The sequence below is a fragment of the Aquamicrobium segne genome (assembly GCF_042656785.1).
GTDB lineage: Bacteria > Pseudomonadota > Alphaproteobacteria > Rhizobiales > Rhizobiaceae > Mesorhizobium > Mesorhizobium segne.
This window is the reverse complement of record NZ_JBHSLL010000029.1, coordinates 1-113386: the sequence shown is the minus strand read 5'-3', so window position 1 is coordinate 113386 and position 113386 is coordinate 1. Positions and strand designations below refer to the sequence as shown.

At 55.0% G+C, this 113386-nt stretch carries 109 protein-coding genes and 1 pseudogene (1 of these 110 cut by a window edge); 62 read left to right on the top strand and 48 right to left on the bottom strand.

Features of this window, described 5'->3' with window-relative positions; translation table 11 throughout:
• The 16 genes from ACFPLB_RS10800 to ACFPLB_RS10725 all read left to right on the top strand — a co-directional run.
• Nucleotides 1-558, top strand: partial view of a cell envelope integrity EipB family protein gene (locus ACFPLB_RS10800; protein ID WP_378229462.1) — the 3' portion only. The gene continues 276 nt to the left of window position 1, outside the view; 558 of the gene's 834 nt are visible here — the last part of the coding sequence; its start codon lies off the left edge, out of view; it ends in the stop codon at nt 556-558.
• Between the two features lie 206 nt (nt 559-764).
• Nucleotides 765-1568: a 30S ribosomal protein S2 gene (gene rpsB / locus ACFPLB_RS10795; protein ID WP_378229460.1), complete on the top strand. Its 804-nt coding sequence runs from the start codon at nt 765-767 to the stop codon at nt 1566-1568.
• Nucleotides 1569-1712: 144 nt separating this feature from the next.
• Entirely contained in the window at nt 1713-2633 is a 921-nt protein-coding gene (tsf, locus tag ACFPLB_RS10790) for a translation elongation factor Ts (RefSeq protein ID WP_378229458.1), read from the top strand.
• A gap of 247 nt (nt 2634-2880) precedes the next feature.
• On the top strand, nt 2881-3603 hold the full coding sequence (pyrH, locus tag ACFPLB_RS10785) for a UMP kinase (RefSeq protein ID WP_378229456.1): 723 nt from the start codon (nt 2881-2883) through the stop codon (nt 3601-3603).
• A gap of 80 nt (nt 3604-3683) precedes the next feature.
• On the top strand, nt 3684-4238 hold the full coding sequence (gene frr, locus ACFPLB_RS10780) for a ribosome recycling factor (RefSeq protein WP_378229454.1): 555 nt from the start codon (nt 3684-3686) through the stop codon (nt 4236-4238).
• 98 nt (nt 4239-4336) lie between these two features.
• Nucleotides 4337-5071 (top strand): isoprenyl transferase, encoded by a 735-nt coding sequence (locus ACFPLB_RS10775; protein ID WP_378229452.1) that lies wholly within the window; start codon nt 4337-4339, stop codon nt 5069-5071.
• Nucleotides 5068-5892 carry a phosphatidate cytidylyltransferase gene (locus ACFPLB_RS10770; protein WP_378229450.1) on the top strand — a complete coding sequence of 275 codons (825 nt, stop codon included), beginning with the start codon at nt 5068-5070 and terminating at the stop codon, nt 5890-5892. The genes ACFPLB_RS10775 and ACFPLB_RS10770 overlap by 4 nt, the downstream gene beginning before the upstream one ends.
• Before the next feature lie 104 nt (nt 5893-5996).
• Nucleotides 5997-7133 (top strand): RIP metalloprotease RseP, encoded by a 1137-nt coding sequence (gene rseP, locus ACFPLB_RS10765; RefSeq protein ID WP_378229448.1) that lies wholly within the window; start codon nt 5997-5999, stop codon nt 7131-7133.
• A gap of 212 nt (nt 7134-7345) precedes the next feature.
• Nucleotides 7346-9715: an outer membrane protein assembly factor BamA gene (bamA, locus tag ACFPLB_RS10760; RefSeq protein WP_378229486.1), complete on the top strand. Its 2370-nt coding sequence runs from the start codon at nt 7346-7348 to the stop codon at nt 9713-9715.
• Nucleotides 9716-9790: 75 nt separating this feature from the next.
• Nucleotides 9791-10843 carry a UDP-3-O-(3-hydroxymyristoyl)glucosamine N-acyltransferase gene (lpxD, locus tag ACFPLB_RS10755; protein WP_378229446.1) on the top strand — a complete coding sequence of 351 codons (1053 nt, stop codon included), beginning with the start codon at nt 9791-9793 and terminating at the stop codon, nt 10841-10843.
• Entirely contained in the window at nt 10836-11300 is a 465-nt protein-coding gene (gene fabZ / locus ACFPLB_RS10750) for a 3-hydroxyacyl-ACP dehydratase FabZ (RefSeq protein ID WP_378229444.1), read from the top strand. The genes lpxD and fabZ overlap by 8 nt, the downstream gene beginning before the upstream one ends.
• A gap of 9 nt (nt 11301-11309) precedes the next feature.
• Nucleotides 11310-12140, top strand: a complete 831-nt coding sequence (gene lpxA, locus ACFPLB_RS10745; protein WP_378229443.1) for an acyl-ACP--UDP-N-acetylglucosamine O-acyltransferase — start codon at nt 11310-11312, stop codon at nt 12138-12140.
• Nucleotides 12127-13026: an LpxI family protein gene (locus ACFPLB_RS10740; RefSeq protein WP_378229441.1), complete on the top strand. Its 900-nt coding sequence runs from the start codon at nt 12127-12129 to the stop codon at nt 13024-13026. Before lpxA ends, ACFPLB_RS10740 begins: the two co-directional genes overlap by 14 nt.
• Nucleotides 13016-14209, top strand: a complete 1194-nt coding sequence (lpxB, locus tag ACFPLB_RS10735; RefSeq protein WP_378229439.1) for a lipid-A-disaccharide synthase — start codon at nt 13016-13018, stop codon at nt 14207-14209. The genes ACFPLB_RS10740 and lpxB overlap by 11 nt, the downstream gene beginning before the upstream one ends.
• 192 nt (nt 14210-14401) lie before the next feature.
• Complete coding sequence (gene mgtE / locus ACFPLB_RS10730) at nt 14402-15817, top strand: magnesium transporter (RefSeq protein WP_378229437.1); 1416 nt, start codon at nt 14402-14404, stop codon at nt 15815-15817.
• Between the two features lie 100 nt (nt 15818-15917).
• Complete coding sequence (locus tag ACFPLB_RS10725; RefSeq protein ID WP_378229484.1) at nt 15918-16304, top strand: MerR family transcriptional regulator; 387 nt, start codon at nt 15918-15920, stop codon at nt 16302-16304.
• 70 nt (nt 16305-16374) lie between these two features.
• On the opposite strand, the gene ACFPLB_RS10720 is transcribed toward ACFPLB_RS10725, so the two are convergent.
• Nucleotides 16375-16848, bottom strand: a complete 474-nt coding sequence (locus ACFPLB_RS10720) for a methyltransferase family protein (protein WP_378229435.1) — start codon at nt 16846-16848, stop codon at nt 16375-16377.
• Nucleotides 16845-17822, bottom strand: coding sequence for a heparan-alpha-glucosaminide N-acetyltransferase (locus ACFPLB_RS10715; RefSeq protein ID WP_378229433.1), 978 nt, complete (start codon nt 17820-17822; stop codon nt 16845-16847). The genes ACFPLB_RS10720 and ACFPLB_RS10715 overlap by 4 nt, the downstream gene beginning before the upstream one ends.
• A gap of 276 nt (nt 17823-18098) precedes the next feature.
• Between ACFPLB_RS10715 and ACFPLB_RS10710 the strand changes: the two genes are divergently transcribed.
• Together ACFPLB_RS10710 and cobU are read left to right on the top strand one after the other, a co-directional pair.
• Nucleotides 18099-19298, top strand: coding sequence for an MFS transporter (locus ACFPLB_RS10710; RefSeq protein ID WP_378229431.1), 1200 nt, complete (start codon nt 18099-18101; stop codon nt 19296-19298).
• A 9-nt stretch (nt 19299-19307) separates the two neighbouring features.
• Complete coding sequence (cobU, locus tag ACFPLB_RS10705) at nt 19308-19814, top strand: bifunctional adenosylcobinamide kinase/adenosylcobinamide-phosphate guanylyltransferase (protein ID WP_378229429.1); 507 nt, start codon at nt 19308-19310, stop codon at nt 19812-19814.
• 10 nt (nt 19815-19824) lie between these two features.
• Here the strand turns inward: cobU and cbiB are convergent, their stop codons facing one another.
• Nucleotides 19825-20796 carry an adenosylcobinamide-phosphate synthase CbiB gene (gene cbiB / locus ACFPLB_RS10700; protein ID WP_378229427.1) on the bottom strand — a complete coding sequence of 324 codons (972 nt, stop codon included), beginning with the start codon at nt 20794-20796 and terminating at the stop codon, nt 19825-19827.
• Nucleotides 20797-20957: 161 nt separating this feature from the next.
• Here cbiB and ACFPLB_RS10695 point away from each other — a divergent pair, with 161 nt between their 5' ends.
• On the top strand, nt 20958-21467 hold the full coding sequence (locus ACFPLB_RS10695) for a tyrosine phosphatase family protein (protein ID WP_378229425.1): 510 nt from the start codon (nt 20958-20960) through the stop codon (nt 21465-21467).
• A 111-nt stretch (nt 21468-21578) separates the two neighbouring features.
• On the opposite strand, the gene ACFPLB_RS10690 is transcribed toward ACFPLB_RS10695, so the two are convergent.
• Nucleotides 21579-22397, bottom strand: a complete 819-nt coding sequence (locus tag ACFPLB_RS10690) for a creatininase family protein (RefSeq protein WP_378229423.1) — start codon at nt 22395-22397, stop codon at nt 21579-21581.
• A 101-nt stretch (nt 22398-22498) separates the two neighbouring features.
• Between ACFPLB_RS10690 and ACFPLB_RS10685 the strand changes: the two genes are divergently transcribed.
• Both ACFPLB_RS10685 and ACFPLB_RS10680 read left to right on the top strand, forming a co-directional pair.
• Nucleotides 22499-24976 (top strand): mechanosensitive ion channel family protein, encoded by a 2478-nt coding sequence (locus ACFPLB_RS10685; RefSeq protein ID WP_378229421.1) that lies wholly within the window; start codon nt 22499-22501, stop codon nt 24974-24976.
• Nucleotides 24977-25174: 198 nt separating this feature from the next.
• On the top strand, nt 25175-27736 hold the full coding sequence (locus tag ACFPLB_RS10680; protein ID WP_378229419.1) for a GcvT family protein: 2562 nt from the start codon (nt 25175-25177) through the stop codon (nt 27734-27736).
• 39 nt (nt 27737-27775) lie between these two features.
• Here ACFPLB_RS10680 and ACFPLB_RS10675 read toward each other — a convergent pair whose 3' ends face one another.
• From ACFPLB_RS10675 to ACFPLB_RS10640, 8 genes are all read right to left on the bottom strand, one after another.
• Nucleotides 27776-28714, bottom strand: coding sequence for a GlxA family transcriptional regulator (locus ACFPLB_RS10675; protein ID WP_378229482.1), 939 nt, complete (start codon nt 28712-28714; stop codon nt 27776-27778).
• Between the two features lie 366 nt (nt 28715-29080).
• Nucleotides 29081-31111, bottom strand: a complete 2031-nt coding sequence (locus ACFPLB_RS10670; RefSeq protein ID WP_378229480.1) for an ASKHA domain-containing protein — start codon at nt 31109-31111, stop codon at nt 29081-29083.
• 55 nt (nt 31112-31166) lie between these two features.
• A complete protein-coding gene (locus ACFPLB_RS10665) occupies nt 31167-32141 on the bottom strand; it encodes a methyltetrahydrofolate cobalamin methyltransferase (RefSeq protein ID WP_378229417.1) in 975 nt (324 codons plus the stop codon).
• Nucleotides 32142-32199: 58 nt separating this feature from the next.
• Nucleotides 32200-33294: a methylenetetrahydrofolate reductase gene (locus ACFPLB_RS10660; protein ID WP_378229415.1), complete on the bottom strand. Its 1095-nt coding sequence runs from the start codon at nt 33292-33294 to the stop codon at nt 32200-32202.
• Complete coding sequence (locus ACFPLB_RS10655; protein WP_378229413.1) at nt 33291-33863, bottom strand: methylenetetrahydrofolate reductase C-terminal domain-containing protein; 573 nt, start codon at nt 33861-33863, stop codon at nt 33291-33293. The genes ACFPLB_RS10660 and ACFPLB_RS10655 overlap by 4 nt, the downstream gene beginning before the upstream one ends.
• Nucleotides 33856-34158 carry a virulence factor gene (locus ACFPLB_RS10650; RefSeq protein ID WP_378229411.1) on the bottom strand — a complete coding sequence of 101 codons (303 nt, stop codon included), beginning with the start codon at nt 34156-34158 and terminating at the stop codon, nt 33856-33858. Before ACFPLB_RS10650 ends, ACFPLB_RS10655 begins: the two co-directional genes overlap by 8 nt.
• Nucleotides 34159-34339: 181 nt before the next feature.
• On the bottom strand, nt 34340-35032 hold the full coding sequence (locus ACFPLB_RS10645; protein WP_378229409.1) for a DUF1638 domain-containing protein: 693 nt from the start codon (nt 35030-35032) through the stop codon (nt 34340-34342).
• A gap of 119 nt (nt 35033-35151) precedes the next feature.
• Nucleotides 35152-35850: a corrinoid protein gene (locus tag ACFPLB_RS10640; RefSeq protein ID WP_378229407.1), complete on the bottom strand. Its 699-nt coding sequence runs from the start codon at nt 35848-35850 to the stop codon at nt 35152-35154.
• Between the two features lie 281 nt (nt 35851-36131).
• Here ACFPLB_RS10640 and ACFPLB_RS10635 point away from each other — a divergent pair, with 281 nt between their 5' ends.
• From ACFPLB_RS10635 to ACFPLB_RS10625, 3 genes are all read left to right on the top strand, one after another.
• Nucleotides 36132-37724: a trimethylamine methyltransferase family protein gene (locus tag ACFPLB_RS10635; RefSeq protein ID WP_378229405.1), complete on the top strand. Its 1593-nt coding sequence runs from the start codon at nt 36132-36134 to the stop codon at nt 37722-37724.
• Nucleotides 37725-37820: 96 nt separating this feature from the next.
• Nucleotides 37821-38531: a hypothetical protein gene (locus ACFPLB_RS10630; protein WP_378229403.1), complete on the top strand. Its 711-nt coding sequence runs from the start codon at nt 37821-37823 to the stop codon at nt 38529-38531.
• Nucleotides 38532-38627: 96 nt separating this feature from the next.
• On the top strand, nt 38628-39926 hold the full coding sequence (locus ACFPLB_RS10625; RefSeq protein ID WP_378229402.1) for a CynX/NimT family MFS transporter: 1299 nt from the start codon (nt 38628-38630) through the stop codon (nt 39924-39926).
• On the opposite strand, the gene bmt is transcribed toward ACFPLB_RS10625, so the two are convergent.
• Nucleotides 39915-40931, bottom strand: coding sequence for a betaine--homocysteine S-methyltransferase (bmt, locus tag ACFPLB_RS10620; protein ID WP_378229400.1), 1017 nt, complete (start codon nt 40929-40931; stop codon nt 39915-39917). The two genes, ACFPLB_RS10625 and bmt, sit on opposite strands and share 12 nt — an antisense overlap.
• Before the next feature lie 274 nt (nt 40932-41205).
• On the opposite strand from bmt, the gene ACFPLB_RS10615 reads away from it, so the two are divergent.
• Nucleotides 41206-42582, top strand: coding sequence for an aspartate aminotransferase family protein (locus ACFPLB_RS10615; protein WP_378229398.1), 1377 nt, complete (start codon nt 41206-41208; stop codon nt 42580-42582).
• Nucleotides 42583-42950: 368 nt separating this feature from the next.
• Here ACFPLB_RS10615 and ACFPLB_RS10610 read toward each other — a convergent pair whose 3' ends face one another.
• Complete coding sequence (locus ACFPLB_RS10610; RefSeq protein WP_378229396.1) at nt 42951-43736, bottom strand: TSUP family transporter; 786 nt, start codon at nt 43734-43736, stop codon at nt 42951-42953.
• Between the two features lie 157 nt (nt 43737-43893).
• Between ACFPLB_RS10610 and ACFPLB_RS10605 the strand changes: the two genes are divergently transcribed.
• Nucleotides 43894-44325 (top strand): TerB family tellurite resistance protein, encoded by a 432-nt coding sequence (locus ACFPLB_RS10605; protein ID WP_378229394.1) that lies wholly within the window; start codon nt 43894-43896, stop codon nt 44323-44325.
• A 78-nt stretch (nt 44326-44403) separates the two neighbouring features.
• Here the strand turns inward: ACFPLB_RS10605 and ACFPLB_RS10600 are convergent, their stop codons facing one another.
• The 7 genes from ACFPLB_RS10600 to ACFPLB_RS10570 all read right to left on the bottom strand — a co-directional run bounded on the left by ACFPLB_RS10600 (nt 44404) and on the right by ACFPLB_RS10570 (nt 50436).
• A complete protein-coding gene (locus ACFPLB_RS10600; RefSeq protein ID WP_378229392.1) occupies nt 44404-44568 on the bottom strand; it encodes a hypothetical protein in 165 nt (54 codons plus the stop codon).
• A gap of 192 nt (nt 44569-44760) precedes the next feature.
• The gene (locus tag ACFPLB_RS10595) at nt 44761-45738 is read right to left on the bottom strand and encodes a lipid A biosynthesis lauroyl acyltransferase (RefSeq protein ID WP_378229391.1); all 978 of its coding nucleotides are present in this window, start codon (nt 45736-45738) and stop codon (nt 44761-44763) included.
• 11 nt (nt 45739-45749) lie between these two features.
• Nucleotides 45750-46778, bottom strand: a complete 1029-nt coding sequence (locus ACFPLB_RS10590) for a zinc-binding dehydrogenase (RefSeq protein WP_378229389.1) — start codon at nt 46776-46778, stop codon at nt 45750-45752.
• A gap of 77 nt (nt 46779-46855) precedes the next feature.
• Nucleotides 46856-48127, bottom strand: a complete 1272-nt coding sequence (locus ACFPLB_RS10585; RefSeq protein WP_378229387.1) for a beta-ketoacyl-ACP synthase — start codon at nt 48125-48127, stop codon at nt 46856-46858.
• A gap of 31 nt (nt 48128-48158) precedes the next feature.
• On the bottom strand, nt 48159-49346 hold the full coding sequence (locus ACFPLB_RS10580; RefSeq protein ID WP_378229385.1) for a beta-ketoacyl-ACP synthase: 1188 nt from the start codon (nt 49344-49346) through the stop codon (nt 48159-48161).
• Between the two features lie 51 nt (nt 49347-49397).
• Nucleotides 49398-49679: an acyl carrier protein gene (locus ACFPLB_RS10575; protein WP_378229383.1), complete on the bottom strand. Its 282-nt coding sequence runs from the start codon at nt 49677-49679 to the stop codon at nt 49398-49400.
• A 208-nt stretch (nt 49680-49887) separates the two neighbouring features.
• The gene (locus ACFPLB_RS10570) at nt 49888-50436 is read right to left on the bottom strand and encodes a histidine phosphatase family protein (protein ID WP_378229381.1); all 549 of its coding nucleotides are present in this window, start codon (nt 50434-50436) and stop codon (nt 49888-49890) included.
• 271 nt (nt 50437-50707) lie between these two features.
• On the opposite strand from ACFPLB_RS10570, the gene ACFPLB_RS10565 reads away from it, so the two are divergent.
• On the top strand, nt 50708-52165 hold the full coding sequence (locus ACFPLB_RS10565) for an NAD-dependent succinate-semialdehyde dehydrogenase (RefSeq protein ID WP_378229379.1): 1458 nt from the start codon (nt 50708-50710) through the stop codon (nt 52163-52165).
• 224 nt (nt 52166-52389) lie between these two features.
• On the opposite strand, the gene ACFPLB_RS10560 is transcribed toward ACFPLB_RS10565, so the two are convergent.
• Nucleotides 52390-52839, bottom strand: a complete 450-nt coding sequence (locus ACFPLB_RS10560; protein WP_378229377.1) for an Lrp/AsnC ligand binding domain-containing protein — start codon at nt 52837-52839, stop codon at nt 52390-52392.
• A 170-nt stretch (nt 52840-53009) separates the two neighbouring features.
• On the opposite strand from ACFPLB_RS10560, the gene putA reads away from it, so the two are divergent.
• The gene (putA, locus tag ACFPLB_RS10555) at nt 53010-56621 is read left to right on the top strand and encodes a bifunctional proline dehydrogenase/L-glutamate gamma-semialdehyde dehydrogenase PutA (protein ID WP_378229375.1); all 3612 of its coding nucleotides are present in this window, start codon (nt 53010-53012) and stop codon (nt 56619-56621) included.
• Nucleotides 56622-56682: 61 nt separating this feature from the next.
• Here the strand turns inward: putA and hmuQ are convergent, their stop codons facing one another.
• Nucleotides 56683-56997, bottom strand: a complete 315-nt coding sequence (gene hmuQ, locus ACFPLB_RS10550; protein WP_378229373.1) for an antibiotic biosynthesis monooxygenase family protein — start codon at nt 56995-56997, stop codon at nt 56683-56685.
• Nucleotides 56998-57020: 23 nt separating this feature from the next.
• Nucleotides 57021-57521, bottom strand: coding sequence for an iron-responsive transcriptional regulator RirA (gene rirA / locus ACFPLB_RS10545; protein WP_378229371.1), 501 nt, complete (start codon nt 57519-57521; stop codon nt 57021-57023).
• 362 nt (nt 57522-57883) lie between these two features.
• Here rirA and ACFPLB_RS10540 point away from each other — a divergent pair, with 362 nt between their 5' ends.
• Nucleotides 57884-58429: a GNAT family N-acetyltransferase gene (locus tag ACFPLB_RS10540; RefSeq protein WP_378229369.1), complete on the top strand. Its 546-nt coding sequence runs from the start codon at nt 57884-57886 to the stop codon at nt 58427-58429.
• Nucleotides 58430-58670: 241 nt separating this feature from the next.
• Here the strand turns inward: ACFPLB_RS10540 and ACFPLB_RS10535 are convergent, their stop codons facing one another.
• Nucleotides 58671-59864 carry a hypothetical protein gene (locus ACFPLB_RS10535; RefSeq protein WP_378229367.1) on the bottom strand — a complete coding sequence of 398 codons (1194 nt, stop codon included), beginning with the start codon at nt 59862-59864 and terminating at the stop codon, nt 58671-58673.
• A 193-nt stretch (nt 59865-60057) separates the two neighbouring features.
• Between ACFPLB_RS10535 and parC the strand changes: the two genes are divergently transcribed.
• Nucleotides 60058-62325 (top strand): DNA topoisomerase IV subunit A, encoded by a 2268-nt coding sequence (gene parC, locus ACFPLB_RS10530; protein ID WP_378229365.1) that lies wholly within the window; start codon nt 60058-60060, stop codon nt 62323-62325.
• A 291-nt stretch (nt 62326-62616) separates the two neighbouring features.
• Nucleotides 62617-63762, top strand: a complete 1146-nt coding sequence (locus tag ACFPLB_RS10525; protein WP_378229478.1) for an AI-2E family transporter — start codon at nt 62617-62619, stop codon at nt 63760-63762.
• A gap of 143 nt (nt 63763-63905) precedes the next feature.
• Here the strand turns inward: ACFPLB_RS10525 and ACFPLB_RS10520 are convergent, their stop codons facing one another.
• The 6 genes from ACFPLB_RS10520 to hemB all read right to left on the bottom strand — a co-directional run bounded on the left by ACFPLB_RS10520 (nt 63906) and on the right by hemB (nt 68416).
• Nucleotides 63906-64805, bottom strand: a complete 900-nt coding sequence (locus ACFPLB_RS10520) for a DMT family transporter (RefSeq protein ID WP_465251473.1) — start codon at nt 64803-64805, stop codon at nt 63906-63908.
• Between the two features lie 68 nt (nt 64806-64873).
• Nucleotides 64874-65629, bottom strand: a complete 756-nt coding sequence (locus ACFPLB_RS10515; RefSeq protein ID WP_378229363.1) for an arginyltransferase — start codon at nt 65627-65629, stop codon at nt 64874-64876.
• A 53-nt stretch (nt 65630-65682) separates the two neighbouring features.
• On the bottom strand, nt 65683-66129 hold the full coding sequence (gene crcB, locus ACFPLB_RS10510) for a fluoride efflux transporter CrcB (RefSeq protein WP_378229361.1): 447 nt from the start codon (nt 66127-66129) through the stop codon (nt 65683-65685).
• Nucleotides 66130-66269: 140 nt separating this feature from the next.
• Nucleotides 66270-66740 (bottom strand): RDD family protein, encoded by a 471-nt coding sequence (locus tag ACFPLB_RS10505; protein WP_378229359.1) that lies wholly within the window; start codon nt 66738-66740, stop codon nt 66270-66272.
• 62 nt (nt 66741-66802) lie between these two features.
• Nucleotides 66803-67174 carry a DUF423 domain-containing protein gene (locus ACFPLB_RS10500; protein WP_378229358.1) on the bottom strand — a complete coding sequence of 124 codons (372 nt, stop codon included), beginning with the start codon at nt 67172-67174 and terminating at the stop codon, nt 66803-66805.
• Between the two features lie 210 nt (nt 67175-67384).
• On the bottom strand, nt 67385-68416 hold the full coding sequence (gene hemB, locus ACFPLB_RS10495) for a porphobilinogen synthase (RefSeq protein ID WP_378229356.1): 1032 nt from the start codon (nt 68414-68416) through the stop codon (nt 67385-67387).
• Nucleotides 68417-68698: 282 nt separating this feature from the next.
• Here hemB and ACFPLB_RS10490 point away from each other — a divergent pair, with 282 nt between their 5' ends.
• The 12 genes from ACFPLB_RS10490 (at nt 68699) to ACFPLB_RS10435 (ending at nt 81123) form a co-directional block, all read left to right on the top strand.
• A complete protein-coding gene (locus ACFPLB_RS10490; RefSeq protein WP_378229474.1) occupies nt 68699-69706 on the top strand; it encodes an enoyl-CoA hydratase/isomerase family protein in 1008 nt (335 codons plus the stop codon).
• Nucleotides 69703-70164, top strand: coding sequence for a DUF6163 family protein (locus ACFPLB_RS10485; protein ID WP_378229354.1), 462 nt, complete (start codon nt 69703-69705; stop codon nt 70162-70164). The genes ACFPLB_RS10490 and ACFPLB_RS10485 overlap by 4 nt, the downstream gene beginning before the upstream one ends.
• 179 nt (nt 70165-70343) lie before the next feature.
• Nucleotides 70344-70859 (top strand): transcriptional regulator LdtR, encoded by a 516-nt coding sequence (gene ldtR / locus ACFPLB_RS10480; RefSeq protein WP_378229352.1) that lies wholly within the window; start codon nt 70344-70346, stop codon nt 70857-70859.
• Nucleotides 70860-71152: 293 nt separating this feature from the next.
• Nucleotides 71153-72406 (top strand): L,D-transpeptidase family protein, encoded by a 1254-nt coding sequence (locus ACFPLB_RS10475; protein WP_378229350.1) that lies wholly within the window; start codon nt 71153-71155, stop codon nt 72404-72406.
• Nucleotides 72407-72849: 443 nt separating this feature from the next.
• Complete coding sequence (glyA, locus tag ACFPLB_RS10470; protein ID WP_378229348.1) at nt 72850-74163, top strand: serine hydroxymethyltransferase; 1314 nt, start codon at nt 72850-72852, stop codon at nt 74161-74163.
• 156 nt (nt 74164-74319) lie between these two features.
• Nucleotides 74320-74790, top strand: a complete 471-nt coding sequence (gene nrdR / locus ACFPLB_RS10465) for a transcriptional regulator NrdR (RefSeq protein WP_378229346.1) — start codon at nt 74320-74322, stop codon at nt 74788-74790.
• Nucleotides 74787-75905 carry a bifunctional diaminohydroxyphosphoribosylaminopyrimidine deaminase/5-amino-6-(5-phosphoribosylamino)uracil reductase RibD gene (gene ribD / locus ACFPLB_RS10460; RefSeq protein ID WP_378229344.1) on the top strand — a complete coding sequence of 373 codons (1119 nt, stop codon included), beginning with the start codon at nt 74787-74789 and terminating at the stop codon, nt 75903-75905. Before nrdR ends, ribD begins: the two co-directional genes overlap by 4 nt.
• Nucleotides 75905-76522, top strand: a complete 618-nt coding sequence (locus tag ACFPLB_RS10455) for a riboflavin synthase (RefSeq protein WP_378229342.1) — start codon at nt 75905-75907, stop codon at nt 76520-76522. Before ribD ends, ACFPLB_RS10455 begins: the two co-directional genes overlap by 1 nt.
• A gap of 95 nt (nt 76523-76617) precedes the next feature.
• Nucleotides 76618-77082 carry a 6,7-dimethyl-8-ribityllumazine synthase gene (ribH, locus tag ACFPLB_RS10450; protein ID WP_378229340.1) on the top strand — a complete coding sequence of 155 codons (465 nt, stop codon included), beginning with the start codon at nt 76618-76620 and terminating at the stop codon, nt 77080-77082.
• On the top strand, nt 77079-77582 hold the full coding sequence (nusB, locus tag ACFPLB_RS10445) for a transcription antitermination factor NusB (protein WP_378229339.1): 504 nt from the start codon (nt 77079-77081) through the stop codon (nt 77580-77582). Before ribH ends, nusB begins: the two co-directional genes overlap by 4 nt.
• Entirely contained in the window at nt 77579-78817 is a 1239-nt protein-coding gene (locus tag ACFPLB_RS10440; RefSeq protein WP_378229337.1) for an MFS transporter, read from the top strand. The genes nusB and ACFPLB_RS10440 overlap by 4 nt, the downstream gene beginning before the upstream one ends.
• A 164-nt stretch (nt 78818-78981) precedes the next feature.
• A complete protein-coding gene (locus ACFPLB_RS10435; RefSeq protein ID WP_378229335.1) occupies nt 78982-81123 on the top strand; it encodes a sodium-translocating pyrophosphatase in 2142 nt (713 codons plus the stop codon).
• A 79-nt stretch (nt 81124-81202) separates the two neighbouring features.
• Here the strand turns inward: ACFPLB_RS10435 and ACFPLB_RS10430 are convergent, their stop codons facing one another.
• On the bottom strand, nt 81203-81736 hold the full coding sequence (locus tag ACFPLB_RS10430; protein ID WP_378229333.1) for an outer membrane protein assembly factor BamE: 534 nt from the start codon (nt 81734-81736) through the stop codon (nt 81203-81205).
• A gap of 128 nt (nt 81737-81864) precedes the next feature.
• Between ACFPLB_RS10430 and ACFPLB_RS10425 the strand changes: the two genes are divergently transcribed.
• The 7 genes from ACFPLB_RS10425 to ACFPLB_RS10395 all read left to right on the top strand — a co-directional run bounded on the left by ACFPLB_RS10425 (nt 81865) and on the right by ACFPLB_RS10395 (nt 86791).
• Nucleotides 81865-82413 (top strand): ubiquinol-cytochrome C chaperone family protein, encoded by a 549-nt coding sequence (locus tag ACFPLB_RS10425; RefSeq protein WP_378229331.1) that lies wholly within the window; start codon nt 81865-81867, stop codon nt 82411-82413.
• A gap of 10 nt (nt 82414-82423) precedes the next feature.
• On the top strand, nt 82424-82996 hold the full coding sequence (locus ACFPLB_RS10420) for a YceD family protein (protein ID WP_378229329.1): 573 nt from the start codon (nt 82424-82426) through the stop codon (nt 82994-82996).
• A 111-nt stretch (nt 82997-83107) separates the two neighbouring features.
• Nucleotides 83108-84202: a phosphate acyltransferase PlsX gene (plsX, locus tag ACFPLB_RS10415; RefSeq protein ID WP_378229327.1), complete on the top strand. Its 1095-nt coding sequence runs from the start codon at nt 83108-83110 to the stop codon at nt 84200-84202.
• Nucleotides 84203-84206: 4 nt separating this feature from the next.
• Complete coding sequence (locus tag ACFPLB_RS10410) at nt 84207-85178, top strand: beta-ketoacyl-ACP synthase III (RefSeq protein WP_378229325.1); 972 nt, start codon at nt 84207-84209, stop codon at nt 85176-85178.
• Between the two features lie 115 nt (nt 85179-85293).
• Nucleotides 85294-85614 carry an integration host factor subunit alpha gene (locus ACFPLB_RS10405; protein WP_378229323.1) on the top strand — a complete coding sequence of 107 codons (321 nt, stop codon included), beginning with the start codon at nt 85294-85296 and terminating at the stop codon, nt 85612-85614.
• A gap of 200 nt (nt 85615-85814) precedes the next feature.
• The gene (locus ACFPLB_RS10400) at nt 85815-86357 is read left to right on the top strand and encodes a MerR family transcriptional regulator (RefSeq protein ID WP_378229321.1); all 543 of its coding nucleotides are present in this window, start codon (nt 85815-85817) and stop codon (nt 86355-86357) included.
• Between the two features lie 110 nt (nt 86358-86467).
• On the top strand, nt 86468-86791 hold the full coding sequence (locus ACFPLB_RS10395; RefSeq protein WP_378229319.1) for a hypothetical protein: 324 nt from the start codon (nt 86468-86470) through the stop codon (nt 86789-86791).
• A gap of 82 nt (nt 86792-86873) precedes the next feature.
• On the opposite strand, the pseudogene ACFPLB_RS10390 reads toward ACFPLB_RS10395, so the two are convergent.
• From ACFPLB_RS10390 to ACFPLB_RS10355, 8 genes and pseudogenes are all read right to left on the bottom strand, one after another.
• A pseudogene (locus ACFPLB_RS10390) lies at nt 86874-87830 on the bottom strand (IS630 family transposase).
• A 201-nt stretch (nt 87831-88031) separates the two neighbouring features.
• Nucleotides 88032-88352: a c-type cytochrome gene (locus ACFPLB_RS10385; RefSeq protein ID WP_378229317.1), complete on the bottom strand. Its 321-nt coding sequence runs from the start codon at nt 88350-88352 to the stop codon at nt 88032-88034.
• 96 nt (nt 88353-88448) lie between these two features.
• Entirely contained in the window at nt 88449-89396 is a 948-nt protein-coding gene (locus ACFPLB_RS10380; protein ID WP_378229315.1) for a LysR substrate-binding domain-containing protein, read from the bottom strand.
• Between the two features lie 49 nt (nt 89397-89445).
• Nucleotides 89446-90936: an aldehyde dehydrogenase gene (locus ACFPLB_RS10375; protein WP_378229313.1), complete on the bottom strand. Its 1491-nt coding sequence runs from the start codon at nt 90934-90936 to the stop codon at nt 89446-89448.
• 26 nt (nt 90937-90962) lie between these two features.
• Complete coding sequence (locus ACFPLB_RS10370; protein WP_378229311.1) at nt 90963-91637, bottom strand: DUF1028 domain-containing protein; 675 nt, start codon at nt 91635-91637, stop codon at nt 90963-90965.
• A complete protein-coding gene (locus ACFPLB_RS10365) occupies nt 91634-92056 on the bottom strand; it encodes a RidA family protein (protein WP_378229309.1) in 423 nt (140 codons plus the stop codon). Before ACFPLB_RS10365 ends, ACFPLB_RS10370 begins: the two co-directional genes overlap by 4 nt.
• Nucleotides 92057-92136: 80 nt before the next feature.
• The gene (locus tag ACFPLB_RS10360; protein WP_378229307.1) at nt 92137-93405 is read right to left on the bottom strand and encodes a flavin-containing monooxygenase; all 1269 of its coding nucleotides are present in this window, start codon (nt 93403-93405) and stop codon (nt 92137-92139) included.
• Between the two features lie 980 nt (nt 93406-94385).
• A complete protein-coding gene (locus tag ACFPLB_RS10355; RefSeq protein WP_378229305.1) occupies nt 94386-98189 on the bottom strand; it encodes a vitamin B12-dependent ribonucleotide reductase in 3804 nt (1267 codons plus the stop codon).
• A 775-nt stretch (nt 98190-98964) separates the two neighbouring features.
• On the opposite strand from ACFPLB_RS10355, the gene cysE reads away from it, so the two are divergent.
• The 3 genes from cysE to ACFPLB_RS10340 all read left to right on the top strand — a co-directional run bounded on the left by cysE (nt 98965) and on the right by ACFPLB_RS10340 (nt 100722).
• On the top strand, nt 98965-99810 hold the full coding sequence (gene cysE, locus ACFPLB_RS10350; protein ID WP_378229303.1) for a serine O-acetyltransferase: 846 nt from the start codon (nt 98965-98967) through the stop codon (nt 99808-99810).
• A gap of 122 nt (nt 99811-99932) precedes the next feature.
• On the top strand, nt 99933-100136 hold the full coding sequence (locus ACFPLB_RS10345) for a DUF3126 family protein (RefSeq protein WP_378229301.1): 204 nt from the start codon (nt 99933-99935) through the stop codon (nt 100134-100136).
• Between the two features lie 52 nt (nt 100137-100188).
• Nucleotides 100189-100722: a gamma carbonic anhydrase family protein gene (locus ACFPLB_RS10340; RefSeq protein WP_378229299.1), complete on the top strand. Its 534-nt coding sequence runs from the start codon at nt 100189-100191 to the stop codon at nt 100720-100722.
• A gap of 113 nt (nt 100723-100835) precedes the next feature.
• Here the strand turns inward: ACFPLB_RS10340 and ACFPLB_RS10335 are convergent, their stop codons facing one another.
• The 3 genes from ACFPLB_RS10335 to ACFPLB_RS10325 form a co-directional block, all read right to left on the bottom strand.
• Nucleotides 100836-101441, bottom strand: a complete 606-nt coding sequence (locus ACFPLB_RS10335) for a transglutaminase-like cysteine peptidase (RefSeq protein WP_378229297.1) — start codon at nt 101439-101441, stop codon at nt 100836-100838.
• Between the two features lie 240 nt (nt 101442-101681).
• Nucleotides 101682-102290 carry a PilZ domain-containing protein gene (locus ACFPLB_RS10330; RefSeq protein WP_378229295.1) on the bottom strand — a complete coding sequence of 203 codons (609 nt, stop codon included), beginning with the start codon at nt 102288-102290 and terminating at the stop codon, nt 101682-101684.
• 175 nt (nt 102291-102465) lie between these two features.
• Nucleotides 102466-103107: a PAS domain-containing protein gene (locus tag ACFPLB_RS10325; protein WP_378229293.1), complete on the bottom strand. Its 642-nt coding sequence runs from the start codon at nt 103105-103107 to the stop codon at nt 102466-102468.
• 487 nt (nt 103108-103594) lie between these two features.
• On the opposite strand from ACFPLB_RS10325, the gene ACFPLB_RS10320 reads away from it, so the two are divergent.
• The 4 genes from ACFPLB_RS10320 to ACFPLB_RS10305 all read left to right on the top strand — a co-directional run bounded on the left by ACFPLB_RS10320 (nt 103595) and on the right by ACFPLB_RS10305 (nt 107137).
• Nucleotides 103595-104308: a rhomboid family intramembrane serine protease gene (locus tag ACFPLB_RS10320; protein ID WP_378229291.1), complete on the top strand. Its 714-nt coding sequence runs from the start codon at nt 103595-103597 to the stop codon at nt 104306-104308.
• An 82-nt stretch (nt 104309-104390) separates the two neighbouring features.
• A complete protein-coding gene (locus ACFPLB_RS10315; protein WP_378229289.1) occupies nt 104391-104822 on the top strand; it encodes a CBS domain-containing protein in 432 nt (143 codons plus the stop codon).
• A 333-nt stretch (nt 104823-105155) separates the two neighbouring features.
• Nucleotides 105156-106655, top strand: a complete 1500-nt coding sequence (gatB, locus tag ACFPLB_RS10310; RefSeq protein WP_378229287.1) for an Asp-tRNA(Asn)/Glu-tRNA(Gln) amidotransferase subunit GatB — start codon at nt 105156-105158, stop codon at nt 106653-106655.
• Nucleotides 106652-107137, top strand: a complete 486-nt coding sequence (locus tag ACFPLB_RS10305; protein ID WP_378229285.1) for a GNAT family N-acetyltransferase — start codon at nt 106652-106654, stop codon at nt 107135-107137. Before gatB ends, ACFPLB_RS10305 begins: the two co-directional genes overlap by 4 nt.
• Before the next feature lies 1 nt (nt 107138).
• Here the strand turns inward: ACFPLB_RS10305 and panC are convergent, their stop codons facing one another.
• Nucleotides 107139-107993, bottom strand: a complete 855-nt coding sequence (gene panC / locus ACFPLB_RS10300; protein ID WP_378229283.1) for a pantoate--beta-alanine ligase — start codon at nt 107991-107993, stop codon at nt 107139-107141.
• Nucleotides 107994-107995: 2 nt separating this feature from the next.
• A complete protein-coding gene (gene panB, locus ACFPLB_RS10295; protein ID WP_378229281.1) occupies nt 107996-108829 on the bottom strand; it encodes a 3-methyl-2-oxobutanoate hydroxymethyltransferase in 834 nt (277 codons plus the stop codon).
• Nucleotides 108830-109024: 195 nt separating this feature from the next.
• Here panB and ACFPLB_RS10290 point away from each other — a divergent pair, with 195 nt between their 5' ends.
• Both ACFPLB_RS10290 and ACFPLB_RS10285 read left to right on the top strand, forming a co-directional pair.
• Nucleotides 109025-109423 (top strand): NADH:ubiquinone oxidoreductase subunit NDUFA12, encoded by a 399-nt coding sequence (locus ACFPLB_RS10290; RefSeq protein WP_378229279.1) that lies wholly within the window; start codon nt 109025-109027, stop codon nt 109421-109423.
• Between the two features lie 114 nt (nt 109424-109537).
• A complete protein-coding gene (locus ACFPLB_RS10285) occupies nt 109538-109984 on the top strand; it encodes a DUF2155 domain-containing protein (RefSeq protein WP_378229277.1) in 447 nt (148 codons plus the stop codon).
• A 71-nt stretch (nt 109985-110055) separates the two neighbouring features.
• On the opposite strand, the gene radC is transcribed toward ACFPLB_RS10285, so the two are convergent.
• Both radC and map read right to left on the bottom strand, forming a co-directional pair.
• Nucleotides 110056-110808, bottom strand: coding sequence for a RadC family protein (radC, locus tag ACFPLB_RS10280; protein ID WP_378229275.1), 753 nt, complete (start codon nt 110806-110808; stop codon nt 110056-110058).
• Between the two features lie 47 nt (nt 110809-110855).
• Entirely contained in the window at nt 110856-111689 is an 834-nt protein-coding gene (map, locus tag ACFPLB_RS10275; RefSeq protein ID WP_378229274.1) for a type I methionyl aminopeptidase, read from the bottom strand.
• 168 nt (nt 111690-111857) lie between these two features.
• On the opposite strand from map, the gene ACFPLB_RS10270 reads away from it, so the two are divergent.
• The 3 genes from ACFPLB_RS10270 to ACFPLB_RS10260 all read left to right on the top strand — a co-directional run bounded on the left by ACFPLB_RS10270 (nt 111858) and on the right by ACFPLB_RS10260 (nt 112988).
• Nucleotides 111858-112169, top strand: a complete 312-nt coding sequence (locus ACFPLB_RS10270) for a DUF982 domain-containing protein (RefSeq protein ID WP_378229273.1) — start codon at nt 111858-111860, stop codon at nt 112167-112169.
• 105 nt (nt 112170-112274) lie between these two features.
• Entirely contained in the window at nt 112275-112637 is a 363-nt protein-coding gene (locus ACFPLB_RS10265; RefSeq protein WP_378229272.1) for a BrnA antitoxin family protein, read from the top strand.
• Nucleotides 112638-112733: 96 nt separating this feature from the next.
• On the top strand, nt 112734-112988 hold the full coding sequence (locus tag ACFPLB_RS10260) for a DUF6074 family protein (protein WP_378229271.1): 255 nt from the start codon (nt 112734-112736) through the stop codon (nt 112986-112988).
• A 64-nt stretch (nt 112989-113052) separates the two neighbouring features.
• Here ACFPLB_RS10260 and ACFPLB_RS10255 read toward each other — a convergent pair whose 3' ends face one another.
• Entirely contained in the window at nt 113053-113253 is a 201-nt protein-coding gene (locus ACFPLB_RS10255; protein WP_378229270.1) for a hypothetical protein, read from the bottom strand.
• Nucleotides 113254-113386 lie beyond the last annotated feature (133 nt).

The window sequence follows — 113386 nt, the reverse complement described above, 5'->3', positions numbered from 1 at the left end:
CATGAAGACGGGCAGGCAGAGAATTTTTCCTTTGCCACAAAAACCTTCATCGATCAGCAGCCGGAACAGGAGGTGAAGGGAAAAGCCCATCGCCAGAAGGATGGGATCAGCATCGATATCGACCAGCCGGAGCCGGTTGAGGTGAGGCTTGGGGCCGCGCAATTTCCAACGCAACATATGATTGATCTGATCGAGCGGGCGCAAAAGGGTGAGAGTTTTTATGAAACCAGCCTGTATGATGGTTCGGAAGATGCCGATCAGGATATGCTGACCACCATCGTCATCGGCAAGCCCGGCCTGACCGGGCAGGATGATCCTGAAATGTCTGTCCTTTCCGGGTTGGAAAAAGAGGAAAGCTGGCCGGTCGATATTGCTTATTTCAAGCATGAAAACAGTGGCGGCGGTGAAGAGACACCCGATTACCGCATCAGTTTTCGCATGCACTCCAACGGTCTGACACGTAATCTGAAGATGGATTATGGTGATTTTACCATGAATGGCAGGCTGGTTGATCTGGCCCTGTTTGATATGCCGGACCCAAAGGCTTGCAAGAAATAAAGGCTTGTAAAAAATAGGGTGCAAGCCTGCCCCTGTTGCATTTTTTGTCACCGCCCTGTATAGGCGCACCCATTCCACACACGGATTTTGGTTTCGTCTCGGGAGACATCCGAAACGACACCTCCGGTGGCGTGAAAGAATGATCCTGTAAAGGGTGATCTGAAACGCCGGTATCCGTGGAGGCTAACCGGAAAGGAAAACAAAAAATGGCTTTGCCTGATTTCTCTATGCGTGAGCTGCTTGAAGCTGGCGCACATTTCGGCCACCAGACCCATCGCTGGAACCCGAAAATGGCCCCCTTCATCTACGGGGCCCGCAACAATGTGCATATTATCGATCTGTCGCAGAGCGTTCCGCTGCTGCATCAGGCGCTCAAGCAGGTCTCGGACGTGGTTTCGCGCGGTGGTCGTGTTCTGTTCGTCGGCACCAAGCGTCAGGCTTCGGACATTATTGCTGACGCTGCACAGCGTTCGGCCCAGTATTATGTGAATTCCCGCTGGCTCGGCGGCATGTTGACCAACTGGAAGACGATTTCCAACTCGATCCAGCGTCTGCGCAAGCTTGATGAATTGCTGGCTGGCGAAGCTCTGGGCTTCACCAAGAAGGAGCGCCTGAACCTTGAGCGTGAGCGCGAGAAGCTCGACAAGGCTCTTGGCGGCATCAAGGATATGGGCTCGACCCCGGACCTGATGTTCGTGATCGATACCAACAAGGAATCAATTGCCATTCAGGAAGCCAAGCGTCTTGGTATTCCCGTTGTCGCCATCATCGATTCCAACTGTGATCCGGATGTGGTCGATTTCCCGATCCCCGGCAATGATGATGCTGCGCGCGCCATCCAGCTTTATTGCGACCTGATTGCCCGTGCCGCCATTGACGGCATTGCACGCCAGCAGGGTGCGCTTGGCATGGATATTGGCGCTTCAGCCGAGGTTCCGCTCGAACCGGCTCTGGAAGAGGCGCCGGCTGCTGATGCAGCTCCGGCTGTTGAGGCCGCGCCGGAAGCCTGAGCCAAACGCCAGAGGTGCTCTAAGGGGCTTTCTTTTACAAAAAAGCCCGGGCTCTCTGAAATCAGACGCGCTCAAGCGTCCGGGCATGGCGCATCGCTGGTTCTTGGCGGTGCGCATTTTCGTTTCTGAAACAAGAGGCAAATCATGAATATTACAGCAGCAATGGTCAAAGAACTTCGCGAGCTGACCGGCGCAGGCATGATGGACTGCAAGACAGCCCTTGCCGAAAACAATGGCGACATGGAAGCCTCTGTCGATTGGCTGCGCAAGAAGGGTATTGCCAAGGCAGACAAGAAGGCCGGCCGTACCGCAGCCGAGGGGCTGATCGGCGTGGCGCAGGGTGAGCGGGCGGCTGCTCTGGTTGAGGTCAATTCCGAGACCGACTTTGTCGCACGCAATGAGGCATTCCAGGAAATCGTGCGCAATATTGCGTCTGTGGCGCTGGCTTCGGGTGACACGGAAGCTGTTGCAGTGGCCAATTATCCGGGTTCGGACAAGTCGGTGACCGATACGATCAAGGATGCTGTGGGCACCATCGGTGAAAATCTCGGCTTCCGCCGCTCGGCAAAGCTGACAGTTTCGCAGGGCGTGGTTGCCAGCTATATCCATAATGCCGCTGCCGATAATCTGGGCAAGCTGGGCGTTCTGGTCGCCATCGAGACTGCCGGTGATGCCGACAAGGCTGCCGCCTTTGCCCGTCAGGTGGCCATGCATGTTGCCGCAACCGGCCCGCTGGCGCTGGATGTGGAGGCTCTTGATCCGGCGGCCGTTGAGCGCGAGCGCAACATTTTTGCTGATCAGGCGCGCCAGTCCGGCAAGCCGGAAAACATCATTGAAAAGATGGTCGAAGGCCGTTTGCGCAAGTTTTATGAGGAAGTCGTGCTGCTCAAGCAGGCTTTTGTCATGAATCCGGATGTGACCATCGAGCAGGCGCTGAAAGAAGCTGAAAAAGATATTGGTGCGCCAGCCAAGATTACCGCCTATGTGCGTTTTGCGCTGGGCGAGGGCATTGAAAAGGAAGAGAGCGATTTTGCCGCCGAGGTTGCAGCAACCGTAAAGCAGTAATTTACCGCTCTTTAGAGCGCCGTGCGTCCTGTCGGACGCACAAAGGACGCTCTAACTCTTTGAATGAGCATCGGAATTATCCAAAAACCGTTCCACTTTTTGGTCCGATGCTCTAGACACTCTCCCAAGGGCGCTGCGTGACATCGTGGCGCCCTTGGTGTATCGGCGTGTATCGGTTTGGTTCTTCATACAGTCGAGAGGGGCCAGCGCAGTTGATTTTACGGCAATGGTAAACTTTGAGGACTATATGACGGCCACGCTTTCCTACCGACGTGTATTGCTCAAGGCGTCGGGCGAGGCCCTGATGGGGGACCAGAAATTCGGCATTGATGTTTCTGTTGTCGACCGCATCGCCTCTGATATTGCCGAAGCGCGCAAAATGGGCGTCGAAGTGGGCGTGGTCATTGGCGGCGGGAATATTTTTCGGGGTCTGGCCGTTGCCTCCAAGGGTGGCGACCGGGTGACGGGCGACCATATGGGGATGCTTGCAACCGTCATCAATTCGCTGGCTTTGCGCACGTCACTGGTCAAGATCGGTGTGGATGCGGTTGTTTTGTCGGCAATCGCCATGCCTGAATTGTGTGAAAGCTTTTCACAGCGAAAGGCCACCGCCTATATGGATGAGGGCAAGGTGGTCATTTTTGCCGGCGGCACCGGCAATCCGTTTTTTACCACCGATTCGGCTGCTGCCCTGCGTGCTGCTGAAATTGGCGCCGATGCGCTGTTTAAAGGCACACAGGTTGATGGTGTCTATTCGGCTGACCCGAAAAAAGACCCTTTTGCCACGCGCTTTGATCATATCAGCCATGCCGAAGTCATCAATCGCGGCCTGTCAATCATGGATACGGCTGCAATTGCTCTTGCGCGAGAAAACAACATCCCGATAATCGTCTATTCCATCCATGAGCAAGGTGGATTGGGCCAGATTCTAAGAGGCAAGGGCCGTTGCACGGTTGTTGCCGACGAATAAGAGCGGCCAAGGGCTGATAAAGATATTTTTTGAGTTCTGTATACGTTACGAGCCTGAATGAAGAGGCTGAGGAGAAGATCATGAGCGGCAATTTCGATGACCTCAAGCGGCGCATGGATGGCGCAATCAACGCTTACAAGCAAGATCTTGCCTCGCTGCGCACCGGGCGCGCTTCCGGCAATCTGCTCGATGCCGTTCAGGTGCCTGCTTACGGGTCTGCCATGCCGATCAATCAGGTGGCGACGGTTTCGGTGCCTGAACCACGCATGATTGCCGTGTCTGTCTGGGACAAGACCATGGTGGGGGCGGTTGACCGCGCCATTCGCGAGGCAAATCTTGGCTTCAACCCGATTGTTGATGGGACGAATTTGCGCATTCCGCTGCCGGAGCTGAATGAGCAGCGCCGCAAGGAACTGGTCAAGATTTCCCATGGCTATGCTGAAAATGCGCGTGTGGCTGTGCGCCATGTGCGCCGCGATGGCATGGATGGGCTGAAAAGGTCAGAAAAAGACGGTGAAATCAGTGAGGATGAACTGCACAAGCAGTCTGAGCGGGTTCAGAAGCTGACCGATGAGACCATTGCCTCCATCGACAGCCTGCTGAGCGAAAAGGAAGCGGAGATCATGCAGGTCTAGAGCATTTCATCTGTTTTTCATGAAAACAAGAATGCTCTAGAATCAGGACCTGGGCATAAGCCTGATGCAACCCGATCTGTCGATCTGAAAGCGGACATATGACAAGCCCGGCGCATATTGCGATCATCATGGATGGAAATGGCCGCTGGGCAAAATCCCGGGGCTTGCCGCGTGTGGCCGGACACCGGGCCGGCGTGGAGGCTTTGCGCGATGTGGTTCGCGCAGCCCCCGGTCTTGGCATCTCGTTTTTGACCGTTTACGCATTTTCCTCCGAGAACTGGTCACGGCCAAAATCGGAAGTCAGCGACCTGATGGGGCTGCTGAAACTGTTTATTCGCCGTGATCTTGCCGAACTGCACGGCCAGGGGGTTCGGGTCAGGGTGATTGGCGATCGTGAAAGCCTCCAGCCTGATATTCGCAGCCTTTTGGAAGAGGCCGAGACATTGACGCGCCATAATACGGGGCTGACATTGGTGATCGCCTTCAATTATGGTGGGCGTGACGAGATTGTGCGGGCTGTGCGCAAATTGTCCGAGGCTGTTTTGCAAGGTAAAATCCAGCCGCACGATATTGCCGTGCATGATTTTGCCGCCGCCCTCGATACATCGGGCATTCCTGATCCTGATCTTGTGATCCGCACCAGCGGGGAACAGCGCCTGTCCAACTTCCTTCTGTGGCAGGCAGCCTATAGCGAACTGGTGTTTGTGCCATGCTACTGGCCAGATTTCAGCAGCGCCCATCTTGTCGAGGCGCTGCGCGATTTTGCCGGGCGCGAGCGTCGCTTTGGCGGATTGTCGTCACAGGAGGCCGTATCATCGGCTTTGGCTCGATGAGCAATCTGCAACTAAGAATCATTTCTGGTCTTGTGCTGGCGGCTGTCGCGCTCACACTGACCTGGATTGGCGGCGTGCCTTTCCGGTTGCTGGCGGTCGCCATTTCAGCGGCAATCTTTTATGAATGGGTGCGCATGGCGGGCTCCAGAAACAGGCGGCCCGGCATCGTAGGGTTGCTGCCGGAAGCCTGCATGGCACTGCTGTTGATTGCGCTGTGCATTGGTGTGGCCGCACTGCCCTTTCTCGTTCTGACATTGGTGGCCGTTATTCTTGTTGCAAGTGTAAGTTTGATACGCGGCTGGGGCGCATGGGATGCAGCAGGCATTGCCTATGCAATATTGCCGGGCTTTGCCCTGGCTTTTTTGCGTGGAAGCGAACAGGCCGGATTGCTGGCCATCCTGTTTTTATTTGCCATTGTATGGGCAACCGACACGCTGGCTTATTTTGTGGGGCGCGCGCTTGGCGGGCCAAAGCTGGCGCCTGCCATTTCTCCGGGTAAAACATGGAGCGGGGCGATTGGCGGCACGATAGCCGGTGTTGTCGCCGGGCTTGCGGTTTCTGTTCTTGCGGGTCTTGATCATTATGTTCTGCTTGGGGTGGCCGGGTTTGTCCTGTCTGTTGGCTCGCAGATTGGCGATCTGTTTGAATCCTGGGTCAAGCGACGGCATGGGGCCAAGGATTCCAGCCAGCTCATTCCCGGCCATGGTGGTGTGATGGACCGCGTTGACGGGTTGGTGGTGGCGGCATTGGTGCTTTACGTGCTCGGCAGTGTTGTGGCCACCTCAATAAATTCGCCTGCGCAGGGGCTGTTTGGCGTCTGATATTCCGGTCTTTGATGCAAAGTCATGATCTTGCCGGTTTGGCGCATCATTTTTGTTGAAATCCATACCGTCATGGAGTTTTTGGGGCGGACAGAGGACTTGATTTGAACGAATTTCTGCATGCCCTGTTCAGCACGGATGGCCTTTTGGTCGGCACGCTTGTGCCGTTTTTATTCGTATTGCTAGTGGTCGTCTTCGTTCATGAAATGGGCCATTATCTGGTTGGGCGCGCCTGCGGCATCGGTGTTCAGGCTTTTGCCGTGGGGTTTGGACCGGAGCTTTTGGGCTTTAACGACCGGCGCGGCACGCGCTGGAAGCTGTGCGCCATCCCACTTGGCGGCTATGTGAAATTTGTCGGCGACATGAGCGTGACCTCAAACCCTGCGCAGACGGATGACGGGTTGAGCGAGACGCAGCGCCGCATGGCCTTTCACACACAGGCATTGTGGAAACGTGCTGCAACCGTTTTTGCCGGGCCATTGTTTAATTTCCTGCTGACCATCGCCGTTTTTGCGGTGATGTTTTCCATTCATGGTCGCTATGTGGCTGAACCCATGGTGGCCACGGTCAATGCTGGCAGTCCGGCTGAAAATGCCGGTATCATGCCCGGTGATCGCTTTATCAGTGTCGATGGAACTAAAGTTGAGACATTTGCCGATGTGCAGCGTCTGGTTTCTGGGCGCGGGGGCGATGCGCTGACATTCGTGATGTTGCGAAATGGCCGTGAGGTCAGCCTGACGGCCACACCGCAGCCGATGGAGCAGGAAGATGCGCTTGGCAACAAGATCAAGGTCGCGGTTATTGGTGTGGTCAATGACCAGACATTGGGCCAACCGCGCCTGATTACCTATACGCCGACCGAGGCGCTTGGTACGGCCGTTCTGGAAACTGGCCATATCATTGCGCGCACCGGCCAGTTTTTGAAACGATTCGCTGCTGGCCGGGAAGACAAGTGCCAGCTTGGCGGGCCGGTAAAAATTGCCGGCATGTCGGCGCAGGCCGCCAAGCTGGGCTTTGAATGGCTGGTGCAACTGATTGCCTTGCTGTCGGTGGGAATCGGTATTCTTAACCTGTTGCCGATTCCGCCGCTGGATGGCGGGCATTTGCTATTTTATGCGGTTGAAGCGGTTCAACGGCGGCCTGTATCAGAGCGCATGATGGAATTTGTCTACAAGGCAGGCATGCTGCTTGTTTTGACTTTTATGGGCTTTGTGTTCTGGAATGATTTGTTCGGCTGTTGAAATTGTGAACAAATTCTGGATATTGGGCAGCGTGTTGAGAAGCTGTTTACCATGCTCCAGAATATGCGTGACGTGAAAGCAACGCTGAGGCTTTAAGTAAACACTAATTAACCAGAAGCCTTGCGTGTAGGGAAAATCCGGTTAATACGGTATGGCGAATTGTCGGCAAGTCCGGCTTCTTGCCGTGGAATACGAGAAGGTAAATGAGCCCGATGAAGGCAGCATCCAAGTTTTTGAGCGCCGCTTCTGCGTTGGCATTGTCCACCGCTATGGTCGTTCCCGCCGCATTCACTGTGCAGATGGTGTCTGTTTCCGCTGCTGAGGCGGCTGTGGTGAATCGCATCGAAGTGCGCGGAAATTCGCGCATCGATGCCGATACGATTCGCAATCAGGTTTCGATCAAGCCAGGTCGCTCCTTCTCCGGCTCCGATGTCGATGAGGCAGTCAAGACCCTTTTTGGCACCGGAATGTTTTCCGATGTGCGTATCAATCAGGTCGGCTCGTCGCTGGTTGTGACGGTTTCGGAGCATCAGGTCGTCAATCAGGTACTGTTTCAGGGCAACAAGAAGGTCAAGGACGCGCAGCTGAATGCGGCAGTTCAGCTTCAGCCGCGTGGCGCCTATTCGCAGGCTGCCGTTGATGCCGATGTCGAGGCGATCCAGGATGCCTATCGCCGTGTCGGGCGCGAGGAGGCGACGGTCACCAGCCAGGTGGTCGATCTTGGCGATAACCGCGTCAATGTCGTCTATAATATCAATGAGGGCGGGCGCACGAAAATTGCCGCCGTCAATTTTGTCGGCAATCAGGCCTTCAGCCGTGGCCGTCTTGCCGATGTGATCAACACCAAGCGTTCCAACTTCATGTCGTTCATGTTGCGCGATGATGTCTACAGTGAAGACAAGCTGCGCGCCGACGAGGAATTGCTGCGTCGTTTCTATTACAATCGCGGCTATGCCGATTTTCAGGTTTTGTCGTCCTTTGGCGAACTGGATGAGGCGTCAAACAAATATACGGTTACTTTTACTATTGATGAGGGGCCGCGCTATACATTCGGCGATGTCAGCGTCGATAGCTCGATCCCCGAGATCGAGGCTGCTTCGCTTCAGTCGCAATTGCAGAGCCGTGCGGGCGCTGTCTATAGCGCCAAGGCGGTGGAAGACAGCCTGATTGCGCTGACCGAGACTGTGGCTGAACGTGGTTATGCCTTTGCGCAGGTCACGCCGCGGGGTGATCGTGATTTTGAAAACCGCACCATTTCCGTGGTCTATACGGTCGATCAGGGCGCCAAGGCTTACATTGAGCGTATCGAGATTCGCGGCAACAGCCGTACCCGCGACTATGTTATTCGTCGCGAGTTTGATCTGAGCGAGGGCGATGCTTTCAATCAGGTTCTGGTGCAGCGGGCGAAAAAGCGCATCGAGGGGCTTAATTATTTTGAGCGCGTGGAAGTTTCCACAGTTCCCGGTGCCGAACCCGATCAGGTGGTTCTGGTTGTCGATGTCGTCGAAAAATCGACAGGTGAATTCTCTATCGGTGCAGGTTATTCCACAGGTGGCGATACGCCCGGTGCATCGGTGCAGGGTTCGGTTACCGAGCGCAACTTCCTGGGTCGCGGCCAGTTTATCCGTCTGTCAGCGGGTGGCGGCAAGGATTCGCGCGACTTCATGGTGTCGTTCACCGAGCCTTATTTCCTTGGTCGTCGCATTGCTGCCGGTTTTGATATTTTCAAGTCGACGCGTGAATACAAGCGCTATGAGAGCGAAGTAACTGGCGCAACAGTTCGCTTCGGCCTGCCGATCACCGACAATATCTCGACGCAGCTTGCCTATAATTATTCGCAGGAAAAATACGATTATCGTGATAACTGTGTGGATGATACTACCGGATTGTATGATCCAGCATGTGGATTGCCTAAGGCTATTCAGGATGCTGTTGACTTCGGTACCTGGGAAAAATCTTCGGTCAGCGCCAATCTGGTCTATAACACCATCGATGACATGAAGAGCCCGCATTATGGCTTCTATGCCAATTTGGGCGCGGAAGTGGCGGGTCTTGGTGGGGACGCGAAGTTCGTGAAGTTCACGGCGCGTGGCACAGCCTATCATACGCTGTCTGATGAGATGGATATTGTCGGTCTGGTGACTGTCGGGGCCGGGCATGTGCAGAGCTATGGTGACCGCGAATTGCGTGTATTTGACCATTTCAAAAGCAATGACCGCATCATTCGTGGTTTCGACTATAATGGTATCGGGCCTTACGACATCGGTGCGGGTAACGATGGTCATTTAGGTGGAACGACCTATTTCCATGCCACGGCTGAAGCGCAGTTCCCGCTTCCGGCCATTCCCGAAAGCTTTGGTCTGCGCGGTGCGGTCTTTGCTGATGCCGCAACGCTTTATGGTAACAAGACAACTGGAGCGACATTGGTTTCTACTGACATGGAATGGCGTGCTTCGGTCGGTGTTGGTCTGACATGGGATTCACCTTTCGGTCCGCTGCGTCTTGACTATGCAGTGCCGGTTGCCAAGGAATCGACCGACAGGGTGCAGGAGTTCAACTTCGGCATGTCGACGCGGTTCTAAAAACAGCTTGTGACGGCGGCTTCGGGCGGTCACGCCAGGAGCGGACTGTCCGCGCCAGCGGGATAGTGCTTCAAAATGTCCGATCCGGTGTTTTTTGTGCCGTCACGCCGTTTTACGGCGGGCGAAATTGCTGTGCTGACGGGCTCGACGCTGGCCAATCCTGCCTATGCCGATACAATTATCGAGACGATTGCCTCGGCCACGGAAGGCGGAGACCATGCGCTGGTCTTTGTCGGCGAAAAGCGACATGCAGATCTGATGACGGATTTGCGCGCCGCAGCGGTGCTTTGCCCCATCGAACTGGCTGACAAGGCTCCGGCAGGCATTGCCGTTCTTGTCAATCCGCGCGCCCAGCAGGCTTTTGCTCTGGTTGGCCGCACCCTGTTTCCCGCCGCCGCCACACCGGTCCCTGCCACAAGTGAGCGTGGAATTTCTTCCCAGGCTCATATCGACCCGACAGCCGCTATAGAACCAGGTGCCATAGTCGAGGCGGGCGCCGTTATCGGCCCGGATGTGGCAATCGGATCGGGTACGGTCATCGCTCCCAATGCGGTGATTGGCGCTTCGTGCCGCATTGGCCGCAACAGCTATATCGGTCCCAATACGGCTGTGTCCTATGCGCTGATTGGAGACAGGGCCATTATTCATGGCGGCTCCAGCATTGGGCAGGACGGGTTTGGCTTTGTCGGCGGCGCCAGGGGGCCGGAGCGTATGCCCCAGATCGGGCGGGTCATCATTCAAGATGATGTCGAGATCGGCTCCAACACGACGGTGGACCGCGGGGCAATGGCGGACACCATTATTGGCGAAGGCACCAAGATCGATAATCTGGTGCAGATTGCCCATAATGTGAAGATTGGCCGTGGCTGCGTGATTGCCGGTCAATGCGGCATTTCAGGTTCAGTGACATTGGGCGATTTTGTCCGGCTTGGCGGGCGCGTTGGTATTGCCGACCACATCACGGTTGGTGACAGGGTAGAGGTGGCGGCCTCTTCGGGCCTCATGTATGATATTCCCGCGGGAGAGCGTTGGGCGGGGATGCCGGCGCAGCCAATGCGCGATTTTTTCCGCGAGCTTTCCGCTATTCGCACATTTACGAAATCTTCCAAGAGGAACAGGAATGGCTGACGTGGCTGGCGCCGTGCTTGAAACGGCTGACATTCAGGAACTGCTCAAGCTTTTGCCACATCGCTACCCGTTCCTGATGATCGACCGCATTGTCGAGATCGATGGTGATGATGCTGCGGTCGGCATCAAGAATGTGACGATCAACGAGCCGCATTTTCTGGGTCATTTTCCCGGCCAGCCGGTAATGCCGGGGGTGTTGATCATTGAGGCGATGGCGCAGACTGCGGGTGCGATCTGTATTCGTCGGGCCAATACGGACAAGCCGTCGCTGGTTTATTTCATGACCATTGACAACGCCAAGTTCCGCAAGCCGGTTGTGCCGGGCGATCAGTTGCGGATTCAGGTGCGCAAGCTCAAGAAACGCGGCAATATTCTGAAATTTGCTTGCGAGGGGCTTGTCGAGGGCGCAAAAGTTGCGGAAGCCGAAGTTTCGGCAATGATGGTCGAGAACGGCTGACGAGGACCAATGGAAAATCAGACATATATACATCCGTCCGCCGTTGTGGAAAGCGGCGCACGGATTGGAACGGGTGTGCAGATTGGCCCTTTTTGCTATGTGGGTGCGGATGCAACAATCGAAGACAGGGTTGAACTTGTCAGCCATGTGTCGGTGCTGGGGGCTACGACCATAGGGGCTGGCACAAAAGTTTTCCCGATGGCCACGCTTGGGGCTGCGCCGCAAAATGCCAAGCATAAGGGGGGGCGCACAACGCTGATCATTGGTCCCAATTGCACGATCCGCGAAGGCGTGACCATGCATACGGGTACAGATACCAGCCATGGCGAAACCCGTGTGGGCGCCAATGGAAATTTCCTTGCCTATGCCCATATTGCGCATGACTGTGTGGTGGGTGCCAATGTGACATTTGCCAATGGGGCAACACTGGGCGGCCATTGCGAGATTGGCAACAATGTCAATATTGGCGGCCTGACGGCCGTGCACCAGTTTGTGCGGGTGGGGGATAATGCCTTTATTGGCGGCTGCTCGGCCGTGGTGGGTGACATTATTCCTTTTGCCATTGCAGCAGGCAATCGCGCCAAGCTGCGCGGCCTGAACATTATCGGTCTCAAGCGTTCGGGACTGGAGCGTGCGGAAATTCATCTTTTGCGCCGCTGCTATCGTACCCTGTTTGATCCTGCCCGGCCGGTGGCGGAAAATGTTGAAATTGCCAAGGCCGAGTTTGCCTTTTCGGCAATGGCGATGAAAATTGTTGATTTCATCGACCATCGGGGCAAGCGCCAATATACGGTGCCGCCGCTGAAAAGCGGCGCCAGTGATAGCGATGCCGAGGACTGAGACGTCATCGGGCCTTGTCCATGGGGCTGATAGCCGGGTTGGCATCATTGCCGGTGGTGGAGCTTTGCCGGGCACGATTGCGCAAAGCCTGAAAAAACAGGCAAGCCCTCCTTACATTTTGATGGTTGAGGGCGAGACTGATCCTGATTCCGGTCTTGAGGACTATGATCATGAGGTGATGGTGCTGGAAGATGCGCCTTCGCTTGTCGGGCGCTTGCGCCGCCAAAACATCACCCATGTGGTGATGGCAGGTGAAATCAAGCGGCGGCCGCGTCTTGCTGCCATGCGGCCCGGATTTGGCATGTTGCGATATGTGCCAGCACTTTTACGTGCACTATCCAGCGGTGATGATGGCTTGCTGCGCTTTGTCGTGACATGGCTGGAGGACAATGGTTTCAAGGTGGTGGGTGCGCATCAGATCGTGCCTGATCTTCTGGCAATGCAAGGTCAGTATGGAAAAATTGCACCACAAAAGGCCGATTGGCCCGACATTGAGGCAGGGCGCATTGCTGCTGAAGCCATTGGTGCGCTCGATATCGGGCAAGGGGCGGTGGCCATTGGCGGGCGCGCCATCGCGCTGGAAGGCATAGAAGGCACCGATGCCATGCTGGTGCGTGTGAAGGATTTGCGCGATCATGGCCGCCTTGCCGGAAAGCGGCGTGGAGTTCTGGTCAAATGCTCAAAACCCGGCCAGGAATTGCGCACGGATCTGCCCTCGATCGGACCGCGCACCATTGACGCGGCTCATGCCGCCGGCCTTGCCGGTATTGCCGTCGAAGCGGGAGGCTCGCTAGTGCTGAACGGGCCTGAAATGATTGCCCGGGCCGATGCGCTGGGCCTGTTTGTTATCGGCTTGCCGCCGGGGGAGGTGGAGCATGGGCAGTGAACAGCCTTTGCGCATCGCCATTGTGGCCGGAGAAGAATCCGGTGATCTGCTGGGCGCTGATCTCATTCGCGCGCTGGAGCAGCAGGCAGGGCGCAAGATTGAGCTGGTTGGCGTTGGCGGGCGGCATCTGGAAGCGCTGGGGCTAAAATCTCTTTTTGATGCAAATGAAGTGGCGCTGATGGGAATCAGCGCCATTTTGCGTGATCTGCCGCGTCTTTTGCGCCGTATCGGCCAGACGGCCAAGGCAATTTCGCAGGCCAAGCCGGATTGTCTGATCACCATCGACACACCTGATTTTTCCCTGCGGGTTGCCAAAAAAGTGCGGGCAGTAACACCTTCCATTCCCATAATCCACTATGTCTGCCCAAGCGTGTGGGCATGGCGGCAGGGCAGGGCAGCCGCCATGCGGCCTTATGTCGATCGTATTCTGTGTATCCTGCCCTTTGAAGCGGGGGAACTGGAACGGCTTGGCGGCCCCCCCGGAACCTATGTCGGGCACCGGCTGACACAGGATTTAGGTGTTGCAAGCGCCTTCGCTGCACAAAACAGGCCGCGGGACCTGGCGCCAGAGCGCACCAAAACACTGCTTTTATTGCCCGGTTCCCGGCGCAGTGAAGTGGGCCGCCTGCTTGAACCCTTTGGCCAGACGGTCAATGAGCTTCATGCGCGTGGTCATAATTTGCGTCTTATGTTGCCGACAGTTCCACATGTCGCTCCCATCGTGGAGAAAATGGTTTCCAACTGGCGGCAGAAGCCGGAAATTACCATCACGCAGGATGAAAAATGGCAGGCTTTTGGTCGGGCGGATGCTGCCTTGATTGCATCGGGAACCGTTTCGCTGGAACTGGCCCTGTCGGGGGTGCCGATGGTCTCGTGTTACAGGCTTGATCCTGTTGTCAAACCGCTTGCGCATCTTCTTTTGAAAGTCTGGTCCGGGTCTTTGCCAAATCTGATTGCTGACCGGGCGATTGTGCCGGAATTTTATGATCATCTTGTGCGCCCGCAAATGTTGGTGCGCCAGCTTGAAGCCCTGTTCATGGCAGGTGCAATGCGGGACTGGCAAAAGAGTGGTTTTGACGAGGTGCGCCGCCGGATGGCGACACAACTGCCTGCCGGTGAGATGGCGGCTGAACTGGTTCTAGAACTTGTTGCTCAGAAAAACTGCCGCCTTTCAAACAGGTGAGCATGTTAGATTTTGAATCAACTTGCTTGCCTTTTGAATCGAGAAAATTCTGCAATCATTTGTTTTCAAAAGGCTTTAAGGGCTTGTTTGCCTGTCTGGATTTTTAAAAAACTTCTTTTCCGGTCTTGTTAGTTTGTCTCGAAGTGCGTTACGGAGAAGCCGGTCTGTAACTTCAAGTCGCGTGAGGCAGCCTTGCAAGGTGAGAGTGAACAAATTGCCGGGCTGTCGCAAAATGCGACACATAGCGACATCTATGATGATGACGGCATTATCCGTGCATCGTTTCTTGCCCATATCGGTGCGGCGGTTGCAGATAATGACACGCTAACCCTCAAGCGGGATGTCGCTTCCCTGCATGAGTCCGAGATTGGCGACCTTCTGGAAGCCTTGCAGCCTGATCAGCGTCGTTTGCTGGTTGAATTGCTGGGGGCTGATTTCGACTTCTCGGCGCTGACGGAAGTGGATGAGGCGATCCGCCTCGCCATTGTTGAAAATCTTCCCAATGCGCAGATTGCACAGGCCGTTCAGGAACTCGATTCTGACGATGCGGTCTATATTCTGGAAGATCTGGACCAGGAAGATCAGGATGAGATTCTGGCGCAGCTTCCGTTTACGGAACGGATCAGGCTGCGGCGGTCACTGGACTATCCGGAAGAAAGTGCCGGTCGGCGTATGCAGACCGAATTTATTGCGGTGCCGCCATTCTGGACGGTCGGCCAGACCATCGACTATATGCGCGAAGATCAGGACCTGCCTGATAGTTTCAGCCAGATTTTTGTCATCGACGCCACGTTCAAGCTGCTGGGGGCCGTTCATCTCGACCAGATTTTGCGCACCCGGCGCATGGTGAAGGTCGAAGATATCATGCATGAAACCCGCCATGCCATCCCAGCGACGATGGATCAGGAAGAGGCGGCGCGTGAATTTGAGCAATATGACCTTTTATCGGCGGCTGTCGTCGATGAGGATGAGCGGCTGGTCGGTGTTTTGACCATTGACGATGTGGTCGATGTCATCCAGCAAGAGGCTGAAGAAGACCTTTTGCGTCTTGGCGGCGTTGGTGATGAAGAACTGTCTGACAACATATTGGCTGCTTCGCGCTCGCGTGTGCCGTGGCTGCTGGTCAATCTGTTTACCGCTTTTCTGGCCGCTTCCGTTATCGGGCTTTTTGACCAGACGATTGAGCGGGTGGTGGCGCTGGCCGTCTTGATGCCGATTGTGGCGGGCATGGGCGGCAATGCGGCTTCGCAAACCATGACGGTGACAGTGCGTGCGCTAGCCACCAGAGATCTCGATATTTACAATGCGTGGCGTATTATCCGGCGTGAAATGGGTGTCGGCTTCATCAATGGCATCATCTTTGCCGTGTTGATCGGCATTGTCGCTGCGACATGGTTTGCCGATTTCCATTTAGGCATTATTATTGCCACCGCCATGATCATCAATATGTTTGTGGCGGCATTGGCGGGCATTCTCATTCCGCTGGTGCTTGACCGCTATGGGGTTGACCCGGCGGTTGCCTCCGCCGTTTTTGTGACCGCTGTTACCGATGTGGTCGGCTTTTTTGCCTTTCTGGGACTGGCCTCGCTCTGGTTCAGTTTTGGCTGAAACAAGAATTTAGAACAAAATTGACTTTTACGTAAGCGCCATATGGGTTCTTCTATCTTATGTGAACCGGTCAGGAAGGTCGTGCGGTTACAGAATGCCGATGCTGGAATATTACACCATTACTGAACTGACGCGGGAATTCGGAGTTTCCACCCGTACCTTGCGATTTTACGAGGATGAGGGGTTGATCCAGCCTCATCGGCGCGGACGAACCCGGCTGTTTCGGCCCTCCGATCGTCATCTCATTCGCCAGATCTTGCGTGGCAAGCGGCTGGGGTTTTCGATCAGCGAGATTCGCCAGATCATCGAAATATACAAGGGGCCACCGGCGGAGATTGGCCAGCTTCAGCAGATGATCCGGCATGTTGAAGAAAAGCGTGAACAATTGCGCCAGAAACGCCGCGATCTGGAGGATATGCTGGCGGAACTGGACCGGGCAGAAGAGGCCTGTGTCGAGCGCATGGCTGAACTTGGTGTCACCACCTGATACCAGCATTTTGCAGCCAGATGGCCACATCTGGCGTCGTACAAATGCGACTAAAGCGTGTTGCGATCATTCAAATCCAGCGACGCACCTTTTTTGAATAATCGCGATATTTGCGGCCAAATTTCAGGCCTAAAACCTTTTCCTCAAACTCGATGACGAGTTTTTGTGTGAGTGCGGCAGCAATCAGCGCCAGTGGTAAAAACCACCAATTGCCTGAGATGAAGCCGATGCCGAACAGCAGCCATGTATTGCCCAGATAGATGGGGTTACGGGTGATGGAAAACGGCCCGCTGGTCAGCAGACGACTTGGTTCTCCGAAAGGGTTGAGTGTTGTTTGGGCGCGCCGCATGGCCCGAAATGATGAAATCCAGAGGGCCGCAGCAGCAAAAACCAGCAGCCATCCAATGGCATAAAGTATATTGGCAAATGGACCCGTAAGGCGTGGCAGGGGCATAAACAGGCCAGCCAGGATACTGACGGCGATGGCTATAAGATAAAGCAGCGGTGGCCAGGGAATTTTGCGCCACGCCGGAATATCCTTCATTCTTCTTCTCCCATCACTTTCATATCCGTTTCCAGCGTGCAGATGGATGCCAGTTCCCCAAGGCGGCTGGATTGTCTGGCAGTTTGCGCGCCGCGCATCACATTGTCGAGTGCGCCCTCATCTTGCAGGGCGTTGAACATGCAGGTGCAATAGGTGGTGCAAAAAATCTGATCCCGGCTTTCAAGGCAGGAATGCTCACAGGCGTGGGCAAAGCCGGTTGCGGGGTCGGGTGCAGGGGCGGGCCAGATCAGGGCAAACAGCCACAGGCCGGCAATCAGTACTGGCTGGTGCAGAAGATAAAAGGCCAGGCTGTGCTGCCCGATTTTTACCAGCAGCCGCCCCGGCATCCGGGTAAACTTGCCACCAAGGCGAGCCAGCAGGCCAAAGCTTTGCGCAAACCGGGTGGCTGCCATTCCGGCTAAAACAGCGGCAAACCACGGAAACAACGGAACATAATCATTGGAGCGTGGAGGCATAAGTGAAAGACCGACCCACCATAAAGCCGGGTGGTCAAACAGGGGCTGGCGCAGATAATGGGGGGCGCCTGCCACCACAAGGGCGGCAAGCACCAGTGCCCATGCCCGAAAGCGCAGAAAGGCAAGGCCCAGCACACTGGCCAGCGCAATATGATGCAATATGCCAAAGAAGATGAAAGAGTGAGGCGTAGCAAACCATGTTGCGAGGGTGATGGCGCTTGCGGCAGCCACAATCATGGCCAGTCGCTTGCCAAAGCCCTGCCAGCGTATGCCATTACCATGGGCAAGCACGAGGCTGACACCGACAAGGAACAAAAAGCTGGACGCAATACAGCGTGCGTAAATCTTCCAGCCGCCGAATGCGGTCAGGCCGGGGGTTACATAGTTAAAAAATTCCAGATCCCAGGTGAAATGATAGCTCACCATGGCCAGCAGCGCGATGCCGCGTATGGCATCAATCCATTCAATGCGGCGCGATAATTGTATGGCTGGTTGCATCAAGGCTCCCAATGTGGCGGCAAAAACAGGCTGGGGTGGACTATGTCTGATTCGTCTTGTGTGCTGCGGCTTGCCTTCAGGGTGAGTTTCAGCATGGCTGTTTGATGCCTGTCGTGCAAATAAAATGGCAACGGGTTGGGCCAGAGCCGAAAAGTCTTTGGACACTCTCGTGTTTCCGCCTTTACAGGTCGGTTTCTCCATCACCAAACCAGGCCATAAACGCTACATATGGAAATCGCCAGCTATGGCGGGAGGATTTGTTCGGCGGAGGAATTCATGGCCTTGCATGTGCGCCACCCTATCTGGCTGCGGCAGGTTCGTCCGGCAGGTGCGCGCACTTTCGCGTCGCTTTATACAATGGAATCCTTTGCCCGGGCGATGGTCGCCAGCGTCATTCCCATTCAAGCCTATGAGATATTGCAAAGCGAGCAGGCGGTTTCTGTTCTCTATACGCTGGTGTCGCTGCTCGGCCTTTCGGCAACCCTGTTCATGCCGGTGTTGATCCGCAGGTTTGCCAGACGCTGGGTTTACACGGCTGGCGCGCTCTTTCTGGCCCTTGGCTCATTGTTTTTCATTGTCGATACGCTGGCGGGACAAGCGCTTGGCATGTTGTTTCGTGTCGTGGGTTCAAGCGCGTTGTCGATTACGCTGAACCTTTACATCATGGACCATATTCGCAAGACGGAGTTTATCCGTACCGAATCATTGCGCATGGCCTGGTCCACCTTTGCCTGGACGGGAGGACCAACGCTCGGAATTTTGCTCTATACGCATTATGGCATTTACGCTGCCCATGGTGCGGTGGCGGTTCTTGTGTTCATTTTGCTGGCGATGTTCTGGTATTACCGCCTGAGCGACAATGAGATGATTGTTGCCGGTAAAAACCGTGCGCTCAATCCAGTCAGCAGTATTGGCCGTTTCATTGCCCAGCCGCGTTTGCGGCTGGCATGGCTGATTGCCTTCGGCCGCTCCTGTTACTGGACCACATTTTTTGTCTATGGCCCGCTGTTCATGGTTATTGCTGGTGAGGGGGAACTTGCCGGGGGTTTGCTGGTTTCTGCCGGCAACATTCTTTTGTTTACCGCTATTTTCTGGGGAAAAGCCGGAAAACGCTATGGGGCGCGGCAGGTTATTGGTTTTGCTTTTGCGGCCATGGGGCTCATCCTGTTTGCAGCAGGCTGGGTCAGCACAACCGCGCCCTTGATCACCGGTGCATTTTTATTGTGTGGTGCGTTTTTCACTATTGCACTTGATACGCTGGGTTCCATTGTTTTCATGCGTTCCGTCCGGTCTTATGAACGTTCACAAATGGCGGCGGTTTACCGGACCTATCTTGATTTTGCCGAACTGGCGCCGCCGCTGGTTTATTCGATCATTTTAGTGTTTTTCGGCGTCGGGTCGGTGTTCGTGACGCTGGGTCTGCTGATGGTGGTTTGTGCCGTGGTCAGTTGGCGTTATGTGCCAAGGTCAATGTAAGGGTGCCATATGAGTGGTCTGACATTCATTATCGGCGGGGCGCGTTCTGGCAAAAGCCGTCATGGGGAAGAACTGGTCACCATGCTGCCCGCCCCATGGAATTATATCGCCACGGCTGAAGCTTTTGACGAGGAAATGCGTGAGCGGATTGCCCTGCACCGTGCCCGGCGCGCAAAAGGCTGGCAGACATTGGAGGCGCCACTTGATCTGGCAGGCATATTGGCCGCACAGCCACAGGGGCAGCCGGTTCTGGTGGATTGCCTGACCTTGTGGTTGAGCAATCATTTGCTGGCCGGGCATGATCTGGAGGCTGAATGTGCAAGGCTTGTTGATGTGCTGGCCAGACCGCGCGGCCCATGGTTTGTGGTTTCCAATGAGGTGGGCCAAGGCATTGTGCCTGACAATGCATTTGCCCGCCAGTTTCGGGATGAGGCTGGATGGCTGAACCAGAAGGTGGCTTTAGTTGCTGATACGGTTCTTTTTATGGTGGCGGGCCTGCCGATGAAGGTGAAATAAGTAGCTGGCCTCATCTCGCCAGCCATAAGATTGCAGCTACCAGACCAAACAACCCGATCAGCAGCATATCGGCCAGTCGATAAAGGCGCAGGGCGCACCGGATGTCGTGGGCGTTGAGATCACGGCGGCCACCTTCACCGATGAAGGCGTCTTCAACCTGTACGCCGCCATATATGCGTGGACCGGCAAGCGCCAGCCCCAAGGCCCCGGCCATGGCAGATTCCGGCCAGCCGGCATTGGGTGAACGGTGCTTTTTTGCATCGTGCCGGATGGTGCGCCAACTGGCGCGGGGGTTGGCTTGCGGCATCAAAAAGGCAGCCCCCACAAGCAGCAGACCGGCAAGGCGGGATGCAGGCAGATTGACAAGATCATCAAACCGCGCAGCGGCCCAGCCGAAATTTTCATGGCGCAAAGTGCGGTGGCCGATCATGGAATCAGCAGTGTTGGCGGCCTTGTAGGCAACCCCACCGGCCAGACCGCCCAGCCCGAGCCAGAATGCGGGAGCAACGATGCCATCGGCAAAATTTTCGGCAAGGCTTTCAATGGCGGCACGGCAGACAGCCGCTTCATCAAGCTGTTCAGGATCACGCCCGACAATCATGGAAACAGCCTTGCGGCCGGCTTGCAACCCGCCGCTTTCCAGCGCTGTGGCAACTGCCTCGACATGCTGGTGGAGACTGCGCTGGGCCAGCAGAAAAGAGGCAAGAAGAGCGGTCAGAATAAAGCCGGGCACATCAGCCCCGAGCAGGGTTTGGACACCAAGGGCAATGCCTGCTGGAACAAGCACGATCAAGATGAGCGCCAGCACGCCATTTGCCCGTCTTGCCGCAGCAGAAAAAGAGGGGCGGTTAAGATGCCTATCAAGCAGGGAAATGAGCCTGCCAATCCATGTTACGGGATGGCCGAGGATACGAAAAAGCCAGTCCGGATAGCCGAAAATGCGCTCAACAAGCAGGGAGGTAAAAGCAAGCAGGGCTGACATTAAGGTTCCAGAAAGGGGTGAGGCTTGACCGGGATCGGTTCTATTTCTAGCTGCTTTTGGGGTTGGCTGCCATTGTTCTGATTATTTGCAGAAAAGAGCTTCTGGGGATAAACTCAGCATTTCGATCACAGTGTCAGGACCGCATAGTTTAAGGACACGCAATGCTTTATGTCTGCCCGCTTTCCAAATTGGAGAAAACGGTTTTAAAAACCGGGGCCGGGCGGCTGGTGACGTTGCTGTCAGCGGGTACGGATATGGTGCGGCCCGCTTCGATCAGGAAGCAGGACCATCTTTACCTGCGCATGAACGATATTGCCGAACTGCGTGATGGTTTAACCACCCCCGGTGAGGCCCATGTGCGCGCGCTCATGGATTTTGCGCGGGAATGGGACAGGGCGCGCCCGATGGTCATTCATTGCTATGCAGGCATCAGCCGTTCAACTGCGGCAGCCTATATCGTGGCCTCTGTGCTTAATCCGGCCCGCGATGAGGCAGAGCTTGCCGCCATGCTGCGCTGGTTATCGCCATCTGCCACGCCCAATCCGCGCCTGATAGAGGTAGCCGACAGCTTGCTGGAGCGGCGCGGGCGCATGGTTGCGGCGATCAAAAATATCGGGCGCGGTGCAGAAGCGTTTGAAGGAGAGCCTTTTCGGCTCGACCCGTTCGATTAGAGCGCCGTGCGTCCTGTCGGACGCACAAAGGACGCTCTAACTCTTTGAATGAGCATCGGAATTATCCAAAAACCGATTCCACTTTTTGGTCCGATGCTCTAAAATAATGGTTTAACTCACCCAGTCTGTAAGCTGCGCCTGATGCAAATCCTTGAGCAGGATGACAAATCCTTGTGCCCGATGCTGTGCTGTCAGGCGGCCTTTTTCGGCACTGGCGGCTGCGGCGTTGCCCACCACCCCATGCCTGTTGAGATCACTGGCAATCCACGCAAAGCCATGTGGGCTTTGTGCGTTGAGCAATTTGAATTGTTGCTCAGCCTCGTCGGCGCGGGAGAAAAAATTTTGAGCAAGGCCCATATTGACCAGAGTGGGCTGAAAATGCAGCATCAGCGAGGTTTCAATATCACCGCCATGAATGCCGCGCTTTTCTTCATGCGGACAAAACAGCCCTTGCGGGTTTCCAAAACGCTCCCAACTGGTGCGCACCGCCATCATGGCAAATTCAACACGCAGATTGCGGGCGACAATGCCCATCACCTCCTCATTGCCGCCATGTGAGGTGAGGAGGATCAGTTTGCGCACCCCTGCACGCGCAATGGAAGCGCCAAGCTCACTCCATGCCTCAATGAGATTGGTGGCGGAAAGTGTAAGTGTTCCCGGTGCATAGAGATGCTCATCGGACTTTCCAACGCTTTGTATGGGCAAAATACGCAGATCAAGATCATGGTCGACCATCGGGATAGCGGTGGCCAGCATTCCGCTCATAATGTCTGTATCGGTCGATAGCGGCAGATGCGGCCCATGCTGTTCGATGGCTGCAACCGGCAGGACTGCAATTGTTTCTTCCGGGTTGATATGGGCAAAATCGGATGTTTTGAAATCGCCCCACCAGATTTTTCGTTCATGTGCCACTGTGTGCGGTGTCCTCATTCGATCTTGCCGGTTGCGCAATGCCTCTTTATCACTGGCTGTGTGCGGGGTCACTGAAGAAATGGTCGTCGTGAATGTACCAACAAAGTCAAGACCTGATCATGCTCATGCAAAGAGGTTTTCGTTTTTTCCTGCTGTTGACCGTGCTGATATGCAGTCTGTGTGTCGTTGCACAAGACAGGGCTTTTGCCAAAACGGCAGGACAGGTGGCAGAGCAGTTGCAAGTGTTGCAGGAGCTTGATTCAACGCTTGATGAACTGGAAAAGGATATTGCCGCCCATAGCGATCATGATGCCTCTCTGGTGCGTGTTCGGCTGAAACTTGAAAAAATCTCTGCGCAAGCCTCGCAAGACGCCTTGCCGTTCAAGACAAGGCAGGAGGCAATCAATAGCCGTCTTGAGCAATTGGGCGCGCCCCCTGTTGAGGGGCAGCCACCTGAAACGCCTGCATTTCAGGATGAGCGGCAGGAGCTTGTTGCTGAAAAAAATGACATCAATGCGGTGATTGCAACGACACAGACCGTGTCGGCGCGCGCTCATGAACTGATCGGCCAGATCGCCATGATCCGCCATGATCTGTTTCGCGACACCTTGATGCGGCGTTACCCGCTGGTTGATATTTTCAGCACCAAAAGCGCATCTGACGCCAGCCGGGAATTTACAAGATTTAGCGCTGCTGTTTCTTCTTGGGTGACTTTTTCCTATAAATTCAAATTCAATGCCATGGTGGAAGCCACATTGATGGCGCTTGGCGCCGCCCTTGTCTTGCTGTTTGGCAGTCGCCGGCTTGCTGGCTCTCTGGTCAGGGCAAATCCTGAAACACAGGCTCCACCTTATCTGACCCGGCTTTCAGTGGCGTTCTGGTCAACCTTGTTGCCGGTTGCCACGCTTTCGGTATTTTTCGCAGCAAGCTGGTTCTTTTATCATTCCAATCAACTATTGAGCGGCGATATCGAGCTTTATCTGCGCGCAGCGATGCTGATGGTGGTGGGCGTTTTTCTGGTCAACCGGCTGGTGACGGCCGCTCTGTCGCCCCGGCTGACGCAATGGCGGCTTGTTTCAGTGGAAACGCGGCCTGCGCGCTGGCTGGTGCTGTTGGTGACAGCCATGGCGATTGCCGTGGGGCTGAACGGTTTTCTGGGGCAGGTGGCCATTCAGATGTCATCGCCGCTTTCTCTTACCGTTGCGCGCAGCTTTGTAGCCGCGCTGATTGTGGGCGTCATTTTGATCCTGATCGGATTGGTCAAACCATTTCGCAATCAGGATGGCGGCAGGCGACCATGGCCTGTCTGGCTGCGCTATTTTCTGTTCAGCGTCGGGGCGCTGACCATTGTTGCAGCCCTGTCCGGTTATATCGGCTTTGCCATTTTTGTTTCCTTGCAGATGGTGATGACCAGCGCCATTTTCATCACGGCCTATATCGGATTCCTATGTGCAAGCGCGATTGGCGCTGAAGGCGGATTTGGTCAAACCGGGCTTGGCCGCTGGATGGTTTTACGAGGATATATGCAAGAAACCTCAATGGACCAGATCGGTCTTGCTGTAAGCATTCTCCTTAAAATTTTGGTTTTACTCGTATTTTTGCCGATGGCCCTGTTTATGTGGGGGTTCCAGCCAGAAGATATTCAGGCCTGGGCCTGGAGGCTGGCCACAGGCTTCAGCATTGGTTCCGTGACGATTTCCCTGTTTGGAATCTTGAGCGGCCTGATTGTTTTTGGTCTTGGCTATTTTTTCACCCGCTGGCTTCAGAACTGGCTTGACGGGTCGGTCATGGCGCGCGGCAAGGTCGATGATGGGGTGCGCAATTCCATCCGGCTGGGCGTTGGCTATGCCGGTATTGTGCTGGCGGCTGTGGTTGGTATTTCTGCTGCCGGTATCAATCTTTCCAGTCTGGCGCTGATTGCCGGGGCGCTTTCGCTTGGCATCGGCTTTGGCCTGCAAAATGTTGTCTCAAATTTTGTTTCCGGCCTGATTTTACTGGTTGAGCGCCCTTTCAAGGTGGGAGACTGGATCGTTGCAGGCGATATCAGTGGCACCGTGCGCAAGATTAGTGTGCGCGCCACCGAAATCGAGACTTTTCAGCGCCAGACTGTGATCTTGCCCAATTCCAACCTCATCAACAGTGCTGTTGGCAACTGGACCCATCGCAACAGGCTGGGCCGGGTGGAGATCAAGGTGGGAATTGCCTATGGCAGTAATGCACGGCGCGCCCGTGAAATTTTGACCGAGATCGTTCGCGGCCATGCCTTTGTGCTTAAAAATCCTGAGCCTTATGTGCAATTGGTGAATTTCGGCTCATTGGCACTTGAATTTGAGGTGCGCTTCTTCCTTGCCGATATTACCAACAGCAGCGGTGTGCAAAACGATATTCGCTTTGCCATATTGGAGGCTTTTGAGCGTGAGGGGATTGAAATCCCCTCCTTGCCGCGCACTTACTACCAACTGCCGCAACAGGCGCCATGGCCATTGGATGACGATAAAACCGAAGCAGAATTTGCTGAGCGGCAGCGGCTTGAGGCCGAGCAGGCTGCAAAGGCCCGGAAAAGGCCGCGCCGACCCTCAAAACCCGATCCCGCATGATTTTTGCCTGCTTCAATGGCAATATTGAGGTACAGGCAGGAGATAGGGTCTGGACCCTAAAACCATCGGGATTTCAGGGCTGTGTGGCTTGCGCAAAATACGTCGCGCAGCGGGCTTGCGCGTGTCGCAAACAGGGTGCGCAATTGCCGTTGTCTGGCTTATAGTCCTGCCACAACAGCAGGATTGGAGAGGCGAGGAATGACAGGGTTTCCGAAACAAGCAAAGGTCGTGATTATCGGCCTTGGTGGTATTGTGGGAGCATCTGTTGCCCACCATCTCATCGAGCGCGGATGGGATGATATTGTGGGCATCGACAAGTCAGGGATTCCCACCGATATTGGCTCGACTGCCCATGCCTCGGATTTTTGCTATGCGACCAGCCATGACAATCTGACCTGCTCGACAACGCTTTATTCCATCGATTTCTTTGACAAAATGGGCCATTACGCGCGTGTGGGCGGTCTTGAAATTGCCCGTGTGGGCGATGATACACGCATGGAGGAAATCCGCCGCAAGGTCATGTCGGGCAGGGCGTTCGGCACCCGCGCACGGCTGATTGAACCGGCCGAGATCAAGGAAAAATTCCCGCTGATCGAAGAATCACTGGTGCAGGGCGGACTTTGGGACCCTGACGCCGGGCTGGTCATTCCGCGCTCGCAAACGGTGGCTGGCAAACTGGTCGATCAGGGTGAGGCCAGCGGCAAATTACGGGCTTTTGCCAATACATCCGCACGTTCGCTGGTGATTGAAGATGGCCGCATCAAGGGCGTGGTGACGGATCGCGGCACGATCATGGCCGATCATGTGGTGGTGTGTGCGGGCCTGTGGGGGCGGCTGATTGCCGAAATGGCAGGCGAAGACCTGCCGGTCATGCCGATTGACCATCCGCTGACCTTTTTTGGTCCCTATAATGAATTTGCCGGCACGGGCAAGGAGATCGGCTGGCCGCTGCTGCGCGATCAGGGCAACTCGGCCTATATGCGCGATACGGGGGATCCCAAAACCGCTGAAGGCGGCCAGATCGAATGGGGCTATTACGAAGAGACCGAGCCGCGTCTGGTGCATCCGCGCGACCTGCTGGAAAAGGAGGAGGCGCGGCTTTCGCCTTCGCAGCGCGACCTTGAAATGGACCAGATTCTGGCGCCGCTCGAACGGGCCATGGAACTGACGCCGATCCTTGGCGAGCTTGGCTATAATGAAAGCCATTCCTTCAACGGTCTGTTGCAGGTCACCACCGATGGCGGCCCTTCCATGGGGGAAAGCCAGAAGGTGCGGGGGCTGTGGTATGCGGTCGGCATCTGGGTCAAGGATGGTCCGGGCATGGGCAAGCTGATTGCTGACTGGATGACGGATGGGCGCACCAGCGTAGATCATAACCGCATTGATTATGCCCGCTTCCAGCCGTTCCAGTTTGAAGATCAATATATTGTCGAGCGCTGTGCTGAGACGGCCCGGAAAGTGTATAATCCGGCTGTCCATCCGCGTGAGCCGTTTTCCGGTGGCCGCAATATCCGCCGCTCGCCTTTTTATGAGCGTGAGAAAGAGCTTGGCGGCTATTTCATGGAACTGGGCGGCTGGGAACGCGCCCATGGCTATGCGGCCAATGAACATCTGCTTGAAAAATATGGCGATCGGGTTCCGGTGCGTCAAAGCGAATGGGACAACCGCCATTTCTGGCGTGTGTCCAATGCCGAACATCTGGCCATGAGCGATGATTGCGGCATTATCAACCTGTCGCATTTTGCCATGTATGATGTGGAAGGCCCCGATCATGTTGCGCTGATGGAATGGCTGTGTGCGGCCAGAATCGGCGGTGACGCCAATATTGGCAAGGGCATTTATACCCACTTCCTCGACGCGCAAGGCATGGTGCGCGCTGATCTGACGGTTTTCCGCATGGGTGACCGCTGCCGTGTTGTCGATGGTGCGGATGCCGGCCCGCGCGACTTTACCTATATGAAGCGGGTGGCGCAGGATAAGGGCTTTGATGTCACCATTACGGATGTGACAGAAAAATACATCACCCTTGGCATATGGGGGCCGAATGCGCGCACCACCTTGCAAAAGGTGGTGGAAGATCCTGATGGGCTTTCACTGGAAAATTTCCCCTTTGCCGCCATCAAGCCGATCCGTATTGCGGGCAAGACTGTCACGGCGTTCCGCATTTCCTATGTCGGTGAACAGGGCTGGGAGCTGCATATGGCTTATGAGGACGGGCTGGCGGTTTGGGATGCGCTGCGCGCTACCGGGGTGATTGCTGTCGGTGTCGAGACTTACGCCAATACGCGGCGCATGGAAAAGAGCCTGCGTCTGCAAAATGGCGATCTGCTGACCGAATATAATCTGCTGGAGGCTGACCTTGCCCGCCCGAAGGTGAAAGAGGCTGATTTTTGCGGCAAGGAAAAACATCTGGAATACAGGGCGCGTGAGCATCAGATTGCCATGCTGTGCACGCTGGTGATGACCGAAAATGTCGATGCCAATGGCATTGCCCGCTATCCGGTCGGTGTCATGCCGGTGGTCGATCCGGCAACCGGTGAGGTGCCGGTCGATGAGTTGGGCCGTCGCTCTTATACGACCTCGGTGGCCTATGGGCCGACGATCGGCAAGAATATCGCATTGGCCTGGCTGCCCTGGTCCTATTGTCAGGAAGGGCGCAAGCTGGCGGTGGAATATATGGGCGAAACCTATCCAGTCGAGATTGCGGCAGTTGGCTACAAGCCGCTTTATGATCCTGAAAATCTCAAGCCGCGAAGCTGATCAATAAAAAGCCCCGGTACTTGACCGGGGCTTTTGTTTTCAGGTGGTTGCAGGCTGTTTGCGTTCAACCCGCTCCTGCTGGGGGGAGCGCGCATAAAGCTCCCGGTAGCATTTTGAAAAATGTGAGGCCGAGACAAAACCGCAGGCAATGGCAATCTCAACCACCGGCAAGGATGACTGCATGAGCAGATGGCGGGCGCGGTCGAGCCTTATCTCCAGATAATAGCGGGCTGGTGAGCGTCCCATTTCAGAGCGGAACAGACGTTCAATCTGGCGGCGCGACAGGTCCACATGGTCGGCAATCTCGATCAGCGATAATGGTTCGGACAGATTGGCTTCCATCAGTTCGATAATCGTCAACACCTTGGAGTTCTGCACACCAAGCCGGGCGCGCAAGGGCAGGCGCTGGCGGTCGGTGGGGCTGCGCACACGGTCGGTCAGCACCTGTTCGCAAACGCGGTTGACGATATTGTCATCGAAATCCTCGGCAATCAGGCTGAGCATCATGTCAAGGGCGGCGGTCCCGCCAGCACAGGTGTAGATATTCTGGTCGACCTCAAACAGGTCGGCAAAGACATTGACCTTGGGAAAGGCTTCCGAGAAACCGGGCAGGTTTTCCCAGTGAATGGCGCAGCGCTTGTTGGAAAGCAGGCCCGCAGTTGCCAGAATATACGCCCCCGTACACAGGCCGCCAATGGCGACACCGCGATTATATTCCTCGCGTAGCCAGGCAAAAACAGACCTTTGACTGTATTTTTCAATGTTAAGGCCGCTGCAAACAATGGCCATGGAAGGCCGGTCGAGCCTTGACATCTTCCTGCGCTCTTCCTCAAGCGAGGTGTCAACCGCACATAAAACGCCGTTGGAAGCCCGCACGGGTTCACCATCTATGCTGGCCAGGCGCCAGCTATAGGCTTCAAAACCCAGCATCCGGTTGGCCGACCGCAAGGGGTCCAGCGCGGTTGCAAAGGCAATCATGGTAAAATCCGGGACCAGAAAAAAGACGAATGACCTTTTGATCGTCTGTTTAATGGTGTTCAAAATATCCTCCCGGACAAGCAGCAGACAGACTGTCGCATAAAAAAATAGGGTCAGCAGGAAAATAGCGTCCTGTCAATCGTCTGGGATGAAGGCGGCTGGGATAAGGATGACAGCTTCTGACCTTAGAGCAACGGGCGCTCTGACGAACGCAGCTTCCGTTGCTCCAGTTTTTTTTAGCCGCATTGTTGCGACGTCAGACGATTCTGTCTGTACTCACAAAATGCTCTAAACAGAAAGCCGGATGCTGCTGTCTTTGCACATGTCAAAAACAGCGCTTGCCAGATTTATGGTTAGTAAACCCCTTTATTGACGCCGTCTTGCGGCGCGTTCCTCGCGTGAGCGACGACGGGGGGCTGTTCCCGTTGCGCCTTCTACCCCTTCTTCAGCCGCTGCCTTTTTGGGTGGCAGCTTGACGGTTTGCGAAAGATGCGGGAACGGATCGACCTTGTTGGGCAGCGCCATGGCATCGATAAAAAGCTTTTGGAAATGCGGCTCCAGCGCAGTTTCAATTTTTTCGATTTGCTTGACCTGTTCTTCAATCTCACGTCGGTGATCGCGGTTGAGCAGGGCCATCAGCGCGCCGGTGCCCGAAGCATTGCCCACGGCCTTGACGTCCGTCAGATCGCAATCGGGAATAAGGCCGAGAACCATGGCGTATTTGGGATCGATGAAGGTGCCGAATGCGCCGGCAAAGCGGATCATGTCAACATGATCCACACCCTGCTTTTCCATTAACAGCTTGATGCCGGCATAAAGGGCGGCTTTGGCAAGCTGGATGGCGCGTATGTCATTTTGGGTGACTGTAATGCGCGGTTCACCGTCGCGCAGCAGATAAGAGAAGGTGCGGCCATTTTGAAAGATGCGCGCCGAGCGTGCCGCCAGATCGCCATTGATCACGCCATCCTCGGAAATGATGCCCGCCAGATACATTTCCGCCACCACCTCGATGATGGCCGATCCGCAAATGCCGGTAACGCCAACTGCCCCGGCAGCTTCTTCAAAACCGTCCTCATCGGACCATTTATCAACGCCGATAATGCGGAATTTCGGCTCCAGTGTTTCAGGGTCGATGCGTACACGTTCAATCGCGCCAGGGGCCGCGCGCTGGCCCGATGAAATTTCAGCTCCTTCAAAAGCCGGACCGGTGGGCGAAGAGGCGGCAACAACACGTGTGCTGTTGCCAAGAATGATTTCGGCATTGGTGCCGACATCGACCAGCAGCATCATGCGCTCCTGACGATAGGGGCCTTCCGACAAGGCAGCCCCTGCCGCATCGGCGCCGACATGGCCAGCGATACAAGGCAGCGTATAAAGGCGCGCGCCGTAATTGAGGTTGATGTCGATTTCATGCGCCTGATAATCCATGGCGCCTGAAACGGCCAGCGCAAAGGGGGCTTGCCCCAGTTCGGTCGGGTCAATGCCGAGAAACAGATGATGCATGATCGGATTGGCGACAAAAACCGCATCAAGAATATCGTCGCGATTGACGCTGGCTTCCTCGCAAACCCTGCCGATCAGTTCATTGACGGCTTCACGCACCGCCTTGGTCATGGCTTCGCGACCGTCCGGGTTCATCATCACATATGAGACCCGGCTCATCAGATCCTCGCCAAAGCGGATCTGTGGGTTGGGTGCGCCCGATGAGGCAAGGATGCGGCCTGACAGCAGCGATACCAGATGCATGGCGATGGTGGTTGAGCCAATGTCGCAGGCAATGCCGTAAGCCTCGTTTTTCAGGCCCGGCCATATGGCGATGATGCAGGGACGTGATGTCTCCATATCGCGATGAATGGCGACGGTGACACCCCAGCCTTCCTTGCGCAGCAGACCTTGTATCTGCGGTACGATATGGGCTGCAATCAGTGGGTCTTTCCAGCCCCAGTCCTGTTCCAGAACCAGCTTCAGACGGTCGAGATCGCCAAGCGGCTTGTGCATGTCGGGCTCGTCAACTTCGACATAGCAAAGCTGAATGGCCGGATTGCGCTCAATATGGCGATCAACGGCAGCCTTGCGCACCACTTGTGCATTGATGACCGTGTCTTGCGGCACATCGACCACAAGATCACCCTGAATGGTGGCCGAACAGGAAAGCCGCCGACCTTCCGGCAGGCCGCGCACACGCTCATAACGCTCTTCCTTGGCGCCTTTGGGCGAGATGTTTTCAAGCAAAGAGACGATCTGGTGCTTGGCAAAATTGCCTTCTTGCACTTCGATCTGGCACCGTCCGCAGGTGGCGCGCCCGCCGCATACGCTTTCCACATAAACGCCAAGCTGGCGTGCAGCATCGAGCACGGGTGTGCCGATGGGAAAACGGCCCCGCTTGCCCGAGGGCATGAACAGGACAAGAGGATCGGTTTTGTCGGACGCTGCGTTCACCGGATTTTTTCCTTTATCCTGAAACTGACCTTCTGGCTTCACGGCCGCCGCGGCGACGCCCGCCTCCAGGAACTGCCGCCCCGTCACCGGCAGATGCACTGTCGGCTGCGGGTGCAAGCACAGCACCGGGCTTATAGTCCTTGTAGGTTTTGATCCAGTGCGTGCAATCCTTGTCTGTGCCAGCCAGCACATTGGCGCCACGCACAGCCTCCATTTCCTGTGGGCGGCATGGATTCATGATGGCCGAAGTCATGCCAGCCCCGATCACCATGGGAATAAAGGCTGAATTGATGCCATGGCGATGCGGCAGGCCAAAGGAGATATTGGACAGGCCACAGGTTGTGTTGACCTTCAACTCCTCGCGCAGGCGGCGCAACAGCGCAAACACCTGACGACCGGCATCTCCCAGCGCGCCGATCGGCATCACCAGCGGATCAACCACCACATCATGGGCGGGAATGCCGAAATCAGCGCAGCGCTCGACAATTTTTTTGGCGACCGCAAAGCGCACATCCGGGTCCATGGAAATGCCGGTTTCATCATTGGAAATGGCAACCACGGGCACATTGTATTTCTTCACCAGCGGCAAAATGGCTTCCAGCTTTTCTTCTTCGCCGGTGACCGAATTGATCAGCGGGCGGCCCTTGGCAACTTTCAACGCAGCCTCAATGGCTGCGGTGACCGAAGAATCGATGGCAAGCGGCAGATCAACGAGATCTTGCACAATTTCCAATGTCTGAACCAGAAGGCCGGGTTCCGTGGCATTGGGATCGACAGCCGTAACACCGGCATTGATATCAAGCATGGTGGCGCCAGCAGCAGCCTGTTCCAGCGCATCCTTTTTGACGGTCTCGAAATTGCCTTCAATCATTTCAGCCGCAAGTTTCTTGCGCCCTGTCGGGTTGATGCGCTCGCCGATAACGCAAAAGGGCTGGTCGAAACCGATGACGATTTCCCGGGTCGCGGAGGCGACAATGGTGCGGGTCATGCAATATCTCCGTTGGGTGAGAGAAGTTTCTTGTGTTTGACTGTGTAATTTGTCGGTTTCAATGCGCGCTCTTGACCATATCAACCTGTTTTTGGGGTTCGTTTTCGCCAAGAATTTCTTCCAGCCGCTCGGCAACCAGTGCATCATCGGGGCGGGCTTCGCGCTTCCAGGGACGACGCCCCTTGAGCACGCCCGATTCATCGACGATTTCAGCGACAAATTCTTCCTGCCGATAGGCCATCACATGTACGCCTGAGACACCGGCAATGTCCTTGACCTCATTCATGATGTCGATGCACAGGCGCTTGCCTTCAGCCTTCTGATCCTGAGCGCCTTCCAGACGTTTGATGATGCTGTCTGGAATATGGATGCCGGGCACGTTGGAGCGTATCCATTTTGCCGTTTTGGCTGAAGCCAGCGGGCCGACGCCGCACAGGATGAAGGCTTTTTCAGTCAGGCCAAGATCGGTGGCCTGCTGCATGAACTCACGAAACATGGGCACGTCAAAGCAATATTGCGTCTGGATGAACTGGGCGCCGGCGGCAATTTTTTTGGCCAGGTGGATGGCGCGGAAATCATGGGGCGGGGCAAATGGATTGACGGCAGCCCCTAAAAATACCTGTGGCGGCGTGGTCAGCTTGCGGCCGGACAGGAATTTGCCATTGTCACGCATCACGCGGATGGTTTCCAGCAATGAGGTCGAATCCAGATCAAAGACCGGCTTTGCTCCGGGCTGATCGCCTGCCTGTACGCCGTCTCCGGTCAGACATAAAATATTGGCGACCCCCATTGCTGCTGCACCTAAAACATCGCCTTGTATGGCAATGCGGTTCTTGTCACGGCAGGCAATCTGCATGATGGGTGCATAACCCATGCGGGTTAAAAGAGCGCAGATGCCGACCGAGGACATATGGCAATTGGCGCCTGAGGCATCCACAGCATTGATGCCATCGACCCAGCCGTCAAAAATTTTGGCGCGGTCGTAAACATCTTCAGGGTCGGCGCTGTCAGGCGGATTCAATTCAGTGGTGACGGCAAATTCACCACGCCGCAAGATCCGCTCCAGCCGTCCGCGCGAAACATGGCCGGGCAGCGGTTCCAGAGGCAGATGTGCACCAGCCGGGTTTTCATCCGGGTATGGGGATGTGCTCATGGCGTTGTCTCCGTTGCAGGAGAGGCTTTGGCGGCCGCTTCACGGGCAGCGGCTGCCTGTGCGGTCACCCGCAACCAGGCCGATGTTTCACGCAGTGACTGATCGACCGGAGGCTGCACATTGAGAATGGCGTCACCATGGACCATATTGCGCGAGCCTTCCCATGCCTTGACCCATACACAAGGCATGTCAGGCTCGACCTCGCAATTGCCGTTGGCGCGCACCCCGCCACAAGGGCCATTGCGCAATTGCTTGGGGCAATTCATGGGGCATGACATGCCGGTGGAGGACAGGATGCACTGGCCACACATGCGACAGTCGAACATGAAACCCTTGACGCGCTTTTCGACAAATTTGACCGGCGCTTCCACGCGCCCATAGCCTATCGCGTTCCACACAGGGTGCAGAAGCAAGAACAGGCTTGAAAAGCGGGCATAGACCCATTCCAGCAGACGTGAATGACGGATCGACCACAGGCGCACCGAATAGCGGCGCTGCACACGCCGCTGTGGTGAGATATCAGCGGGCTTATATGCGCCCTGAGGCTGAGTGGGGGCTTTTTTAGCCATTTTCTTTGCCGCCTGCCTTGGCAAGGGCAACAAGGCGCTCGCGGTCGTAACTGGCTTCCAGTTCGGCTGCCGCCTTGTCGGCCTCGGCATCGATATCGTCACCGACAGGGACCGGATCGGCCTTGCGCCATTCGGCCAGATAATCGCCGCTTTCGGCAGCACCTGAGCGCATGGCCGCCATGTCGATGGCCTCGGTAAAGCGCAAGGACAGTTCACGCTTGGCGTTTTGACGCCCCTTGCGAACAATGACCTGGGCAGGAATATCACGCCAGTAAAGAACAATCAGGTCAGCCATGGGCAATACTCTTCATTTGACTGCATGTCCTGGTTCTTTGTCAGAAGTGACATGCCTTAAGATGTTCAGCATTGCCGTAATGGTGGGGGTGCTGCTTCTCATGGGGCGACGCACGAGTACTCAAAAACGACGCTGAATGCGACATGCCTCCTGGCCGGTGACGCAAACAGCGACAAATCGTTCAATGTTCATTTAAGCGTGCGACCTGCGCAAGGCCGGAAACAAGATCGCCATAGCCGGTGGCGCGCCGTTCATAGGCAAGGCCAAGCATTTTTGCGGCATTTTGCGCCACCACATCAAGGGCCGGATCATCGGTCTGGGCCAGATAGATCAGTTTTTCATAATTGCCGAAATAATCGGCAATCAGTTCCGGGTGACGATCAAGACCGAGCGGCTTGATGAAAAAGGCCTCGAACTGGCGACACAGAAAATCAGTCATGTAAAATGACATCATGTCTGCATCCTCGATTTTGCGAAAGGCTTCAAGCCCCTGATAAAAGGCAAAGCAATGGGGTCCGGCCATGCGCTCAACCCCGTGTTTTTGACAGATGACATCAAGATGGCCGCCAGTGCCGCAATCGGCATAGCCGACAAAAATATGCGCATAGCCATCGGCCTTGGCCTGTTCAATGGCCTTGTCCATGGCCGGGGCAATGCGATCCGGGTAAAAATGATAGTCTGCGGGCAGGCAGGTCAGGTCGAGATGGTGCAGGCCAAGCTGTTTTTTGACCGCCAAAATCTCTTTTGCAAGCATGCCGCAGCCGATAACGAGGACGCGTTCAGGCTTGAGAGCAGGCTCGGGGGCAGGTTGGGCGGCAGGCCCGAAGGCAGGGTTGAGGGTGGTCTTTTTGTCCTGTTCTTGTGCTGTTGCCATGAACCAGTACTCCCGCCCATGCCGCTTAAGAATGTGATCAACCGCTTCTCTTCAGATCTGCACTTCTGAATATGGGATGAACAGGGCCATGCTGCAAGGCACAGCCCTGTTCGTGTTCATCAGGCGGAAGCCTGTGCATTATGGCGGCGTTTCATGAAATCCTTGGCGGTTTCGACGGCAACAGCCGCATCGCGGCAATAGGCGTCGGCCCCCACAGCCTTGCCGAAATCCTCATTGAGCGGCGCGCCGCCGACGAGAACCACATAATCGTCGCGAATGCCCTTTTCCTTCATCGTGTCGATGACGACCTTCATATAGGGCATGGTGGTGGTCAAAAGGGCTGACATGCCAACAATGTCGGGCTGGTGCTCGGCAATGGCGTCCAGATATTTTTCGACCGGATTGTTGATGCCAAGGTCGATGACGTCAAAGCCTGCGCCTTCCATCATCATGCCGACAAGGTTCTTGCCGATGTCGTGAATGTCACCCTTGACGGTGCCGATGACCAGCTTGCCCTGTTTGGGCGCGCCTGTCGCCGCCAGCAGAGGGCGCAAAATGGCCATGCCTGCCTTCATCGCATTGGCTGACAGCAGCACTTCGGGTACAAATAAAATGCCATCGCGGAAATCTTCACCGACGATGCGCATGCCTTCAACCAGCGCCTCGGTCAGCACCTTGTAAGGGATCCAGCCGCGTTCAAGCAAAATGTTGGTGCCTTCTTCGATCTCCTCCTTGAGACCGTCATAAAGGTCGTCATGCATCTGCTGAACGAGTTCCTCGTCAGAAAGTTCAGAAAGAATGATCTCGTCGTCGGCCATGATTTGCTCCCACCTTAAGCCGCGTCTGTTGCCACTGTCTTTGCGGGCAAATGATCGCTTGCCTAATAGCTATATGAATGCATGCTTCCGGCTATAGCTGATTTGCGACTTCCGACAATGGGAAAGCGACTGAAACAAAATGATTGGCAAAAGCTGCGGCTTCTGTCGATTTTACGACAGTCCTTGGCGCTGCAAAGCCGTTTTGGCGCGGGGGCTTGGTTACGATCCAAGTTTAAGGGTGACGATATGTGCGCCAGACCGGTTTTCAGGGAAATATGATCATGAGTGATAGTGTGACAGACAGTCAGGAAGCCGTGAGCGATCAGCAAACATCAGGCGGCAGACGCGGTCGTGGTGCAAGTGGCGGCGCTGCAGCGCGCCGCGCCGCGCGCGCAGGCAGTGGCCCCGGCACCCAGCTCACCTACATTACCCGCAAGCTGAATGTTTACGAGGTTCTGGGTGAAGAAGGTCTGGAACTGATTGAAAAAAATGCCGATACGGTGCTGGAAGAGACCGGCATCATCTTTCGCGATGATGCTGAGGCGCTGGAAATGTGGAAGGCGGCGGGGGCCGATGTTCGCGGCGAGCGCGTTCATTTTCCAAAGGGCCTGTGTCGCTCCCTGCTAAAGACTGCACCTTCCAGCTACACCCAGCATGCGCGCAATCCGGCCCGTTCAGTCGAGATTGGTGGCAACAACACAGTGTTTGCCCCGGTTTATGGACCGCCCTTTGTGCGCGATCTTGATGGCAATCGCCGCTATGCGACCATCGAGGATTTCAACAATTTCGTGAAACTTGCCTATATGGCCCCGTCGATTCACCATTCCGGCGGCACGGTGTGCGAGCCAGTCGATGTGCCGGTCAACAAGCGCCATCTGGATATGGTCTATTCACATATCCGCTATTCGGACAAGCCGTTCATGGGGTCGGTCACCGCCCCGGAGCGCGCCGAAGATACGGTCGCCATGGCCAAGATCCTGTTTGGCGATGATTTTGTTGAAAACAATACGGTGCTGACCAGCCTCATCAACGCCAATTCGCCCATGGTGTTTGACGAAACCATGCTGGGGGCGGCCAAGGTTTATGCGCGCCACAATCAGGCCTGTATCGTCACGCCCTTCATTCTGGCAGGTGCGATGAGCCCGGTGACGGTCGCTGGTACGCTGACGCAGGTTCTGGCTGAAGTTCTGGCTGGTGCTGCCTTTACCCAATTGGTGCGCCCCGGTGCGCCGGTTTTGTTTGGCACTTTTGCCTCGTCCATTTCCATGCAGTCGGGCGCGCCGACCTTTGGAACGCCCGAACCATCGCTGGTCTCTTATGGGGCTGCCCAACTGGCGCGGCGGCTGAAACTGCCCTTCCGCACCGGCGGATCGCTTTGCGCCTCCAAGGTGCCCGATGCGCAGGCCGCCTATGAAAGCGCCAATACGTTGAACTCCACGGTTCTGGCCGGCACCAATTTCGTGCTTCATGCCGCTGGCTGGCTGGAAGGGGGACTGGCCTCCTGTTATGAAAAATTCATGATGGATATTGACCAGTTGGGCATGCAGCAGAAATTCTGCGAAGGTGTCGATCTGTCAGAAAACGGGCAGGCAATGGATGCCATCAGGCAGGTGGGGCCGGGCAGCCATTTTCTGGGCTGCGACCATACACAGGCCAATTTCCAGACGGCGTTTTACCGCTCATCGGTGGCGGACAATAATTCCTATGAGCAATGGCTGGCGGAAGGTGAAAAGACCGCACCGCAGCGCGCCAACCAGTTGGCCCGCCAGTGGCTGGAAAATTACGAGGCGCCTTTCCTTGATCCCGGTATTGATGACGGGCTGAAGGATTTTATTGCTCGCAAGAAGGAATCGATGCCCGACGCTTTCACTTGAAAAGAGCCCGATTCCGGCCGGGCTAAAGTGGCCAATATCATTCACAAGGAAGTCTGGCGGAGTGCATTTTCCGACCCGGAGCAGAAATGATGTGCCATGGCTGATGTAAGCCGTGGCACATCTCAATGGTTGCAGCAGATCGCAGATGATCTTGCCGCCCTTGGGCTTTTGCTGCGTGGCGGGTTCAATTTTGGACCCGATGAAGACAGCCCGCCGGCAACGGGAAGCGAGCGCGCACAAGCGGTTTTGCTTGTCGGGCAGGCGGGCGCAGCACCCTGGCCGCATTTCAGGTGCTGGCAAAAACGCACACAAGTCAGCATAAATCCGCTCGATACATGGTCGCGTGAGGTGATTGGCGAGATTGCCTTGCGCATTGGTGCAAGGTCTGTGTCTCCCAATGACCGCCCCTTCCTGCCATTTCAGCAATGGGCAATGCGGGCGGAAGGGATAAAACCCTCACCGCTGGGCATTCTCATGCATCCGCAATATGGACTTTGGCATGCCTATCGCGGCGCGTTGCTTCTTGATCATGAAGTTTCGATTCAAGTGCCTGAGGACGTGAATCACCTTTGTGACACATGTGTTGGAAAACCTTGCCTGAAAGCCTGTCCGGTCAATGCCTATTCATTGCAGGGTTTTGACTATTTGGCCTGTCTGGAGCATGTGCGTGGCCCGGAAGGTCAGCCGTGCAGGACACAAGGCTGCCTTGACCGCAACGCCTGTCCTCATGGAGCAGAATATCGTTATCCTGAAGATGTGCAGGCCTATCACATGGCTGCTTTTGCCTCGCTGCCATCGGCTTTGTGATTTGCATGAATTTTGCCGACATTGACAGGGTTGCCTGTGCGGCCTACCGAGCCTCTTTCCCGGCGCTTCTTTTTCTCTTTCAGGTTTTGTCCTTTCATGACCTCTCATAAGGCAAGTGATGCCCTTGCAGGGCAGTGGGTTGATGTCGAGGCAGATAATGTGCTGCCTGCGCCGTCGAAATTTTCCAGTCCGGCTGCCCGGTTGCTGTTTGCCATCAGTCTGGTTCTGATTGCCCTCAATCTGCGGCCCATTTTTTCTTCGCTTTCGGTGGTTCTGCCGGAGGTGATTGCTGACACCAGCTTGTCAACGGTTGGCGCAAGCCTGCTCACCACGCTTCCGGTTTTATGCCTTGGACTGTTTGCACCTTTTGCACCGGGTCTTGCGCAGCGTTTTGGCGCAGAACGCATCTTGATGGCCGCGCTGGCGCTGGTGGCTTTTGGTACGGCCCTTCGGGGGATTGATTCCATTGCCCTGTTGTTTTTCGGAACTTTTGCAGCAGGTGCGGCAATTGCTGTTGCCAATGTTTTGCTGCCGGGTGTGGTCAAGCATGACTTTCCTGAAAAAACCGCCATCATGACCGGCTTTTATACGATGGCGATTTCCGGTGGCTCGGCCATGGCGGCCGGGCTGACCCTGCCGGTTTCTCATGTTCTAGGCTCGTGGTCTGCTGCATTGGCCGCCTGGGCCATTCCGGCCTTGTTGGTTTTGTTTTTATTTGCTCCGCAGGCGCTGCGCATAAAACCGCAGGCGACCCGGTCCGGTTTCAAGGTCAAAGGCTTGTGGCGTGACCGGCTTGCCTGGCAGGTAACCATCTTTATGGGTCTGCAATCGGCGCTGGCCTATTGCGTATTTGGTTGGCTGGCTCCCATTTTGCGCGAGCGTGGTTTTGAGCCGACGATTGCTGGTGGTATCGTTTCCCTGTCAGTGATGGTGCAGGTGATAACCTGCCTTGGTGTTCCGTCTCTTGCCATTCGCTGCAAGAACCAGCGCGGCGTGAATGTCATTTTGATGGTGTTTGCAACGGTTGGGCTTTTGGGCATGATGTTTGCGCCCGTCTGGTCGGTTCTGTTTTGGGCGATCATGCAGGGAATCGGGCAGGGCGGGCTGATTGCGGCGGCAATGATTGTCATTGTGCTGCGTTCACCTGATCCGCATATTGCCGCGCATCTGTCGGGCATGGCGCAAGGTGTGGGTTATACGCTGGCGGCAACCGGCCCGTTATTGTTAGGGCTGATCCGTAGCTGGACCGGAAGTTTTGATGCTGCCGCCCTGCTTATCATTGCACTGGGGCTGATAGGGGGGCTGGCAGGCGCCGGGGCTGGCCGCAACCTGCATGTTCATGTGCATATTGTAAAATCGCAAGGCCGTGAAAAGCTCAAACAATCAGCTTCTTGAACGGCGGCGCTCACGCCTTGCCTCATCCTTGCCTGTTTCATTGGCGCTGGCCGGTTTGTTGCGCAAGGGGCCGATACGCTCGACAATCGTCTCAAGATCGGGGCGATCAGCCTTTATGTGGCTGTCGAGTGCCTGGCGCATGGCAGCCAGATGGGCAAAAGACGTGCCGCAGCAACCGCCGATGATCTTTGCGCCAGAATCAACCGCCAGCCGCACATAATCGGCCATCAGCTCCGGTGTGCCGGAATAGCGGATTTCCGAGCCATGAAATTCAGGAATGCCGCAATTGCCTTTCACGATGACGGTGGCTTCAGGCCTTTCCTGTGTCATATCAAGCAGCGAGGCTAAAATATCGGAAGCGCCAACGCCGCAATTGGCCCCCACACCAATGGGGGCCTGTTCCAGCCCGTTGGTTACGCCATGAATATCCTTTGGCAGCAGCCCCATCATGGTGCGGCCTGCCGTGTCGAATGAGCCGGTATAGACATAGGGCAGACCGACACGGATGGCAGCTTCAGCCGCCGCCCGGATTTCGTCCGGGGCAGACATGGTTTCAATCCATGCCACTTCGGCACCACCTGCCTTCAGCCCTTCAATCTGTTCGGCAAAAGCCTCGACAGCTTCTTCATAGGTAAGCGCCCCCAGCGGCACCAGAAGCTCTCCCGTTGGCCCGACAGAGCCTGCAACAATGATTTTTCGGTCAGCTTCGGCAGCCGCTTGACAGGCAATTTCAGCCGCACTCCGGTTCAACTCATGCACCCGGTCTTGTGCATGATGCAGTTTCAGCCGGTGGCGGGTGCCGCCGAAGGAATTGGTCAAGATGATGTCGGCCCCGGATTCGATAAAATTACGGTGCAGCGCCAAAATCGTATCAGGCGCTGTCGCGTTCAGCAGTTCGGGCGCCTCGCCAGCTTCCAGCCCCATGGCAAACAGATTGGTGCCGGTTGCCCCATCGGCAAGCAGCACGCCTTTTTCAGCAAGCAGTGTGTCGATCGGATTTATCATGGGATGCCCAGCTTTCAGCGTGAATTTTTTCAGACATAGGAAGTTGCGAGCCGGGCCGCAACTGGCATTTTTGCCTGTGCTTTGGTAAGATTGGTTCATGTGTTCGGCTGTGAACCTTTCTGTAAAGTGGTTTGTCGCGGTGAAAGTATCGCCGCGCACCCGCCATGCCGAACTTTTGCGCCTCTGCGCGCGCATCGGCTATTCACCCCACGCCCCGACCTGAAATCCACCCCGGCAGTTTGCCGGACAGATTGAAGGAAACAAGGGTAAGAACATGACCTATCAGAATTATTCGCTGAAGCAGCTTCAGCAGATGGATGCCACCCATCACCTCCACCCCTTCACCGACCATAAGGAATTACGGGAGGCGGGTTCGCGCATCATCACCCGCGCCGAGGGGCCTTATATCTACGATCTGGACGGGAATGAAATTCTCGACGGCATGGCCGGCCTATGGTGCGTCAATGTCGGCTATGGCCGCGAGGAACTGGCGCAGGCCGCCTATGAGCAGATGAAGGAACTGCCCTATTATAATTCCTTCTTTAAATGCTCGACACCGACGCCGGTTCTGTTGGCTAAAAAACTGGCGGAACTGGCGCCCAAAAGTCTCAATCAGGTATTTTTCGGCTCCTCCGGTTCGGAAGCCAATGATACGGCCTTGCGGTTGGTGCGCCATTACTGGGCGCTGGAAGGCAAGCCGGAGAAAAACCGCATCATTTCACGTAAAAACGCCTATCATGGCTCGACTGTAGCGGGCGCTTCGCTGGGCGGTATGGAGCCGATGCACAAGCAGTTGGGTGGTGCGGTGCCCAATATTGTTCATGTAATGATGCCTTACGCTTATGAACTGGTGCTGCCGGGCGAAAGCGATCATGAATTTGGTCTGCGTGCAGCCAGAGCGGTTGAGGATGCCATTCTGGAAGCCGGACCGGAAAAAGTTGCAGCCTTTATTGGTGAGCCGATCATGGGGGCAGGTGGCGTAAAAATTCCGCCGATGAGCTATTGGCCGGAGGTGGAACGCATCTGCCGCAAATATGATGTGCTGTTGATGCTTGATGAGGTGATTACCGGCTATGGGCGCACCGGCGAATGGTTTGGCGCACAATCTTTCGGGGTTGAGCCTGACACCATCACCACGGCCAAGGCTTTAACCTCGGGCTATCAGCCGCTTTCAGCGCTTCTGGTGGGCGACCGTATCGCCAATGTGCTGGTCGAAAAGGGTGGTGAATTTTATCATGGTTACACCTATGCCGGACATCCGGTGGCCTGTGCTGTGGCGCTTGCCAATCTCGATATTATTGAGCGGGAAGGGCTGGTGGAAAGGGTGAAGAATGACACCGGACCTTATTTTGCGCAGGCGCTGCGTGAACGCCTTGCCGATCACCGTCTGGTGGGAGAGGTTCGCGCCTTTGGCCTGATGGGGGCGATTGAAATCGTCAAGGACAAGGCAACCAAAGAGCGTTTTGGCGGGGATGGGGCTGCGGCTGTGGTGGTGCGCGATCATGCGATTGCCAATGGCATGATGCTGCGCGCTACGGGAGACACGATGATCTTGTCGCCGCCGCTGATCTGGACACGGCAGACGATTGATCTGGCCTGTGAGCGGATCGGCAAGGCGCTCGATCTGGCCGAAAAAGATTTGTTAGGCTGATTTTACAACAGCCAAAAGCAAAAAAACCGCGCTCTGCAAGGAGCGCGGCTTTTCTTCGACTACGCAAGGCAGTTTGCCGACTTCAACGCTTGCCAAACTGCTAGAGCATTTTGCAATCAGACGGAATCGTCTGATGTCGCAACAATGCAGCTAAAAAAGTTCTTAAAGCGTGTCGCGTGAATCTGAAAGATCGCGACACGCTTTAAGTTTACACGGAACTTTATGCTCCGGTACGCACAACCTGATCCGGAGCCTGAGCGGTTTCCCGCTCTGGAAAAGTTTTAGTGCGACATCGTTACCGGAGAGTTAGCAAGAGCTTAAGCAAGTCTAAATTTATGATATTTTTGGCTGTTTTCGGAAGAAAGACTTTACAGGTCCAGCACCAGCCGCAGCGGATTTTCCGGATCGGCCAGTAATTTTATGGCCAGCGCCATGCACACCAGCACCAGCAATGGCTTGATCAGGCCGGAGCCAATCCGCATCGCCAGTGTTGCACCAAGCCTTGCCCCTAAAAATTGCGCAATACCCATGATCAGGCCGATTTTCCAGTAAATGACCCCGGCAATGGCAAAGACGGCAAATGCGCCGATATTGGTGGCGAAATTGAGAAATTTGGTGTGGGCGGTGGCTTTCAAAACGCCGTAACCGGCAAGTGCGACCAGAGCCAGCATGTAGAAGGAGCCGGTGCCGGGGCCAAACAGGCCATCATAAAAGCCGATGGCTGGCACGATCATTGCCATGAACAGAAAAGGTGACATCCGTTCATTGCGGTCTGTATCACCCATATTGGGCTTGAAAGCGAAATAAAGCGCAATGGCGATCAACAGGACAGGAAGTATGGCCTGCATGAGGGTTGCGGGCACGATTGTGGCGGCCATGGCCCCCAGCGCACTGCCAAACAGGGCAAGCATTGCCGCAGGCAATTGGCTGCGTAATTTGACATGGCCTTTGCTGGCATAAGCAATGGTTGCAGAGCCAGAACCGAACAGACCCTGCAATTTGTTTGTACCCAGTGTTTCCACCGGCGGCATTCCGGCCAGCAGCAGCGCGGGAATCGTGATGAGGCCGCCACCGCCTGCAATCGAATCAATAAGACCGGCAATAAAAGCAGCCAGCGCCAGCAGGACCACAATATCGGCGGTGACTTCAAACATTTTTGTACCGGGAGAATAAGATGCGCAAGGGTAATGTATCCTGCACAGGATGTGGTGTTTCGCAATGATTATAACCGGTTGCGGATTATAAAAGTGGGATGTCCTTTTTTGCCGAATGCTTTAATTGTAATTGCTTTACTGCATGAAGGGGTTTGTCATGGCTTTTGCCTTTCTGGATCATGTGCGCAATCTGTTTGAGGGCGACCCCGGGGTGCGCAAGGTTGCCGATGATCCGGTGCTTTCAGCCGAATTGCTGATGCTGTTTCGCATGATCCTGGCCGATGGTTCTGTCAGCGCTGCCGAGATGGAGACATTTCGCCGTATCTGTCGCGAGGCTTTTGCCATTCCAGAAGCCAGCATTGACGGTGTGATCGAATATCTCAACGAGGCGGGTTATGAGACGACGGCTGCGCAGGCAATTGTGCTGTTTCGGGATCTGCCGGTGGAGCGCCGACACATCCTTGCCCGCCATATGGCTGCCATTGCCAAGGCCGACACCCATCTTGCCGCCAATGAGGTTCGGTTGTTGAAACGCACACTGGATGTGCTCAATGTCGATCCAGCCGATATTTTCAACGGAAGAGATTGATGCGTAATTTGGCTTTGTAAAGGGCGGGAAAGGCGGCGCGCGCCGTTCGCGCGCCGTTATAGCATTTCTTTGTTGCACTCAGCTTGTCGATTTTTGTGCCGCAAGCTCCAGTTTGCGCGTTTTGCGCAACCGAAATGCCAAACGGCGCAAGTTTGCAAATTTCTCGCCGGGCTGAGTCATTTTCTGTTCGCCCCAGGGCGTCCAGAGCATAGGGGGACGATTGCTGTCCTTGGCCGTCTTCATTCAAGCCTCCCTTATCAACAAGACACGCAAAGTGTAACACATTGTGCGGGAAGGTGAAGAGCGTAAGCGCACGGTGTCGGTCGTGATCTAAAGCCTGTCTCCCGAGACTTGAGAACCAGTTTCGGGATAAAGACATGCGTAAAAACAAAGGGATAGAGCATTAGAGGTGATCCTGTTTTCACCGAAAATGCTCTATGCTCTGAACCTGCGGCGGTGCTTGCTGATCTGCCAGCGCTTGTGAAACCACATCCATTGGCCGGGGTTCTCACGCACCCAGCGCTCGACCACATCGGTAACAAGCTGCGTGGTTGCCCTGACATCGACATTGCCGTTCGGTCCCCGCGGCAGATCGAGCTTTTCTTCAATCTCAAGCCGGAACCGGTTGTTGGGAAGGCGGATGCAGCGCGCCGGATAAACATCGCATTCATAATGGCGCGCCAACATGCCCAGCAGTGGATTGCTTTGGCAGATACGGGAAAAAAACTGTGTCTCGACACCCTTGGTGAATTTCTGATCGACCAGCACCCCGACATTGCCGCCCTGATCCAGAATTGAAGCCAGCGCAAAGGAGGCCCCGCTGAGCGAAGGCAGCAATGCCCCCATATTGGAAGAGCGCATCGACTGGATATAATCGGCAATATAGGGATTGTTGGGCGGTCGAAACAGCGCCGTCACCTTCATGCCGAAACTGGCGGCGGCCACCGGCAGTAATTCAAAATTGCCGAGATGGCCGGTGAAAATGATATGCGGCTTGTCTTCCTGCGCAATACGCTGAAACAGGGCAATGCTTTCAGGTGAAACTTCGATCCGGCCGGGTTTGCCAGACCAGGGATCAAGATCAAACAGCTTGTCGAGAAAAATATATTCTGCGCCAAGACGGGCCATATTGCCCCACATATCAAGGGCAATGGTTTCAAGCTCTGTCGGGCTTTTTTCAGGATAGGCGTGCGCCAGATTGTCCAGTGTGAGCCGATGGCGACTGGTCAGCGGGCCGATGCGGCGCGCCATGCGGTCGGTGAAATTGAGGGCTTTATCTGCTGGCAAAAGCCGCAGCACCGTCATGAGGCCGATGGCAAGCCTTGCCACCAGCCAATGACGGATTTTACGAATGCGCTGGCTTGTGCGGAATTTCAGTTCACGCCGCCAATTACTGGGGGAACCGGAAGCCAAGGCAATAATCCTCAGCCGACGTTGAGAATGATCTTGCCGAACACGTCGCGCCCTTCCATGCGTTTAAGCGCTGTATCGATGCCGTCGAAATCAACTGTCGTGTCAATCACGGGGAAAACCTGTCCGGCTGCCATTTTTTGCATGGCATTGGTCATGTTTTCCATGCGGCAGCCGAAGGAGCCCAACAGCTTCAATTGTTGCTGGAACAGCATCATCAGGTTCATTTCGGTTGAAACGCCGGAAGTCGAGCCGCAGGTGACAAGCCGGCCACCGCGCTTGAGGCACAGCATCGAGCCAGCCCATGTGTCCTTGCCGACATGCTCGAACACGACATCAACGCCTTTTTTCTTCGTCAGCTTGCGCACAACACCTTCAAAGCGGTCTTTTCGGTAATTGATGACGTGATCGGCGCCCAGCGCCTTTGCCTTTTCGATCTTGTCATCAGAGCCGACCGTGGTGATGACGGTGCAGCCCATTTTTTTGGCAAGCTGGATGGCGGCAGAGCCAATGCCGGAGCCACCGGCATGGATTAAAATGGTTTCGCCCGGCTCAAGTTTTGCATTGTCAAACAGCATATGTTCGACCGTGCCGAAGGTAACGGGAGCAACGGCTGCGCCAATGGCGTCAACGCCGGGAGGGGCGGGCACCAGAAGGCGGGCGGGCAGGTTGATTTTTTCCTGCGCAAAGCCATCCAGATGAAAGCCATGCACGCCGGAAACATGTTCGCACAGATTGTCGCGCTTTTCGCGGCAGGCCCGGCACAGTCCACAGGTGCGCGCCCCGTAGATGGAAACAAGCTGGCCGGGAAGGAGAGAAGAGACGCCCGGCCCAACCGCCTCGACCTCACCGGAAGCTTCTGCGCCTATGGTGAGTGGCAGCTTGCGCTTGGCAAAAGCCATGCCGCGCCAGCCCCACACATCGATGTGGTTGAGTGCAACTGCCTTGATGCGCAATGTTACCTCACCCTGTCCCGGAGGTGGCGGGGGGGCAATCTCCACACTTTCCAGACGGCGGTCTTCGATCAATTGCAATGCGCGCATCGCGGGATGCTCCATATCAGTGCATGAACGGGCAGCAGAACCTGCCTATTCATGCAATTTACGTCACAACAGGGGGATTAGACGGGTTCGCGCGCCATGACAAGGCAGGTGTTTTGTCCGCCAAAGCCAAAAGAATTGGACAGGACCGTCTGCACTTTTGCCGTGCGTTTCACATTGGGCACGACATCAAGTGCAATTGCCGGATCGGGATTGTCGTAATTGATAGTGGGCGGAATGACACCTTTGCGGATGGTCATGAGCGAAAAAGCAGCCTCGATTGCCCCGGCGGCAGACAGGGTGTGGCCGATCATCGACTTGTTGGACGAGATGGGAATGGTGTTGATATGATCGCCAAAGACGGTTGAAAGCGACAAATGCTCCATCTTGTCGTTTTCGGGCGTCGATGTGCCATGGGCGTTGATATAGTCAATGCCATCTTCGCCAAGCCCTGCATCGGCAAGGGCGGCGCGCACGGCGGCAATGGCGGGCGAGCCATCCGGCTTGGAGCGGGTGCGATGGAAATCATCGGCCTTTTCACCGCAACCCTGAATGATGCCCAGAACTGTTGCGCCACGGGCACGGGCTGCTTCCAGCGATTCTAAAACAAGGGCGGCAGAGCCTTCGGCTAGCACAAAGCCATCGCGATCCTTGGAAAAGGGTTTTGAGGCTTTTTCAGGCACGTCATTATTGGTGGAAAGGGCTGATAACAACGAAAACCGGATCAGCGCTTCGGCGGTGGCCGAGCCGTCTGCACCGATGGAAAGGGCCCGGCTGGCTTCGCCGCGTCGGATGGCTTCAACGCCAAGCTGGATGGCGGTTGCCCCGGAGGCGCAGGCGGTGGAAAGCGTGATCGGCAGTCCGGTTGTGCCAAAATGATCGGCCAGACGGTCAGCAATGGAGGCAAATTGCGCAGAATCAAACATTTCCAGCGAATTGAGATTGCGTGCAACCTCTAAAAGCCGGTCGGATGCCGGTTCACGATTCCCGCCCTTATAGAGCGCAAGGCGGTCATGCCAGTCGAGTTCCACCGGCGGGGAAGCCAGAAACAGCGGCCCGCCAAATTCGTCAATGGCAAGGCCTGCTTCTTCTATGGCCTCATTGGCTGCGGTTTCAGCCAGCTCATAGGTGAGGGCGCTGGCCCCTTTTGAACTGGAGCTTAAAAAATCCACCGTCCCGGCAATTCTTGTGTTGAGATGTTCGACGGGAAAACGGGTGATGGGGTGAATGCCGGATTTTCCCGCCGTCAGCGCTTCCCAATTGTCTTTTTTGCCCACGCCCAGCGCTGTCACCACGCCAATGCCGGTGACGGCGACGATGGGGCGTCCAAGATGATCCGTAAGTTTTGTCATGTCAGGCTGGTTCCCATGTCAGGCTTTGGCCTCAATCTGCTGCGCTGACCAGCGCCATGCCCTCAAAATGGTGATAGCCGACGGTCGTTGCCAGAACGGATTTCAATGATCCTTCAAATGCTTTCTCATCGGCAGAAAAGGCCGGATAAGCAGCCTTGTTGGCAACGGCAAGGGCGGCAAGGGCCACAGAAAAGGGAAATTGCGCTTCCTTGAGATGGCCGGTCAGCGATGAAAAGCCACGAAGAGCGCCACCGTTCTGGTGGCCCAAAGCGGCCTGTTCTGCGGCGGTGGCCTTATGTGCGCCCGATGCGCCTGAAATGGTCAGATATGCGCTTGCGCCTGCACCGAGCATTTCAGCCAGCCGGGCGAATGCAGCGGCAAGGTCGTCCTTGTTGCGGCGGGTGCGGGCCGACGCAATGGGGCCAAGCGTGGCATAGATGCGCTGGCCGCGTTTGAGTGCATGTTCCCGGCTTTCCAGAACCAGAAATGCGCCGCCGGAACCGGAAACAAGACCGCCGCCTTCCGCTTCCTGCCGCTGCCAGACCGGCCGCCAGTCTGTGCGATGCAGATAGCCGCCCAGTTCATAGCCCAACAGCATGTCGGGATGTTCGCTCTGGAATGCGCCGCCAACCAGCATATGGGTTGATTGGCCCGAGCGGATGCGCGCGACAGCCGTCTCTATGGCAGAAACGCCTGCACCTTCCTCGCCCATGAAAGTGCGCGAAGAGCCGGTGACCTTGTGAACAATGGAAATATTGCCTGCCAGAAGGTTGGAAAGCTGGGCCAGAAACAAAGTGGGGCGCAGTTCGGTGGTCAGTTTTTCATTGAGCAGAACGTCGAAATCATCGCGCTGTGTAGAGGCGGCCAGAATGTCGGAATCAACCGCCACATCGCGTTCGCCACCGCCTGCGGCCACCACCATATCCATGGTGGCGCACAGGGCTTCATCACCCTTGATGCCGGCATCGCTGAGCGCAAGGCCCGCAACATAGGTGCCAAGACGCTGCCATGTTTCCATCTGGCGCTGATCGCCGCGCTTGGCAATTTGCAAGCTCCAGTCGATCTGCGGCAGCGGGTGGATGGTGTAGGGCGCAAAACGTTCCGCATCGATGACCGGCTCTGTGCCGGGGGTGGACAATTTGCGCCAATGTTCATCTGCGCCTTCGCCCAAAGCCGAGACAAGGCCGATGCCGGTGATAACGACGTCGTGAGAGCTCATAAAATTATCTGGCGCTCCTGTGCCTGATCCCTGAAAGTCAATCGCCTGACCTTAAGCGCTCTTGGCGGCAATCAGGCCGTCAATCTTGGCACAGAGATTTTTCATGACAAAATATTCGTCCGTGGACGCCTTGCCGTCATTGACTTCCTGGGTCCATTTTTCCAGCGGAACCTTTATGCCGAATTCCTTGTCGATGGCAAAGACGATGTCGAGGAAGTCAAGGCTGTCAATGCCCAGATCATCAATGGTGTGGCTGTCGGGCGTGATCGTATCCAGGTCGATCTCGCTGGTGTCGGCGATGATCTTGGCGACTTTATCAAATGTGGTGGGCAAGGCTTTTTCCTTCAATTTCCAGCAAATGCTGTCATCAAGCGTTTGGCCGCTGTCTAATCGGTTTTTGCGGGCAGGAAAAGGCCGAATGTGCTTTCACCTGGCCAGCCTTGTGTCCGCTGCATCTGTTTGGCTGTCTTTTGTGCCCTTATGTCATGTCGGGTGCCGCATTTGAATTGCAATGCCAGTAAATTGCAATGCCGGCTTGTTTTTAAAACACCACACGACCCAGCACCCGAACGCCCTCGTCTTGCGGGGCGACAATGACGGCCTCACCTTCCCGCGGCGAAACGCCGGTGATCTCCTGAATGTTTTCCAGATGGCTTACAAGCACCAGAAGCTCAGAGCCGGAAAAATTACGGATGATTTCCAAAACAGCTTGTTTTTGCTGGCTACGTTCATCGGGATCTTCGCTGAGTTGATTGAGGGCGTCAAAAATTTCCGGCTGGCTGCCAAAGGCGATGCGTGCCGTATCCAGACTGCGGCAATAGCGGCTCGACAAGACTTTTTCGATGCGGGCAGCGCGCGCCCCAAACAAGGCGCCCAGCTTGCGCGCCTGCTGGCGGCCGCGTTCAGACAGGTTGCGCTGGGTGTTGCATTTTTCAATGTCGAAATTGGCAGGCTCGGTGTTGCCGCTGATGAAGGCATGGCGCAGCAAGACGACATGCCCCCCTTCGCGCAAGGCGGCCCAGCCGGCATCCGTGGCGCTGGCAGGCAAGGCAAACAATAGCGCCAGCAGGACTGTGACATATCGGAGCATGAACATTCCCGTTTCGATTCCAGACATATAGGGACGCCAAACTTTGTTAAAAGACAAGAAGCCTGGTTCTCGGCTGCGAAACAGGGAACAGATCAGAGGGTGTCTGGATCGTTATTTGGGTATCTGATGTCAGTATAAATATGTGATGGAGATGGTTGATTCCCTTTAGCCTGCTGGGATAGGAATGGCAGGCAGGCGTTTCTTTGAAGGCGCATTTTTATCACGAAATTCTGATAGCGCAGTCATTAGGCGCCCAGGGGAGGCGAGCAAAATGCTCCAGAAGACCAGTCATTTCATGAAGCAGGCCAATCTCATCAATGGTGAGTGGGTGCAAGCTGATTCCGGACAGACCATTGATGTGATCAACCCGGCTACGGGCCTGACAATCGGCACCGTGCCAAAGTCGGGTGCTGCCGAAACCCGCCGCGCCATTGCGGCTGCAGAAGAAGCGTTTCTTTCATTTCGCAAGACATCGGCGCTGGAGCGCGCGAATTTGCTGCGCAAGCTCCATGATGCCATCATGGACAATCAGGAGGCGCTGGCGCAATTGCTGACCATGGAGCAGGGCAAGTCGCTGACCGAAGCAAGGGGTGAGGTCGGTTCTTCGGCTGCCTATGTGCTGTGGTTTGCCGAAGAGGCGCGCCGCGCCTATGGCGATGTCATTCCCTCCCCATGGGCGGACCGCCGCGTACTGGTGACAAAAGAGCCGGTTGGCGTGATTGCCGCTATTACGCCATGGAATTTCCCGTCCTCCATGCTGTCACGCAAGCTTGGACCTGCTCTTGCCGCCGGTTGTACTTCTGTGGTCAAGCCTGCGTCGCAAACGCCATATTCGGGCCTTGCCTGGGGCGCGCTGTGCGAGGAAGTGGGCTTTCCCAAAGGTGTGGTCAATATCGTGACTGGTTCTGCTGCAGCCATTGGCGATGAAATATGCGCCAATCCGACAGTCCGGAAGTTGACCTTTACCGGCTCGACGGAAGTGGGCAAGATGCTGACCGGCAAAGCCGCTTCCACTGTGAAAAAAGTGTCGATGGAGCTTGGCGGCAATGCGCCGTTCCTTGTCTTTGACGATGCCGATCTTGACCGTGCCGTGCAAGGTGCTATTGCGGCCAAATTCCGCAATTCGGGCCAGACCTGTGTGTGCACCAATCGCTTCTTTGTGCAGGCTGGCGTTTATGATGCCTTCGTGGAAAAATTTACCGAAGCAGCCGCTGCCCTCAAGGTTGGTCCGGGGCAAGAGGAAGGCGTTCAGCAAGGGCCGCTGATTGACACCAAAGCGGTTGAAAAGGTTGAGGAATTCATTGAAGATGCCGTTGCCAAGGGGGGCAAGATCACCACTGGCGGCAAGCGTCATGAACTGGGCGGTTCCTTTTTCCAGCCGACCGTGATTTCAGATGCAAATATGCAGATGAAATTCACGAAGGAGGAAATTTTTGGACCGCTTGCCCCGGTGTTCAAATTTGAAACCGAAGAAGAAGCAGTAGCACTTGCCAACAGCACCGAATTTGGTCTGGCCTGCTATTTCTACACCGGCGATCTCGGTCGCGCTTTCCGCGTCATGGAAGGTCTGAAATATGGCATGGTCGGGGTCAATGAAGGGGTAATCACCACGCCGGAGGCACCATTCGGTGGGGTCAAGGAATCCGGCCTTGGTCGTGAAGGCGGCTATCAGGGCATGGATGATTATCTCGACACCAAATATGTCTGCATCGGTGGCCTGGGCCTTTGATATGGAGCCTGTCTCCTGAATTGGGAACCAATTTAATTGGGAACCAATTTCAGGATAAAGACATGCGTAAAAACAAAGACCTAAAGCAGGTCGTATGAATCTGAAAGATCGCGACCTGCTTTTGGCATCAGTCACTTTTACTCAGAGGGGGCGCACTTTGGTGCGCCCTTTTTGATTCATGCGCATGATCTTGTCCAAAAAGTCTGCAACTTTTTGGGATCAGGCTATCTGTCCTTGACCGTTTCCATGGCAACGAAGGTTGAGGTCTGCGCCACATGGGGCAGGGCTGAAATCCGCTCACCCAGCACACGGCGATAGCTGGCAATGTCGCGGGTGCGCACTTTCAAAAGATAATCAAAACTGGCCGCAATCATGTGGCATTGCTCAATCTCGCGCACCGTCTGCACCGCCCGGTTAAACTCATCGAGTGCAAAAGAGCGCGTATCCGACAGTTTGACCTGCACAAATGCAACATGGCCTTCGCCCATGCGCTCGCTGTCGATGATTGCGCCATAGCCGCGGATGAAGCCGTCGCGCTCCAGCCGCTTGACCCGCGCCTGCACCGGCGTTTTGGACAGGCCGACCCTTGTGGCCAGTTCCGCCATGGACAGCCTGCCTTCGCTGGCCAGTGCCGCAAGGATATTTCGGTCTATACGATCCAGATGATCTTCCATATTTTCATGAGCAGTTTTTTTGACTAGAATTATAAGTTTCAATAGTCTTTTTAGTCCATTTAGTCGAGCTCTTTGGACCGATCAGTTTCTGTGCTGTGTGGTAAGCTCAGTTAACGAGGTCTGGCCGTTGCCAGACCCATAAAAATTGCTTTTGTTTGGACAGGAACGCCATGCCAAGCCTTGCTTTGATCCGCCAGCAGATCCGCGCCAATTACCTGCCTGATGAGGATGATGCGGTCAAACATCTGATTGAAGCCCTTGCCCTTTCGCAGCCAGAGCGTGAAAAAATTGCGCAACAGGCCGTTGAACTGGTCAAGGCCGTGCGCGGCTCGTCTGATGCGGGGCTGATGGAGGTTTTTTTATCCACCTATGGCCTGTCCACCAAGGAAGGTGTTGCCTTGATGTGTTTGGCTGAAGCGCTGTTGCGGGTGCCTGACGCCGAGACAATGGACGATCTAATCGCCGATAAGATTGCGCCGCATGACTGGTCGGCCCATTCCGGTTCCTCCTCCTCGATTTTCGTCAATGCCTCGACATGGGCGCTGATGCTGACGGGCAGGGTGCTGGATGAGGGGGAAGGCACGATTGAAAAAACGCTGCGTTCCATGGTGCGGCGTCTGGGCGAGCCGGTCATTCGCAAGGCGGTGGCGGCAGCAATGCGCGAAATGGGTGAACAGTTCGTGCTGGGGCGCACCATTGCCGAGGCCATGAAACGCGGCAAGTCGATGACCGACAAGGGTTATCTGTATTCCTTCGATATGCTGGGGGAGGCGGCACGCACCGAGGCGGATGCGCTGCGTTATCTCAAGGCTTATCAGGACGCGATTGCCGCGCTCGACAGTTCCGCCAATGGCCCCGATATTCGCCGCAATCATGGTATTTCGGTCAAATTATCGGCAATCCATCCGCGCTATGAGGTGGGGCAAAGAAAAACCATGCTGCCGGTGATGGTGGAGCGGCTCTTGTCACTGGCGCTGGCGGCAAAACAGGCCAATATGGGCCTGAATGTCGATGCTGAGGAGGCTGACAGGCTTGATCTTTCGCTGGATGTCATTGAAGCGGTTTTAAGCGATGAGCGCCTTGCCGGCTGGGATGGGTTCGGCGTTGTGGTGCAGGCCTATGGGCCGCGTTGCAGCTTTACCATTGACTGGCTTTATGCGCTGGCAAAAAAGCTCAATCGCAAGATCATGGTTCGGCTGGTCAAGGGCGCTTACTGGGACACCGAAATCAAGCGGGCGCAGGTGATGGGGCTTTCCGGTTATCCGGTCTTTACCCGCAAGGCCAATACGGATGTGTCCTATATGGCTTGCGCCAAAAAACTTTTATCGATGACGGATTACATCTATCCGCAGTTTGCCACCCATAATGCGCATACAGTTGCCGCCATCCTTTCGATGGCAAGCGACAGGCATAGCTTTGAATTCCAGCGCCTGCATGGCATGGGTGAACCATTGCATGAGGCGGTGCGCCAGGCGCAAGCTACGGTCTGCCGCATCTATGCGCCGGTTGGGGCCCATTCCGATCTGCTGGCCTATCTGGTGCGCCGCCTTCTGGAAAATGGCGCCAACTCCTCCTTTGTGCATCAATTGACCGATGTGTCGGTGTCGCCTGAGGCCATTGCCCGCGATCCGCTGGAAATCGTTGAAAGACAAGGCCCGGCTGCCAATCCCAATATCGCCAGCCCGGCTGAGATTTTTGGTGCAAGCCGCCGCAATGCGAAGGGCTGGGATATTACCGATGTGGTGACGCTGACTGCGCTGGATCAGCAACGGGCAGCTTTTGCCGCGCCACATCAATGGCAGGCAAAGCCGCTTACGCAAGCCAAAGGCAAGGGCGTTGCGCGCGATATTCTCAATCCGGCCCGGATCAGTGAAGTGGTGGGCTCTGTGGTTGAGGCCACGCAAGAGCAGGTGGAAGCAGCCATTGGACTGGCGGTAAACGCCCAGCCGGGCTGGGTGGCGACATCTGTTTGTGAGCGTGCCGATATATTGCGCCGGGCGGCTGATCTTTATGAAGAAAATGCTGCCGAATTTTTTGCGCTGATGGCGCGTGAGGCAGGCAAGACGCTGGCCGATGCTGTGGCAGAACTGCGCGAGGCCGTGGATTTTTTACGCTATTATGCAACAGAAGCCGCCAGTGTGGAGGCAGGAACCGAAGCACGCGGGGTGATAGCCTGTATCTCGCCCTGGAATTTTCCGCTGGCCATTTTTACCGGCCAGATTGCGGCAGCCCTTGTCACCGGTAATGCGGTGATTGCCAAACCGGCCGAACAGACCCCGCTGATTGCTTGTCGTGCGGTTGAGTTGCTGCATGAGGCGGGGGTGCCCGCAGATGTGATCCAGCTTCTGCCCGGCGACGGGCCATCGGTTGGGGCGCCATTGACGGCTGATCCGCGAATTGCTGGCGTTTGCTTTACCGGCTCGACAGAAGTGGCGAAACTGATCGAGGCACAGCTTTCCAGAACGGCAGCGCCCGATGCCATGCTGATTGCAGAAACCGGCGGCTTGAATGCCATGGTGGTTGATTCAACCGCACTGCCCGAACAGGCGGTGCGCGATATTCTGGCCTCTGCCTTTCAAAGTGCGGGGCAACGCTGTTCGGCGCTGCGTATTCTTTATGTCCAAAAGGATGTGGAGAAGAAAATGCACGAAATGCTGATTGGTGCGATGCAGGAATTGCAGCTTGGCGATCCATGGTCGATTTCCACCGATGTCGGCCCGCTGATTGACGCTGAAGCGCAAGACGCCATTGGCGATTATTGCCGTGATATGGACGCAAAAGGCAAAGTGCTGGCGCAGCTTGATGCGCCGCAAGGCGGGCGCTTTGTCGGCCCTCATGTGATTTCCGTGCGCGGCATTGAAGAGATCGAGCGCGAGATTTTTGGCCCGGTTTTGCATGTGGCGACCTTCGATGCCGAGAAGATTGACAGCGTGATCGGGGCAGTCAATGCTGGTGGCTATGGCCTGACCTTTGGTTTGCATACCCGTATTGAAGGCCGCGCCCAGCATTTTGTAGATGGCATTCATGCCGGCAATATTTATGTCAATCGTAACCAGATCGGTGCTGTTGTCGGCTCACAGCCCTTTGGCGGCGAGGGCCTGTCGGGCACTGGCCCCAAGGCTGGCGGGCCGCATTATCTGCGGCGTTTTCGCAAGGGAGCCGAGGCGGGTGCTGAACTGGCCGAGGCCCGTTTTGTTACGGAAACAGAACTGAAGGACAATATGCCTGATCCGGCACTTCAGAACTGGTCGATGCGGCCAGACCGGATTGCCATTTTGCGCAAACATTTGCGTGGCAAGGGGGCTGCGGCAATGGCGGCATCTGCCGGTCTCGAGTTTGGTCAGGTGGATTTGCCCGGTCCAACTGGCGAAGCCAATACCTTGATGCTGGCGCCGCGGGGCCGGGTGCTGTGTCTGGGGTCAGATGCCGATACGCTTCTGGCGCAGACAGTACAGGCGCTGGCCGCCGGAAATGCGGTTCTGGCAATTGCACCCGGTGCTGCTCAAGCGCTCGTTACACTGACCGGCAAGGGCTTGCCGCTTGCTGTTGTGGAGGCGCGCATGGACACGACGCTGCTTGCCTCATTAAAGCTTGATGTGGTGGCTTTTTCAGGCGCTGTGGAAGAGGCACGCAAATTGCGCCATGCGCTGGCTGGTCGCCCGGGAGCAATTGTGCCGCTGATTACCGAGGTGATCTATCCGGCAGCCTATGCGCATGAGCGCGCGGTGTGTGTCGATACAACTGCTGCCGGAGGCAATGCCAGCCTGCTGGCCAGCGCCTGATTTTCCTTTGTTTTTACACATGATTGTATCTGAAATTTTTCAGATACAATCATGTTCTGATCTATGCGCCTTCGACGGTTAAAAAACCCTCGAAATGGGGTGGGCCGTCGGTTAACACCTTGCCGGTGCCAAGGTTTTTATGAGTATCGCGAAAATTTTGGGATTTCATCCAGGCATTGAACGCATCCTGATCTTCCCACTCGCTGTGCGAGACATAGAGCGTGTAGCCCTCAGTCTTGTTGGCCGGTCCGCTCAACAGATGGAAGCTGCGAAAGCCCTGCATTTCATGAAGGGTTGATTCGCGGTTTTTCCAGAGATTTTCAAATTCCGCTTCCAGGCCCTTCAAGACCTTGAAGCGGTTCATGGCGATATACATTGCTATCCTTTTAAAGCATCGAATCAGCCAATGGCAGCATGATGTTCGGCAGTGACCTTCTTGCGCGGGGGAGCCTTGCGTGGCGCAAGAGCGTCGATGCCAAGTGCGGCGCGCATATTGGGGCGCTCTGCAATCAGATCGGCGATCGAATGCTTTTGCAAAACGCTGAAGAAGGCATTGAGGGCCTCATGCAGCGCCAGATTAAGGCCGCAACTGTCAACCAGCGGGCAGTCGGATGTTTCGCTGTCGAAACATTCGGCCATCGAGAAATTGTCTTCCGTTACCCGTACCACATCGAACAGATTAATGTCTTCGGCAGCGCGTCCAAGGCGAACCCCGCCATTGCGGCCGCGCAGGGTTTCCACTATGCCGTTTTCAACGAGGGGTTGCAAAATCTTGAACAGGAACAGTTCTGAGACCCCATAGGCCGAGGCGATCTCGGGAATACGGCTTAGCTGGCCGTCATTGGTTGCGCAATACATCAAGATACGTATGGCGTAATTGGTCTGGCGCGTCAGTCGCATGGCTCATCCTCGCAGCTAAAGCCTGTCTCCCGAACCGGGACCCGTTTCGGGATAAAGACATGCGTAAAACAAAAACCTAAAGCGTAAGGAACGAATCTGTAAAGACCGTGATACGATTTAGCACACTATATATGGCCTATAGTTTGGAATAATTCTAGATCGGCAGTCGAAAATTATGATTATTATGGTCATCTTTTTTGCATCCGGTCCATGTGGATTTTTTGTCTGCCAGTCAATTTTGCATGGCAGATGCTCTTTTTTGCTGCCCTGTAACGGGCATCAAGTGCTTGATAATTATGCTGCATCGCACAATATAGAGCATGTCGAAAGCAACTCGCGGGAGGAATCCAGAGGAGTGCGACATGAACAGAAATTTGGATAATTGTCTTCATCTGTCCGGGGTTATACGCCAGTTGCGGCCTTCGGATCTGCCAAAATTTCGTGATCATCTTCTCAGGCTTGATGCGACAAGTCGGCGTGAGCGCTTCAACGGTCTGGTGCATGACCGGTTCATTTCCGCCTATGCCTATCGCTCTTTTGCGGCGGGAACGACAATTATCGCCTATCTGGAGGGTGATGAGGTTCTGGGCGCTGCCGAAATTCACGAACGCGCAGGCACACAGGAGCCGACGGCTGAAATCGCCTTCAGTGTCGAGCCGCATCTTCAGCATCGCGGACTGGGCCGTTTGCTGTTTGCGCAACTGATCGAGAAAGCCCGTGATTTTGGCTATACAAAACTGCTGATCAGCACGACGCCGCAAAATGCCCCCATGCGCGCCCTTGCCCGGCGCTATAATGCGCATCTGGCTTTTCAGGATGGCGAGACATTGGGCAATATTGATCTTGATCCGTTGATGCCTCTTTCTGTGTCTGCATCTGCAGGCAAGCCCGAAAGAGCGGTTTTGTAACCAGCTTGAATTGATGAAAGAAAGGCCGCTTCCAGATGAAGCGGCCTTTTGGTTTAAGTGCCCTTTTGATTTAACTGTATTGTGATTGGGTCAGATGAAGCTGCCCGTGTCCACAAAAAATGATTTAAAGCGTGTCGCGATCTTTCAGATTCACGCGACACGCTTTAAGTTATTGTTATTACGCATGTCTTTATCCCGAAACTGGTTCCCAGTTCGGGAGACAGGCTTTAAAAACCAAAAATCAGTTCTGGTTGGCTTTGACAGCTACGCCAAGACTTTTGGTCAGATCGGCAGGATTGCCCATGGCGTTGGCCATGATCAGGGCAAAAGGCATGGGCGAGGCGGGGCTGGCCAGAATTTCCAGACTGCGCGGATCATCCAGATACTGGTTGAGTGCTGTCGAAGCTTGTGTCGTCAGTTCCGGATTTTGCAACTGGGCAAGGCCGAAGGGCACAATGGCCTTGACCTGATTGGCAATATCCTTGCCCGACATGCCCTGCTGCTTTCCAACATAGTCAAGGACCTTGTTGGTCAAAGAGTGATCGGTAAAGCGGATTGCAGCGCTGTTGAAGCTGAGCTGCTGCATCAGGCCAAGTATGGCCATGCCTTGCGCAGAACTGTTAGCATCACCTGACATTTGCGCCATTTGCTTTTGCAGATCCTGCATGGATTTGATGAAAGCCGGGGTGTAGCCGCCAATGCTGAAGGTCATGCCCAACGTGCCGGCATTGTCGACGCTGATGTCATATTGAGAAAAATCCAGCCTGCCATCGGCAGGATTCCAGCTTCCTGCCATGGTCATGTTGCCGGTGATGGTTTCATAACCAAGGGTTTTGATCGCATCCTTGAACTTTGCATCTTCCACCAGGGCAAGATTGCTGCTGAATTGCGGCACGCTGGCCGAAAAATTCATGGGCTGGCCATTCTTGAAATCCGACATAGATGTTTTGATGCCGCTGGCTGAAAAGGCCTCGGTGCCTTTCACGGACACGCTGACCATGTCCAGTTCGGCTGCCTGGTAATACATGAAGTTGCCCAGCGCATTGGTCGTATCTTCGGCTGGAATGACAACACCGCGCATGATGAAGGGGCTTGCCTCAATGGTGGTGTCGCCTTCGCTGCGCGAATAGGCCTGCGTGGACAGGGTTTTGATTGTATAGCCCCCATCTGCGGGCATGACATCTTCAAGTTTGACATCGCCAATGGCAAGGTTTTCTGAAGAGCCGGAGGCGGTCAGCGACACGCCCTGCAAGGACATGGAGGACGCATCGCCTGAAATGCTGGTCCATGTCATTTCAAGCCCCTGATGGGACAGGGCCGTCTTCAGCCCTTGCGCAATGTCACCCGTATCCTGTGCCCAGGCAGGTGTCAGCGCCATGCTGAACAGAATGGTCGAGAGGGCCAGCCTGTGCCGGTTCTTAGGTTGAAAACTCATCATGGGCTCCGGTTTGTAAAGAATTTTGAGTCTGCATCTGTCCGCAGGAATGGGTTGAGGGCAAGTCTATTTTTGACTTTTTGGTGAAAAATTCGCGTTAAAGTAGTGAATTCACCAAATTTCCATGCCGGAAAGCGGTCTGATTCTGCTTGCAGCCCTTGCCGCGATCCAAGGCCTCGGTTAGTCAGGCTTTATGGGAAAAAGCCTTTTGCCGCCCGGTGATGGGGGCGATCATATTGAACCGGTCGATCTGAAGCAGGCGCTCGAAGAGCGTTATCTTGCCTATGCCTTGTCGACCATCATGCACCGTGCGTTGCCGGATGTGCGCGATGGCTTGAAGCCGGTTCACCGGCGCATCATGCATGCCATGCGACTTTTGCGCCTGAACCCGGATCAGGGTTTTGCCAAATGCGCCCGCATTGTCGGCGAGGTGATGGGCAAATTCCACCCGCATGGCGACCAGTCTATTTATGATGCTCTGGTGCGGCTGGCGCAGGGCTTTTCCATGCGCTACCCGCTGGTCGACGGGCAGGGCAATTTTGGCAATATCGACGGTGATAATGCGGCCGCCATGCGCTACACGGAAGCGCGCATGACCGATGTGGCAACCGAATTGCTGGCCGGTATCACGGAAGATGCGGTCGATTATCGTCTGACCTATAATGAGGAAGATGAAGAGCCGGTCGTTTTGCCCGGCGCTTTTCCAAACCTGCTGGCCAATGGCTCGTCCGGCATTGCAGTGGGCATGGCAACCTCCATTCCCTCGCATAATGTTGCCGAACTTTGCGATGCCGCCCTTTGCCTGATTGACGGGGTCAAGACCGGGCAGGATATTGCCGATGACCGTTTGATGGATTTTGTGAAGGGGCCGGATTTTCCCACCGGCGGCATTGTCATCGACGATCGCGCCTCGATTGCCGAGACCTATCGCACCGGGCGCGGCTCGTTTCGGGTGCGCGCACGTTGGCATCAGGAAGATCAGGGCCGCGGTACATGGGTCATTGCCATTACCGAAATTCCCTACGGGGTTCAGAAATCACGGCTGATCGAAAAGATTGCCGAATTGCTGATCGCCCGCAAGCTGCCGCTTTTAGAAGACATACGCGATGAAAGTGCGGAAGATGTGCGCGTTGTTCTGGTGCCCAAGAGCCGCAGCGTTGATCCCGGCATCCTGATGGAATCGCTGTTCAAGCTGACAGAGCTTGAGAATCGCTTTTCACTCAACATGAATGTGCTGTCGCGCGGCAAGGCGCCCAATGTGCTGTCCTTGAAAAGCGTCTTGCGCGAATGGCTGGACCATCGCCGTGAGGTTTTGCAGCGCCGTTCGCGTCATCGACTGGCTGAAATTGAGCGACGGCTGGAAATTCTTGCCGGTTATCTCATTGCCTATCTCAATATTGATGAGGTGATTCGCATCATTCGCGAGGAGGATGAGCCCAAAGCGGTGATGATGGGGCGCTGGGACCTGAGTGATACGCAGGCTGAAGCCATCCTCAACATGCGGTTGCGTTCGCTGCGCAAGCTGGAAGAATTTGAAATCCGAAAGGAATTCGACGCGCTGACCGAGGAAAAACAGGCAATCGAGGCCCTGCTTGGCGATGAAATGAAGCAGTGGAACACGATTTCCTGGGAAATCCAGAAAATACGCCGCGATTTTGGTCCCGAAGAAAACAAGGAACTGGGGCCGCGCCGCACCAGCTTTGCCCAGGCGCCCGAACATGATCTTTCCGATATTGCCCAGGCCATGATCGAGAAAGAGCCGGTGACGGTGGTGGTGTCGGAAAAAGGCTGGCTGCGCGCCATGAAGGGGCATTTGAGCGATTATTCCCAGCTTGCCTTCAAGGAAGATGACAGTCTCAAGCTCGCCTTCCATGCCCAGACGACCGACAAGATCCTGTTCCTCACCACGGGAGGGAAATTCTATACGATCGGAGCCGACAGGTTGCCTGGCGGGCGCGGTCATGGCGAACCAATCCGTATCATGGTCGATATGGAAACCGATCAGGATATTGTGACAGCCTTTGTGCATGAGCCGGGGCGCAAATTGCTGCTGGCTTCATATCAGGGCAATGGCTTTATCGTTTCCGAAGATGAGATTGTCGCCAATACCCGTAAAGGGCGTCAGGTGATGAATGTGAAACTGCCTGATGAAGCGCGTTTTTGCACTCCTGTGACCGGTGATCATGTCGCCATCATTGGTGAAAACCGGAAAATGCTGGTCTTTGCCGTGTCGGAAATTCCGGAAATGACACGTGGCAAGGGTGTCCGATTGCAAAGATACAAGGATGGCGGGATCAGCGACCTGAAGACGTTTTCCATGGAATCAGGTCTGACATGGCAAGATTCTGCCGAGCGCAATTTTACACGCACACAGGCTGAACTGGTGGAGTGGATGGGCGCGCGTGCCTCTGCCGGGCGAATGGTTCCAAAGGGTTTCCCACGTACTGGCAAGTTTGAATGAGCGTGAATTTTCTTTTGTTTTCAGCTTTCTGGCAAGCCGGTTTGATGGTTTGATTCAAGCCTGTATGGGCAAAACAGGCTTGAACATGCTTGTGACATTATTCTTCGCAATTTTTACATTCAGGCAATTGTCATAATAATTGCTTTGTAATGTTGGGATAAAGTCAGGGAAGAGGGTTTGGCAGAGTTGTCTTGCAGCTTTGCCGAAAAAAACCCTTGGCAGGCAGATTGGCTGGAGGCGCGGCCTTTGAAAGAACAGGGTACTCAGGCAAAGGCGGGCGAACTGCGCCTCATGGGGCGTAGCTCACCGGTGCGCTCGGCCGTGATTCAACCGCTGTCGGCGGCGCGCTGGCTGCTGATCATGGTTGTTGCAGCGGGTGTTTATTTCTTTCATGGGTTTCTGGTGCCGGTTCTGGCGGCATTAGTGATTGCGTTTGCCAGTTGGCCGCTTTACCGGCGGCTGCTGGCTTTTGTCGGTGGCAGCCGGACAATCGCGGCCAGTGTCGCGCTTTTGCTGATTTTGGCCTTCATCGTTGTGCCTATCGTGTTTGCGGGCATGTATACGTTCAACGAAATCCATGGCTGGGTGATGTGGGCGGTGGAAGCCAACCGGCAAGGTGCGCCGGTTCCCGAATGGATTGCCGCTTTGCCAATTGTCGGTGAATCGCTGGCCCAGCAATGGTCGACAACCATTGATCACCCCGGCGGGATTGGCGAACTGATCCAATTGGTGAGCGGCGCCAATATCGGCTCCATCTACAGGGGCGTGGTGGCGGCAGGCGGCAGTGCCTTCAGTCTGTTTTTGTCTCTGCTGTTCATGCTGATCGCCCTGTTTTTCACCTATCGGGACGGTGAAGATATGGCCGCACAATTAGACCGTATTGGCGAACGCATCCTGCCTGCGCGCTGGGAGCGTTTTTCGCGTGTGGTTCCGGCAACCATCAGTTCCACCGTGACGGGCATGACGCTGATTGCCATTGGCGAGGGTGTGGTTCTGGGCTTTGCCTATTGGTTGGCCGGGGTGCCTTCGCCGGTCACACTTGGTATGCTGACCGGGTTGATGGCGCTTATTCCCGGCGGCGCGCCGTTTTCGTTCACGCTGGTCTCGCTTTATCTGGTGGCCAGCGGCTCACCCTTTGCCGGTGTCGCCCTTTTTATATGGGGTTCGGTTGAACTGTTCATTGTCGACAAGACCTTGCGCCCGCGGCTGGTTGGCGGGCCGATCAAGCTGCCATTTTTACCGACCTTCTTCGGGCTGGTCGGTGGGGTGAAAACCATGGGTTTTGTCGGCCTGTTCGTTGGCCCGGTGCTGATGGCGCTGCTGGTCGCCATCTGGCGTGAGTGGCAGCATGAGGTTGATGCTCCTGAAACTGCCATTGTGCCGGTTGTGACAACAGAAACTGTTGCGGCTGTGCCGGTTCCAGATGTGCCTGCCTGATATTTTTGTTTTCACGGCAAACGGATGAAATGCTCTTAGAGCGGTTCTTGTTTTAATGGAACGGTAGAACCGCTCTAACTCTTTGTTTTTATGCATTATCGCAGACGCCAAATGTTTCCATTTGGCTGCGAAATACTCTTAATTCAGGCAGGGTGGCGGATTGCCAGTGCAGCGCCTCTGCGGCGTCCCTCGCGCAATTGCCATAATGAATGGCATATCAGGGTCAGGATCAGGATCGCACCGCCGATCAGGCTGTTGCGACTGGGCGCTTCAGAAAAAATCATCCACACCCATACCGGCGCCAGGACGGTCTCCAGCAGATAAAACATCGCGACTTCCGGCGCGGTAATATATTTGGGCCCATTGGCGAGGCAGAAAAACGATATGGGGATGACGACCGCGCCATTGAAAATGATCCAGCCCGGTTGAGCAATATTGAGCCCGGTTTTTGAAACCATGAAACCGGCAACCAGGCAGGGCAGGATCACCCCGATCAGCGCTGCAAAGCCCATATCTTTCCTGCTTGCCCGCGAAAGGGTGATGGCGCTGGCCAGCACGAAGGCGGCGCAGGTTGCAATAAGATTGCCAAACAGATTGCCCGTTCCCAGCGATGATCCAACGATGATGGAAATTCCCACAACCATCAGCGCCATGGCAAACAGGGTTTGCGGGCGGGGCCGCTCACGCAGAAACACCCATGAAAGCAATGCCGCAAACATGGCATTGAAGGCCAGAATGAAAACGAGATCCGCAGTTGTTGTGTTGAAAACAGCCAGAATGAACAGGATTGAGCTGCAACCATAAAGCCCGGCAACGATCAGCCCGGTACGGCCGGGAATCAGTCTGGGCGCATTTTCAGAAAAGAAACGCCAGATCGCCCACATGATCAGACCGGTGGTGATTGTCATGCAACTGCGAACAAACAGGATCGACCAGGCATCCCCATTGGCCAGCTTGATCAGCGGAATGTCGATGGTCAGCGCCATGCCGCCAAAAGCTGTTATCAACAGCCCCTTTGTGTGCTGGTTGGTGGTTTTGAACAAGGGGAGCTCCACAGACAGGGTAAAGGGCAGGAGTGCATACTGACAGTAACAGGATCGTGCTGTTTTGATTATTTATTTTTCTGATAGCGCTGCCAGCCTTGGGGGCCAAGATGCTCCTGCGGCTGAAAGCGTGTCTTATAGTCCATCTTGGGTGAGCCATGAACCCAATAGCCCAGATAAACATGGGGCAGGCCCATGGTTCTCGTGCGCTCAATATGATCAAGGATCATGAAGGTGCCAAGCGAGCGTTCCTCCATATCAGGATTGAAGAAGGAATAAACCATCGACAGCCCGTCTGCCATCTGGTCGGTCAGGGCCAGCGCGATCAGTTCGCCTTCGCCCTTGCCGGTGATGAAACTGTCGGGGCCACGTTTGCGATATTCGATGATTTTTGTATCGACATGGGTGTCTTCGACCATCATGGCATAGTCGAGGGCGCTCATGTCGGACATGCCGCCCAGATGATGGCGGGCTTCAAGATAAGTTTGAAACAGCAAATATTGCTCGGAAGTGGGCGGGGTATTACTGATCGAGCTGACCAGATCCTGATTTTTATGAAGCACGCGCTGCAAATTGCGGCTGGTTTTAAACTCTTGAGCCAGAATGCGCACGGACACACAGGCCTGACAGGTTTCACAGGCCGGGCGATAGGCAATATTTTGGGAACGGCGGAAGCCGCCTTGCGTCAGCAAATCATTCATCTCCACGGCTTTGGCGCCGCTGAGATGGGTAAAGACCTTGCGCTCAAGCTGCCCCTCAAGATAGGGGCAGGGTGAGGGGGCCGTCAGGAAAAACTGTGGTGACTGGGTCAGGTGCTGCGTCATCTGGTTAAGCGAACTCCACAAGAAATAACAGCTTGGCCCCTTCGTTGAAAATTTCAAGATATTTGCGGCGGCCCGCTTTCTTCTTCAATGGGAAGCTGGACAATACGCATGTCGCGATTGAAGTAAGTGGCGGTGAAATGGCCAATGGCGACTGCGCTTACACATAATACCACGGAAGCAGCGATATTGATGGATGCTCGTCCCATCGCGCCATTTCGCATCAGTTCAAGCGTTTGCAGGCTAAAGGACGAAAAAGTGGTGAAGCCACCACACAGGCCGACCATGACCAGCAGACGCATGTTTTCTGAAACTGGATAGCGTCCTTGCGCCAGAGTGAGTGTTCCAAACAGCCCGATGATAAAGGAGCCAAGCATATTGATGAGGATGGTTCCCCAGGGCAGAGAACCACTGATCGGCTGGGCGGCAATGGCCAGCATGTAGCGGGCAAGGCTTCCAAGCGCGCCTCCGAAAGCAACGGCCAGGCAGGAGGTGAATGACATGGGCACCCGATCCTTTTTCAAAGCCTTTGTTTTACGCGTAATCCTGAAAAGTCTGCAACTTTTCTAAGATCATGCTCCAAAAACATATCGCTTTATCTTTCAGGATCGGCTCCTGCTGTGGCTTGCATAAAAATCTGTTTTTAACGGTCGGTGCGGATGACCACCGTGCCAAGAAGCAGATCGTGGAGTGCGCGTTTGCGATCTGTAAACAGCATGATCAGGAGCACCAGCGGTGTCAGGATGACGTTGGCTGCCCAAAACAATATTGAATGTATCAGCGCAAAGATGCCATCGACCGGCTGACCATCAAGCCGCTCAAGGCGGATATTCATCCATTTCATGCCAACCGTGGCCTGCTCTTTGCCGCCCAGTGTGAACCAGACATAGGTAAGCGCCACCAGCGGAACGAGGAAACCAAACAATGCCCAGCCAAGGCCGAAGGTGAGGAGGCCAAGTAGCAGGACGAGAATGGCAAAGGGGATCGAAAGCAGGCCGACGATCAGATAATCAATGAAAAAAGCCAGCACACGGCGCGTGCGCACACCGTCATAGGCGCGATTGTCGTCGAGCCGGTTGGTGATGATTTCACCATGAAGGATGCGGGCATTCATAGGTTTTAAAACCTTTCAATTGTGATTTTCACTATTTTCAGATGGTGCGTGAGAGGCAATTTTCAAGAATTGGAAGTCTGGCTGCTGCTTTTTTGAGAGCGCAGGGCAGCAAGTGCTATCGCCAGCCAGCCTGCCATGAGCAATGTGCCGCCGATCGGGGCTGCAAAGGGGAAAAGTCGAGTTCCTACATAATCGCGCATTAAAAGATCACCGCAAAACAGGATGAGACCGGCAATCAGGATAAGGCCGGCGGCATGCAAGGTGCGGTTTGCAGTGAAGAGGCCAAGAGCCACAAGCACGCCTGCATGGGCAAGCAGGAAAGAGGCTGCCGTGCCGGTGAATATGCCGCCACCATGCGTGGCGGCTGCTGAAAGCGCAACCCCGGCAGCCCCTGCCAGCCCGGCAATAAAAACAATGAGGTGATTATTCATCATGGGTATTTTCCGTGCTGATCGTGAGTATCTGTTTTATTAGAGCGCCGTGCGTCCAATCGGACGCACGGCGCTCTAGGCACATTGCCGCAATGGTGGAAAACGAGCCTGCAAAACAGACGGCCAGATTGCGTTGCCAGTGGCGGTCGTGACCGGATTCCTGTGCGGGTCTGGCGGGTCTGGCTTCTGTCTTTGTCGTGGAGCCCGTGTCCGTCACCCTTTGAGCATTTCGGCAACCGCAGGTGCAAAATAGGTCAGGATGCCGTCTGCACCGGAACGCTTGAAGGCCAGAAGCGATTCCATCATGGCGCGTTCGCCATCAATCCAGCCATTGGCGCTGGCGGCCCTGATCATCGAATACTCGCCGGAAACCTGATAGGCGAAGGTTGGAAGCGCAAAAGTATCTTTCAACTGCCGGATGATGTCGAGATAGGGCAGGCCGGGCTTGACCATGATCATGTCCGCCCCTTCCACAATATCCTGCTCGGCCTCGCGCAAGGCTTCAGCACAATTGGCGGCGCTGATATAATAGGTTTTCTTGTCACCCTGCAAAAGCCCGGCAGTGCCGATGGCGTCGCGATAGGGACCGTAAAAAGCCGAATCGAATTTGGTCGCATAGGACATGATAGCCACATCCTGAAAGCCGTTTGCATCCAGTGCAGAGCGGATGGCGCCAATACGGCCGTCCATCATGTCTGATGGGGCAATGATATCAGCGCCGGCTGCGGCCTGAAGCACGGCGCCGGCAGCGACCTGATCAACCGTCTCATCATTGACGATGATGCCATCGCGTAAAATGCCGTCATGGCCATGGCTGGTGAAGGGATCGAGGGCAGAATCGGTGATGATGCCGATTTCGGGTACAGCTTGCTTGATGGCGCGGGTGGCGCGGTTGGTCAGATTGTCGGGGTTGAGTATCTGCGATCCGGTGACATCACGCAGTGACAGATCGACATTGGGAAAGGTGGCGATTGCCGGAATGCCGAGCTTTGCGGCATGTTCCACCTCGCGCACGGCCACATCGATCGAGAGACGAAAAACACCGGGCATGGCTGCAATCGGCTCACGTATATTGGCGCCCTCAACCAGAAAGACCGGCCAGATCAGGTCATCGACGGTGAGGTGATTTTCCTGCACCAGCCGCCGCGACCATGCGGCCTTGCGCATCCGCCTTAAGCGTCTGGAGCCGGTGATTTCATCAACGCTGCGTGTGCCTGCCGCTTTTTGGGGTATAAATTTGTTCATGACCAACTCCACAGGAACGGCAAAATCCAGCTTTTGCGCTTGGTTTCGCATATCCTGCGCGATTATCCAAAATCTTGTTTAGGAAAAAGGCTTTTAACATGCCCTTCAGCTTCAACCAATGTGACATCATCGTTATTGTGAAGCGTGGCCCCTGTCACAGGGGGTATTTGTGTCATTGACGTGTCGCCATGCCCGTTTTAACCGCATCTATATGGCGCGGGCATCGAAAAGGAACTGGTTGTGGCGGAGTTTGGGGACAGCAAAGATATCCGGTTTGAGGTCATGGGACATGCCGGTGTTGTAACGCTGACCCGGCCAAAGGCGCTCAATGCGCTGACAGGGGAAATGGTGTGTGCGCTGGCGGCAGCTCTGGAAGCCTGGGAAAAAGATGACGCAATTCGCCTTGTTCTGGTCAAGGGCGAGGGCCGGGCCTTTTGTGCTGGTGGTGATATTTTGCAGGTCTATCAGGCAGGCCGGGCACAAAAGCATCCTGTCGGGTTTTTCGCCGATGAGTATCGGATGAATGTGCAGCTTGCGCGCTTTCCCAAGCCTTATATTGCGCTCATTGACGGGATTGTCATGGGTGGTGGTGTCGGCATTTCTGTTCATGGTTCACACCGGGTGATGACACAAAATGCCGTCATTGCCATGCCCGAAGTCGGCATCGGCTTTTTCCCGGATGCAGGTGGAAGCTATATATTGCCGCGGCTGCCGGGCGGGTTTGGCGCCTATATGGCACTGACCGGTAATCGTGTGGGGCCGGGCGATGCGCTGGCATGCGGACTGGCAACCCATATTGTCAGGGCCGAAAAACAGCAGGAACTGGTCGGGGCCCTTATCGATTCTGATAATGTGGAGGCGATTTTAAAGCAATTTCACGCACAAATTTTGCCCGAGACTGATGACGCGACATTTTTGGCTATCGAGCGCCATTTTACGCAAACTTCGTTGAAGGCGGTTCTTGCCAGCCTGAAAGAGCAGGCTGACAGTGGTGATGCCTTTTCTGAAAAGACTTTGGCGACTATCTTGTCGCGCTCGCCCACCAGTCTTGCCGTAACATGGTCTGCGCTCACGCAAGGCGCCCGGCTTTCGATGGAGGCGTGTATGAGCATGGAGTTTCGGATCGCCAACCGGATGCTGGAGGGGCATGATTTTTATGAAGGCATTCGCGCCGTACTGGTTGATAAGGGCTCGACACCCGATTGGCGGCCGGTAAAACTGGATGATGTCGGCGAGGCAGCGGTGGCGGCCTATTTTGCACCTTTGGGCGAGAAGGAGTTGGTGCTGTGACTGAGGGGCTTCCAACCCGGGCGGTTTTTTTGCCTGATCGACTGGATTTTTCCTTCGCAGCCTTTCTGCGTCTTGTTGCCTGTCTGTGCCTGCTTCAGGGGATTTTTTACTGGGTCAGGCTGATCGGCTATTATCCGGGTGACTTGTATCGCTTTGATCTGATGCCGATCCATTGGCAGATTGCGGCTGCGGCTCTTGCGGTCCTGTTTCCTTTTGCAGCGGCAGGCTTGTGGATGCTGGCCTCGTGGGGGCCCATTATCTGGCTGTTATGTGCTGCGGGTGAGATTATCATGTATGCAGGCTTTCCGCAGTATTTTGGTAACAAGCCTGTTGTCATTGTCTCTTATGCGCTGGTTGCCGCTCTTTATTGCGCCTTTCGCGCTGCCTTGCAGATACGGCAACGACGACAGGCCATGCAGCAGGCCCGGTCGGCTGCTTCAGATGATGCTTTAGGTTAGATGTTTTAGGTTAATTGTCCGCTCATGCGTGATAATTCATTAAGCCTCTTTGTCGTCTCTTGATGGTAAGTTCTTGTTAGCCTTGGTGTTTAAGTCGAATTTTATAAGTATTCGATAGTGTCTCGATCAAGGTGAGAAAAACAAAAAAATCACCAGGCGACAAACAAGAGGCAAAGACAATGAACAATCAGCGCTCGGCGGCAAGGTCCGCACATGTATCGAATGAAAGTCAGGAAGCTATCCGTTCGCTGTATATGGAATCCCTTCAGCTTGTTGAGCGGCTGCATCGCCGTCTTCTTGATGTGATCAAGGATGAATTTGAACGGGCAGGCCGCTCCGACATCAACGCCATTCAGGCCCTGCTTTTGTTCAATATCGGTGACGCGGAACTGACAGCAGGTGAATTGCGCTCTCGCGGTTATTATCTGGGCTCGAATGTTTCTTACAATGTCAAAAAGCTGGTTGATCTGGGCTTTATCAATCATCAGCGCTCAGAACTTGACCGGCGTTCGGTGCGCATCAGCCTGACCAACAAGGGAATGGATGTGGCCGATGTGGTGGCGCGGCTTTATGAGCGGCATATCGGTTCTATTGAACAGGTCGGCGGGATCAACCCGGATGAGTTCAAGCAAATGAACCGTGCGCTTCAGCGTCTGGATCGTTTCTGGAACGACACCATCGCCTATCGCATGTAAAAAAGAGCAGGCAGGGGCTGCAATCTGCGGCAGGCCGGACGTGACCGTTAGGACACACTGTCCGGCCCTTGCCGTTTTTGCAGTGGTGAATATGCGCCTGCGCCACGTTGGCGCCATATTCAGGTGGAAGCGAAAGGAAAAATAGGGTGCAAGCCCTTTCTGAAAAAAAGCTGTTCAGGTGTGGTTTGGCTTCAAGCCACAGCATTGGTATGGTTGGTAAATTGTTAAGCCTGCACCATTAGCCTGCCTTTATAATCGCGCCTGAACATTGACTGGATATATCTGGAGCGCTCATGATGACGAGCCGTCGTTTGTTTTTGTCTGGAGCTTCGGCCTTTGCTGCATCGCTGGTGGCAGGCGGCGCACGGGCGCAGGATGTGCTCAATGATCTGCTGCGCGCTGCCGGGCAGAGTGGCTGGAATGATACTTTTGACGCGCGCTCCAGCAACAGCACCAAGGTGCAATCGACACGTTCGATCTTCAGCCAGCACACCATTTCCTACACCGAACAGGCTATTGGCCAGTATCACAATCTGGTCGCGCAAGGTGGCTGGGAACGGGTGCCTGACACCAAAAAGCTCAAGCTTGGCGTGGTCGATCCGGATGTGGTGGCGCTGCGCAAGCGCTTGATGGTTTCGGGTGATTTGCCCAGGAATGCGGGTCTGTCGCAATCTTTCGATTCTTACGTGGATGCGGCGGTCAAGCGTTTCCAGATGCGCCACGGACTGCCTGCCGATGGTGTGCTTGGCAAATACAGCTATCTGGCGATAAATATCTCGGCACGGACCCGCCTTGGCCAGTTGGAGACCAATCTGGTGCGGTTGCGTGAAAAGACCGGCTCGCTTGGTGAGCGCTATGTGCTGGTCAATATCCCGGCCGCACAGATTGAAGCGGTGGAAGGCGACCGCGTGGTGCTGCGCCACACCGCCATTGTCGGCAAGATCGACCGCCAGACGCCGATCGTCAATTCCAGAATCAACGAGATCATCATCAACCCATATTGGACGGCGCCTACCTCTATCGTGCGCAAGGACATTATTCCGCTGATGCGCAAGAACCCGAACTATTTGCGGGACAGCAAGATCCGCCTGTTTGCGCCCGATGGCAGCGAAGTTGATCCGATGACGCTTGACTGGTCAACCGAGGAGGCGGCGCGCTACCGCTTTCGTCAGGAGCCGGGTGTCAATAATGCCATGGCTTCGGTCAAGATCAATTTCCCCAGCCCCGATGGCGTCTATATGCACGACACGCCGCAGCAGAGCCTGTTTGGCCAGATGATGCGCTTTGATTCGTCAGGCTGTGTGCGGGTGCAGAATGTGCGTGATCTGGTGACCTGGATCCTGCGCGATACGCCCGGCTGGAACCGCCAGCAATTTGAAGCGACCATCAAAACCGGTGAAACCGTGCCGGTTGCAGTCAGCAACCCGGTTCCGGTGCATTTCCTTTATGCCTCTGCATGGTCAACAGGCGATGGGGTGGTGCAGTTCCGCGATGATATTTATGGCTGGGATGGTGTTGAAGAACTGAAAATTTCTTCTGCCTTCTGATCCACCCGATATTTTGTTCAATCTCAGATGATTTTATGCCGCTGTGCGGGCCAGCATCTTATTTTATCTTGAAAGTAGATAGGCCAGTTGAACTGTGCTAGAGCGTCAAATCGAAAAGCAAGGTCGCTTTCGAAAGCTCCCGCTGTTCACTTAGAGCGCCGTGCGTCCTGTCGGACGCACAAAGGAGGCTCTAACTCTTTGAATAAGCATCGGAATTATCCAAAAACCGATTCCACTTTTTGGACCGATGCTCTAAAACCTGTCTCCCGAAATTGAGAACCAGTTTCGGGATAAAGACATGTGTAAAAACAAAAGCTTAAAGCAAGCTCGTGATCTTTCAGATTCACGAGCTTGCTTTAGAGCATTTCTTGTTTTGTCCGCATTTTGCAATCAGGCGCAATGGTCTGGCTGCAAAATGCTCTTGTATAAGGAATTTGCAGATCATGGCGATACAGTCGGCAGCATCCGGTTCTTTGGAGACTTTCTTTGAAACGTCTCTGGCCGATACCGATCCGGATATTTTTGGTGCAATCCGTAATGAACTTGGCCGTCAGCGGCATGAAATCGAGCTGATTGCTTCGGAAAACATTGTTTCCCGCGCTGTCATGGAAGCGCAGGGCACGGTTTTGACCAATAAATATGCCGAAGGTTATCCGGGCCGCCGCTATTATGGCGGCTGCCAGTTTGTCGACGTTGTGGAAGAACTGGCCATTGAGCGAGCCAAAAAGCTGTTTGATTGCAAATTTGCCAATGTGCAGCCCAATTCCGGCAGTCAGATGAACCAGGCCGTGTTTTTGGCGCTGTTGCAGCCGGGCGACACTTTTATGGGGCTGGACCTGAATTCAGGCGGCCATCTGACACACGGCTCACCTGTCAATATGAGCGGCAAGTGGTTTAATGTCGTTTCTTACGGCGTGAACGAAAATGACCATCTGCTCGACATGGATGAGGTGGAGCGCAAGGCGCATGAAACCAAGCCAAAGCTTATTCTGGCTGGCGGTACTGCCTATTCGCGTATCTGGGACTGGAAGCGCTTCCGTGAGATTGCCGATGCGGTCGGTGCCTATCTCATGGTCGATATGGCTCATATTGCCGGTCTGGTTGCCGGCGGGATGCATCCTTCGCCGCTGCCTCATGCGCATGTGGTCACCACCACGACCCATAAATCACTGCGTGGTCCGCGTGGTGGCATGATCCTGACCAATCATGAAGACATCGCTAAGAAGATCAATTCGGCGGTGTTTCCCGGCTTGCAGGGTGGCCCCTTGATGCATGTCATTGCGGCCAAGGCCGTGGCGTTTTCCGAAGCCTTGAAGCCCGAATTCAAGCTTTATGCGCAAAATGTGGTTGCCAATGCCAAGGCGCTGGCTTCCAGCCTTCAGGAAACCGGCCTTGATATTGTTTCAGGCGGCACCGATAATCACTTGATGCTGGTTGATCTGCGCCCGAAAAACGCCACTGGCAAACGCGCAGAAACGGCCCTTGGCCGCGCCAACATCACCTGCAACAAGAATGGTATTCCTTTCGATCCTGAAAAGCCGTTCGTGACCTCTGGTGTGCGTCTTGGTACGCCGGCAGGCACCACGCGCGGTTTTGGGCAGGAAGAGTTCCGCGAAATTGGCAAGCTGATTGCCGAAGTGCTCGACGGGTTGAAAACCGCCAATTCGGATGAGGGCAATGCTGCGGTCGAGGCTTCTGTCAAGCAGCGGGTTATTGAGATGACCAGCCGTTTCCCGATGTATTCCTATCTGGGATAAATTTTTCAAATTTTTTAAAAACAGCAATGGCCGCTGCGAGAACCTCGCAGCGGCCATTGCATTTGTATATGATATTTGTCAGCACCATTTGTGTGATGTTTGATGTTTTCATCAGGCTGCAAAATGCTCATAGTTTAAGAAAATGGGTGGGTTTTCATGCGTTGTCCCTATTGCCAGTCTGAAGATACGCAGGTGAAGGATTCACGCCCTGCCGAAGATGGTCTGGCCATTCGCAGGCGACGGGTCTGCCCCGATTGCGGCGGCCGTTTCACCACTTTTGAGCGGGTGCAATTGCGCGATCTGGTTGTGGTCAAGAAATCCGGCCGCAAGGTTCCGTTCGATCGCGACAAACTGCTGCGTTCGGTGGAAATTGCCGTGCGCAAACGCAATGTCGAGCCAGAGCGTATTGACCGGGCGGTGACCGGCATTGTGCGCCAGCTTGAAAGTTCGGGCGAGATCGAGATTCCTTCCGCTGAAGTCGGGCGGCTGGTCATGGAGGCGCTCAAATCGCTGGATGATGTGGCCTATGTGCGCTTTGCCTCCGTCTATCGCAATTTCCGTGAGGCCAAGGATTTTCATGAGGTTCTGGGAGAACTCAAGGGCGAGGAAGAGCCTGAAAATCCATGAGCACCAGCCCGCAACAGGAAGAAATTGACCGCAGGTTCATGGCGGCCGCCTTGCGTCTGTCGCGGCGCAATCAGGGCCGTACCTCCACCAATCCATCCGTTGGAACCTTGATTGTACGCAATGACGGGCTAGGGCCGATGATCGTTGGCACCGGCGTTACCGCCATTGGCGGGCGTCCTCATGCGGAAGCCGAAGCACTGGCTGAGGCAGGTGATCTGGCGCGTGGCGCCACCGCCTATGTCACCCTTGAACCCTGTGCCCATCATGGGCGCACACCGCCTTGTGCAAAAGCATTGGTTGCATCCGGGGTCGCCCGTGTGGTGGGGGCAGCCAGCGATCCTGATCCACGTGTTGCCGGGCAAGGCTACGCCATTTTGCGCAAGGCGGGCATTGAGGTCACTGAAGGGGTGCTGGCGGCAGAAGCGGCAAACCAGCTTGCTGGCTATCTGATGCGTTCCTTGAAAAGGCGGCCTGAAGTCACGCTTAAAATGGCGCTGTCCAGCGATGGGAAAATTGGCGCTAGCGGGCAGGGGCAGGTTGCCATTACCGGGGATGCGGCACGCCGTGAGGTGCATTTGATGCGCGCTGAGGCCGATGGCATCCTGATCGGGATTGGCACGGCGCTGGAAGATGATCCTGAGCTTACTGTTCGTTTGCCGGGTCTGGAAAACAGATCGCCGGTGCGCATTGTGCTCGACAGTGACATGCGCCTGCCGCTGACATCGCGTCTTGTTTCCGGCGTAAAGAACGTGCCGCTTTATGTGGCGGCCAGTCTTGAAGCAGATTGCATACGCCGCGCCGCATTGGAGCGGGAAGGCGTGCGCCTGATCGGCACGGATGTTCATGACGGCAGGATTGCCCTGCCGGAACTGCTTGAAGACCTTGCATCGCTTGGCATGTCGAGCCTGATGGTGGAAGGCGGAGCAGCCGTTGCCCGTTCCTTTCTTGAGGAAGGGCTGGTTGACCGGATCGTGCTGTTTTTGGGGACTGTGGAAGTGGGCGCACAAGGTGTTCCCGCACCGCTGGATGCAAGCCGGATGCCGCCGGGGTTTCAAAAAACACGGCAGATGCGCTTTGATCAGGATGACTATGTTGAGTGGGTAAAGGCAGGCTGATGTTTACAGGTATTGTCACCGATGTTGGAACCGTTGTTGCAGTCAAGGCGCTTAAGGAAGGGGTGCGGCTGCGCATTGACACGGCCTACGACCCGGCAAGTATTGATATTGGCGCTTCCATCGCCTGTGCCGGTGTATGTCTGACGGTGACGGGCCTGCCTCAGGCCGGTTCAACCGAACGCTGGTTTGAGGTTGAGGCGTGGGAAGAGGCTTTGCGCCTGACCACGGCTTCCGGCTGGGGGGCGGGCACACGCCTTAATCTGGAGCGGGCGCTCAAGATCGGTGATGAACTGGGGGGGCATATTGTCTCTGGCCATGTCGATGGCACGGCGCAAATCATCGCCCGTCAGATGCAAGGTGACGCCGTGCGCTTTACGCTTGAGGCGCCCGCCGAATTTGCGCGCTTTATTGCGCCCAAGGGCTCGGTTGCGCTGGATGGCGCCTCGCTGACCGTCAATCAGGTGGATGGACGGCAATTTGACGTTCTGCTGATCCAGCATTCGCTGCAGGTGACCACATGGGGTGAGCGGCAGGCGGGTGACGCTGTCAATCTCGAAATTGACACGATGGCGCGTTATGCCGCACGGCTTGCACAAGCGGCGCGACAAGGTTACTGAGTGGACATTCACTGATCCGATATCATCCCCGCGTGTAAGGCTTGCGGTCTTGCGCGCTTGAGCCTATTGACGGCTTTGCCGGAGACGCAAAAACCATGACCAAGGACACACCAAAAAAGCTGCTCATCATCGAGGCTCGTTTTTATGATGATCTTGCTGACGCATTGCTGGAAGGCGCCAAGGCGGCACTGGATGAGGCGGGCGCAGACTATGATGTGGTGACGGTTCCCGGCGCGCTTGAAATTCCGGCGGTGATTTCCCTGGCTCTCGATGCTGAAGAAGAAGACGGCCAAAGCTATGATGGCTATGTTGCGCTGGGCACCATTATTCGCGGTGAAACCTATCATTTTGAAATTGTCGCCAATGAATCGGCACGCGGGTTGATGGATCTTTCGGTGCAGGAATCGGTGTGTATCGGCAATGGCATTCTCACCACCGAAAATGAGGAACAGGCCTGGGCGCGCGCGCGCCGCAGCGAAGGCGACAAGGGTGGCTTTGCCGCACGTGCTGCGCTGACGATGATTGCGTTGCGACAGCGCCTTGGAGCAAGACTTTCGTGAGTGATCCTGCACAAACCAATCCAGTGCCGCGACAGGCCAATAAGCGTGGGGCAGCCCGCCTTGCTGCCGTACAGGCGCTGTATCAGATGGATGTTGCAGGCAGCGGCCTGCTGGAAATCACAGCCGAATATGAAGCCTTTCGTCTGGGCAAGGAAGTGGATGGCGCACTTTATCGCGAGGCCGATGCACAATGGTTTCGGGCCATTCTTGCTGGCGTGGTGGACAAGCAGAAAACCCTTGATCCGATCGTGCGGCAGGCGCTGACCGAGGACTGGCCGCTGTCACGGCTTGATTCCACGCTGCGGGCTATTTTACGCGCCGGCACTTATGAACTGATGATGCGTGTCGATGTTCCGGTTGCGGTCATCGTTTCGGAATATGTCGATATTGCCAAGGCGTTTTATGAAGACGATGAGCCCAAGCTCGTCAATGCCGTTCTTGACCGTATTGCCCGCCGTGTGCGCGGTGAGGGCAAAGGAAAGGGCAAAGAGGCTTCATGAGTGCATCGGAACAGGTCGCGCCAGGTTTGCAGGGGTTTTCCGCTGAGCGGGAGGCGCGCAGGACTGCGCTGATTCTTGCTGCGGCCCAGGCAATTATTGGCTCGGCTGCCCCGATCTGTTTTGCGCTGGGCGCACTTGCCGGTCATTATATGCTGGGTATGGACAAGTCGCTGGCAACAGCGCCGCTGACCGGATTTAATGTGGGTGTTGCATTGGGGGCTTTGCCCGCTGCCGCAATCATTCGCCGTCTTGGACAAAGAGACGGGTTTTTAACCGGCACAGGGCTGACCGCGCTGGGCGGGCTGATTGCAACCATTGCGTTGTTTTTGTCTCATTTCTGGCTGTTTGCCTTTGGCCTGGCAATTGTCGGATTTGGCGGTGCTTTCGTCCAGCAGTTCCGGTTTGCCGCGGCTGATAATGCCCCGCCTGCTTTCAAGGCGCGCGCCATTTCCTTTGTGCTGGCCGGTGGGGTTTTTACAGCCCTGCTTGGACCGCAAGTGGTGATTTTTACCAAAGACCTTTTTCAGCCGGTCGCATTCGCCGGGGCTTTTGCCTCACTGGTCGTTTTGGCGGCTATTGGCGCGCTGGTGTTGCTGCTGCTGCGCCCCAGGCCGTTTGTTGAAAAAACCGAGCATTTGGCTTCAACCGGCCGTCCGCTGCGTGTTATCGTGACCCGTCCGCGCTTTGTCACAGCCCTGACCTGTGCTGTTGGCTCTTATGCGATGATGACTTTCGTGATGACGGGTGCGCCATTGGCCATGGTCGGCTGTGGCTTTAGTCCTGATGAGGCGACGCTGGGCATTTCATGGCATATCATGGCCATGTATGTGCCAAGTTTTTTCACGGGACGTCTGATCCATCGTTTCGGGGCCTCAACCATTGTGGCCGTTGGCTTCCTGCTGTTGATTGGCTGTGGCCTGATTGCCCTGTCGGGTCTTGAACTCTGGCAGTTCTGGTTATCACTGATCCTGCTTGGGCTTGGCTGGAATTTTGGTTTTATTGGCGCCACGGCCATTGTGAGCGAGTGTTATACGGCTGAAGAAAACGGCAAGGTGCAGGGTTTCCACGATTTTGTGCTGTTTTCGACCGTGGCTTTTGGCTCGCTGATGTCGGGCGTGGTCTATAATGTCGGGGGGTGGGATATGCTGGCATGGCTGCTGTTTCCCGTTTGTGGCCTGTGCCTTGCCATGCTTGCGTTGCAAGCCGTCATTGATCGGCGCGCACAACCGGTCTGATCTTGTCGGGCGATACCGCAACAAAAAACATAACAATATCTTGACCCTGGGCATGGCTGCCGCCAATGTTGCCCTGTCGGGCGCTCTGCATAATGCAGTGCTGCCCGGTTGCAACGGCCCGGGGGAGGGTTCTTGCGGGCCATAATCGGGAGGAATAACTGGCAATGACCATGCTTTATGTCGTCATCGCCTGCGGCCTGCTTTCTGTCCTTTATGCCATTTTGGCGACCAAGTCGGTGCTTGCCGCCGATCAGGGCAATGCACGCATGCAGGAAATTTCCGCAGCTATTCGTGAAGGTGCGCAAGCCTATCTGTCGCGTCAATATACCACCATCGCCATTGTCGGCGTTGTCGTCTTCGTGCTTGCATGGTGGCTGTTATCGGCAACCGCTGCGTTTGGTTTCCTGATTGGCGCCGTGCTTTCAGGTGCGGCCGGTTTCATTGGCATGCATGTATCGGTGCGGGCCAATGTACGCACCGCACAGGCCGCCTCCAAAAGCCTGGCTGCCGGTCTCGACATTGCCTTCAAGTCGGGTGCAATCACGGGCATGCTTGTGGCCGGTCTGGCGCTGCTTGGCGTTGCCGTTTATTACTGGTTGCTGATCGGCCCGCTTGGCCACGCACCGGCCAGCCGTGAGGTGGTTGATGCGCTGGTGGCGCTTGGCTTTGGGGCTTCGCTGATTTCGATCTTTGCGCGCCTTGGCGGCGGCATTTTCACCAAGGGCGCCGATGTCGGCGGCGACCTGGTCGGCAAGGTGGAAGCTGGTATCCCCGAGGATGACCCGCGCAACCCCGCCACCATTGCCGACAATGTGGGCGATAATGTCGGCGATTGCGCCGGTATGGCCGCAGACCTGTTTGAAACCTATGCGGTCACCGTTGTCGCCACCATGGTTCTGGCGGCTATTTTCTTTGCAAATGCGCCCAATCTTGGCCTGATGATGCTGTATCCGCTGGTTATTTGTGCGGCCTGTATCGTCACATCCATTGCCGGTACTTTTTTTGTCAAGCTCGGCTCCAATGGCTCTATCATGGGTGCGCTTTACAAGGGCCTGATCGTGACCGGGATCTTGTCTGTTGCAGGGCTGGCGATTGCCAATCAGCTCACCATCGGCTGGGGCGAGGTGGGCATGGCAAACGGCATGGTGCTGACCGGCGGTAGCCTGTTTGTCTGCGGGTTGATCGGCCTTCTGGTAACCGCCCTGATTGTCGTCATCACCGAATATTATACCGGCACCAACAAGCGCCCGGTCAACTCGATTGCCCAGGCATCGGTGACCGGCCATGGCACCAATGTCATTCAGGGGCTGGCTGTCTCGCTGGAATCAACAGCGCTGCCAGCCATTGTCATTGTGGGCGGCATTATTGCCACATTCCAGCTTGCGGGCCTGTTTGGCACGGCCATTGCGGTGACGACGATGCTGGGGCTTGCGGGCATGATCGTGGCGCTCGATGCTTTTGGCCCGGTGACGGATAATGCCGGTGGCATTGCTGAAATGTCTGGCCTGCCGCCAGAGGTTCGCCAGTCAACCGATGCGCTTGATGCTGTGGGCAACACCACCAAGGCTGTCACCAAGGGCTATGCGATCGGTTCGGCCGGGCTTGGCGCGCTGGTGTTATTTGCAGCCTATTCAAACGACCTGCAATATTTTGCCGCCCATGCCGATCAATACCCTTATTTTGCTGATCTGGGTGTTGTCTCCTTTGACCTGTCCAACCCCTATGTGGTGGCCGGGCTGATCTTTGGTGGCCTCATTCCCTATCTGTTTGGCGGCATTGCCATGACAGCAGTGGGGCGTGCGGCCGGTTCCATCGTGGAGGAAGTGCGCAAGCAGTTTCGCGAAGATCCGGGCATTATGGCTGGCACTTCGCGACCCAACTATGCCCGTGCTGTGGATATTCTAACCCGTGCGGCCATCAAGGAAATGATCATTCCCTCATTGCTGCCGGTTCTGGCCCCGCTGGTGGTTTATTACGGGGTGCTGCTGATTTCCGGCTCCAAGGCTTCGGCTTTTGCGGCACTGGGTGCATCGCTCCTGGGGGTGATCGTCAATGGTCTGTTTGTGGCCATTTCGATGACCTCGGGCGGCGGGGCATGGGATAATGCCAAGAAATCATTCGAGGATGGTTTTACCGACAAGGATGGTGTGCAGCATCTCAAAGGGTCTGAGGCACACAAGGCGTCGGTGACCGGTGATACGGTGGGTGATCCTTACAAGGATACGGCCGGTCCTGCCGTCAATCCGGCAATCAAGATCACCAATATCGTGGCTCTGTTGCTGCTGGCGGTGCTGGCGCAAGGCTGACAGGATTTTTTAACTACAAAAAACCCGCGGAGAAAAATCTCCGCGGGTTTTTCATTTGAAAATTTATTTTTAAACAGAATCAGCCGCCGCCGATAATGTTGCCGACCTGGCCGGGGCTCATCTTGCCCGCACCGCTGATGACCTGTGCCAGGAAGTTTTGATCCTTGCCGCCGGTTGGTGTGGTGCGGCTGATGAAATCAAACACTTTTCCGTCCTTGAGGCCATAATTGGCGATATTGCTGACACGGCCATCCTCGCCGAAATAAACGGCCAGAACGCTTTGTTCCACAACCTTTGCATTGGCAAATGCCACCGGGCGTTTGCGCGTCTGGGAAATGTAATAAAACACTTCATTGTCAAAAGTTGCCGTGGTGGAAGGGGTGCCAAGCGCCAGCATGACCTGTTCGCGACTGGACCCGACAGGCACCATATCCAGCGACTGCTGATCGACAATATAGCCTTGATGCAGTGTTTCACTGGGGTTGAGGTCGCCAATCATCTTGGAACTGTTGCAGGCAGACAGGGCTGCTGCAACAGCAATCAATGACGCGATCCCGACAGGGTGCAACGAAAATGTCGACTTGAATTTCATCACGCGCAATGACAACTCCATCTTATCAGCCTTGCACGCCCGCTTGCACAGGGCCACAAAAGCGGTAAACCAGCTTAGCCGCCGATGCAACACGGCCAGTCAAACAATCAGGCCCAAATCATCGGGGTTCTGCAGGAGACCTGTATTTTATGTTCAAGCGTCTGTTCGGGGCCAAGCGCCAGACAAACCGACAAGCCACGGATGCGCTTTACGGTGAAATCGTGGCGGCGGCGCGGCAGCCCTGGTTCTATTTGCAATGGAAAGTTCCCGACACGCCTCTTGGCCGTTTTGAGATGCTGTCCTTGCATATGTTTCTGCTTCAATATCGTTTACATGGGCAGGCAGGGCCAGCAAAAGATATGGCGCAGGTTTTGATCGACGAGTTTTTTCTCGATGTCGATCATTCGCTGCGTGAACTTGGCATCAGTGATGTTGGCGTGCCAAAGCGCATGAAGCGGCTGGCAAAAATGTATTATGGCCGCACCGCTGCCTATGCCGATGCGCTGGAGAGGCAGGATGATCAGGCGCTGGTGGCTGCGCTGAAGCGCAATATCTGCCCGGATGAGGGTGGCGATGAAGACTGGCGCGAATCAGCTTTGCTGGCCGCTTATGTCAAGCAGGTGGTGCACGACCTTTCGGCACAGACGCTCGACAGCATATGCGCAGGCGTGCTGCACTTTCCCCGTGCCGGTGTTTAAGGATAATCAAATGAATGATGCGGATGAAAAAAGCCCGGTTTCTTTTGAGGTTCATGTTGCACGCCTGCCCCAAAAAGGGCTGCCCGTCCTGATTGAGGCTGATGCGGTGCAAAAAGAAGCGCTGGCAAAGGCGCATGGCTTGCTTGCTGTTGAGGCCTATCGGGCAAAATTGCTGGTAACGCCATGGAATCGCAACGGCGTCAAAATATCGGGTCAGGTTGTTGCGGATGTCAGTCAGGCGTGTGTGGTAACGCTTGACCCGATTGCAGCCCATATTAATGAGGCTGTTGAGGGGTTGTTTTTACCCGCAGGTTCAAAACTGGCCAGTTTTGACCGGGCCGGTTTTGGCCGGGCCAGCTTTGACCAGAATGGTGAAATGCTGCTCGATGCAGAAGGGCCTGACAGTCCCGAGATATTTTCGGGTGACACCATTGATGCGGGTGCACTGACGGAAGAGTTTTTCAGCCTTGCAATCGACCCTTATCCGCGTAAATCGGGCGCTGTTCTTGACACATCTTCACTGGATGGGCCGGAAGAAACCGAGTTTCAGAAAAAACTGCGCGGGCTTTGGGGAAAGACCTGAAAGCAGGGCGTTTTACAAAAGTCAGTTGTATAGTGAGGTAAAAACGCTATTTTCGCGAAAATTCCGGCATAGCTGGTGAAGTCAGCAGTGAGACAGTGAGATGAAAATAGCGTGATCAGAATTTCGATCGATGCGATGGGCGGTGATCATGGAGCGGGTGTGGTGATTCCTGCCCTTGCTGCTGTTTCTGTCCGGCGCCCGGATATCCGGTTCATCATTTTTGGGCGCGAAGAGGTGGTGCGCCCCGAACTGACAAAATTTCCCGAATTGGCCAGGGTCAGCGAGTTTGTCCATTGTGACGTTGCAATCCAGATGGATGACAAGCCAAGCCAGGCCCTGCGCCACGGGCGTGGCACATCTTCCATGTGGAATGCCATTGAGGCGGTGAAAAATGGCGAGGCCGATGCTTGTATTTCGGCAGGCAATACCGGTGCGCTGATGGCGATGGCAAAATTTTGCCTGCGCAGCATGGCCAATGTTGGCCGCCCCGCCATTGCAGCCATCTGGCCTAATCTGCGCAGCGAAAGCGTGGTTTTGGATGTTGGCGCCACCATTGGCGCCGATGCGCGCCAACTGGTTGATTTTGCCATGTTGGGAGCTGGAATGGCGCGTGCCTTGTTTGGCATTGAACGGCCAAGCGTGGGGCTTCTCAATGTGGGTGTTGAAGAGATCAAGGGGCAGGAGGATGTCAAGGAGGCCGGGCGCATTTTGCGTGAGGCTGAACTTTCCTCATTGGATTATCGCGGCTTTGTCGAGGGCGATGATATTGGCAAGGGCACCGTTGATGTTGTGGTCACGGAAGGATTTTCGGGCAATATCGCGCTGAAAACGGCTGAAGGCACGGCACGCCAGATTGCGGGTTATCTGAAGGCTGCAATGGGGCGCACGCTGATGGCGCGTATCGGCTATATGTTTGCGCGCGGCGCTTTTCGTCAATTGCGCGAGAAGATGGATGTCAGCCGCTCCAATGGCGGTGTGTTTCTTGGTCTTAATGGTATTGTGGTGAAAAGCCATGGCGGGGCCGATTCGGCAGGGTTTTCTGCGGCTGTTGAGCTTGGCTATGATATGGTTCGCAACCGCTTGCTGGAGCGTGTGCAGGCCGACATTAATCTGTTCCATGCCAATAACCCACAAGATGACCCACAGGATGCCCCGCAAAACGGGGTGATACAAACCACGGTCGTTCAGACCGCTGAAAAAGGATAAGAGCTTGATCAGATCAGTCGTGCGCGGCATTGGTTCGGCCTTGCCCCGGCGCATCATGAAGAATGCTGAATTTGAGGGCGTGATTGACACCTCGGATGCGTGGATCGAGCAACGCACAGGCATTCGCCAGCGCTATATTGCGGCAGATGACGAAACCACGGCCTCACTGGGGGAGGCTGCCGCACGCGCTGCCTTGACCAATGCGGGGCTGACAGTTGACGATATCGATCTGATTGTTTTGGCGACTTCGACACCAAACAATACGTTTCCCGCCACTGCCGTCGATATCCAGAACCGGCTTGGGATGCAGCATGGCTTTGCCTTTGACATGCAGGCTGTGTGCTCGGGCTTTGTCTATGCGGTGACGACGGCTGACGCCTATATTCGCGGTGGAATGGCCAAACGGGTGCTGGTTATCGGCGCAGAAACCTTTTCACGTCTGCTGGACTGGAAGGATCGCACCACCTGCGTTTTGTTTGGTGACGGTGCGGGGGCTCTTGTTCTGGAGGCCGCTGAAGGCGAAGGAGCAATAAAAGACCGCGGTGTGCTTGCGGCTGCGCTGCGCTCTGACGGTCAGCATAAGGATAAACTTTATGTCAATGGCGGCGTGTCGACCACCGGCACGATCGGCCATTTGAAGATGGAAGGCCGCGAGGTCTTCAAACATGCCGTAGGCATGATTACCGACGTGATCGAGGCCGTGTTTGATCAGGCAAAGATTGGTGCAGAAGATCTGGACTGGTTTGTGCCGCATCAGGCCAATAAGCGCATTATTGATGCTTCGGCGAAAAAACTTGGTATTGCCGCCGAAAAAGTCGTTATTACCGTTGACCAGCACGGCAATACATCTGCTGCTTCGGTGCCGCTGGCACTGGCGGTGGCCGTTGCTGACGGGCGTATCAAGCGTGGTGATCTGGTGCTGCTGGAAGCGATGGGCGGCGGCTTCACCTGGGGTGCTGTCTTGTTGCGCTGGTAGGGCGGCGCAAGGCTTGAATAAACCTTGGGTAAACGCTCTTGACCTTTAAGGATCAATTACTTAGGCTTTATCCTCACTTTTAGAGATCAATTGCTTTAGCCAATAGGACGGACGCATGGGGGGAAAGACATTAACGCGTGCTGACCTTGCCGAGGCGATTTATCGCAAGGTGGGATTGTCGAGAACTGAATCGGCTGAATTGGTCGAGTCCATCCTCAGCGAAATCTGCGAAGCGATTGTGCGCGGTGAAACGGTGAAACTTTCATCTTTCGCCACTTTTCAGGTGCGCTCGAAAAATGAGCGGATCGGACGCAATCCCAAAACTGGCGAGGAGGTTCCGATTCTGCCGCGCCGGGTGATGACCTTCAAGGCTTCCAATGTTTTGAAAAACCGGATTTTGCGCGCGCATCAGGAGCGGGAAGGTAACGACGCCTGAAGTCGGGGTTATTCTTGATCGGCTCAATTTATACCGGAAATTTATGCCGGGGCTCAATTTATACCGGGCTTGCGTATCAGTGTGTAAATAGCCTTAGAATCAGGCGAATATGGACGTTCCAGTCTCATGCCTGATATGTGGTGAGCCACCCATTCTGTGTTGATATGATTTGCTGTTGATGTGATTTGCGAGGACCGGTCATGGAAAAAAGCCCCGACGCCTTTCGCACGATCAGTGAAGTTGCGGAAGACCTTGATCTTCCCCAGCATGTTCTGCGCTTTTGGGAAACCCGCTTTACGCAAATCAAGCCGATGAAGCGGGGAGGCGGTCGCCGCTATTACCGGCCACAGGATGTCGATCTTATCAGGGGCATCCGGCATATGCTTTATGATCAGGGCTACACCATCAAGGGCGTACAAAAGCTGTTGCGTGAAAATGGCAACCAGTTTCTGGTGGCGATTGCCAATGGCGATCTGGCTGCCATCGAGGCCATCGCCCAGCGCAAACAGGCCGATGCTGTGGAACTGACCGCCGCTGCTCAACCACGGGCAGGCGATGATGAACAGCTTGTCGGCCAGCCCAGGGCCAAACCCAGCCGGCGTTTTTTCAGTCTTGGCAAGGCTGATGAGGAAGGGCCTGTACAGGCTGATGGCGGCAGGCTTTCGCGTGATAACCGCGCGCTGTTGCAAGAAGCTCTTTTCGATCTGCTGGAATGCAAACGCCTTTTGGATCAGGTGCGCTGAACCGGGGCTTTGTGTTACGTCGCGTTTTTTATGCGGAGCCTTTCAAAGGCGGGAACCAAAGAACTGACCAGCCGTTTCTTCCTTGAGCTTTTAAAAAAGAAGGAAACAGCATGGCGTCTTTTTCATCCCTTTCCGACAAGAATCTTGAAAAGCAGGTGGCGCAGCTTTCCAAAGAACTGACTGCATTGAGGAAGCAGCTTTCCAGACGTGGTCATGATTATTATGAAGAAGGGCGCGAAACCCTTACCGGCTATGGCGATACGGTCTCGGCCTATTATGATGAATTGTCCGGGAAGTTGAACGATCACTTGCCTGAATTGCGCAAAAGGGCGCGCATGATTGAAAACACGGCACGTGAGCATCCGGCGGCTGCGGTGGCTGCGGGATTGATCATTGTCGGTCTTGCCGCATCGCTCTTTTTCAGTCGCCGCTAAAACAAGAGCTTAGAGCATTTCATCTGTTTACATGGAAACAAACAAGGCCGGCTCATGGCCGGCCTCCTAGAGCCTCGGGCGTTTAATGTGCAACGTATCCTGCAGCTTTGAAGTAGTTCCAGCATTCGTTGGGAGTGAACAGGTCACAGATGTTGCCGACGGCGCGCCAGAGATCATCGAGGGTACGGGCGCGGCCTTGCGTAGAAGAGCCTTGAGCTTGGCGAAGGCCATTTCGATCGGGTTCAAATCCGGTGAGTATTTCGGCAAGAACAAGAGCCAGGCACCGCGCTCGGCAATAGCCTTCGCGGCTCGGGGGCTCTTGTGGACATTGAGGTTGTCGAGGATGACCACGTCGCCGGGTTCGAGGGCTGGCGCCAGTTGCGTGGCCACATAGGCGTCGAAGGCTGCGCCATCCATGGCGCCATGGATGATCCACGGAGCGACGAGTTCGTGACATCTCAGGCCTGCCACGAAGGTTTGCGTACACCATTTGCCAAACGGCGCTTGTGCCCGCAACCGCTCGCCACGCCGACAGCGCCCGCGCAACGGCGTCATGTTGGTCTTCACGCTCGTTTCATCGATGAAGACGAGCCTTGCCGGTTGACGGCGCATGAAGGGCTGGCGGTATTTGCGCCACTCACACCGCGCCGCCTTGACGTCACAGCGTTCTTGCTCCGACGCCAGAAGCGCTTTTTTTATATGTGAAGCCTTGCCTGCACAGGAATTTCGACAGGTTCGACGGATCGATCCCCACGCCGTGGTGCGCTTCGAGCCAGGCGGCAAGATCAGGCATGCTGATGTCAGGCTTGGCCTGCACCTTGTCGATGATGGCTTGCCGATAGGGGTCAAGCTTGCCCGAACCACGCGGACGACCCTGCCTGGCCGGAGCCACGGAACCCGTGCTACGATAGCGCTGTTGCACCCGCACCGCCGTCGAAGGCGCAACCGCAAAACGCGACGCCATTGCCCGACGCGAGTGCCCCGCTTCTATCCCACGAACAATCCGCTCCCGAAGGTCTGATGAAATCGGCTTTCCCATGGCATGCACCTCCTGCCGCCATAGAATCAGACTCCACCGCTCAATGGAACCCTCGATTCAGACTTCCCACCCGAAGCTCTAGCCTCATCCTGCGCGTACATCCGGCGTCAGGCAAAGCGTATGCTGTTCATATAGTATCCGTTTTCTGGAATACAAGACGCCCCAAACTTCATCCGTTTCCCTGAAAACTGCAAAATGCTTCTATTCCATAATCTCGGCAATATAATCAATAATGGCATCAATCTGGTCTTGTGAGGCTTTAAACACCGGCATTCCAGGATGCCCGGTATCAATGCTTCCAATGAAGGTTTCTTCAAGAGCATCAATGGGAAAACGCTCCGACAGTTTCCGGAATGGCGGCGCTTGCGGATGTGGGCTGTCACCTTCAGGCCCAACTTCATGGCAGCCAGAGCAATATTGCACCACCAGTGCCTTTCCACGCTCGGAACTCTCTTGCGCATTTGCATGAGTGACAAGCAAAAGCCCAATCAGGCTGGACAAACACAACAAGACGAATCGCATTCACCACTCCCCATAACCATGCCCCTAAAGCGTGTCGCTTTTCTTTCAGATTCATGTGACCCGCTTTAAACCTTTGTTTTTACGAATGTCTTTATCTCAAATCGGGAGGCCGGTTTTGACAGGCTCGGCGCCAAATACGCCTTGTTCAATCACAAAGCGCTGACAATGGCTGATAAAAGCCTCGACCGTCATTGTATGGTAATCTGAACTGGGCAAGAGCAGCCCCATGGTCAAGGGGCGGATGTCGTCTTTGATCGAAACAAACACCAATGGCTTGCCGTCCGGTGACATTGTGTTGAGCGGGCGCATATTGGCAATGCCATAGCCAAAACCATTGGCCACCATGGAACGCATGACGGCGATATCGGCAGTTCGCTCGGTAATTTTAGGCCGCAAACCCTTTTTCTGAAAAGCTGCCAGAAAATAATCGCGGCTGTAGGGCAGATCCAGCAACACCATCGGCTCCTCCGCCAGTTCCTCAGCGCTGAGAAAGGGTCTGTTGGCAAGCCGGTGGTTGGCGGGAAGCATGGCATAGGCTGGCAGCGCCATCAAAGGCCGAAACTCCATGCCCTGCGATAATTGCAGATCATAAGTCAGGGCCAGATCAATTTCACCCCGGTGCAGCATATCCAGCAACTGCTCCTGATCACGCTCAAACTGCCTGACGCGGACCTCCGGGTAGCTGGTTTCAAATTTGATGCGCAAAGGGGGCAAAACGATCTGGGCAAAAGTCAAAAGACAACCGATAGCCAATGGCCCGCGCACTTTTTCAGCCATGTCGCCAGCAATATCGTAAAGTTTTTCAGCATCGATGAGAATGCGGGAGGCTTCTTTCAAAAACACACGCCCACTGCCGGTCAAGGCCAGCCCATGTGAGTGTTTGCGCACAAAAAGCTGAATGCCGAACTCGGACTCAAGCTGGGCGATCGAAGCAGAAATGGATGGCGGCGATACATTGACCTGTTCGGCGGCCCTGGCAATGGAGCCAGCTTCGCCGACGGCAACAAAATACTCCAGTTGTCTGAGGGTAAAACGAAGCGGCATGGTTTCTTATGTTGCCGGTTCGCGCGACGTAATCAAGCCATGCCTGTCTTCAAAATTTGATCCATGTGGTTTTTAAGGCCGTATATTTATCAAAAGAATGCAGGGACAGGTCACGCCCGAAGCCGGATTGCTTGACACCGCCAAAGGGAGTCATCGGGCTAAGCGCATCGACCGTGTTGACCGAGACCGTGCCAACGTGAAGCTGTTCGGCAATGCGGAGGGCACGCGACAGGCTATCTGTCCAGACGGATGCGGCCAGCCCATAGATACTGTCATTGGCGATGCGTAGCGCCTCATCTTCATCCTCAAAGGCAGTGACAGCAAGCACAGGGCCAAAAATCTCATCGCGGACCAGAGCATCATTGGGCGAGACATTGTCGAAAATGGTGGGTTGAATAAAGCTGCCACGCCCATTGATGCTGACCTGATTGCCGCCTGTGACCAGTTGTGCGCTCTTTTTACCGGCTTCGATAAAGCGCATGACATTGGCCGTGTGGTTGGCATCGACCATGGCCCCCATTTTGGAGGCGGGATCAAGCGGATCTCCGGGCTGGATGGCAGCGGCACGTTCCAGCAGTTTCTCAACCAGTGTATCCTTGATGCTTTTGTGCACAAGCAGGCGCGAATTTGCCGAGCAGACTTCACCTTGATTGAAGAAAATTCCGAAAGCGGCCATGTCGGCTGCTGCATCCAGATTGCTGCAATCGGCAAAGACCAGATTAGGGCTTTTTCCGCCGGTCTCCAGCCAAACCTGCTTCATGTTTGACTGCCCCGAATAGTTCAAGAACATTTTGCCCACGGCAGTTGAACCGGTAAAGGCCAGGCAATCAACGTCCATATGACGGCCAAGCGCTTGCCCTGCGGTTTCACCCAGTCCCGGCACTACATTGAAAACACCGGCAGGCAGGCCCGCTTCCATGGCAAGTTCCGCCAGTCGCAAGGCGGAAAGGGGGGATTGTTCGGCCGGTTTGAGCACCACGGAATTTCCGGCTGCAAGTGCAGGTGCGCATTTCCATGTTGCCGTATCGAGCGGAAAATTCCACGGTATGACAGCGCCCACAACACCCAGCGGCTCGCGGCGTATAAGCGCAAGATTGCCGGGATCTGTGGGTGCAACTTCATCATAAAGCTTGTCGATGGCCTCTGCATACCATTGGAAAATGGCGGCGGAGCCGGGCACGTCCATGGTGGCGGCATCATTGACCAGCTTGCCCATATCCAGCGATTCCAGCAGCGCCAGCTCATGCAGGTTTTCACGCAGCAATGCGGCCAGCCGTAAAAGCACCTCCTTGCGATGGGCAGGCGTTGCGCGTGACCAGACACCTGCGTTAAAGCTGCGGCGGGCGCTGGCCACGGCAAGATCGATATCGGCCTCGCCACAGGAGGCGATTTCAGCCAAAACCTCACCTGTCGCCGGGTTGATGCTGGTAAAGGTGCCGCCTGAACGGGCACTCACGAATTTGCCGTCAATGAAGGCCTTGTCGCGGAAGCGGATTGCGGCTGCTTTGGCAATCCAGTCCTTATGGGTCATGCCCTTCATAACAAGGCCCTCCTCTTGAAAATAAATTATTCGTCGCCGGGAACGCCGTAGCTGGGGGCGTCCGAGGGATTGATGGCGCGTGTGACATAAGCGTCAAGCTGCGGCTTGTAGAGTTCCCACAGGTTTGCCAGTTCTTCGATCGGGCAATCTTGTGTCCAGTCGCAGCGCAGATCGGCCACCGGCCAGGATACATCACGAACCAGCTTCATGCCGGCCGAATGGACCGGGCCTGCCTCACCACCCGCCTTGAGTGCGGCGCGCATGGTGGCGATGATACGGTCGCCAAGATGGCCTTGCGAAGCTGAAAATGCTTCGACCATGGCTTGGGGCACACCATCATGCGCCAGCAGATTGCCACCACAGGCGACATTTTCAGCCCGTGCTTCAGCCCAGATGCCCAGTGCATTGGGACCGGAATGGATGGCGCTGATGCCGGTTGCATCAACAGCCAGCACCTGACGATATTCAGGATAGGCGCCTGTCCGCTTCAAAATGGCGACAGCTTCGGCAGCATTGGCTCCTCGCGCCATCAGTTCCAGCCCGCGTGTGCCAAGGGTTGGATCGGTGACATTCTGGCTGGCAACGGCCCCCACACCGGCCTGCGCATAGGCGCAACGCGCTGCAACAGCCGGAGAAGATGAAGAAACGGCAACGCCGAACATGCCGGTTTTGCTGCACCGTGCAACGATTGAGAAGGTCATGGCGCTTCATCCGGGATAACGGCAGTGCCGTCGATTTCAACAAGCCAGTTAGGGCGGGCAAGGGCAGAGACAACCAGCCCGGTCGAAACCGGGTGCACGCCTTTGATATATTCGCCCATGGTGCGGTAAACCGCCTCGCGATGGCGCACATCGGTAATGTAGACGACCACCTTGACCAGATGCTCCATCTTGCCGCCAGCTTCCTCAATCAGTTGCCGGATGTTTTGCATGACCTTATGGGTCTGTTCGACCGGGTCGTGACTGCCAATATCCTTGGCGGTGTCGAGGTCTTGCGGGCACTGACCACGCAGGAAAATGGTGGTGCCGCGCGCCACCACCGCCTGACACAGATCATTGTCCAGATTTTGCTCCGGATAGGTCTCTTTGGTGTTGAATTTTCGGATTCTGATATGTGCCATTTACACCTCCATGGAGCCGGTTATAAAACCTGCTCACCGCGATTTCTTCACGTGATATGTTTTTTTAAAGCCAGCGTGCTTCAGGCAGGGCGCGGATTGGCATTGTGATAGTCGATGTAGCGATGCTGCGTGGAGATGCGGTCGGCCAGATGCTTGGCATCGTGCCAGACCCCCCAGATAAAGCTGGACCCACGACGCGACTGCCAGGGAAGGCCAAGGAAATAGAAGCCCGGCTCTGCTGAGACGCCGCGCTGGTGTTTTGGACGGCCTTTTTCATCAAGGGCGTCGATTTCTTCCAGCCAGCTATAGTCGACCGCATAGCCTGTCGCCCAGATGATCGTGGAAATGCCGGCTTTGGCCAGGTCCAGCTCAAGAACGGGATGCGTCAGGCATTCGGGATCGGGTCCAAGAATGCGCGCCTCAGGCTCTTGCGGCAGATCAATTCCGTTGCGGGCAATATAAGCGTCGGCTTCATCAAGCAGCGCCATCAGATTGGCGTCACCTGCGGCAATATTTTTTGCCAGATCCGGGGCAAAGGTCAAAACGCCGTTTTGATAGTTGCTGGTCATGCCAACCAGCGTAATCCCCTGTTCGGCAAGGCGGCGGAAGTCCACGGTTTCGCCCCCGCGCGCACCGCTGACCGCAATGGTGACATGCTCGGTTCCGGGGCCGGGTGTTTCCATATCCCATTTGCCCAGAACGCCCAGCCACCAGACAAAGTCGCGACCACGATAAGAGCGCGGTGGGCGGTCATGTGGACCAACCGAAAGATAGACCTGCCGCCCTGCACGGGCCAGTTCATCTGCAATCTGCACACCTGAAGAACCAGCTCCAACCACCAGAATTGCCCCTTCCGGCAAGGCAGCAGGATTGCGATAGCTGTTGGAGTGGATTTGCAGAATATCGGCGCTTTCAGGAATGATTGGGGGGATGGTTGGCCGCTGGAACGGGCCGGTTGCAGCAACCACATTCTGAGCCTCAATGACCCCGGCTGAGGTTTCGATGATGAAACCACGCTGGCCCTTGTTGCGGCTCACCTTCGTGACCTCGACGCCAGTGCGCACAGGCGCATCAATCATTTGCGCATAGGCAACGAAATAATCAGCAACCGCCTCCTTGTCGATAAAGGCGTCGGGGTCGGCATTGGCAAATTCCATGCCGGGAAAACGATCATGCCAGGCCGGGCCGTTGGCGACAAGCGAATCCCATCGTTCTGAACGCCAGCGCTCGGCAATACGGGCGCGTTCAAGAACGAGGTGTGGCACGTTGCATTTGCTGAGATGCTCACTCATGGCGATACCCGCCTGACCGCCACCAATGACAAGCGTGTCTATTTTCTCAACCGACATTGATGGGTCCTTTTCGCAGCGCATCTGTGTTCTTGTAACGGCAATTTTTTAGATTTAGCCGAGGCGCTGATTTGGGAACATTACTTTTTCATGTGGCACTGATTAGCCTGTTCCTAAAGCCTGCTCTTAAAGCGTGTCGCTTTATCTTTCAGATTCATGTGGCTGCTTTAAGTTATTGTTTTTACGTATGTCTTTATCTTGGTACAAACCGGTTTTGCGATCAAGGACATGCGTAAAAACAAAACACCCTGCGCCCATCGGGCGCAGGGTGTTTTGTTATTGCCTTCAGGAACCCTCATGCGTCAGTAATTCTCGCTCAGCCCCCGTTGCAAGCCATTGAAATCGTTAGTCTGAAAAATCGACCGTGTTACCGCCGCCCATAGTTTCTGCGCTCGAAGGCTGCTCAGCTAGAAAGAAAAGCCCATGGGCAAACGAATCTGCCGGAAAAATTGAATATTATCCGCGAGCTTCAGAGCATCGACGTTATCGATGTGAATGGACCGAGCTGCTATCTGAAAAATTGAAGATTTCTGGTCTTTAGCGGTTAAATTTCACGTCGGTAGTTCCAGGTAAATAGCCCGCATATCCAGCGTACCCTGGGTAGCCCGGATAACCAGGATAGCCAGGGTAGCCCGGGTATCCTGGATAGCCCCTGTACGGTTGGAACCCCTTGCGTAGCAGGCGATTTCCGAAGATTGAGCCTAGGTATGTTCCGGTGGTGTCGACCGCGTCTTCGTCGCCCCACGGAAACCATCCCACCCATTTGCCGCTACTGTCGAACAGATATTTGTCACCGGATGACCGCCTAAATGCGATCCATTTACCACCCTTGTCGAAAAAATGCTGAACCATTCGCTGAGCCTCCGAAATTATCATGGGCTTTTTTTGGACTCACCCAACCCCCTCAGGCCGGATGAGCAATCTACCTTGGCGTTGAGCAAGATGCAGTGACACGCCAGGGGAACTTGAGCGCCAGCCGGTCATGAACAGCCGGATGTGCTTCCGCAAGTGTCGCATTTTTCGCAAGTTCCGTTGCGCACCATGGTGAAATTGTGGCACTCGGCACATTCATTGCCGGTGTAGCCTTGCATCAAAGACTGTTGACGGCGGGCCGCAGTCAGTTTTTTGGCATCTGCTGCTTCTTTGGCGGCAGCGTCCGTAAACAGAGGCTCAGCCACTGTTTCGGGAGCCGTTTCCACGACCTCGACTGCGCGCTCTTCATAATCGCGCTTGAAAGCCACCGCACCATCGCTGGCTACTGGTTCATTTTTAAGTGCCGTTGCGCCAGCCGTGATCGGGTGAATGTTCGATCCATAGGCTGTGGGGGTGGTGCGCTGCGGGGTTTGCTCCGGCTGGCTGACGGTCATGCCTTTCGGCTCACCGATATTGGTGACCAGCTTGACCGGGGAAGCACCTCGCACCAGACCCTTGGAGAAGGGCAGGGCCTTGCCTTCGGTAATTCCCTTGCCAAGCGAGGTGTTGGAAAAATCCGTATCGACATGGGCAAGATCATTGCGGTCAAGATAGGAAACGGCCAGTTCGCGGAACACATAGTCGATGATCGAGGTGGCGCTCTTGATGGCTTCATTGCCCTGCACCACGCCTGCCGGTTCAAATTTTACGAAGGTGAAGGCTTCGACATATTCTTCCAGCGGCACGCCATATTGCAGGCCAAGTGAAATGGCGATGGCGAAATTATTCATCATGGCGCGGAAGGCTGCCCCTTCCTTGTGCATGTCGATGAAAATTTCACCCAGCCGCCCATCATCGAACTCGCCGGTGCGTAGATAGACCTTGTGGCCGCCGACAACGGCTTTTTGGGTATAGCCTTTGCGGCGGTTGGGCAGTTTTTCACGGTCGCGTATGGTTTTTTCAACGATGCGCTCGATGATTTTTTCGGTGACTTCGACCGCACGTGCCGCAGCAGGGGCGGCAATCAGCGCCTCAACAGCATCTTCATCGTCTTCTTCCTCATCGGCAATCAGTGAGGCATTGAGCGGCTGCGAGAGTTTCGAGCCGTCGCGATAGAGCGCATTGGCCTTCAGCGCCAGTTTCCACGACAGCATATAGGCATTCTTGGCATCCTCGACCGTTGCCTCATTGGGCATGTTGATGGTCTTGGAAATGGCGCCTGAAATGAAGGGCTGTGCGGCCGCCATCATGCGGATATGGCTTTCCACCGACAGATAGCGCTTGCCGATCTTGCCGCAAGGATTGGCGCAATCAAACACGGCAAGATGCTCGTCCTTCAGGAAGGGCGCACCCTCCAGCGTCATGGCCCCGCAAATATGGATATTGGCGGCTTCGATTTCCTTTCTGGAAAAACCCAGTGCCGGCAGCATTTCAAAGGAAAAATCATTGAGCTGCTCGTCGGTGAAGCCAAAAGTTTCTTTCAGCCAGTCTGCACCCAGCGTCCACTGATTGAAGGCGAATTTAATGTCGAAGGCCGATTTCAGCGCGCCATTCAGCGCCTCGATCTTTTCGTCCGTAAAGCCTTTTGTTTTAAGCGTTGACGGATTGATGCCGGGCGCCTGATTGAAATTGCCATGGCCGACCGCATAAGCCTCGATTTCGGCAATCTGGCTCTCCGAATAACCCAGCGTGCGCAATGCTTCCGGCACGGCGCGGTTGATGATCTTGAAATAGCCGCCGCCAGCCAGCTTCTTGAATTTTACCAGCGCAAAATCAGGCTCAATGCCGGTGGTGTCGCAATCCATGACCAGACCAATGGTGCCGGTCGGGGCAATGACGGTTGCCTGCGCATTGCGATAGCCGTGCTTTTCACCCAGCTCAATGGCGCGGTCCCAGGCGGCGCGCGCATGCTCGACCAGTTCCTTTTGCCACACATGGTCTGCTTCAAGGGCGACCGGATCAACGGCCAGTTTCTCATAAGGACCGAGCTTTTTTGCCGAAGCCTCATCACGGACGCCATAAGCGGCGCGGCGATGGTTGCGCATGACGCGCAACATATTGTCGGCATTGCTTGAATACCCTTCAAAAGCACCCAGTTCACCAGCCATTTCGGCAGATGTGGCATAGGCAATGCCGGTCATCAGTGCTGTCAAAACACCGCCCAGTGCGCGACCCTCATCTGAATCGTAAGGAATGCCAGCCGTCATCAGCAGGCCGCCAATATTGGCATAGCCCAGGCCCAGCGTGCGGTATTTATAGGAAAGCTCGGCAATTTCACGCGATGGAAACTGCGCCATCATGACAGAGATTTCCAGCACCATGGTCCACAGCCGCACCGTGTGTTCATAGGCGGCAATGTCGATCGTGCCATCTGCATTGCGGTAGGGCAGCAGATTGATCGAGGCAAGGTTACAGGCCGTGTCGTCGAGGAACATATATTCCGAGCACGGGTTGGAAGCGCGAATCGGACCGGCTGCCGGGCAGGTGTGCCAGTCATTCATGGTGGTGTTGAAATGCAGGCCCGGATCGGCGGAAGCCCAGGCGGCATAGCCGATCTTTTCCCACAAGTCGCGGGCTTTCAGCGTTTTGGCCACTTTTCCGTCAATGCGGCGGATCAGGTTCCAGTCGCTGTCTTTCTCGACGGCGCGCAGAAAATCATCCTTGAGCGAGACGGAATTGTTTGAATTCTGACCGGAAACGGTGAGATAGGCTTCTGAATCCCAGTCGGTGTCATAGGTTTTGAACTCGATGGAGGTGTAGCCCTGCCGCGCAAACTGGATGACGCGCTGGACATAGTTTTCCGGCACGGCATTCTTCTTGGCTGCTCTGATTTCGCGCTTGAGCGCCGTGTTGATGGCCGGATCGAAGCAATCGTTTCCTTCGCCCTCGCAGTTGAGGCAGGCTTTCATGATGGCATCAAGATGCTTACGCACGATCTTTGAGCCAGTGACGAGAGCGGCAACCTTTTGCTCTTCCTTCACCTTCCAGTCGATGAAGGCTTCAACATCCGGATGGTCGGCATCAACAATCACCATCTTGGCGGCGCGGCGTGTGGTGCCGCCTGACTTGATCGCCCCGGCAGCACGGTCGCCGATCTTGAGGAAGCTCATCAGCCCTGAGGACTTGCCGCCGCCGGAAAGTGTTTCACCTTCACTGCGCAGATGAGAGAAATTGGAGCCGGTGCCAGAGCCATATTTGAACAGGCGCGCCTCGCGCACCCACAGATCCATGATGCCGCCTTCATTGACGAGATCATCGCCAACCGACTGGATGAAGCAGGCATGAGGCTGCGGATGCTCATAGGATGATTTGGAGCGGGTCAGTTTGCCGGTGAAGGGATCGACATAAAGATGGCCCTGGCCGGGGCCGTCAATGCCATAGGCCCAGTGCAGGCCGGTGTTGAACCATTGCGGCGAATTGGGGGCCACACGCTGGGTGGCCAGCATATAGGACAATTCGTCCTTGAAGGTGCGTGCATCTTCTTCCGTATCGAAATATTTGCCCTTCCAGCCCCAATAGGTCCAGGTGCCGGCCAGTCGGTTGAAAACCTGACGGGCATCGGTTTCTGAGCCGTAGCGCTCTTCTTCGGGAAGTTCGGCAAGGGCTTCCTTGTCGGCGACTGAACGCCACAGGAAGGAGGGAACGTCGTTTTCCTCGACCTTTTTTAAACGTGCGGGCACACCGGCCTTGCGGAAATATTTCTGGGCCAGAATATCGGCTGCAACTTGAGAAAACTGGGCCGGCACATCAATGTCATCGAGACGAAACACCACCGAGCCGTCAGGATTTTTGATTTCCGACAGCGCCTTGCGAAATTCAATCTCCGCATAAGGAGACTGACCCGCTTTGGTAAAGTGCCGTTCGATGCGCATCCCGTTTATTCCTTTGTCTGCATATAGTGTTTTTCGAGGAATTTTCCCAATTTAATTCCCGAAAAAGCATCCCGTCAGGTCAAGACATCAAAAAGGCAATTTCAGACTGCTTTTTTAACGCTGCCGACATCAAATTCCAATGGCGTCAGCACAGGCGCTGTCACCATTATTCATCACAAATCAAAAACGCTGTAATTTTTTACTCGAGGAGTGCATAACAATATATGGTAAAAATAATGATCGCAAACACTAAATATAGAGTTAACCAAGAAAAATTTTGGCGCTCCACCTTGTTTTTAAACGCAAAATAATCCACCCGCAGATTCTCATTTTTACAAAATCTGTGGGACGCGCATAATCGTTTTTAGAATGATGACCGTGCTCAGAACTCTCCGGCCGCGCCCGCACTGCGAGCACATGGCTGATAAAATGCGAGTCTATAGGGTCTCGTCAAGAGCTTGATTTGCAAGATTTGCAAACCCCTACATGTTGTGTGTCTGGTCATGTGGATATCGGGGAGAAGTGCCAACAGCCCTTGCATGCGGCCAATGGTGGCAGAGAAAGCATTTTTCCTGTCATCTGGCTTTTTTGGCAAGGCAGCCTCCTTGAAAAGGTGATACAGAAAATTGAATTCATCCCATGATGGAACTATTCTATAGCTGGGCGCGATATTGGCCTTGGCTTCATCCGGCCCGGCTTTATTGATTGAACCCGGCTTTGTTGGGCAGCTAAAAAGGCCTTTGGTTTAAACGCTGGAGGCGGTGGAGATATAGTTATGAACAGGCTTGTGCGCCCGAATGCGCCACAACCGGTCGATCCGATCTGGCGCTCTCTTCGCGATGAGGCGATGACTGCCGTCAATCGCGATCCTGTGCTGGCGGCATTTTTATATTCGACGATTCTCAATCAGGAAAGCCTTGAAGATGCGGTCATTCACCGACTGGCTGCACGGCTGGCGCATCAGGATGTTGGCGCCGATCTGATTCGTCAGGCCTTTGATGCCATGCGTGAGGATGACAAGGACTGGTCGACGATCGTGCGGGTCGATATTCAGGCCTATTATGACCGCGATCCGGCTTGCGAACGGTTTTTGGAGCCTGTTTTATATTTCAAGGGCTTTCATGCCATTCAAACACATCGCCTGGCGCATTGGCTGTGGAAGCGTGGCCGCAAGGATTTTGCCTTTTATCTGCAAAGTCGCTCCTCTTCGGTGTTTCAGACCGATATCAATCCCGGCGCCCGTATCGGGAAGGGGCTGTTTCTTGATCATGCGACCGGCCTTGTGGTTGGCCAGACTGCGGTGATCGACGATGATGTCTCAATCCTGCATAATGTGACCCTGGGGGGCACCGGCAAGGCTGGTGGCGATCGTCACCCCAAGATCAGACGCGGTGTATTGATCGGGGCCGGGGCCAAGATTCTTGGTAATATCGAAATTGGCCATTGTTCCAAGATTGCTGCGGGGTCGGTGGTGTTGTCGGCTGTTCCACACAACAAGACGGTGGCGGGGGTGCCTGCGCGTATTGTCGGCGAGACACGATGCGAAGACCAGCCTTCGCGCGAGATGGATCAGCTTTTGCCCTCGCAGGCGATGGATCACATTATCAGCTTTGATATTTGAGCGCAGAGTGGCGGATTTGGCTGGGTGCAACGGGGAGCCTTGCCTTTACAGCGTCATAAGCGCATGTAAAAAAGCCCTTTGAAAGAGCCAGTTCACCACCTGCTCATCAATGGAGATTATTCTTGAAACCTGACGAAATCCGTAAACTTGACGCCTATTTCAAGCGTGTTTTCCAGAGCCCTAATCTTGAGGTGAAGGCGCGTCCGCGCAAGGAAGATTCGGCCGAAGTCTATGTCGGCGATGAATTTCTCGGCCTTGTGTTCAAGGATGAGGAGGATGGCGATTATAATTTTTCAATGGCTATTCTGGATATTGACCTCGACTGAGGGGACAAAAGGCCAGGCAATGTCATTTTTTGCCGCCTGACCGGGAGACATTATGCCCACATATGCAATTGACGGCATTAAGCCGCATTTTGAAGACAGGCAGACCAATTGGGTTGCGCCGGATGCAATCGTCATCGGCAATGTCCTGGTTGGTCGCAATGTTGGCATCTGGTTTGGCGTTGTCATCCGTGGTGACAATGAGCGCATTGCCATTGGTGAGAATACCAATGTGCAGGAACATGCGATCATGCACACCGATCCTGATTTTCCGGTCACCATTGGCCGGGGCTGCACCATTGGCCATCGCGCGCTGCTGCATGGCTGCACGGTTGGCGATAACAGCCTGATCGGCATGGGCGCCATCGTGCTCAATGGCGCAAGAATCGGTAAAAACTCGCTGGTCGGGGCAGGGGCGCTGGTCACGGAAGGCAAGGAATTTCCCGACAATTCGCTGATTGTCGGCTCGCCTGCCAAGGTCGTGCGAACGCTGGATGAGGCCGCAATTGAAACCTTGCGGCAATCGGCTGCCCATTATGTTGAAAACGGCAAGCGTTTCAGCGCCGGATTACAGCCTGTTACAGACTGAGGCAAAACTGTCTTAAAGCGTGTCGTGATCTTTCGGATTCACGGGCTTGCTTTAAGCTTTTGTTTTTACGCATGTCTTTATCCCGAAACTGGTTCCAGTTCGGGAGACAGGCTTTAGCGAACACTGGCCACCGCATCAGCGCGGCCATCATCGATGGAAATCCAGACACCGGAATGTTGTGTGGATTGGCGTTTGAGATAGGTGTGGCGGGTTTTTGACCAGATCAACACCTCATCTTCCAGATTATCGAGAATGAAATCTCCCGCACTGGTGTGCACAGTCAAAACCGCATGGCCTTCGCCATTGGGCTGGCGCACAACGGTGATGAGCAGATTGCCGGCAGGAATACCGGCCTTCATGAGCCGACGGCGCTTTTCCAGCACATAGTCCTCACAATCGCCCATACCCTTGATCGGGTAGGACCAGACTTCCTCGCGGCCCCAGATTTCCATATCGGTGGCGGGAATAACACTGGTGTTGACGTCGTGATTGATTGTCGAAATGGTGGCCCAGAGCTTTTGTGTCAGCTCAATAGGCGCTTTTTTCGGCGTCTTTTGACGGCATTCTGCGGGAATTTTCTGACAAAACTCATAATGGCCGATTGGCTGTGTCGTGCGGCTGCCGCTTGACATGAAGTGATTGCCGGCATGGGCTGTCCCAAGCCAGGCCAGCAGCAGCGTCAAACTCGTCACAAACAAAGTGCCCCGGTTGAAAGCCATTATGATGTCTCTCCGTTTGAGGAGACAATGACAGGCCGGGATTTATTTGACGCAAAATATAGCCAGCGATTTTGTCTAAAATAAAATTAAAATTTTAATTTTATTTCCTGAACTGTACGAACCAGCTTCAGGATAAAGACGTACCCAAAAAACGTAACCATCTGGCTGCAAAATGCTCTAAGCTTTTGTTTAGTCGCATGATCTTATCTGAAAAACCTGCAACTTTTCTAAGATCATGCTTTAGCTATTAAACTCCGCATCAAGCGCTTCCGGGCGCTGGATGTCTGAGAATTCGATAGCAACGCCTTCTTCAAAGTGACGCACGATCTCGCCGCGCATGGTGCCAAGTGACACCTGAACGCCAAGAGCTGGTTTTACCTGTATTTCGATGGCGGCGCCAGACAAGGACAGGTCGATGATGCGGCATGGGTATTGGCGCCCGTCTGTGAGATGCAGCACGCTGGCCGGATTGTGGGGAACCGTGCGCTCATGGCGGCGCTCCTCTGTCAGGCCAAGTTCATGGCGGTTGACAAGCCATGTCAGTTGGGAGGCAAGTTTTGCACGCTTGCGCTTGGAGGCCAGAATTTTCATGGCAAAGCCATTTTGAAAGATGCGTTCGACAACTCCTTCAATACGGCCGATATGATCGATATAGGCGATGACTTTTTCACCTGGCTTGCCGTTGCGCTCGGCGCGCAAAGCAATATTTTCAGACGACATTTCAAGGACCTGGCAGGAATATTCAGACCTGTCTTCAAGCATGAAACGGCCATAAATCTTGATCTGCACGCTCTGAAAGCTGCGCTTTTTGCTCTGCGGCGGCGTTTGCAGGTTTATTTCAGAGTTCATAATCTCCTGCATCCTGTTTGTCACGCTCCGCTCCGAGTGCGGACAGATTCTTGATGTCGATTCTCATGAAGACCTTAACAAGCGATAAATAGCCTGTTTATGGCCCAGGCAATGAGATGAAACTGCCTTCACGTGGCCATTATGGCACATTGTGTTTTATATAACATATCGTGTTTTAATTATCATCGCGCCCGCCATCCAGCACCAGAAGATGCCGGATTCGGCGTGCCTTGCCGTAGCCTGCAAGCCCGCTTGCTGCATCGAGAGCATCAGGGACGAGTGCGGGAGGCTCAATTGCCGGACGTTTGCGGGTTTCTGTCTTGTGAACTTGAGGGTCTATAATCTTTATATCGTTGATAATTGCATCAACAATTGGCTCGGCGCCCAGCCAGAATGGCTTATGTGCTGATGTGACAATGCCAAGACAGCGCTGGTTTTGTGCTTCACTGATCAGCGGCAGGGCAAGAAGTTCAAAGGCAAGTTTGCGACCCGTCCGGCTTAAGGCCCGATAGGAAACAAACATGGCCTTGTGATCGTCGAACACGCTTTGTGTGTGCTCACCAACAAGGTGCCGATCCTGTTTGCGCCACAGCAGGGAAAAGCCAAAACCTTTCAATTCACGACCATAGGTGGTGCACAGCCTTGTGCCCGCCAGACGAAAGACAGCTTCGCTGCGCAAATCCTTTTCAAGAATAAACGTGTCAGCCAGCAGTTTTTTGATATCCGCAGGCTCGATTTCCGTACGCCGTGGCGCAGACCGCCCGTTGCGCAACTGATTCCAATAGTGAAACAGTGCGATGGAACCTGCGAGTTTCATATTCATTCTGCCCTGTGCAATCTGAAGCCTGATTGTCCCGACAATGAACAGGAGGACTTTTTTGATTTTGATGTCCTACATGCGATGTGAAACATGAAACGTGCCAGCTTTGCAGCCGTTTGTTCACGGCTTCAGGCTGTTAAGGTTAACAAGGGCTTTAGATTGTGCGGGAGCATTTGTTGTGCGACGCTGAAATCACTTTGGAAAATGATTTGCCCGGTAGCTGGCAGTCCTCCAGTCAAAGTCCAGGGAGCCACAGGCTCGGTTGGCCGTTTTGGAAAAAATCCGAAACGGCCTCTTTTTTGATTCGGCTCGCGCGTCTTGCCTCAGGTCTTTATTTAAGCCGCATTTAGAGTGCCGTGATCTTTCAGATTCACGAGCTTGCTTTAAATCTCTGTTTCTACGTATGTCTTTATTCCGAAACTGGTTCTCAAGTCTCGGGAGACAGGCTTTAACAGGACCACCCTTGAGGAACGCAACTGACAACATGACAAATCCAGATAAAGAATATCAGAACCGTGTGCGTTCCGAGCCGGTTTTCAATCTCCCCGGTGTGGTGGTTGTGTTGCTGGTGCTGTGCATTGGCATCCATGTGGTGCGCATTTATCTTTTGTCATCACAACAGGATTATGAGGTGATTTTGCGCGCGGCGTTCGTGCCCATTTTCTATTCGGGCCAATATGGGCTGGATATATATAGCTTCACCAGCCCCTTCACCTATACGCTGCTGCATGGCAGCTTCGTTCATCTGGCTGTGAACATGGTGTGGATGGCAGCCTTTGGAGCGCCGCTTGCCAACCGGCTTGGCCCGTTGCGCTTTATTTTATTTTTTGCCGTGACCGGTCTGGCTGCGGCTTTTTTCTTCTATGGGCTTCATCCATTGGGCCAAAATCCGCTGATTGGCGCGTCCGGTTCCATTGCGGGGATGATGGGGGCGGCTGCCCGGTTTGCCTTTCGTATAGATCATTCAACAGGAAAGGGGGCATTTGCCGGTCAGCCCCTGCCGATGCGTGACATCATCCGTTCGCGCAGTGTCGTTACCTTCCTTGCCATATGGATGGTGATCAATCTGGTAACGGGGCTTGTCGGCATTGTTCCCGGCGAAGAATCCCAGATTGCATGGGAAGCGCATATTGGCGGTTTTCTGGCTGGTTTCTTTGGTTTGAGGCTGTTTGAGGTTGGTCTGTCACGCCGCGCTTGAAAAGCTGAACCCGAGAGCGCACCATGGGGCGATAAAACGGTGTTCCGGGAGGGGGCTGCCCGGATACAGAGGAGGAGACAAGATGACGGTTAAGGCTATTCTTGCGCAAAAGGGCCATGATGTTTTTACAATCGGTCCTGACGAGAAACTTGATGAGGCCGTGCGCATACTTGCAGGTCATCGGGTGGGGGCATTGGTCGTGACCAATGCAGACAAGGCTGTTGTCGGCATTGTTTCAGAGCGTGATGTGGTGCGCGTGCTGGCCAAACAGGGGGCCGCAGCCTTTCAGATGCCGGTGCGCAAGATGATGACCTCAAAAGTCAAAAGCTGCCATGAGAGCCACACGGTCAACGAGATCATGGAAATCATGACCGCCGGGCGCTTCCGCCATATTCCGGTAGAAAAGGATGGCAGGTTGCATGGCATCATCTCGATTGGTGATGTGGTCAAACGCCGGATCGAGGATGCCGAGCGAGAGGCAGAGGATATCAAGGCCTATATTGCAACTGCATAAAGGGCTTGAAAGGCGGCGGTTCATAGAGGGAACCCTTGCCTCAGGGCCTGCTTTGCACTAGAGCATTTCGTTGCCGGATGAAAATATCAGGCGTCGTATAAATGCGACTAAAATAAGAGCTTAAAGCCTGTCTCCCGAACTGGGAACCAGTTTCGGGGTAAAGACATGCGTAATAACAATAACTTAAAGCGTGTCGTGAATCTGAAAGAAAAGCGATACGCTTCAGATCATTTCATGGTTTTATGAAATGATCTGGCAAGGCCATCAAAATAAAAGTGTGCTTATGTGCAGGCTTCTTGTTTTTGATGACGGGCAGATTTTTTGCAGGCGCGCATGACCCTTATAGATACCCGCACCCCCGACCCCAAACGCTTGATTCCCGGTGCGACCGGCGATTGGGAAGTGGTCATCGGCATGGAGGTCCATGCTCAGGTAACATCGCAATCGAAGCTGTTTTCAGGGGCTTCGACAGCCTTTGGCGCGCCGCCCAATGCCAATGTGTCGCTGGTTGATGCGGCCATGCCCGGCATGTTGCCTGTTATCAATGAGGAATGCGTCAGGCAGGCGGTCCGCACCGGTCTTGGCCTGAAGGCGCAGATCAATTTGAAGTCGGTTTTTGACCGCAAGAATTATTTTTATCCCGATCTGCCGCAAGGGTATCAGATTTCCCAGTTCAAGCAGCCCATCGTCGGTGAGGGGCAGATTGTTATTTCGGTTGGCCCTGACCGCAAGGGCGCGTTTGAGGATATCGAAATCGGCATTGAGCGCCTGCATCTGGAACAGGACGCCGGCAAGTCGATCCATGACCAGCATCCAACCATGTCTTATGTCGATCTCAACCGGTCGGGCATGGCACTGATGGAGATTGTGTCGAAGCCCGATATGCGCTCGTCTGATGAGGCCAAAGCCTATCTGACCAAGTTGCGCACCATTTTGCGTTATCTGGGCACATGCGATGGCAATATGGATGAAGGCTCCATGCGCGCCGATGTGAACGTATCGGTGCGCCGCCCCGGTGAGGGTTTTGGCACGCGCTGTGAAATCAAGAATGTCAACTCGATCCGTTTTGTCGGGCAGGCTATTGAATATGAGGCGCGTCGCCAGATCGCAGTTCTGGAAGATGGCGGCTCCATTGATCAGGAAACCCGTCTGTTTGATGCGGGCAAGGGCGAAACACGCTCCATGCGCTCCAAGGAAGAAGCGCATGATTACCGCTATTTTCCCGACCCGGATCTGCTGCCGCTGGAATTCGATCAGGCCTATGTCGATGCGCTGGCGGCTGATCTGGCTGAACTGCCTGATGACAAGAAGGCCCGTTTTATCTCACAAATGGGGCTGTCTGCTTATGATGCCTCCATTCTGGTGTCGGAAAAGGCGATTGCCGATTATTTTGAGCAGGTAACAGCTGGCCGTGACGGCAAGCTGGCGGCAAACTGGGTGATCAATGATCTGCTGGGCGCCTTGAACAAGGCGGGCAAAGATATTGAAAATACTCCTGTTTTGCCTGGTCAACTGGGGGCCATTCTTGATCTGATCAAGGAAGGCGTCATTTCCGGAAAGATTGCCAAGGACCTGTTTGAAATCGTCTGGACTGAAGGTGGGAACCCGCGCGAAATCGTCGAACAGCGCGGCATGAAGCAGGTGACCGACACCGGCGCCATCGAAAAAGCGGTGGATGATGTGATCGCCGCCAATCCCGACAAGGTTGAGCAGGCCCAAGCCAAGCCGACACTGGCAGGCTGGTTTGTCGGGCAGGTCATGAAGGCAACCGGCGGCAAGGCCAATCCGCAGGCCGTCAATGATCTGGTCAAGGCGCGTCTGGGCATCGAATGATGTTTGTCCGCACGGCCGGTGAGCAGGATCTTGAGGCAATCAAGGCCCTGCTTTCCAAGGCGTGGCATGCAGCTTATGACGGGATTTACAGTGCGCAGCAGGTGGATGAAATCACCGGGCAATGGCATTCGATTGCTGCATTGCGGGCGCAGTTAACGCAGCCGCATTCAGAATTTCTGGTTGCCGATGATGGCAAGCTGCTGGGTGGTGTCGCTTTTGCCGTTGCGGTTGATGATGGCAGACTGGTGTGGCTGCGCCAGCTTTATGTTCTGCCCGATCAGCAAAACAAGGGTATCGGCACCCTGTTGCTTGACGAATTGTGCCAGTGCTTTCCGCAAGCCCGGACAATCAGGCTGGAGCTGGAAAGAGAAAATGTGGCAGCACTTGAGTTTTATCGGGCGCGCGGGTTTTTGCTTATGGATAACCAGCTAAAGACCATGGCGGATGATCTTGCCATGGTGATGATGGAAAAACCCCTTTAACTTATGTTTGCGCGGCAATCTCGACATTGTCGATCAGGCGGGTGTTTTTCAACCAGACAGCAGCCAGCAGCCGTCCAGGCTTGTCAGCCTGCCATGGTGCAAGTGCGGTGCTTTCGCGGGCTGCAACATAGTCTATCTTGGTAAAACCCGCCTCAACCAGCGCCTGACTGGCTCTGGCTGTTTCCAGATCGGGGGTAACGCCATGGGAAATGGCGGATGCGGATTCACGCAGGATCAGGTTCAGGCGGCGGGCAATATCAAGCTGGTCGGCATCAAGATAGGCATTGCGTGAGGACAGGGCCAGCCCATGCTCGTCACGAATGGTGGGGGAACCAATAATTTTGACAGGCAGATCAAGGTCGCGGCACATTTGCCGGATCACGCAAAGCTGCTGATAGTCTTTTTCACCAAAAATCGCATAATTGGGTGTGGCTTGTATAAACAGCTTGGCAACAATGGTTGCCACACCTTCAAAGAAAGTCGGGCGAAAATCACTTTCCAGTCCGATTGCCGGACCGCCAACAACCACTTTGGTTGCAAAATTTTCGCCATAGATCTCTTGTGTGGCCGGAGTGAAGGCAAGGTCTGCGCCCAGACTGACAAGCTGCTCAAGATCGCGTTCAAGCTGGCGCGGATATGTGTTGAGATCTTCGTTGGGCGCAAATTGCGCAGGGTTGACGAAGATAGAGACGATGCAACGATCGGCGCGCAATTTTGCCTCGCGTATGAGCGAAAAATGGCCTTCATGCAGCGCGCCCATGGTTGGCACCATGGCAATGCTTTGGCTTGCCTGCCGCCAGATTTTTACCTGTGTGCGCAAATCAGCAATCGTGGAGGAAAGATGAAGGGCGCTCATGGTCAGTTTTTTGGCGTTGGCTTGTGGAATACATGTTCGGCAGCGGGGAAGGTGCGGGCGCGCACTTCTGCAGCATAGCTCATTGCGGCCTTGGCGACTTCATTGCGCAAATCGGCATATTCCTTGACGAATTTCGGCACCCGGTCAACGGTCAGCCCTATGGCGTCATCAATGACAAGAACCTGGCCGTCACAGGCCACACTTGCGCCAATGCCGATGGTGGGGATGGCAAGAATGCGGGTGATTTCAGCTGCAACCGGCTCTATCGTGCCCTCGATCACCACGGAAAATGCCCCGGCGCTTTCAACGGCACGGGCGTCTTCGAGAAGGCTTGCAGCACTTTCACTGCTCTTGCCCTTGATCTTATAGCCGCCCTCTTTTTCCACTGATTGTGGCTGAAGGCCGATATGGCCCATGACCGGGATGCCGGCAGCGACAATGGCTGCAATATGGCTTTTTATACCGGCGCCACCTTCCAGCTTTACCGCATGGCACCCGGTCTCGGCAAAAATCCGTCTTGCGGAGGCCAGCGCCTGTTCCGCCGAGGTTTCATAGCTGCCTGCGGGCAGATCGACCACCACACAGGCATTGCGCGCGCCGCGCATGACGGCCTGCCCATGCAGGATCATCATCTCCATTGTGGCGCCCAGCGTGTTTTCATGGCCATGTAGAACCATGGCCACGCTGTCACCGACAAGGATGAGATCAACATGCGGGTCGAGCAAGCGTGCAATCGGGTAGGTATAGGCAGTCAGGCAGGCAATTGGCTCCCCTCCCTTGCGGGCGCGGATGGCTTGCGTTCTGGTGTGTGATTGCGCAGACAAGGCAGGCGCCATGATTCTCCTCCGGTATTTTGCCGCATGGCCCCGATGGGTTGCGAGCATTAGAAAGCTGAAGACGGCTTGGCAAGGTGCATTTGCCTTATTATGCCTTAAGAGAGCAAAATGCTTGTCATTGCCATATGGCGCAGTCATAAGAAGGTGGCAGGCGATTTTACCCGGTAAGGCCCGGTAAAGCCCGACGAGGATTGGATGAAGACGTTTCTATTGCAACTTTTCACCTGGTGGAATGGTCAGAACCTGAATACCCGTTTCCATACCTGGCGTCATGGCAAGCGAGTTGGCGAGGACCAGTTCGGCAATGTTTATTATGAAGGCGGGATTGACTCTGAAGGTCGTACGCGCCGCTGGGTGATTTTTAACGGCTATTCGGAAGCCTCTTCTATTCCTCCGGGCTGGAATGGCTGGATACATCATCGTGTGGATGTGGCGCCGGTCAATGAGGATTACAAGCCGCATGCCTGGGAAACATCATACCAGCAGAACCTGACCGGCACGCCTGCTGCCTATCGTCCCAAGGGATCTCTTCTTGGCGCAGGCAACCGCCCGCAGGTCACGGGTGATTATGATGCCTGGACACCCGGTTCCTGAGGCAAGCCACAGGGCAGGGCATTTCTTGCCACATTTTGTGGGTAGTCTGGCTTTCCTGTCTGCAACGCCTGTCAGCTATCCCTATCAATACAGGCCCAAAACTCGGTATTTTGTATGAAGGTCATGGGCCGTATCTCGTTTAAGGTGGCAGTGCTATTCACCATTCTGGGTGTTGCCTGTGGTCTTTCTTTTGCGCAGGAGCAAGGCGCTGCCGAGCGCGTCAGCAATGCCGTGGCGGAATTTGCCGGTCTCGACAAGATCACCGGCCGTATCATCTCTTTTGATGTCTATATCGACGAGACGGTGCAGTTTGGCGCGTTGCAGGTGACGCCGCGGGTTTGCTATTCGCGACCGGATGCGGAAGCGCCCAAGACCGATTCCTTTGTGGAGGTTGATGAAATCACATTGGATCGCAAGATCAGGCGCATTTTCACCGGCTGGATGTTTGCGGAAAGCCCCGGCCTGAATGCTGTTGAGCATGCGGTTTATGATGTGTGGCTGAAAAGTTGCAAGCAGGAATCGGATGTGCCTGCCCCGGATCAGGCCGCCAGCAGCAGCTAGAACATTTTTCAGTCAAACGGAATCGTCTGACGTCGTAATAATGCGGCTAAAACAAGAGCTTAGAACATTTATCAGATCAGTAGCAGGCCTTTCATCGACACATAGCGTTTTTTACCGATGATCAGATGATCATGGACGACAATGCCGAGCCGTTTGCCTGTCTCGATGATTTCCTTCGTCATCTCGATATCGGCCTGTGAAGGGGTCGGATCGCCGGACGGGTGGTTGTGGGCAAGAACAATGGCCGTTGCCGAGAGTTCCAGGGCACGCCTGATGACCTCGCGTGGATAAACCGGCGTATGATCCACCGTGCCGGTCTGTTGCACCTCGTCGGCGATCAGCCCGTTTTTCTTGTCGAGAAACAGGATGCGGAACTGCTCACGCTCCTCAAAGGCCATGGCTGCCTGACAATAATCGAGCAATTGCGGCCATGAGGCCAGAATTTCGCGGTCCTTGATCTGGCCATGCATCATGCGCTGGGTGGCTGCCGCAATAACTTTAAGATCAAGCGCAACAGCCGGTCCAATTCCCTTGACCTCCTGCAACAGATGGGCAGGAGCACCCAGCACCTCGGCCAATGTTCCAAAACGGGCCAATAATGCCTTGGCTACGGGTTTGGTATCGGAACGGGGAATGAGGCGGAACAGCAGAAGCTCAAGCAATTCATAATCGGGCAGGGCGGAAGGGCCTGACGCTGTAAAACGCTCGCGCAGGCGCTCACGATGGCCCAGATAATGCGGCTTTTCCCGTGTCTTTCCGGGTGTGCCTTTAAGGGAAACAGTCTGCTCTTCCAGAACGCGCCTGTCACTGCTCTTTTTACTCATGCCCCTCCTTCATGTCGCACACTGAAATGGCGCAGTGTTTTTTTATACTATAAGCTGTCTTTCAAACCGGGGCGGTCGAGACCTTTTGGTGAAAGCGTAAAAATCTCGCAACCGGTTTCGGTGACACCAACCGTATGCTCATATTGGGCGGTCAGCGAGCGGTCACGTGTGACTGCCGTCCAGCCATCTGACAGCACTTTGACATGTGGCCGCCCCAGATTGATCATCGGCTCAATCGTGAAAATCATGCCGGGGCGCATTTCAACACCGTCTTTCACGCTCCCGTAATGCAGAATGTTGGGCGCATCATGGAACAGGCGCCCAACGCCGTGACCGCAAAAGTCACGAACGACCGAACAGCGTTCGCCTTCGGCATAGCTTTGGATGGTGGCGCCAATTGCACCGGTGCGCTCACCGGGTTTTACCGCAGCAATACCGCGCAGCAGGCATTCATAAGTGACTTCCATGAGCCGTTCTGCGGCGCGTTTGATCTGGCCCACCGGATACATGCGACTGGCATCCCCGTGCCAGCCGTCGAGGATATAAGTCACATCGATATTGACGATGTCGCCTTCACGCAGCGGCTTGTTGTCTGGAATGCCGTGGCAGACAACATGATTGATGGAGGTGCAGGTCGATTTGGTGTAGCCGCGATAATTGAGTGTCGCAGGCAGCGCACCATGGTCCATACCGAACTCGAACACGAAACGGTCAATGGCATTGGTTGTCAGGCCGGGGCGCACCATATCGGCCAGTTCGTCCAGACAGCGTGCTGTCAGATTGCAGGCCTTGCGCATGCCTGCAAAGGCATCCTCATCATAAAGGCGAATCTGACCCGTATTGCGCAATGGTGCAGTCTGTGCGTCGAGATAGGTTGTCATGGGCGTTCTGGCTCAAAAACTTGGAATTATTCTGCCTTTCATGTGGCACTGATTGGCTGTTGCTTCAAGCCATGCGCCGTCAAATGACCCGGTGGGGAGGCCGGGTGAGGGAACCTTGTGTGACTGTTTCGCATTGGAAACCATATTTTGTTCCATGTGGAGGCTGTAATGGACAGGCTGCAATTTATCGTACCGGTCCGCATCCGGATAGGGCCCGAGGTCCCGATTGAAGAAATATACAGTGTTGAACAGGCATTTGACTTTCTTCAGAACTGGCCCGTTGGCCGGGAGGGACCGCTTTTTCAGGCGGCAATGAATGCCTGTTTGAGTGCCAGTGTTGATCTTGTTTCTACCGAGGAAGCGTTTCGTGCCTTCAACTTGTTTTGTCGTGTCAGCGGGCTGCTCGCAAGCGATATGCGTGTGTTGGCAAAGGATGAAAACAAGGCTGAATTTAAGCCGGAACATACGGTTTCAAAATAGGCACCGGCTTTTTGTTTTCTGATAGAGTTCTTATAAAAATTTAATTAAAACAACAGCTTATTTAAATACAATCTCGCTATTCATAATTATTTTCTCAATTAAAAAATGAAGCTGACCGGCTGTGGGGGCACGTACCGGAATAGCGAGATGTCGATTCACGAAAAACGATTCAGCATGGTTCTTGATCCAACCAATCTATGGACTGTTTGGGACAATCAGGAGGAAATACCGGCAATGTTTGGTGACCGGGTTTTGTGTTCTCTTTCGGAAAATGAGGCGCATTCGGCTTCTGATGTTTTAAATGCTATTGATGACCGCCGCCGCTGGCTTCGCCCGGTGCCTGCGCCGCAGGATGTGTCGTTGCCTATGGAAACTGTGCTGGAAGCGGAGGTGATTGCCAAATTCAAGGCAACGGGGCCGGGCTGGCAGTCGCGTATCAATGATCTGTTGCGGGCGGTAAAGCTGTAGAGCATTTGGTGCGTCTGGAAATCAGCCATATATTTATGGCGAACAGAATGCTGTGCGTTCACCAAGTGTAAACTATGATTGCCCAAGCATAGTCACATGGCTGATCTGATTCCTTTCCCCCTTCATTCGCGCACGCGCCTCATCCGTTCCCTTGTGGACGATCTCAAGGTGGTGCACGGTCCTGCAGCAAATATATTCTGGCGTGAGCGCATTGCCGGTATCGTGGCCGATATGCGGCGTGCAGGACTGGCTGATGAGGCGATCCGGGACGAAATTCTTGGCCTTCAGGATGCAGTCCAGACAGAATTGCGAGGCAGTTATCTGCGTCAGCAGCGTGATGTCACAGCCTGATCAGACAGGCTTTAGCCGCATTTGTGCTTGCGCCAGATGATTCTGTCTGTACTCACAAAATGCTTTAACGGTGGATGGAGCCTGTCATGAACAGGTCGATGCCTTGCGGCGAGATAGTCTGCGGCTGGCGGCCTGAAAGAATGGCCAGCGCAAGCAACCCGACAAAAGCAGGTGCAAAAAGCACACCGATGCGTGCAAGACAGGTCAAGGTCTCCCAACCGCGCCTATCGGGGCGTGCATCCGGTTTTTTGTCATTTTGGCTCATGCTCTTTGATATGAAGCCTAAGAGTCAAATTTGAGTTAAAGTGCCGGATGCGCCCCAACGGATAAAATGCTTTAGGGTCGAAACCCAATCAGAGTATTGCGTAAATTTTTGAAATCAGATTCTGTGCATGTAC

Excerpts from the sequence above, each read along its gene's own strand:
- ACFPLB_RS10685 (WP_378229421.1), top strand. The coding sequence starts at position 22,499 with ATGCTCATGCAAAGAGGTTTTCGTTTTTTCCTGCTGTTGACCGTGCTG.
- nrdR (WP_378229346.1), top strand. The coding sequence starts at position 74,320 with ATGCGTTGTCCCTATTGCCAGTCTGAAGATACGCAGGTGAAGGATTCA.
- gatB (WP_378229287.1), top strand. The coding sequence starts at position 105,156 with ATGACCCTTATAGATACCCGCACCCCCGACCCCAAACGCTTGATTCCC.
- ACFPLB_RS10360 (WP_378229307.1), bottom strand. The coding sequence starts at position 93,405 with ATGTCGGTTGAGAAAATAGACACGCTTGTCATTGGTGGCGGTCAGGCG.
- ACFPLB_RS10425 (WP_378229331.1), top strand. The coding sequence starts at position 81,865 with ATGTTCAAGCGTCTGTTCGGGGCCAAGCGCCAGACAAACCGACAAGCC.
- frr (WP_378229454.1), top strand. The coding sequence starts at position 3,684 with ATGAGCGGCAATTTCGATGACCTCAAGCGGCGCATGGATGGCGCAATC.
- hmuQ (WP_378229373.1), bottom strand. The coding sequence starts at position 56,997 with ATGTATATCGCCATGAACCGCTTCAAGGTCTTGAAGGGCCTGGAAGCG.
- panB (WP_378229281.1), bottom strand. The coding sequence starts at position 108,829 with ATGGCGCCTGCCTTGTCTGCGCAATCACACACCAGAACGCAAGCCATC.
- ACFPLB_RS10680 (WP_378229419.1), top strand. The coding sequence starts at position 25,175 with ATGACAGGGTTTCCGAAACAAGCAAAGGTCGTGATTATCGGCCTTGGT.
- putA (WP_378229375.1), top strand. The coding sequence starts at position 53,010 with ATGCCAAGCCTTGCTTTGATCCGCCAGCAGATCCGCGCCAATTACCTG.
- ldtR (WP_378229352.1), top strand. The coding sequence starts at position 70,344 with ATGAACAATCAGCGCTCGGCGGCAAGGTCCGCACATGTATCGAATGAA.
- ACFPLB_RS10650 (WP_378229411.1), bottom strand. The coding sequence starts at position 34,158 with ATGGCTGACCTGATTGTTCTTTACTGGCGTGATATTCCTGCCCAGGTC.
- radC (WP_378229275.1), bottom strand. The coding sequence starts at position 110,808 with ATGAGTAAAAAGAGCAGTGACAGGCGCGTTCTGGAAGAGCAGACTGTT.
- ACFPLB_RS10505 (WP_378229359.1), bottom strand. The coding sequence starts at position 66,740 with ATGAATGCCCGCATCCTTCATGGTGAAATCATCACCAACCGGCTCGAC.
- ACFPLB_RS10395 (WP_378229319.1), top strand. The coding sequence starts at position 86,468 with ATGGCGTCTTTTTCATCCCTTTCCGACAAGAATCTTGAAAAGCAGGTG.
- lpxB (WP_378229439.1), top strand. The coding sequence starts at position 13,016 with ATGGGCAGTGAACAGCCTTTGCGCATCGCCATTGTGGCCGGAGAAGAA.
- ACFPLB_RS10665 (WP_378229417.1), bottom strand. The coding sequence starts at position 32,141 with ATGACCCGCACCATTGTCGCCTCCGCGACCCGGGAAATCGTCATCGGT.
- ACFPLB_RS10630 (WP_378229403.1), top strand. The coding sequence starts at position 37,821 with ATGGCTGATGTAAGCCGTGGCACATCTCAATGGTTGCAGCAGATCGCA.
- ACFPLB_RS10325 (WP_378229293.1), bottom strand. The coding sequence starts at position 103,107 with ATGAAACTCGCAGGTTCCATCGCACTGTTTCACTATTGGAATCAGTTG.
- ACFPLB_RS10380 (WP_378229315.1), bottom strand. The coding sequence starts at position 89,396 with ATGCCGCTTCGTTTTACCCTCAGACAACTGGAGTATTTTGTTGCCGTC.
- bmt (WP_378229400.1), bottom strand. The coding sequence starts at position 40,931 with ATGATAAATCCGATCGACACACTGCTTGCTGAAAAAGGCGTGCTGCTT.
- ACFPLB_RS10725 (WP_378229484.1), top strand. The coding sequence starts at position 15,918 with ATGCTGGAATATTACACCATTACTGAACTGACGCGGGAATTCGGAGTT.
- cysE (WP_378229303.1), top strand. The coding sequence starts at position 98,965 with ATGAACAGGCTTGTGCGCCCGAATGCGCCACAACCGGTCGATCCGATC.
- ACFPLB_RS10770 (WP_378229450.1), top strand. The coding sequence starts at position 5,068 with ATGAGCAATCTGCAACTAAGAATCATTTCTGGTCTTGTGCTGGCGGCT.
- hemB (WP_378229356.1), bottom strand. The coding sequence starts at position 68,416 with ATGAACAAATTTATACCCCAAAAAGCGGCAGGCACACGCAGCGTTGAT.
- ACFPLB_RS10635 (WP_378229405.1), top strand. The coding sequence starts at position 36,132 with ATGAGTGATAGTGTGACAGACAGTCAGGAAGCCGTGAGCGATCAGCAA.
- ACFPLB_RS10430 (WP_378229333.1), bottom strand. The coding sequence starts at position 81,736 with ATGGAGTTGTCATTGCGCGTGATGAAATTCAAGTCGACATTTTCGTTG.
- ACFPLB_RS10255 (WP_378229270.1), bottom strand. The coding sequence starts at position 113,253 with ATGAGCCAAAATGACAAAAAACCGGATGCACGCCCCGATAGGCGCGGT.
- lpxA (WP_378229443.1), top strand. The coding sequence starts at position 11,310 with ATGGAAAATCAGACATATATACATCCGTCCGCCGTTGTGGAAAGCGGC.
- tsf (WP_378229458.1), top strand. The coding sequence starts at position 1,713 with ATGAATATTACAGCAGCAATGGTCAAAGAACTTCGCGAGCTGACCGGC.
- ACFPLB_RS10525 (WP_378229478.1), top strand. The coding sequence starts at position 62,617 with ATGGGGCGTAGCTCACCGGTGCGCTCGGCCGTGATTCAACCGCTGTCG.
- ACFPLB_RS10335 (WP_378229297.1), bottom strand. The coding sequence starts at position 101,441 with ATGGCTTTCAACCGGGGCACTTTGTTTGTGACGAGTTTGACGCTGCTG.
- cobU (WP_378229429.1), top strand. The coding sequence starts at position 19,308 with ATGAGTGGTCTGACATTCATTATCGGCGGGGCGCGTTCTGGCAAAAGC.
- cbiB (WP_378229427.1), bottom strand. The coding sequence starts at position 20,796 with ATGTCAGCCCTGCTTGCTTTTACCTCCCTGCTTGTTGAGCGCATTTTC.
- ACFPLB_RS10580 (WP_378229385.1), bottom strand. The coding sequence starts at position 49,346 with ATGAGCTCTCACGACGTCGTTATCACCGGCATCGGCCTTGTCTCGGCT.
- crcB (WP_378229361.1), bottom strand. The coding sequence starts at position 66,129 with ATGTCATTCACCTCCTGCCTGGCCGTTGCTTTCGGAGGCGCGCTTGGA.
- ACFPLB_RS10490 (WP_378229474.1), top strand. The coding sequence starts at position 68,699 with ATGGGACATGCCGGTGTTGTAACGCTGACCCGGCCAAAGGCGCTCAAT.
- parC (WP_378229365.1), top strand. The coding sequence starts at position 60,058 with ATGGGAAAAAGCCTTTTGCCGCCCGGTGATGGGGGCGATCATATTGAA.
- ACFPLB_RS10320 (WP_378229291.1), top strand. The coding sequence starts at position 103,595 with ATGACAAATCCAGATAAAGAATATCAGAACCGTGTGCGTTCCGAGCCG.
- ACFPLB_RS10740 (WP_378229441.1), top strand. The coding sequence starts at position 12,127 with ATGCCGAGGACTGAGACGTCATCGGGCCTTGTCCATGGGGCTGATAGC.
- ACFPLB_RS10600 (WP_378229392.1), bottom strand. The coding sequence starts at position 44,568 with ATGAAGACGGCCAAGGACAGCAATCGTCCCCCTATGCTCTGGACGCCC.
- ACFPLB_RS10660 (WP_378229415.1), bottom strand. The coding sequence starts at position 33,294 with ATGAGCACATCCCCATACCCGGATGAAAACCCGGCTGGTGCACATCTG.
- ACFPLB_RS10475 (WP_378229350.1), top strand. The coding sequence starts at position 71,153 with ATGATGACGAGCCGTCGTTTGTTTTTGTCTGGAGCTTCGGCCTTTGCT.
- panC (WP_378229283.1), bottom strand. The coding sequence starts at position 107,993 with ATGAGCGCCCTTCATCTTTCCTCCACGATTGCTGATTTGCGCACACAG.
- ACFPLB_RS10330 (WP_378229295.1), bottom strand. The coding sequence starts at position 102,290 with ATGAACTCTGAAATAAACCTGCAAACGCCGCCGCAGAGCAAAAAGCGC.
- map (WP_378229274.1), bottom strand. The coding sequence starts at position 111,689 with ATGACAACCTATCTCGACGCACAGACTGCACCATTGCGCAATACGGGT.
- rpsB (WP_378229460.1), top strand. The coding sequence starts at position 765 with ATGGCTTTGCCTGATTTCTCTATGCGTGAGCTGCTTGAAGCTGGCGCA.
- ACFPLB_RS10720 (WP_378229435.1), bottom strand. The coding sequence starts at position 16,848 with ATGAAGGATATTCCGGCGTGGCGCAAAATTCCCTGGCCACCGCTGCTT.
- ACFPLB_RS10285 (WP_378229277.1), top strand. The coding sequence starts at position 109,538 with ATGAAGGTCATGGGCCGTATCTCGTTTAAGGTGGCAGTGCTATTCACC.
- ribH (WP_378229340.1), top strand. The coding sequence starts at position 76,618 with ATGACCAAGGACACACCAAAAAAGCTGCTCATCATCGAGGCTCGTTTT.
- ACFPLB_RS10640 (WP_378229407.1), bottom strand. The coding sequence starts at position 35,850 with ATGGCCGACGACGAGATCATTCTTTCTGAACTTTCTGACGAGGAACTC.
- ACFPLB_RS10340 (WP_378229299.1), top strand. The coding sequence starts at position 100,189 with ATGCCCACATATGCAATTGACGGCATTAAGCCGCATTTTGAAGACAGG.
- ACFPLB_RS10365 (WP_378229309.1), bottom strand. The coding sequence starts at position 92,056 with ATGGCACATATCAGAATCCGAAAATTCAACACCAAAGAGACCTATCCG.
- fabZ (WP_378229444.1), top strand. The coding sequence starts at position 10,836 with ATGGCTGACGTGGCTGGCGCCGTGCTTGAAACGGCTGACATTCAGGAA.
- ACFPLB_RS10610 (WP_378229396.1), bottom strand. The coding sequence starts at position 43,736 with ATGTTTGAAGTCACCGCCGATATTGTGGTCCTGCTGGCGCTGGCTGCT.
- ACFPLB_RS10590 (WP_378229389.1), bottom strand. The coding sequence starts at position 46,778 with ATGCGCGCATTGCAATTGATCGAAGACCGCCGTCTGGAAAGTGTGGAG.
- ACFPLB_RS10260 (WP_378229271.1), top strand. The coding sequence starts at position 112,734 with ATGGCTGATCTGATTCCTTTCCCCCTTCATTCGCGCACGCGCCTCATC.
- rirA (WP_378229371.1), bottom strand. The coding sequence starts at position 57,521 with ATGCGACTGACGCGCCAGACCAATTACGCCATACGTATCTTGATGTAT.
- ACFPLB_RS10615 (WP_378229398.1), top strand. The coding sequence starts at position 41,206 with ATGACCTATCAGAATTATTCGCTGAAGCAGCTTCAGCAGATGGATGCC.
- ACFPLB_RS10570 (WP_378229381.1), bottom strand. The coding sequence starts at position 50,436 with ATGCTCCGATATGTCACAGTCCTGCTGGCGCTATTGTTTGCCTTGCCT.
- ACFPLB_RS10560 (WP_378229377.1), bottom strand. The coding sequence starts at position 52,839 with ATGGAAGATCATCTGGATCGTATAGACCGAAATATCCTTGCGGCACTG.
- ACFPLB_RS10305 (WP_378229285.1), top strand. The coding sequence starts at position 106,652 with ATGATGTTTGTCCGCACGGCCGGTGAGCAGGATCTTGAGGCAATCAAG.
- ACFPLB_RS10690 (WP_378229423.1), bottom strand. The coding sequence starts at position 22,397 with ATGAGGACACCGCACACAGTGGCACATGAACGAAAAATCTGGTGGGGC.
- ACFPLB_RS10355 (WP_378229305.1), bottom strand. The coding sequence starts at position 98,189 with ATGCGCATCGAACGGCACTTTACCAAAGCGGGTCAGTCTCCTTATGCG.
- ACFPLB_RS10370 (WP_378229311.1), bottom strand. The coding sequence starts at position 91,637 with ATGACCTTCTCAATCGTTGCACGGTGCAGCAAAACCGGCATGTTCGGC.
- ACFPLB_RS10540 (WP_378229369.1), top strand. The coding sequence starts at position 57,884 with ATGAACAGAAATTTGGATAATTGTCTTCATCTGTCCGGGGTTATACGC.
- ACFPLB_RS10670 (WP_378229480.1), bottom strand. The coding sequence starts at position 31,111 with ATGCCCTCGGGCAAGCGGGGCCGTTTTCCCATCGGCACACCCGTGCTC.
- ACFPLB_RS10565 (WP_378229379.1), top strand. The coding sequence starts at position 50,708 with ATGCTCCAGAAGACCAGTCATTTCATGAAGCAGGCCAATCTCATCAAT.
- ACFPLB_RS10435 (WP_378229335.1), top strand. The coding sequence starts at position 78,982 with ATGACCATGCTTTATGTCGTCATCGCCTGCGGCCTGCTTTCTGTCCTT.
- ACFPLB_RS10270 (WP_378229273.1), top strand. The coding sequence starts at position 111,858 with ATGGACAGGCTGCAATTTATCGTACCGGTCCGCATCCGGATAGGGCCC.
- ACFPLB_RS10605 (WP_378229394.1), top strand. The coding sequence starts at position 43,894 with ATGGCTTTTGCCTTTCTGGATCATGTGCGCAATCTGTTTGAGGGCGAC.
- ACFPLB_RS10775 (WP_378229452.1), top strand. The coding sequence starts at position 4,337 with ATGACAAGCCCGGCGCATATTGCGATCATCATGGATGGAAATGGCCGC.
- lpxD (WP_378229446.1), top strand. The coding sequence starts at position 9,791 with ATGTCCGATCCGGTGTTTTTTGTGCCGTCACGCCGTTTTACGGCGGGC.
- ACFPLB_RS10710 (WP_378229431.1), top strand. The coding sequence starts at position 18,099 with ATGGCCTTGCATGTGCGCCACCCTATCTGGCTGCGGCAGGTTCGTCCG.
- ACFPLB_RS10695 (WP_378229425.1), top strand. The coding sequence starts at position 20,958 with ATGCTTTATGTCTGCCCGCTTTCCAAATTGGAGAAAACGGTTTTAAAA.
- ribD (WP_378229344.1), top strand. The coding sequence starts at position 74,787 with ATGAGCACCAGCCCGCAACAGGAAGAAATTGACCGCAGGTTCATGGCG.
- ACFPLB_RS10315 (WP_378229289.1), top strand. The coding sequence starts at position 104,391 with ATGACGGTTAAGGCTATTCTTGCGCAAAAGGGCCATGATGTTTTTACA.
- ACFPLB_RS10455 (WP_378229342.1), top strand. The coding sequence starts at position 75,905 with ATGTTTACAGGTATTGTCACCGATGTTGGAACCGTTGTTGCAGTCAAG.
- ACFPLB_RS10500 (WP_378229358.1), bottom strand. The coding sequence starts at position 67,174 with ATGATGAATAATCACCTCATTGTTTTTATTGCCGGGCTGGCAGGGGCT.
- ACFPLB_RS10515 (WP_378229363.1), bottom strand. The coding sequence starts at position 65,629 with ATGACGCAGCACCTGACCCAGTCACCACAGTTTTTCCTGACGGCCCCC.
- ACFPLB_RS10585 (WP_378229387.1), bottom strand. The coding sequence starts at position 48,127 with ATGACAAAACTTACGGATCATCTTGGACGCCCCATCGTCGCCGTCACC.
- ACFPLB_RS10375 (WP_378229313.1), bottom strand. The coding sequence starts at position 90,936 with ATGAAGGGCATGACCCATAAGGACTGGATTGCCAAAGCAGCCGCAATC.
- ACFPLB_RS10385 (WP_378229317.1), bottom strand. The coding sequence starts at position 88,352 with ATGCGATTCGTCTTGTTGTGTTTGTCCAGCCTGATTGGGCTTTTGCTT.
- ACFPLB_RS10440 (WP_378229337.1), top strand. The coding sequence starts at position 77,579 with ATGAGTGCATCGGAACAGGTCGCGCCAGGTTTGCAGGGGTTTTCCGCT.
- ACFPLB_RS10290 (WP_378229279.1), top strand. The coding sequence starts at position 109,025 with ATGAAGACGTTTCTATTGCAACTTTTCACCTGGTGGAATGGTCAGAAC.
- ACFPLB_RS10420 (WP_378229329.1), top strand. The coding sequence starts at position 82,424 with ATGAATGATGCGGATGAAAAAAGCCCGGTTTCTTTTGAGGTTCATGTT.
- pyrH (WP_378229456.1), top strand. The coding sequence starts at position 2,881 with ATGACGGCCACGCTTTCCTACCGACGTGTATTGCTCAAGGCGTCGGGC.
- ACFPLB_RS10265 (WP_378229272.1), top strand. The coding sequence starts at position 112,275 with ATGAAGCTGACCGGCTGTGGGGGCACGTACCGGAATAGCGAGATGTCG.
- ACFPLB_RS10405 (WP_378229323.1), top strand. The coding sequence starts at position 85,294 with ATGGGGGGAAAGACATTAACGCGTGCTGACCTTGCCGAGGCGATTTAT.
- ACFPLB_RS10655 (WP_378229413.1), bottom strand. The coding sequence starts at position 33,863 with ATGGCTAAAAAAGCCCCCACTCAGCCTCAGGGCGCATATAAGCCCGCT.
- ACFPLB_RS10400 (WP_378229321.1), top strand. The coding sequence starts at position 85,815 with ATGGAAAAAAGCCCCGACGCCTTTCGCACGATCAGTGAAGTTGCGGAA.
- ACFPLB_RS10535 (WP_378229367.1), bottom strand. The coding sequence starts at position 59,864 with ATGAGTTTTCAACCTAAGAACCGGCACAGGCTGGCCCTCTCGACCATT.
- ACFPLB_RS10645 (WP_378229409.1), bottom strand. The coding sequence starts at position 35,032 with ATGGCAACAGCACAAGAACAGGACAAAAAGACCACCCTCAACCCTGCC.
- ACFPLB_RS10715 (WP_378229433.1), bottom strand. The coding sequence starts at position 17,822 with ATGCAACCAGCCATACAATTATCGCGCCGCATTGAATGGATTGATGCC.
- ACFPLB_RS10625 (WP_378229402.1), top strand. The coding sequence starts at position 38,628 with ATGACCTCTCATAAGGCAAGTGATGCCCTTGCAGGGCAGTGGGTTGAT.
- glyA (WP_378229348.1), top strand. The coding sequence starts at position 72,850 with ATGGCGATACAGTCGGCAGCATCCGGTTCTTTGGAGACTTTCTTTGAA.
- ACFPLB_RS10675 (WP_378229482.1), bottom strand. The coding sequence starts at position 28,714 with ATGATTGCCTTTGCAACCGCGCTGGACCCCTTGCGGTCGGCCAACCGG.
- bamA (WP_378229486.1), top strand. The coding sequence starts at position 7,346 with ATGAAGGCAGCATCCAAGTTTTTGAGCGCCGCTTCTGCGTTGGCATTG.